Here is a 115,343-nt window from a genome sequence, read left to right as displayed (position 1 = left end):
GGGCACCCCCGGCACCATCGAGGAGCGCATCGCCCTCTACTCCCGCTACCGCGCCCACTACCAGGGCAACATCGTCGCCAACCTCGGCTTCACCCAGGCCCTCGGCAACGAGATCCTCGACCACGGCATCGTCGACGCGGTCTCCTTCGGCGCCCCCTTCATCGCCAACCCCGACCTGGTCGAACGCTTCACGCAGGGCCACCCACTGGCCGACGACGACCAGGAGACCCACTACGCCGGTCACACCGAGGGTTACACCGACTACCCCGCCTTCACCGCCAACTGAGCAAGGAAGATCTCCGCGAGGTCCCCCTCGCAGGCGTAGGCGGCTGCCGGCCTATGGCCCTGTCCCGGTCCGCGACGAGCGCGACGTAGGCGCTGCACCCTGTACGCCGCTGTCGCGGACCGGGACCACGGAAGATCCTGTTCGTGCTCCACACGACGGACCCGAGGGCCCCACCTGGTACAGAGACCGCCAGGGCGTGCTGGCGTAGTTCGATTTCCTGCCCTTTGTCGAACTCACCCCCTCGTCTCCGTGCGGCAGTGTCACTGCCCGCTGCCCCTCTACCCGGAAGCAGCACATGAACCGCGCCACGGCAGTCCGCACCGCCTCCGCCGACGCCCGCCGAGGTACGGCGGGCGTCGGGCCGGTGCTACGCCCCCGTGTCCCCGAAGGCGGCGGTCCGCGTCACGCCGCGATCTCCGGTTCCTTCGGACGGGCGGCGTTCGCGAACTGCGTCCGGTACAGCTCCGCGTACCGTCCGTCCGCCGTCAGGAGTTCGTCGTGCGTGCCGCGCTCGACGATCCGTCCGGCCTCGACGACGAGGATCAGGTCGGCGGCTCGCACGGTGGAGAGCCGGTGTGCGATCACCACGGCGGTCCGGCCGGCCAGGGCCTCGGTCAGTGCCTCCTGGACGGCCGCTTCCGAGGTGTTGTCGAGGTGGGCGGTGGCCTCGTCGAGGATGACGACGCGCTGGCGGGCCAGGAGCAGCCGGGCGATGGTCATGCGCTGGCGTTCGCCGCCGGAGAGCCGGTAGCCGCGTTCGCCGACGACCGTGTCGAGCCCGTCGGGCAGGGAACGCACGAGGTCTTCGAGGCGGGCACGCCGCAGTACGTCCCACAGGTCGTCCTCGGTCGCGGACGGGCGGGCCAGCAGCAGGTTCGCCCGCACCGAGTCGTGGAACAGGTGCCCGTCCTGCGTGACCATGCCGAGGGTGTCGCGCATCGACTCCGCGCTCAGGTCGCGTACGTCGACGCCGCCGATGCGGACGACGCCCTCGTCCGTGTCGTACAGCCGGGGCAGCAGTTGCGCGATGGTCGACTTCCCGGCGCCGGACGAGCCGACGAGGGCGACGGTCTGGCCGGGTTCGGCGCGGAAGGAGACCCCGTGCAGGACTTCGGCGCCGCCTCGGGTGTCGAGGGAGGCGACCTCCTCCAGGGAGGCGAGGGAGACCTTATCGGCGGACGGGTAGCCGAAGCGGACGCCGTCGAACTCCACACCCGCGGGGCCCTCCGGTACCTTCCGCGCGTCCGGCTTCTCCTCGATGAGCGGCTTGAGGTCGAGCACCTCGAAGACGCGCTCGAAGCTCACGAGGGCGCTCATGACCTCGACGCGTGCCCCCGCGAGTGAGGTGAGCGGCGCGTAGAGGCGGGTCAGCAGCAGTGCCAGGGAGACGACGGCACCCGGCTCCAGACTGCCGCGCAGCGCGTACCAGCCGCCGAGGCCGTAGACCAGCGCGAGGGCCAGCGCCGAGACGAGGGTCAGGGCCGTGATGAAGGCGGACTGCGCCATCGCCGTACGCACGCCGATGTCCCGCACCCGCCGGGCGCGCTCCGCGAATTCGGCGGACTCGTCCGCGGGGCGCCCGAAGAGCTTGATGAGGGTCGCGCCGGGGGCGGAGAACCGTTCGGTCATCCGGGTGCCCATCGAGGCGTTGAGGTCCGCGGCCTCCCGTGTGAGGCGGGCCATCCGGGTGCCCATCCGCCGGGCCGGCACCACGAACACGGGCAGCAGCGCGAGGGCGAGCAGCGTGATCTGCCAGGACAGGGTGAGCATCACGACGAGGGTGAGGACCAGGGTCACGACGTTGCTGACGACGCCCGACAGGGTGTTGCTGAAGGCGCGTTGGGCTCCGATGACGTCGTTGTTGAGGCGGCTGACGAGGGCGCCGGTGCGGGTGCGGGTGAAGAACGCGACCGGCATGCGCTGCACATGGTCGAAGACCGCCGTCCGCAGATCGAGGATCAGTCCCTCGCCGAGCGTCGAGGAGAGCCAGCGGCCGAGGAGCCCAAGCGCCGCCTCGGCGAACGCGAGGGCCGCGATCAGCACGGCGAGGTTGATGACGGTGCTCTCGTCGCCGCCGGACACGATCACGTCCACGACGCGGCCCGCGAGCACCGGCGTCGCGACGGCGAGCAGCGCGGTCGCGACGCTGAGCACGACGAACTGGCCGATGCGGCGGCGGTGCGGCCGGGCGAAGGCGGCGATACGGCGCAGGGTCGCCCGGTCGAAGGGGCGGCGTTCGGGCTGCGCGTTCATGACGCTGTGCAGCTGTGTCCAGGCTGTGGTCTCCATGCTCATGCGGAAGACGTTAGAACCTCGACCAATGTTGAGGTCAACCGTTCGGCACGGCTTTGCTCACCTTGCTCGCCGCATCCGTCACTTCCGTCGCCTCACTCCTTCCATATGACACGCCCCATCTCCCGCACCTTGCCCAGCACGTCAGCCGCCGTCTCCGCGCCCGCAACCCCACGTTGGTGCGCGGTGGAAAAGGTGTCCCGATGTGACAGCCGTACGACTCCCCCAGGAGTTCCCCAGTCGCACCGCCTTCCGGTCGGCTCTCCGCTCGTCCGTCCGGCCGGTCCTCTGCCTGCTTCCGCTCGCTCTGGTGATCGTGGTCGCCGTGCGGCACTGGTCCGTGCTCACCGAGGGCTTCCACCACCTGGCCACCGCCCAGTGGCCCTGGCTCGTGGCCGCGGCCGCCGCGACCTGCGGGACCTGGGTCGCGGCCGCCGTGACCCGCCAGGGCGCGGTGATGGAACGGCTGCCGCTGCGCCGGCTCCTCGCCACGCAGGTCGCGGCGGGCGCCGCCAACCATCTCTTTCCCACGGGCCTGGGCGCGAGCGCGGTCAACCTGCGGTTCATGACGGTGTGCGGGGTGCCGCTCGCCCGCTCGTCCGCCGCGCTCGCGCTGTACCTGTGCGCCGAGTCGATAGCCCGGGTGAGCCTGCTGGCCGGCCTGCTGATCGCCTTCCCCGGCGCGCTGCGGCTCGGTGGTCTCCTGCCGGACGGGGCGGTCGGGCCCCTGCTGCTCGGCGGCGCCGTGGTGCTCTGCGTCGCGGCGGCGGCTCTCCTGCTGATACGGCGGGTGCGTACGGCCGTCTTCGGCTTCCTGCGTACCGCGCTCGGCGAGGCCCGCTCGGTGCACACCCGGCCGGTCCGCGCGCTGGCCCTGTGGGGCGGTTCGCTCGCCTTCCCCGCGCTCCAGGCAGCCGGACTGGTCGCGGTGGGAATGGCGTTGGGGCTGCCGGTGCCGGCCGCGTACATGGTGGTCGCCTATCTCGCGGCGACGGTCGCGGTCGCCCTGGTGCCGACTCCGGGCGGCATCGGCTCGGTGGAGGCCGCGCTGATCATCGCGCTGGTCGCGGCGGGCGGTCCGGTGGCCGTGGCGACGGCGGTCGTGCTGGCGTACCGGATCATCACGGTGTGGGCGCCGCTGCTGCCGGGGGCGTTGACGCTGGGGGCGCTGGTCCGGCTGAAGGTGATCTGAGCCTGTGCGGGTCGGCCGCGAGGGGTGGGGGCTGACCAGGTCGGCCACCGAGGGGCGGGGCTCGACCCGGCCAGCCGCCGAGGGGCGGGGTCTGATCCGGCTGGCCACCGAGGGGCGGGGGTGTCCCGGCCAGCAACCGAGAGGCAGGGGTGTCCCGGCCGGCCGTCGAAAGACAGGATCCGTCCCAGCCAACCGCCGAGAGGCAGGATCTGCCCCGGCCAACCGCCGAAAGACAGGATCCGTCCCAGCCAACCGCCGAGAGGCAGGATCTGCCCCGGCCAACCGCCGAAAGACAGGATCCGTCCCAGCCAACCGCCGAAGGGCCGACATCCGTCTCGGCCAACCGCCGAAACGCAGAGGGTGTCCCGGTCGGCCGCCGAAACGCAGGATCCGTCCCAGCCAACCGCCGTTGGTCAGGATCCGTCCTGGACCGGCAACGCCCTTACCAGGTCACGGACATGGGCGTCGATGCGGCAGGATGAGTGGTCGCCCCGGATGACGGACGTCGGTCCGGGGATGATCGTGCGTTCCCCGGATTCGAGCAGGTGGCAAGTGACGACACTTCACAGCGGGCCCGTGGGCCTTTCCTTCGGTCACCAGGGAGGCGGCCGATGAACCGAACCGTCACCCTGGACGACTGGATGCTCGCCGCGACAGCCGTGGTCGCGGGCATCCTGGCCGCGTTCCTCTCCCGCATGCTGCTGCGCTGGCTCGGCAAGCACGCGCTGCGCACCAACTGGAGCGGCGACGACCTGGTCGTCGCCGCGCTGCGGACCCTCGTCCCCTGGGGGGCGACAGCGGGCGGGATCGCGTCGGCGGCCGCGGTCCTTCCGCTGACCCCGTCGGTCGGGCACAACGTCAACCGGACCCTGACGGTGCTCCTCATCCTGGTCGCCACGGTCGCCGCGGCCCGGTTCGTCGCCGGTCTGGTCAGGTCGCTGGCCCAGTCCAGGTCGGGCGTCGCCGGGTCCGCCACCATCTTCGTCAACATCACCAGGGTCGTGGTGCTGGCGATGGGCTTCCTCGTGATGCTCCAGACGCTGGGCATCTCGATAGCGCCGCTGCTCACCGCCCTGGGCGTGGGAGGCCTGGCGGTCGCGCTGGCCCTCCAGGACACCCTCGCCAACCTCTTCGCGGGCGTGCACATCCTCGCCTCGAAGACGATCCAGCCCGGCGACTACATCCGCCTCAGCAGCGGCGAGGAGGGCTACGTCGTCGACATCAACTGGCGCAACACCACGGTCCGCCAGCTCTCCAACAACCTGGTCATCATCCCCAACGCCCAGCTCGCGGGCACCAACATGACCAACTTCAACCGCCCCGAGCAGCAGATGACGCTCCTGGTCCAGGTGGGCGTCGGCTACGACAGCGACCTCGACCACGTCGAGCGCGTGACCACCGACATCGTCGCCGAGGTGATGACGGAGATCACCGGCGCCGTTCCCGACCACGAGCCCGCCGTCCGCTTCCACACCTTCGGCGACTCCCGCATCAGCTTCACGGTGATCCTCGGCGTCGGGGAGTTCAGCGACCAGTACCGGATCAAGCACGAGTTCATCAAGCGCCTGCACAAGCGGTACCGGGAGGAAGGGATCAGGATCCCGGCGCCCACCCGGACCGTCGCGCTGCAGCAGGGCGGTACGGCCCTCTCCGAGGAGGCCATCCAGGCAGCCGTCTTCCCGGAGATCACCGTCTCCGGCATCCCGCAGCAGCGGGAGGAGAGCAACCCGGCGGCGCAGCCTCCGCACGCCTCCCGGGGCTGAGCCGGGCGAACCTGCCCGCCCGGCGGTGGCCGGTGAACGCGGGCCCCTGTCGAGAGGGGCCCGCTCACGAGATATCTTGATGTCGAGCAATGTTGCAGACGTGGAGCGGAGCACCCGGTGACTGACTCGACCATCATCTACACGCACACTGACGAGGCCCCGGCCCTGGCGACGTATTCGTTCCTGCCGGTGGTCCAGGCGTACGCCTCGCAGGCGGGTGTCACTGTGGAGACCCGTGACATCTCGCTGGCCGGGCGCATCATCGCCCTCTTCCCCGAGTTCCTGGACGAGGACCGGCGCATCCCGGACGCGCTCGCGGAGCTCGGTGAGCTGGCGAAGACGCCCGGGGCGAACATCATCAAGCTGCCGAACGTCTCGGCCTCGGTCCCCCAGCTCAAGGCCGCGATCGTCGAGCTGCAGGGGCAGGGCTACGCGCTTCCGGACTACCCGGAGGACCCGAAGTCGGACGAGGAGCGCGACATCCGCGCCCGGTACGACAAGGTCAAGGGCAGCGCCGTGAACCCGGTGCTGCGTGAGGGCAACTCCGACCGCCGGGCGCCCGCGTCGGTCAAGAACTACGCGAAGACCCACCCGCACCGCATGGGCAAGTGGACGCCGGACTCGAAGACGAACGTCGCCACCATGGGCGTGGACGACTTCCGCTCCACCGAGAAGTCCGTCGTGATCTCCGCGCCGGGCTCGCTCCGTATCGAGCTGACCGGTGACGACGGCTCCACCACCGTGCTGCGCGAGTCGGTACCCGTGCTGGCGGACGAGGTGGTGGACGCGTCCGTGCTGCACGTCGCGCCGCTGCGGGAGTTCCTCACCGCGCAGATCGCCCGTGCCAAGGCCGAGGGCGTGCTGTTCTCGGTGCACCTCAAGGCCACGATGATGAAGGTCTCGGACCCGATCATCTTCGGCCATGTCGTGCGCGCCTTCTTCCCGAAGACCTTCACCAAGTACGGCGAGACGTTCGCCGCCGCCGGTCTGACCCCGAACGACGGTCTCGGCGGCATCTTCAAGGGCGTGGAGTCGCTGCCCGAGGCCGCCGAGATCAAGGCGTCCTTCGACGCCGAGCTCGCCGACGGCCCGGCGCTGGCGATGGTCGACTCCGACAAGGGCATCTCCAACCTGCACGTGCCCTCCGACGTGATCGTCGACGCGTCGATGCCGGCGATGATCCGCACCTCCGGTCACATGTGGGGCCCCGACGGCCAGGAGAAGGACACCCTCGCGGTGCTGCCGGACAGCAGCTACTCGGGCGTCTACCAGGTCGTCCTCGACGACTGCCGCGCCAACGGCGCCTTCGACCCGGCGACCATGGGCACGGTCCCGAACGTCGGCCTGATGGCGCAGAAGGCCGAGGAGTACGGCAGCCACGACAAGACCTTCGAGATCGCGACCACCGGCACGGTCCGCCTCGTCGACGAGGCCGGGAACGTCGTCCTGGAGCAGGCCGTATCCGCCGGCGACATCTTCCGCGCCTGTCAGACCAAGGACGCGCCGATCAGGGACTGGGTGAAGCTGGCCGTCACCCGCGCCCGCGCCACCGGCGACCCCACGGTGTTCTGGCTGGACGAGACCCGCGCGCACGACGCCGTGCTCATCGAGAAGGTCGAGCGCTACCTTCCGGAGCACGACACCGAGGGCCTGGACATCCGCGTCATGTCCCCGGTCGAGGCGACGAAGCTCTCCGTGGAGCGCATCCGGCGCGGCGAGAACACGATCTCCGTCACCGGCAACGTACTGCGTGACTACCTCACCGACCTCTTCCCGATCCTGGAGCTGGGCACCAGCGCCAAGATGCTCTCGATCGTCCCGCTGATGGCGGGCGGCGGCCTCTTCGAGACGGGCGCCGGCGGCTCCGCGCCGAAGCACGTGCAGCAGCTGGTCCGGGAGAACTACCTGCGCTGGGACAGCCTCGGCGAGTTCCTCGCGCTGGCGTCCAGCTTCGAGCACCTCGCGACGACCACGGGCAACGCGCGCGCCCAGGTCCTCGCCGACACCCTCGACCGCGCGACGGCGACGTTCCTGAACGAGGACAAGTCGCCGACCCGTCGCGTCGGCGGCATCGACAACCGCGGCAGCCACTTCTTCCTGTCCCTCTACTGGGCGCAGGAGCTGGCCCGGCAGACCGACGACGCCGACCTCGCCAAGGTCTTCGGCCCGGTCGCCGAGACGCTCACCGCGCAGGAGCGGACGATCGTCGACGAGCTGAACGCGGTGCAGGGCTCCCCCGCCGAGATCGGCGGCTACTACCAGCCCGACCCGGCGAAGGCCGCCAAGATCATGCGACCGTCGGCCACCTGGAACGACACGCTGGCGACCCTCGCCTGACGTACGTCCGCGGACCCTGGTCCGCGACTCGCACCGCCCCGGCCGGATTTTCCGGCCGGGGCGGTCGCGTGAGGCGGGTTGCGCGGAGGCGCCGCCGGTGTCAGGCGGCGGTTCTGGCGACGCTCAGGCTGGGCATGCCCGCGTTGCGCAGCCGCAGCACGCTCCCGTTCAGCCTCATCAGGGGCTGTACGAGGAGGTCCACCACGACCAGGAAACAGACGGTGCCGATGCCCACCGGGCCGCCCAGCAGGTATCCGCCGACCAGGAGCAGCAGTTCGGTGCTGAACTTGGCGGCCCAGAACGGCCAGCGCCAGTGCTCGGTCATGCTGATCGCCACGAGGTCCATGGCCCGGATGCCGATGCCGCTGATGATGATCAGCGAGGAGCCGTACGCGCACAGCAGGCTGCCGAGCACCATCAGGACAGGGTCGGGAAGGGGCAGTCCGGCGAGGTCCCAGGCCCGCATGAGGTCGATCATGCTGCCGCAGAAGAGGAAGGTGACGAACGGCGAGAGCACCGGGCGGCGGCGGTTCCAGGCCGCCCAGACGGCGATGCACAGGGCGGCGAACAGCGCCTGGGCGATCCCGATGGTCAGCGGCAGGTGTTCGAGCAGGCCGAGGGCGAAGACGTCGAGCGGGTCGGTGCCCAGATCCGCTCTGATGAAGCACGCGGCACCGTAGGAGAAGAACACGCATCCGGCCAGGTAGGCCGCGACCCGGGCTCTCTCGAAGCCGCGTAACTGTTTCATCCCGGGTATCACCGGCTTTGCCATGTACGTGCCTCCACGAGGTCGGGCAACTGGCACAGGACAGTGCTGAACCACCTGCCGGGGCGGTGAGCGCCCCGGCAGGGTCGGGCAGGCGGTCGCGTGGTGAGGTCGGGCCGTGAGTCAGGCGTTGATGTCGCGACGGGCGAAGGCCCGCATTCCCACGGCCAGTGCCACCGCCGTGGCGGCGAGCAGGATGATCACGCCGAGGACGTCGAAGCCCTCGCGCAGCGGATGGGTGCCCTGCGCCCAGTAGAAGGGGGTGATCCGCTGGAGGAAGTGCGCGCCGTCGATCTGTGAGGCGATCGCGTTGAGCACGTAGGTGCCCACCGCGACCGCACTGGTGGCGCCGAGGGTGACCGGCCGGTTCCCGGTGAAGGCGCCGATGGAGAGGGCCAGCGCGCCGAAGAACAGGGCGAGCAGGCCGAGTTGGACGGCGCCGGCGATGATGTTCCCGGCCGGTACGTCCATGTCCTGGGAGGACGCCAGGGCCATCACCTCCAGACCGATCAGCACGGTCAGGGCGAGGACCGCGACGAACAGGGCGCCGAAGCGCTCAAGTCCCAGGCGCCCGCGGGTGATCGGGTAGGCGAGGTAGAGGTCGAGGACCCCGGACTGCTCCTGGGCCGCCACAGCCCTCGTACCGGTGGAGATGGCGAAGATGAGGAGCAGCAGGGGTCCGAGCAGGCCGAAGACCGTGCCCTCCAGGAAGCCGGCGCCGCTGGAGAGGTCGTCGAAGTTCATGGCGCCGGACATGCCGGAGGGGAGTGAGTCCAGCGAGTCGGCCTGGTTCTTCACCTGGGAGTAGGACGAGGTGTAGATGGCGGTCACCAGCGCGACGCCGAGTCCCCAGAGCAGCAGCCCGCGCCGCTGGTCGCGAACCGCCTTGCCGAACACGGGGAGTTCAGTGGACAACGGGGGCGCCTTCCTTGACGTACTCGTCCATGAAGAGGGATTCGAGGTCCGGCTTGTGGCAGAACAGTGCCTCGACGCGGTAGCGGGCGGCCTGTTTGACCAGGGCGTCGACGCTGCCGTCGACGGTGCAGTGCAGCGTGTGGCCGTCGGCCCGGACGGCACCGACGTGTTCGAGACCGGCGAAGTCCTCGGTGCTGAAGTCTTCGGCGAAGCGGATCTCGACCTGGCTGACGGCCTGTTGCTGGAGCGCGGCGACGGTGCTGATGGTGACCAGCCGGCCGTCCTTGATGATGGCGACCCGCTCGGCGACCTCCTGCACCTCGCTGAGGATGTGGGAGGACATGAAGACCGTCTGTCCGTGGTCCTTTGCCTCGGTGACGAGGTTGAGGAAGACCTGCTGCATCAGGGGGTCCAGGCCGCTGGTGGGTTCGTCGAGCACCAGGAGCGCGGGCCGGTGCATGAACGCCTGGACGATGCCGACCTTCTGCTTGTTGCCCTTGGAGAGGTTCTTCACCTTGCGGGAGCGGTCGAGTTCCAGCCGGTCGGCGAGTTCGGTCACCCAGGCCTGGTCCACGCTGCCCTGGAGCCGGGCGAAGAAGGCGAGCAGCTCTCCGACGTTCTCGGAGCCGTCCAGGACGAGTTCGCCGGGCAGGTACCCGAGCTGGGCCCGCAACTCCGCTCCCTGGGCCACCGGGTCGAGCCCGAGGACCCGGATGGTGCCGGACGTGGGGCGGATGAGGTCCAGGATCATTTTCATGGTCGTCGTCTTCCCGGCCCCGTTGGGACCGAGGAATCCGAAGATCTCCCCGCGCTGCACGGTGAGGTCGAGATCCGCGACGCCTCGGCCGCCGGGGTACCGCTTGCTGAGACCGGACGTCTCGATGGCGGCTAAGGTCACTTCTTTCCTCCGTTGAGAAGCCGTTGCTCCCGGTGACGGGCCAGCAGCGGCGGGAGTTCGCGTTGCATCCAGCGGTACAGGTCCGCGACGTTCTCCAGGCGCTCCCGGCGGGCCGGGGTGTCCTGTGCGAGGAGTTCGCTGCCCTTCTCCAGCACCTTGAGGATGTTGGAGACGGCGGCGAGTCGCTCGAACACCGAGTCGACCCAGCCGCTGTCGTTGATCCGGTAGAACGTGCGCCGGTCGCCCGGGGCCGAGATCTTCTCCACCAGCCCCGCCTGGATCAACTGCCGGGTCGACGTGGAGATCGACGCCTTGCTCGCCTGCAGTGTCTCCGCCAGCTGACCCGCCGTCTGCTCCGGTGGATCACAGATCAGCAGCCAACCGATGACGCGACCGGAGATCCTCGGAAGACCGGCGTCCTGTTCGAAGTACAGGGCCACGTCCTCGGCGAAACGCACCGCCTCGTCGTGTGTGATAGCCATGATGTTCAGCGTATTCCGAACGTACTGTATCTGCAATACAAGCGGAACCGGAGTCACCCGTATCGGTGACCGGCACGCACGAGCCGACACCGACGGCTCGGGTGGGACGGCTAGGGCACCACCGTGCGGGCCAGGTCCTGGGTCAACCGGTCGAGGAGGGCGTCGCGGTGCTCCTGGAGGAAGAAGTGACCGCCGTTGTAGGTGTGCTGGGCGAACCCGCCCATGCCGTGGTGCCGCCAGCCCCGCATCTCCTCGTCGCTGGCCTCCGGGTCCTCGCTGCCGCAGAGCGCGGTGATCGGGCAGCGCAACGGCCGCTCGGCGCGGTAGCGGTAGGTCTCCAGCATGGTGATGTCGCCGCGCAGCACCGGCAGATAGAGGGCCCGCATCTCCGGATCCCGGCGGATCTGGGCCGGCACCGCGCGGAAGCGGCGGTCCAGGGCGTCCAGGAACTCCTCGTCGGAGAGCAGATGGGACATCCGGCCGGGCTGGGGGATCTCCGGTGTGGTCCGCGCCGAGACCGTCAGGTGGGAGGCCTCCAGCCGGTGCGTACGCCGGAGTTCCCTCGCCACCTCGTAGGCGATGAGCGCACCCAGGCTGTGGCCGAACAGGGCGAACGGGCGGTCGAGCGCCGGTGCCAGCGCCCCCGCTGCCTCCCTGGCCAGGGCCAGCAGGTCGGTCCGCGGCTCCTCCCGCAGCCGCACCTCACGCCCCGGCAGCCGCAGCAGCCATACGTCGATCCAGTCGGGCAGTCCGGCCACCCAGCCGTGGAACACGGTGGTGCCTCCCCCGGCGTACGGCACGCAGAGCAGCCGCAGCGCGGCGTCGTCCCGGGGCTCCGGGCGGAGCACCCATCTGGGGTCGACCGCCTGACGGGCGGCCGAAACCGGTGTCTGCATCGGTGAGTTCCCCCTTCGGTACGGGTCAGGCGAGGTCGGCGCTGGTCTTCTCGTAGCGGTGCCAGAGGGCGGGCATCTCGGCGGCGAGGTAGCGGAAGAGCTTCTCCATGTTCCGCAGCCTGGCCAGCCGTGCCGCGTCGGCGCCTTCGGCTTCGAGTGCCTTGAGGCCGTCCGCCATCGTCTGGTGGAAGTTCGGCCAGCTCAGGAAGGTGTGCTGGATGACGCGTGGCCAGGTGGCGTCCTGCAGAGTGAGGTAGTAGTCGCCGTCCTCGGCGTCCTCGCGGATGAAGAACCCGGCGGGGACCAGTTGGTCGGACATCTTGTCCACCGCGTCCCGGGAGATGCCCAGCCTGGCGCTGATCTCCGACGCGCGCTGGCGCGCCGGGTCGGAGATCAGCAGGTAGCCGATCACCTCTCCGCGGTCGGCGGCCATGCCGTCCTTCTCGTAGTAGCGGCCGATCCGGGTGACGATCTCCCGTTCGGCCTGCGGTATGGCGGAGGTTGCGGTCATCGGGCGTGCCCTTCTCTAGCGATGGGTGGAGCCGGGGTTCCGTCAGTTCTGGGGCGCGGTGGCGCCGATCGAGCGCAGATGCGCGGCGTGGCGTGCGGGGGTCGAGTGGTCCAGGAAGGCCGCGAGGCCGGTGGGGGCTCCCCAGCCCTCACGGATCCGTCCGACGATCTCCATGGCGGCCAGGGACTGGCCGCCGAGTTCGCTGAACTCGTCGTGGGCTCCGATGCCGGGCCGGCCGAGGACCTCTTCCCAGACCCGGGTCACCGCTGCCAGCAGCGCGTCGCCCTGTTCGGCGGCGGCCCGCTCGGCCTGTGCCTGTCCGGGGTGCGCCTGCTCGGGATGCGCCGGCTCGGGCCGGCTCCGCTCCTCGGGGAAGGGGAGCGAGGAGCGGTCCGCCTTGCCGTTCGGGAGCAGCGGGATGCCCGACAGGAAGAAGAAGTGGGTGGGTATGGAGTGCGCGGGGACCGTCCGGGCCAGGTGCTCGCGGCACTGGGCGGGGGTCAGCAGACGGCCGGCCTCCGGTACGACGTAGCCGACGAGGACACCTTCCCCGACCCGGGGATGACGGGCCACGACGACCGCCTCGCGGATGTCGGCGTGCTGTTCCAGCGCGGTCTCCAGCTCGCCCGTCTCCACCCGGACGCCCCGGATCTTCACCTGGCCGTCCAGGCGGCCGAAGAACTCGATGCCGCCGTCGGGCAGGACGGCCGCGAGGTCTCCGGTGCGGTACATGGTCGCGCCCGGCGCCTTGGCGAAGGGATCGGGCAGGAACCGCTCGCCGGTCAACTCGGGGCGCTGCCAGTAGCCCTGGCCCACACCCACGCCGCCGATGTAGAGCTCGCCGCGCTCACCGTCGCGCACCGTGCGCCCCTGCTCGTCGAGGACGTACGCGGTGTGGCCGGGCAGCGTACGGCCCCAGGGGATCGCGTCCCGCTCGGCGTCCTCCTTGCGTACCGCGAACACCGTGCTGCAACAGGAGACCTCGGTCATTCCCGCCACGTTGTGCGCACGGACGGCAGGGCCCAGTTCGGCAAGGGTGGCCACCATGGCGGGCGGGAAGCGGTCGCCGGCCAGCACCACGGTGCGCAGCGTGGCGGGCAGTCCGTCGCCGCGCCGCCGGGCGGTGTCGGTGACCGGGCGCAGCAGCGCCGGCGCCGAGGACCAGACCGTGACCGACTCGGCGGCCAGCAGGTCCAGGAGCGCACCCGGGTCGGTGCGGTCGGCCACGCTCGGGATCACCACGGTGCCACCGACCGCGAAGGTCGCGAAGATCTCGATCACCGAGAGGTCGAAGTTGAGGGAGGACACCTGGAGGACGCGGTCGGTGTGGTCCAGGCCGAGCGCCTCGGCCAGGGTCCGCATCGTGTGCGCCACACCGCCGTGCCGGTTCATGGCGCCCTTGGGGCGGCCGGTCGAGCCCGAGGTGTAGATGAGGTACGGCAGTTGGGTGGGGGTGACCTCCGGGAGCGGGACGGTCTCGTCCGGGTCGGTGACCGTCCGGTCGATCGCCGCCGGGTCGGTCACGGGCCGGTCCGTTCGCAGGCCCTCCAGTCCCGCGAGCGCGGGCACCCAGGCCGCGGCCTCGTCCACCAGGACGGTCCTGGCGCCGCTGTCGGTGAGGATGAACCGGATCCGCTCCTCGGGATACGCGGGGTCGACGGCGACGTAGGCCGCCCCCGCCCGCATGACGGCGAGCACCGCGACGACCATCTCGGCGGCGGGTGCCATGGACACTCCGACCAGTTCGCCGGCGCCCACCCCCCGCCGCAACAGCAGGCGGGCCAGGGAGGCACTCCGTGCGTCGAGTTCACGGTAGGTCAGCTCGCGGCCGGCGTGCCGGACCGCGATGGCCTCCGGGCGCTGCTCGGCCTGGGCCAGCGCCAGGCCGTGCAGGGTCCACCCGGAGTGCCGGTCCACGTCGACGTCAGTCCTGGCATCGCGCATGAGTCGACTCCTCCTACGGCAATGGGAATTCACTGATGGGATTTCCGTGGGCCCTGACAGCGGTCGATACTAGCGATCCGAACACGGCCCGCACAATGGTCTCGAAACAAATTTCACGCGGACCGACCGGTAACCGCCGGCAGTCCTTCCGAAGCCCTGTCGACGCTCTTCCGATATCCGTCCCGGGATTCTTCCCGAGGCTTGACCGACTCGGGCCCGCACTGCTCTATCATCTCGGCACATGACCGAGATTCAGCTGGATTCCGACCGCTGGTTTCTCCGCGCCGGGCGCAGGCACAACCCCCGGCTCACCATCCTGGCGGTGCCCTGGGCCGGCAGCGGAACCGCCGCGTACCACGGCATCGCCGACCTGCTGCCGCCGGACGTGGAGCTGTGGATGCTCCGCCTGCCGGGCCGCGAGGTCCGCCGCTCGGAGCCGCTCGCCACCTCGATGAGCGAGCTTACGATACCTGCCGCCGCCGCCTGCGCCGAGGCCCTGAACAGCGACTTCGCCCTTTTCGGGCACAGTTCGGGGGCGCTCGTCGCGTTCGACCTCGCCCGTCGGCTGCGCCGCGACCACGGGCGGCTGCCCGCACTGCTCGCCGTCTCCGCGCAGCCCGCGCCACACCTTCCGCCGCGCTACGACCCGATCCACGAGCTGCCCGCCGACAGCTTCCTCGACGCCCTCGACGCCCGCTGCCACAGCGTCCCGCAGGCACTGCGCGCGGACGCCGAAATGAAGGAGGTATATGTTCCGGCCATGCGGGCGGACGTGGCCGTCGAGGAAACCTACGAATACATTCCTGAACCGCCACTCGAATGCCCGCTGTCGACCTTCGGCGGGAAATCGGACACGGAATGCAGAATTTCCGATCTGGAGGCATGGCAAGTTCACACGTCGGGGAAATTCACCCTCAACGCGCTGTCCGGAGACCATTTCTTCTTCCAGACCTCCCGGGAATCGGTGGTGAAACTCCTCGTCGAGCAGGCCGGCTGACACGGACCCGGTGCCCCGCCCGGGTGGCGGGGCACCGTGGCGCCGGGGCGCTCACTGGTCGTAGTAGCCGGCCAGTGTGCGGGGCTTGGGCCGGTCCGCACCGACGGACGGTGGCAGGCAGGACCGGCGCAGCGCGTCGAGCCTGGGCAGGCCGGCCATCACCTCGTCGAAGGGCAGCCCGAAGTCGACCAGGCAGGCGATCTCGTCGACGCCGATCCCCGACAGCCGTTCGACCACCTCGGCGCACTTCGCCGGGGTTCCCAGCAGTGAGCGACGGTCGTAGAAGTCCCTGGCCACGAGACCGGCGAGCTGCTCCTGCTCGGCGTCCGACATGTCGGTGGAGGCGTCGTCGCTGCGCTTCTGGGTGAGGAACGTGGAGAGATAGCGCCGCACCGGATCGCGTACCAGCGCCCACACCCGCTCCTCGTCCTCGCCGACGTAGGTGTGCATGCCGACGGTGACCACACCCGCGGCGGGGTCGAGCCCGGCGTCCGAGCGTGCCTTGCGGTAGGCGGCGATGTTGTCCGCCAGCCGTTCCCAGCTGTCCAGCAGCGTCAGCACGCCCAGGTCGCGGCGGCCGGCCTCCAGCCAGGTCTGCGGGTTGGAGGTGTGCACCATCCAGAGCGGCAGTTCCGGCTGGTGCGGGCGGGGATAGGTGCGGACCGACAGGGTGCTGTCCTCGGGTCCCTCGAAGGACGCCGGTTCACCGCGCCACAGGGCACGCAGGGTGTCGATGGTGGAGAGGGTGTACTCCCGCCGGTCGGTGAAGTGCTCGGGCTGGAACACGAAGTCGCCGCTGTGCCAGCCGGTGGCCAGGCACAGGCCCACCCGCCCGCCGGACAACTGGTCGACCAGGGACCACTCCTCGACGATGCGCACGGGGTGGTGGTGCGGCACGACGACGCTGCCCGCGCGCAGCTGGATCCGCTCGGTGACCGCCGCGATGGCGGCGGCCAGTACCGACGGGTTGGGGAAGCTCCCGCCGAACTCCTGGAAGTGGCGTTCGGGGACCCAGATCGCCCGGAACCCGCGCGAGTCGATGAAGCGGGCCACGTCGAGGATGAACCGGTACCGCTCGCGCGGTGTCCGCCGGTCGTCCGCGGCGAAGAAGTAGACACTGAAATCCATCGCTCACTCCTCGTCCAGCGAGGGCCGCAGCAGGCCCGCGATCCGCTGGAGGTTCTCCTCCAGCACGATGGTGAAGTGGTCGGCGTCCATGGCGTGGACGGTCAGGCACCTGGCGGGCACGAGCCCGGCGAGCCCGTTGCTGGAGTCCCCGTCCGTGCGCGGGATGGCCGGCATGCCGAAGGGGTTGCCCGGGGCGGAGAAACCCCGCTCGGCGTGGAAGACGGTGACGTCCACGGCGACGGGCAGCGGCACCGCCTCATAGCCGTCGAGCAGTTTGCCGTTGAGCTGGAGCACGTCCCACTTGCTGCGCATCAGCTTCAGCACGTGGTCGTGGGCCAGGGTGGCCGGCGAGTTCCCGACGACGTGCCGGGCCATGGCGTCGAACTGCTCGTCGAGGGTCAGGCCCCGCAGCATGTCCACGCCGATCTGCTCGTCGACCCGCCACAGTTGGCACGCCGAGTTGCCGATGAGCATGAGGGCCAGGTTCTCGCCCTCGCTCTCCTCGATACCGCTCGCGTCGACGCCGTCCCACGCGCCGGTGCCGGGCATCAGCGGGTCGACCAGGTACAGGTGGGAGACCTCCTCCCCCGCGGCCAGCAGCTGTTGCGTCATCTCGTAGGCGACCACGCCGCCGAAGGAACAGCCGCCGATCCGGTACGGGCCGTGCGGCTTGCGCCGGCGAAGCGCGGCCAGGTAGGCGGCGCTCATCTGCTGGATGTCGTCGAACGACCTGAACGTCAGCTCGTAGTCGACCTGTTCCATGGCGAACACCGGGTAGTCGGGCCCCAGATGGCGGGAGAGGTAGACGCAGTAGCTGACATCGCCGAAGAGGTGGTGGGTCCAGAAGGTGGCGGGACGCTCGCCGCCGCCGTTGACGGACACCAGATGGGCGCCTTCGTCCTCGTCGGCGTTCTCGAACCCGTCCGCGGTGTCCGCTTCCGGCTCGGGAACCGGCGTCGGCTCCGGCAGCGCGTCCAGCTCCGGCTCCGGCTCCGGCTCTGGCTCCGACTCCGACTCCGACTCCGGAACGTCCGCGTCCGCGTCGCGGAGTCGGACGGAAGCCATCGGGTCGCCCAACAGGCTTATGCCTGGAGGAAGTTCGCGGACAACCGGTGGCGGGACGACCAGGCGATGCCACGCGGCCGGTTCGGCGTCGGCGACTGCGAGGATCACCGTACGGGCCGCGCCTGTCAGCGGTTTGGGCGTGTAGTCCGCCGCGGCCCGGCCGAGGGCGCCGCGCCAGGCACCTGCCGCCGCCAGCCAGGGGGCCAACTTCTCCTCGGGCATGGGTGGTTCGGCCTGTGCGCTCAGCAGGCGCGCGGCGCCGGCCGCCACCGTGGGTACGTCGGAACCGGTCGGCAGCAGCACCTCGTCCAGCCGCTCGCGGGCTCCCCATGCCTCGCCGAGGTCGATCGCGGCGGCCCGGACCTCGTCGGCCCCGTCGCCGCCCGCGGGCCGTCCTGGCACGGCGGGGGCGACCAGGGTCAACCGCTCGACCTCATGCCCCTGTTCGGCGAGAAGCCGGGCCGCCTCGACGGCCACCAGGGCGCCGGTCGAGTATCCCGCCAGCCGGAAAGGTCCGGTCGGCCGTTCCCGCAGGATCGCCGTGGCGCAGTCCTGGCCGAGTCCGGCCATCGTGGCGGTGGCGGCGGGCGGCCGCGTCCCGAAGCCCGGCGCCTGGACGCCCAGGACCGCTCCTCCTCCCGTCAGACCGTCGAGGAGACTGACCAGCCAGCTGAGTTCACCGGTGTCGCCGTAGAGGGCGAAGACGGGCGGGCTCTCGTGGTCAGCGGGCGGGGCCAGTTCGAAGACCTTCGCTTCGAGCGGCACCGGGGGTCGCTCGTCCCGTGCGGGCTCCCTCTGGGCCTCGGGCCCACCGGTCGCGGGCCCGTCCGCCGTGGGTACGTCCGCCGCATGTCCGTCCGTCGCGTGTCCGTCCGCCGCGAGGTGGGCGGCCAGCTCGCGGATCGTGGAGTACTCGAAGATGGCGGCCATCGGGACGTCCTCGCCGAACCGGGCCTGGACGCGCTGCATGATGCGCAGCGCGGCGATGGAGTCGATGCCGTACGAGGCGAAGTCCCGGTCGAGGTCGAGACTGCCGGCGGTCATGCCGACGCCCTCCGCGATGATGGCGCCGAGTTCCTCCACGGCTCCGGCCGACGGTTGCGGCGAGGCGGTGGCGGCGAGCGGGGGCGGGGTGGGGGCAGAGGGCCGGGTCGGGGTGGGGGCGGGGGGCTCGGGCCGAGCGGGATTCGGAGTCGGGACGGGAGCGGGGGCGCCCGCGGGAGCCGGGGCGGGAGGCTCAACCCGGGCGGGAGCGGGGGTCGGAGCCACACCCCGGGCGGGAGCCGGAGCCGGCGCCTCGACCCGAACCGAGGCGGGGGCCGGAGCTTCCACCCGCGCGGGGGCAGGAGTCGGAACCTCAAGCCGGTCCGGAGCCGGGGCCGGAGCCTCCACCCCCGCGGGGGCAGGAGTCGGAACCTCAAGCCGGTCCGGAGCCGGGGCCTCCACCCGCGCGGGGGCAGGAGTCGGAGCCTCAAGCCGGTCCGGAGCCGGGGTCGAAGCCTCCACCCGAACCGAAGCAGGGGCCGGCGCCTCACCCCGGACCGGAGCCTGGCGGGCAGTCGTCGTGGGAGTGGTGGGTCGGCCGGCTCGCGGTTTCGGTTGCGGCGGGTTCTCGAGGACCGGCTCGACGGCGGGGAGCAGCGCCGCGGGGGCCGGGGACGCCGTCGTGACCGCGGTCTCGGGAAGCCAGTAGCTCTCCCGGGCGAACGGATAGGTCGGCAGATGCAGCCGGACCGGTCGGCGTCCGCCACCTCGCAGTGCCGACCAGTCCATCGTCGCTCCACGTACCCAGAGGGAGCCGATGCGGCGCAGACCCTCCTCTGCTCCGGAGGCGAGCAGCCGTGCGGGATCCGGACCGACGAGTGCCGCGATGTCGGACCCGCCGTCGGCCCGGCCCAGTGCGACGGTGCCGTCGGAGGGGACGGTTCCCTCGACCACGGCGCGCAGTGCGGCGGTCAGTTCCTCGCCACTGGACGCCACCAGGGCGAGACGGCAGGGGAGTTCGGGCCGTCCCGTCTGCAGGGTCCAGGCGAGATCGGCCAGATCGGCATCCGCGTCGGCGCCCCGGAACAGGGCACGCTCGACATGCGCCAGCAGGTCGGCGGCGTACTCGGTCAGCCGCTCCTCGTGAACGGCGCTCAGCACGACGAGTCGTGGCCCGGGAGCGACAGGACCCGCCGGACGGCCGCGGTACTCCTCAAGCACCACATGGGCGTTGGCACCGCCGAAACCGAACGAACTGACACCGGCCCGGCGCGGCTCCTCCCGGCCGTTCACGGTGAGGCTGTCCCAGGGGCGGGCGGTGTCCACCAGGTGGAAGGGGCTCCGCTCCAGTTCGAGCAGCGGGTTGGGGCGGTCCAGGTGCAGCAGCGGCGGCAGCATGCGGTGCCGCATGGCGAGGACGGTCTTCATGACGCCGGCGACGCCCGCCGCGGTCTCCAGGTGACCGACGTTGGTCTTCACCGTGCCGAGTGCGCAGCCACGTCCAGAGCCGTTCCACCCGCTGTGCCGGAACGCCCGGGTGAGGCCCTGCAGTTCGATGGGGTCGCCGAGCACCGTGCCGGTGCCGTGCGCCTCGACGTAGCCGATCGTGTCCGCCCCGACCCCGGCGCGCTTGAGCGCGGCGCTGATCACGGCTGCCTGGGCCGTCGGGGAGGGAGCGGTCAGGGAGGTGGCCCGGCCGCCGTGGTTGACGGCGCTGCCCAGGATCACCGCGTGGATCGCGTCGCCGTCCGCCTCCGCGCGGCTGAGCGGCTTGAGGAACAGCGTGCCGACGCCCTCGCCCCGGGCGTAACCGTCCGCCCGGTGGTCGAAGCTCTTGCAGCGTCCGTCGGCGGCGAGCATCCCCGAACTGCCGAAGGCCTGGAAGCCGTTGGTGTTCAGGATGAGGTTCACGCCGCCCGCCAGGGCCGCCGAGCAGTCGCCGTCCTGGATCGCCCGGACGGCGCGGTGCACTGCCACCAGGCTGCTGGAGCAGGCGGTGTCCACCGGCTCGCTCGGGCCGTGCAGGTCGAGCAGGAAGGAGAGGCGGTTGGCCAGCATGCTGTGCTCGTTGCCTGTCGCCATCTGCCCGTCCACCGGAACGCCGCGTGTCAGCAGGAGCTGCGAGTACTCCGACGACGCGACGCCGACGAACACCCCCGTGTCGCTGCCGGCGAGGCCGAGCGGATCGTGGCCTGCGTCCTCCACGGCACGCCAGGCCGACTGGAGGAAGAGCCGGTGCTGGGGGTCCATGAGCCGGGCTTCACGAGGCGAGATCCGGAAGAACTCGGCGTCGAAGTGGTCGATGTCGCTCAGGAACCCGCCTGTTCCCTCGGGAGCCGCCTCGTCCGGCCGGCCCGCGGGGACGGTGCCGACCAGGTCGCGGCCCGCGATCAGGTTGGCCCAGAAGGCTTCCAGGTCCGGGCTGCCGGGGAACGCTCCGGCCATGCCCACGATGGCGACCGGCTCGGGGCCGGTGCGGGGGGCGGCCACGGCGGGCGTCCGCGTGACGGACGTCGGAGCGAACTCGGACGTCCGCTCGGCGATCGCCGGGGCGGGCTCGTAGACCGGGGTCGCCACCGGGGAGACAGAAGCGGGCACGGAGACCGGAGTCGGCGCCGCGGGCTCCGGAGCCGCCTGGGCAGGCGAGGTCGTGGCGATGAGGTCCACCAGCCCGGCGAGATCCGGAGCGGCGTACAGCGCGGTAGGGCTGACCGGCACACCCAGGTCGGTCTCCAGACGGGCGGCCAGGGCCAGCACGCTCACGGAGTCGAAGCCGTAGTCGCTGAGATGGTCGGCGAAATCCACGTCGCGGGCGGAGACCCCGAGCACCTCGCCGATCCCGGAGACGACCGCGGCACGCACGCGGTCCGCCGTGGTCGTCGAAGCCGGGACGGGCTCGGGCACGGGCACGGACGCATGGGTGGTCGGCTCAACGGGCGTCGGGACGGACGCGAGCGGCCCGGCGGGGGCGGCCATGGGACCGGCGGGCTCGGCCGCCGAGTCCGTACCCGCGACTGCCGGGACGGTTTCCGCAAGGGAGGTGGGAGCCGGTGTGTCGGACATCCAGTAACGCTCCTCGGCAAAGGGGTAGTGCGGCAGCGGGACGACCCGGCGTTCCTGGTCGCGGTCCTGCTCGGTCCAGTCCACGGGGGCTCCTGAGATCCAGGCCGCGGCGAGCGCAGCCTGATCGTCGACGGCCGCCGGATCGTCGGTGGTGAGGGCGGCCGGGTGCGGTGTGCGCGAGGCCCGGCCGGTCAGTACTCCGTACTCGGTGCCCCGGCCGTCCAGGTGGGCGGTCAGCGCGGCCACCGCTCCGGCCGTGTCCTTGGCGACGAAGGCCAGTCGGTACGCGAGCGCGGCACGGCCGAGTTGCAGGGTCCGGGCCACGTCGGGCAGCGGCAGGGCGGCGCCCGCCGCCGCGAGGCGGTCACGCAACCGACGTACGGCGAGCCGCAGTTGCTCCTCCCGGTGGGCCGAGACCACGACGACCTGCGGCCGGTCCGGGCCATGCTCTTCCCGGGGCGGGGCCGGCGGGGCCTCCTCGACGACGACGTGCGCGTTGGCACCGCCGGCGCCGAAGGCGCTCACGGCCGCGCGCCGGAGACCGCCGGCGGCCCGTACCCACGGGGTGTCCGTGCGGACCGGGCGGAGACCGGAGTTCTCGATGTCTGGGTGCAGTGGGTCGCAGTCGAGCGTGGGCGCCAGCCGCCCGTGCCTGAGCTGCAACAGCACCTTCGTGAGCTGTGCCATGCCCGAGGCCGCCTCCAGGTGGCCGATGGCGGGTTTCACGGAGCCGACGTACAGGCCGCCGTCCGGGCCGTACAGGTCGCCGAGCGCCAGGACCTCCAGCGGGTCGGCCAGCGGGGAGCCGGCGGACGCCGCCTCCACGTACTGGATGTCCCCTGGAACCAGACCGGCCCGGTCGAGCACGGCGCTGGTCAGGCGGTGCTGCGCGGTGCGGTCCGGTGTCGCGTAGGCGCCGGTGGATCCGTTGGCGTTGATGCCTGAGGCGAGGAGTACGCCGTGCACCCGGTCTCCGTCACGGAGCGCGGCGTCGAGCGGCTTCAGGACCACCACGCCGACGCCCTCGCCGGTGACGATTCCGTCGGCGGTCGCGCTGAAGGCACGGCCGTGGCCGTCGGAGGACAGCATGGTCGCCGCGGACAGGGCCAGATGATGGGAAGGGTGGAGCACCAGGCTGACGCCGCCGGCCACCGCCGCCGCGCACTCTCCGGCGCGCAGTGACTCACAGGCCAGGTGGAGCGCGGTCAGCGAGGAGGAGCAGACGGTGTCCACCGCGAGACTGGGACCGCCGAAGCGGTACACGTGCGAGACCCGGTTCGCCACCGACCAGGCCCCGGAGGGCGGGGCTTCGCGGCGGCCAAGTCCCCAGCGCTCCAAGGAGAGTTGCTGGTACGGGGATCCGCTGACGCCGGCGAACACGCCCACGCCCGCCGCACCGGCCCGCGCGCCGAGAACCTCCGCGGAGCTGCCGGAGTCCTCCAGCGCCTCCCAGACGCACTGGAGGAACAGCCTTTCCTGCGGGTCCATCCGTTCCGCCTCACGGGGCGAGATCCGGAAGAGACGTGGGTCGAACAGATCCACGCCGTCCAGGAAGCCGCCCCAGCGGTGCGGGGCCCTGCCGGGAGCGTCGTGGTGCTGCGAGAGCGTCCAACGGTCCTTGGGAACCTCGCTGATGGAGCGCCGGCCGGTACGGAGGTTCTCCCAGAAGGCGTCCAGGCTGTCGGCTCCGGGGTACCGGCCTGCCAGCCCGATGACGGCGATGGGCTGAGGCGGGCGGCTGTTCCGCGGCGACACCGGCTGTACGTCGGAGCGCGCGCCCGGCGCGGGTGTCACATCCCAGGGGACGACGGCCGGTTCAGGTTTCTCGACAGCCGGTTCGACGTTCCCACCGGTCTCGACGGCCGGTTCAGCCATGTCGACGGCCGGTTCACCGGTCCCGGCGGCCGGTGCCGCGGCCCGCTGGTCGACGCCGGTGGCGTCCGGCGCCGCGCTCGTGCCGTCGTCGCCGAACTTTCCCGCCGCGGCGAGCACTTCGGCGACGGAGCCGATGGTGCCGCCGAGGAAGGGCAACGGGCCGATGTCCGCGCCCAGTTCGCGCTCGACGCGGTCGGCGACCTCCATGGTGATCAGCGAGTCGGCGCCGTAGACCTCCAGGGGCGCGGCCGACTCCAGCTCCCCAGCCGGGATGCGCAGGACGTCGGCGAACGCCCCGGTCAGCCAGGCGACCGCCCGGCTGAGCGCGTCGGCCGACGGCGCGGCGACGGTCACCTCGTCCTGTACCCGCGGCGGCACCGGCGGGGACGGCACGGGGACGGTCACCGGTGCCGCGGACACGGTCGCCGATGTCGCGGCCTCGCCCGGCACCTCCGTCCAGCCGTCGTGCTCGGCGATCAGGATGTGCTGCCCCGACTCGGCGTCGGGAGCTCCGGGCACGCCCTGGACGCGGACGTCCCGGAAACCGGACGCGGCCAGTACCGCCCGCCAGGCGTCGGGTCGTAGCAACGGCGCGTGCGGCAGCCGCAGTTCGCCGTCCCGGTACGCCCACCAGCCGTCCGTCAGGCCGAAGACGACGTTCACCGAGTCGAGTACCCGGGTGGCTTCGTTGAGGACCAGGACGCCGCCAGGACGCAGCAGCCGGCGGCAGTTGGCGAGGGTCTGCCGCAGGTCGGGGGTGGCGTGCAGGACGTTCGCGGCGAGCACCACGTCCCAGCCGCCCGCCGGGAACCCCTGCGCCTGCGGATCGGTGGACACGTCCAGCACCCGGAAACGTACGAACGGGTGCTCGGCACCCAGGCGTTGCTCAGCCCGCCGCACCAGACCGGTGGCCAGGTCGGTGAAGTCGTAGCTCAGCCGTGAGGCGTACGGCGCGAGGGCAGCGAGGGCCGGGCGGCTGGTTCCGCCGGTTCCGGCGCCGATCTCCAGTACGGAGGCCTCGGCTCGCGGATCGTCGTCGAGCACGCGCGCGACCGCCGCCCGTACGGCACCGGCGCAGACGTCGTTGAAGAAGGCCGACCGCGGGTCGTCGTGGTACAGCGGGGCGACCCGCCGGTCGGAGCCGCCCGGGAACAGGAGTTCAAGTCCCGCTCTGCGGCCCGCGAGCACGTCGGGCAGCGCCGCGGCACAGTCGGCGATGAGTTCCAGCGCGCCGGTGCTGTGCGGGTGGGTCACGGCCAGGTCGGCGCTGAGCGCGGGGGCGTCGTGGTGCAGTGCGGTCACCGTGCCGTCGGCCGTGAGGTGGCCGCCGTGCACCAGTGCCGCGTACGCGGCGGCGAACAGGCGTCGCCGGCCGGGCACCACCGACAGACGCTCGGCGAGCCGGTCCGGATCGGTCCGCTCCCCCGGGCGCAGACCCGCGGGACCGCGCAGCGCGTCCATGATCTGCTGCCTGGCCAGGCGCTCCACCCCGTCGAAGTAGTCACGGCCGGGAAGCGTCTCCGACCCGGCGCCCGCCCCCGCGCCCGCGCCTTCGGCGGCTGCGTCTGCCAGGGCGGGCCTGCCGGAGGGCTCCTGAAGCCGCCGGGCAGGCCCGCCCGGCGGTGCGGTGAGCCGGATGGGCGCGATCTGGGTGACCGGCGCGGCGAGCACCCGGCGGAAGGCGTCGAGCCCTTGCTCGTCGCTGAGCGGCTCCACTCCCGAGGTACTGATCCGGGCCCGGTACTCGTCCGTGGCCACCGAGCCGCTCTCGCCCCAGAAGCCCCAGTTGAAGAGCCGCACCGGACGGCGCAGTCGGGCGCTCAGGTAGCGCCCGAAGGCGTCCTGGAAGGTGGACCCGGCGGCGTAGTTGGCCTGGCCGGGGTTGGCGGTGTGCGAGATCGCGGAGGAGAACAGCGCCACGAAGTCCAGGTCCTGATCGGCCAGTACCCGTTCCAGCACCACCGTGCCGCGCGCCTTGGGATCGAGGGCGGCTCGGAAGGTGGGCTCGTCCATCCGCTCCAGCGTGCGGTCGGCGAGGACGAAGGCTGAGTGCACGACGCCGTCGATCGACCCGAAGCGTTCGCGGACCCTCCGGACGACACGGTCCATCGCCTCGGGGTCGGTCACGTCCGCCGACTCGTACAGCACTTCGGCGCCCGCCTCGCGCAGTCCGTCGAGGTATCCGGCGGGCAGCTCGTCGCCGGGCCGCCTGCCGACGAGCGCCAGCCGGGCTCCGTACCGCGTCGCGAGATGGCGGGCGATCACCGAGCCGAGGCCGCCCGCTCCGCCCAGCACGAGATAGCGACCGCCACGGCGCAGTGGCAGCGACTCCTCGTCGGTGGGGGGCAGTTGCGCCTCGGCGAGTCCGCACTCCAGGAGCACGCCGCCCCGCCGCGCGCGTTCTGCGACCGTCTTCTCGTCGGCGGCTGCCGTGACCGCGTCCAAAAGGGCGTCCGTGCCGACGCCTTCGGCGAGTTCGGCCGAGTCGAGGTCGAGCAGACCGGTCTTGAGGAAGGGCAACTCCCGGGCGAGCGACCGGGTCAGGCCGATCAGCGAGGCCGCGAAGGGGTTCTCGGCGGGCACGGCCGGGTCCAACTGCTGGACGCCGGCGGTGAGGACGGTGAGCCGGGCGCCGCGCGGACGTGCGGCGGCGAAGGCGCGTGCCAGGTGGAAGAGCGCGACCGCACCGCGCTCCTGGCTGCGTTCCAGGTGGTCCAAGTCCTCGTGGCTGTAGCGGGTTCGGTCGATTCCGCCGAGGAAGTACACGTCGGGGGCAGGCCCCGCCTCGGCGAGCAGCCGTGGCAGGTCGGTGGCGGGGTCGAGACGGTCGAGGTCGGCCACCAGCGTGTCCGCAGACCGCTCGGCCAGCCGCGCGCCCAGGCCGAAGTCGTCGGTGGTGGAGAGCACCAGGGCACGCCCGCGTCCGGTGTCGGCCGGGCGTGCGGGCTCGACGGCGGACCACTGCGGTCGCATGTAGGTGACCGGCTCCCCGGCGGGGCGGGCCCGGCCCGCGACCGTGAAGTCGTCCAGAACGACCACGGGTTGACCGCTTTCGTCGGCGACGACCACGTCGCAGCGGGCGGTGGTGCCGTCCGAGCGCAGCAGCCGGGCGTACGCGTAACGGGCCGCGCCGGGCTCACCGAGCAGGCGGACCGCCGCGACGGCCGCGGGGACCGGGGTGCGGGCCGCGAGGTCGTCGGGAAGGATGCCCTGAACCGCGTGCAGGGCGCTGTCGATCAGACCGGCGGGTATGGATCCGGGTGCGGCGGGCTCCGACGCCGGTTCCAGATGCTCCGGTTCCAGTTCCACCAGAGCCTCACCGGAACCGCGTCGCAGGGTGCGGACCCGGCGGTAGGCGGGGCCGTAGTCGAGGCCCGCGGCGGCGGCCAGCTCGTAGAGTTCCGCGCCGCTGATGGTCTCCCGGCAGCGTGCGCGCAGGGCGTCCAGCTGAAGGCGTTCGGCCGGGTCGTGTTCGCCCCGGCGGACCGTGCCGGTGCTGTGGACCGTCCGGTCGCCGCCCTCCCCCGTGCTGATCTCGTACGTCGCCCCGTCGGCCGCCGGGCGCAGCACGACCCGTACGTCGCTCCCGGCGTCGTCGACCTCCAGCGGCACCCGCCAGCGGACGTCCGTCAGGGCCGAGGGACCGGCGCCCTCCAACTCCGCTGTCGCTCTGGCGAGTTCGAGTTGCAGGACGCCCGCGACGAGCCTGCGGCCGCCCACCACGTGGTCGGCGACGAGCGGGTCGGCGGGGTCCAGCCGGACGGTGACGGACTCGGGTTCCGGCTTGCGGGAGGTCCTACGGAGCCAGTGGCGTCCGCCCGCGAACGGATAGGTGGGCAGCGGAACCCGGCGTACCCCCGGACGGTCGACGCGCTGCCACGGGATGTCCGCGCCGCCCGTGAAAGCGCTGGCCAGTTCGCCGAGCCGTCCCGACTCGGCGAGGCGCAGCAGCTGTTCCGGGTCCTGGTCGGCCGGCGCCGCCAGATCGGCGCGTCCGGTGAGCAGGCCGGGTACGGCGCGGCCGGCGAGGTGGGCGCGCAGGGCGGGGACGATCTCGGCGACGTCCCGTACGACGAGGGCGAGCCGGGTGTCGAGCTGGTCGCGTCCCTGTTGCAGGGTGACGGCCAGCGAGTCGAGCGGGAGTTCGGCGGCGTCGGTCCGTTCGAGGTGTTCGGCCAGTCGGGCGGCCACGGCCCGCAACCGCTCCTCGTCGCGCGCGGACAGCACGATCAGCTCGGGCCGTGCGGGCGGTCCGGGCTGCCGTACGGCCGGCCGGTACTCCTCGACGACGACGTGGGCGTTGGCTCCGCCGGCGCCGAAGGAGCTGAGCGCGGCCAGTCGGGCCCGGTCGCCGCGCCGCTCCCATGGCTGGGCGGCACGGGGCAGCACGAAGGGGGTTCGGGCGAGGTCGAGGGTGGGGTTCTCGTCCTCGCTGTGGAGGGTGGGCACGATGGTGCCGTGTTCCATCTGGAGCAGGATCTTGGTGAGGCCGCCGATCCCCGCCGCCGACTCCGCGTGCCCGATGTTGGACTTCACCGACCCGAGGGCGCAGAAGCCGGTCTCGTCCGTGTACTCGCCGAAGGCCCGGCGCAGCCCCTCCACCTCGATGGGGTCGCCCAGTTGGGTGCCCGTGCCGTGGGCCTCGACGTATCCGACGTCGCGGGCGTCGACCCCGGCGGCGCGGAGCGCGTCCGCGACCACCCAGCCCTGGGCCTGCGGGCTGGGCACGGTGTAGCCGTTGGTGCGGCCGCCGTGGTTGACGGCCGTGCCGCGGATGACGCCACGGATCGGGTCGCCGTCCGCGACGGCGGCCGACAGCGGCTTGAGGACGACGGCGCCGACGCCCTCGCCGGGCACGAAGCCGTCCCCTCCGGCGCCGAAGGCCCGGCAGCGTCCGCCCGGGGCGAGCATCCGCAGTTCGGAGAGGACGACCCACTTGCTCGGGTGGACGTTGAGGCAGACGCCGCCCGCGACGGCGACGCGGCTCTCGCCGGAGCGGAGGCTCTCGCAGGCCAGGTGGAGCGCGGTCAGCGAGGCGGAGCAGGCGGTGTCGACGACCATGCTCGGGCCGTGCGCGTCGAGCCAGTACGAGAGGCGGTTGGCCGCGGAGAAGTCCATCGCGGGTGCGATCACGCGATTGCCCCGGCCCCATTCCTCGGCGCCCAGGAGGCCGTAGGAGGAGCCGGTGACGCCGACGAAGACGCCCACCGCGTGGCGTCCGCGCGGGTCGCGGGTGCGCTCGTGGAGCAGGCTCCGCGAGTAGCCGGCGTCCTGGAGCGCGCCGGCGGCGACCTCCAGGAAGAGCCGTTCCTTGGGGTCGCTGCGTTCCGCCTCACGCGGCGAGACGTTGAAGTAGGCGGCGTCGAAGCGGGCCACGTCGGTCAGGAAGCCGCCGGAGTCCCCGTACGACATGCCGGGCCGACGGGCGCCGGGGGCGTGGTACTCGGCGTGGTCCCAGCGGTCCGGTGGTATCTCGCCCACGCAGTCGCGGCCCTCGGACAGGGACCGCCAGAACTCCTCCAGGTCCTCGCCCCCGGGGTAGCGGCCGGCCAGGCCGATGACGGCGATGGGCTCCTGGGACGCCGCTTTCCCCGGCCCCGGCCCGGTCACGGCCGCTTCCCGTTCCGTGACGGGGGCGGCCGGGGTGGAGGAGAGCAGGCGGCTGAGCCGGTCGGCGTGGGTGCGCACCAACTGGGCGGCGAGCTCGGCCACGTTGCGGTACTCGAAGAACAGCGTCACGGGCTGCGGGCCCAGTTCGTCCTCCAGCACGGTGGTGAGCTTCCGGATCAGGATGGAGTCCACGCCGATGGTGGAGAACTCCTGTTCGCGGCGCAACCGTCCGGCAGGCAGGCGGACGGTCTCCGACACCAGCTTCAACAGCCACCTCTCCACGGCAACGACCAAGCCCACGCCCGCACTTGAGGCCGGGTCCGGGTTCATCGCCGGGTCGGGCGCCGAGCCGCGAACGGCCGGGACGGCGTCCAGGTCCGCGGCGGCCGGGCGTGCGCTGAGGCCGTTGACGGATCCGGCGGCGGCTGCCGGGTCGGCGGCGAAGGCGCCGGCGGGTTCGTGGACGGCCCAGCCGGCGGACCGGGTGTCATCCGGCAGCGCGCCGCCGGGCCGGTCCGCCATCCGTGAGGCGATGAATTCCGCGGCCCGGGACGGGTTCCCGTAGACGGCCAGCCATTCCGCGCCCTCGCCGCGGACGGCCGCCTCCAGCGCGGCGAGTCCCTCGGCCGGGGGCATGGCGACCATGCCCTGGAGCTCCTCCAGCACCCGCTTGTCGCTCTGCTCCAGGTCCATGCCGCCGCCGCTCCACAGCGGCCAGCAGACGGACACGGTACGGCCGCTCCGTCGTCCCTCCCTCACCAGTGCCTCCCTGGCCGCGGCGAACCCGCCCAGGCCACGGTTGGCCGCGGCGTAGTCGCTCTGGCCGGCCATGCACAGGTAGGCGGCGGTGGAGGAGAAGAGCGCGAGGAAGTCCAACGGCAGGTCGGCGGTGGCCAGGTCGAGATTCCGGGCGCCGACGAGCTTGGGGACTGTCACCGCGAGCACGGCGCGCGGATCCTTGTTGACCACATAGGCGTCGTTGTTGATCCCCGCGGAGTGCAGGACCCCGTGCAGCGCCCCGAACTCCCGCAGGGCGAACCGCACGGCGCTCTCGACGTCCGCCGGATCGCCGACGTCCCCACGGACGTAGTGGGCCGCTCCCCCGAGGGCGCCGATGCGCGCGCGGGCCGCGTCGATCCGCTTCCCGGGTTCGGACCGTCCCATCAGGACGAACCGGGCACCGTGCCGCTCGGCCAGCAGCTCGGCGAGGCGCAGCGCGATGCCGCCCGCGCCTCCGGTGATCAGATAGCCGCCTCCTTGCCGGAAGACCGGCCGGTTCTCCGCCGGTGCCGCGGCGGGCAGCACGGTGCGAACGGCGCGGCCTCGCCGGTCGTTGCGGACCTGGGCGGCGCCCGGCCGGGCCTGGGCCAGTTCGGTGAGCCCGAGCCGGAGGGCTTCCCCGGCCCCGGCCGGTCCGGGTGGCAGGTCGGGTGCCTCGACGGCGACGGCGCGGATACGGCGGTCCTCGAAGCCGGCGATCTGGCAGAAGCCGCCCAGGGCCGAGGCCACCGCTTCCCGGCCGGGTCCTGTGACCACGCACGCGAGTTCGACCGGCCCGTTCTCCCGGTCGGCGACCAGCGCGCGCACGGCCGCGAAGACGGGGTCGAGAGCGTGTTCCGCCGCGTCTGCCGCGACGTCGACCAGGAAGAGGACGTGGCTCGGCGGCCGACCCGTCCGGCGCCGGTCCGCCCACAGCGCGGCCCAGGCCGCCGTGTCCGTCGGATCGGCGAGGTGCGCCGTGCCCTCGGGCAGCGGGCCGGCGGCGCCGACAGCGACGCGGAGCGCACCGGTGGGCGACGCGGTGAGCGACCGGCTGTCGGTGGCCACGACCGTCAGGCCCAGCGGATCGGCCCCGGCCTGGGCGGAGACGGACCGCCCCTCCCGGAACGCGGACCGTCCCTCCCCGGAAGAAGGCCGCCGCTCCCACTGCGGGCGGAACAGGGCCAGGCTGTGTCCGCCGGGTCGCAGCAGCGAGATCGCCTCGGCGGGCGTGAGCTCGCCGGAGTCGACCCGGGCCAGGATGTTCCGGCGAAGAGAAGCGGACTCGTCGGTCATACGTGGGATCCGTTCTCGCTCGTGGTCATCAGCCGGTCGACCTCGTCGACCGACAGCTCACCGCGCTGAAGCGCCTCCAGCACGCCCTGCAGCCGGCCGTCGGCCGCGCCTTCCGCCGCCGGGCTCCCGACCGCTCCCGGCACGCCGTACGCCGAACCGCCGGAGCCCTCCGGCGTCCCCGCCGCCCCAGGCACCTCCGGCGTTCCCGCCGCCCCGGTCACTTCCGGGCCGTGGGCCCAGTGCCACTCGGGCGCGAACGGGTAGGACGGCAGGGACACCCGCCGGGCGCTCCCGCGCGGGCCGCCGAGCACGGACCAGGGGAGGTCGGCCCCCGCCGCCCAGGCCCGGCCCCGGTCCAGGAGGTCGTCGGGCACGGGGTCCCCGGGCCGCGGGGCGTGCGCTCCCGCGGTGCCGACGGCGTACCGGCCGGGCCGCCCCTCCAGGAAGGCGCCGAGCTGCTCCCGGATCCCGTCCTGGTCGGAGGCGACCAGGGCGAGCCGCGCGGTCATCGCGTCCCGGCCCTCCCCCAGCGTGAACGCCAGGTCGGGGAGCGGGACTTGGTGTGCGGACAGGTGGCCGAGCAGCCGCCGCGCGGACGCGCGCAGCCGGTCCTCGTCGCGGGCGGAGAGGAGTACCAGTCGCGGGCCCTCGGCTGTCGGCGCGGTGGCCTCCCGGCCGGGCGGTTCTTCCAGCAGGACGTGGGCGTTGCCGCCGCCGAAGCCCATCGAGCTGATGCCGGCCCGGCGCGGGACCTCCCGTCCGGCGGCGTCCGTCAGGCGGCGCCACTCCCGGGTGGCGCCGACGACGTGGAACGGGCTGCCCTCCAGCTCCAGCAGGGGGTTGGGCCGCCGGTAGTGGATGCTGGCGGGCAGCGTGCCGTGCCGCATCGCCAGTACGACCTTCACCAGGCCCGCGATGCCGGCGGCCGCCTCCAGGTGGCCCATGTTGGACTTGATGGTGCCGAGGCCGCACCAGGGGGCCGCCACGTCGCCCTGTTCTCCGGTGAGTTCGGCGAAGGCGAGCCGCAGACCGCGTACCTCGATGGGATCGCCGACCACCGTGCCGGTGCCGTGCGCCTCGATGTAGGTCACCGTGCGCGGGTCGACTCCCGCCCTGCGGAACACCGAGGAGATCAGGTCCGCCTGGGCGGCGGGACTTGGCACGGTCAGGGACTGCACATGGCCGCCGTGTCCGGTGCCCGTTCCCCGGATGACGGCGTGCACGGTGTCGCCGTCCGCGAGGGCCCGGCTCAGCGGCTTGAGCAGCACGGCGGCGACCCCCTCGCCCCGTACGAACCCGTCGGCGGACTCGTCGAAGGTGCGGCAGCGTCCGGTGGGCGAGAGCATGCCGGTCTGGCCGAGTGCCACGTACAGCGGTTCGGTGAGCACCAGGTGCACGCCGCCCGCGACGGCCTGGTCGCAGTCGCCGTCGCGGATGGCCCGGACGGCCGCGTGCAGGGCGAACAGCGAGCTGGAGCACGCCGTGTCGACGGACTGGCTGGGTCCGCGCAGGTCCATCAGGTAGGAGACCCGGTTGGCGATGATGCAGTGCGCGAGTCCGCTGCTGGAGTGCGCCTCCCGGTCCCTGCCGATGGCCGTGAGGTGGCCGTCGTAGTCGTGCGAGGTGGCGCCGACGAACACACCGGTCCGGGTGCCCCTGAGCTCCGAGGGCCGGTGGCCGGCGTCCTCCACCGCCGCCCAGGCCGCCTGGAGGAAGAGCCGCTGCTGAGGGTCCATCAGGTCGGCTTCCAGCGGCGAGATCCCGAAGAAGGCGGCGTCGAACTCGCCCACGCCGTCGATGAAGGCGCCCCACTTGCTGTTCGTACGCCCGGGGGTGCGGACCGGGTCTCCGTGGATGCGCCGCCAGTCGAACCGCTCGGCGGGTATCTCGGTGACCAGGTCGGCGCCGTCGCGCAGGTTGCGCCAGAGCGCGTCCGCGTCCGGCGAGCCGGGGAACCGGACCGAGAGGCCTACGACGACGACCGGATCGTCGGCGGCCGCCTCGTCCTCCTCCGGCACCGGTGCCGGGCCGGGCGTGGGCGTCGGGGTCGCGGTGAAGCGGGCGCAGGCCTCGGGGGCGTGCTCACGGAGGTATTGGGCGACGGCGTCGAGTGTGGTGCGCTCGTAGAGCAGCACCTTCGGCAGCCTCCCGAAGTCCTTCTCCAGCCTGCGGACCAGCTGGATCGCGCCGAGCGAGTCCAGACCGTAGCGGTCGAAGGTCGCGGTGGGGTCCATGTCCGTGACGGGCAGCCGGAGGAACTCCGCGAAGATCGCGCTGAGATGGGCGATCAGGGAGTCTCCCGATGCGGCGTCCGGTGCGGTGAGGGGCACGGCCGCGGCGGCCTCGGCAGCGGACTCGGCCGGGGACTCCGCGGCGGCCTGCTCACGCACCGGACCTGAGGCTGTCGCGAGCAGCACCGACTGGTCCAGGTCGGTCTCGTCGAGATCGGCCGCACCGAACGGACGGACTCCCGCGAACCCGGCCGCCACGAGCGCCTGCCGCCAGCGCGGTACGTCCAGCAGCGGGGCGCCGGGCAGACGTTCGGCGGGTTCCTCGAACGCCCACCAGCCGGGGATCATGCCGAACATCAGGGCGAGGTAGTCGAGGTTGCAGGTGACCTCGTTGAGTACCAGCAGGCCGTCCTCGGCCAGCAGGGTCCGCAGCCTGCCGAGACTGCGGGAGATCCGCCGGGTGGCGTGCACGACGTTGGCCGCGAGCACCAGGTCGGCCGAGCCGGGCTCGAAGCCCTGCGCGGCGGGTTCCTTCTCCAGGTCGAGCACGTCGAAGCGCAGCGGGACGCCGTGGCCGCCGAACTCCCGCTCGGCGGCGCGGAAGAAGGACGCCGAGACGTCGGTGTAGCGGTAGTCGACGTGCCGGGCGTCGGGGCCGAGCGTCGCGAGGAGCCGCAGGACCCGGTCGCTGGTCCCGCCGGTGCCCGCTCCGACCTCGACGATCCGCACCGGCCGGCCCGGGTGGGCGGCCAGCCGTGCGGCGGCGAAACCGTGCACGGCGCGCGCGACCAGTTCGTTGTAGTGGTCGGCGATGGCGTTGCCCCGGTAGATGTCGGCGAGGACGTTCGGGTTGTCGCCCGAGAAGTACAGCTCCAGCGCGTCGACCCGGCCGCCCAGCACGTCGGGCAGGGCGGGCAGGCACTCGCCGACCAGCCGTACGTGGGCGGAGAGTTCGGGGTACCGGGCGAGCAGCGTGTCCAGCTCTCCCGGCGCGTACGGGCTCGGGTCGGCCGCCCGGCCACGGCGCAGCACACCCTCGATCACTCCGGTCAGCCGATCGTACGACGGGTCGGCGGCCGACGACGCCAGCGCTCCGGGGGCCAGCGGATCGCCGCCGAGGCGACCGCGCAGATCCGCGTCGAGCATCCGGGCGGCGGTCGTACCGAGACTCCGTAGAGCGGTCGCGACGCGCCGGCCGTCGTACGTGCTGCCGCGCAGGTACGAGTCCACGGCGTGCCCGGCGGCTCCGGCCGGTCCGGACCCGGCGGCGGTGGTGGCCTGCTCGGACCTGGCGGCAGGTGTCGGGGAGACTGTCGTCGCGAGGCCGGGCGCGGGCGGTCCGGTCAGCGGCCTGGGCGGCGGCGTGACGACGGGTGTCGGTGCGCCGGGTGGCACCGTGGAGCGGGCGGGGGCGCGCTCGGGGCCGGCGGCACCGGTGGTGGGAGCGGACAGCCAGTAGCGGTCGCGGGCGAACGGATACGTGGGCGTCGCCAGCCGGGGGGCGGATGCCTCGGGGCGGGCCGACCAGTCCACGGTGCCCCCCTCGGTCCAGCGGCGTGCCGTCCGCGCCGCGTCGGCCGACGGGTCGGTGCCCACCAGGCGCAGCGCGTCGCCGGTCAATCCTGCCGCCAGGAGTTCGTCCAGGCCGCGCAGCAGTGCCCGGCGGTCGGACGCGACCACGGCGGCACGGGTGTTCAGCGCGATACGGCCTCGTTGCAGCGTGGCGGCGACGGAGTCGAGCGGTTCGTCCGAGTCGGCGAGGTAGGCCCGCTGACGGGCGATCACCTCCAGCAGCCGCCCGCGGTCGGCCGCCGAGTACGGGAACACCAGCGGCCCCTCGGACGACGGCGTGCGCCTCGGCGACGTAGGGGACTGCTCGACCACGACGTGGGCGCACGCCCCGCCGAAACCGAACGAGCTGACACCTGCGCGGCGCGGCAGGCCGGAGGCGGGCTCCCAGCGTTCGGTGGTTCCGTTGACGCGGAGCGGTCCGCTGTCGAAGTCGCAGTACGGGTTGGCGCGGCCGTAGCCCGGCATGGCCGGGATGAGGCCGTGCCGTACGGTCAGCGCAGCCTTGATCAGACCGGTCAGGCCCGCCGCGGCCTCGGTGTGGCCCAGGTGTGCCTTGGCGGTGCCGACGGTGCAGAAGCCGGTACGGGAGGTGTGCCGGCCGAAGGCCGCGACGAGGCCGTCGACCTCCACGGGGTCACCCAGCTTGGTGCCCGTGCCGTGCGCCTCCAGATAGCCGATGGTGTCCGGGGCGACGCCCGCGTCGGCCCAGGCGGCTTCGAGGAGTGTGCTCTGCCGCTCGGGGTTGGGGGCGGTGACGGCGCCGGCCCTGCCGCCGTGGTTGGCGGCGGTGCCCCGGATCACCGCGTGCACCGGGTCGCCGTCACGCAGCGCGGCGGCAAGCGGTTTGAGCAGGACGGCCGCGACCGCCTCGGCGGGCACATAGCCGTCGGCCCGTTCGTCGAAGGCGTGGCAGGCGCCGCTCGGCGAGAGCGCGCCGATCGCGGAGAGCTGTGTGTAGTGCCGGGGCGTGAGGATGAGGTTGGTGCCCGCGGCGAAGGCCATCGCGCACTCTCCGCGCCGCAGCGCGGCCACCGCCAGGTGCACGGCGTAGAGCGAGCCCGAGCAGGCGGTGTCGACCGTGAGGCTCGGGCCCGTGAGGTCGAAGAAGTGGGAGGGCCGGTTGGCGGACATGGACACGGCGGTGCCGATGGGCTCGTACGGCCCCACCGGGCGGTCGCGACGGATCATCTCCTCCTCGTAGTCCCGGAAGGAGCGGCCCACGAACACCCCGGTGTCCGAGCCCTGGAGCCGGCCGGCCACCGCGCCGTCCTCGGCACTCTCCCAGAGCACTTCGAGCAGCATCCGGGACTGCGGGTCCGTGGCCTCCGCCTCGTCGGGCGACATCCCGAAGAGAGCGGCGTCGAACCGGTCGGCGTCCGCGAGGAAGCCGCCGCGCGGGCAGTCCGTACGGCCGTCGCCGCCCCGCGGGTCGTAGACCGCGCGATGGTCCCAGCGGTCCTGCGGCACGTCGGTGACCAGGTCCGCGCCGCTCAGCAGCCGTTGCCACAGTTCGGCGGTGTCGCGGGCGCCGGGGAAGCGGCCGGCCATGCCGATGACGGCGATCGCGCCGTCGGCTGACTCCTCGGCGGGCTGGTGTGCGGGCCGCGCCAGGCGGGAGGACTCCTCGGGGAACTCGGCGCACAGGTGCGCGGCCAGCTTTGCCACGTCGGGGTAACGGAAGAAGACGGTGGGCACCAGGGGGAGGCCGAGGTCGGCCTCGATCCGGTCGTTCAGGGTCATCAGGTCGGCCGAGGTGAGCCCGAGGTCGAGGAAGCCGCCGGGGTCGGGCGCGACCGGTGTGCCCAGGAGTTCGCGGACGAGTTCGTCGAGATAGCCGGTGACGGCATCGAGTACGTCGTCGCCCGAGGTCATGGCGTTCGCCTCCTCGGCGGTGGCTGTGCGGGCGGCCTGCGGCGCGCCCGGGTGGGGGGCGGTGGAGGGCGGCAGGTCACTGCCGGGGCTGCCGGCGCCCGCGGTGATCCACCTGCGGCGCCGTTCGAAGCCGGTGAGTTCGAGCGGCGTACGGCGCGGTCGGTGGCCGTCGGGTGCCTGCTCCAGCACCACATGGCAGTTGGTGCCGCCGAACCCGAAGGAGGACACCGCGGCACGGCGTGGCAGCCCGGGTTCCGACTGCCACGGGCGGCCCGACGTGACGGGGCGGAACGGGGTGCGCTCGAAGCCGAGCCTCGGATGCGGATCCTCGCAGTGCAGCGTGGCGGGCAGGTATCCGTGCCGCACCGCGAGCACCGTCTTGACCAGCGAGGCGATGCCGCCGGCGTGCAGCAGCGCGCCCAGGTTGGACTTGACCGAGCCGACCGCGCAGTGCTGGGTGTCGCTGCCCATGCTGCGGTAGACCTCCGCCGCCGCGTGGATCTCGATCGGGTCGCCGAAGCGGCTGGCGGACCCGTTGACCTCCAGGTAGCCGATGGTGGAGGAGTCGACGCCCGCGGCCCGCATCGCGGTGCGCAGCAGGTCCGTCTGCGCCTCGTGGCTGGGGGCGGTGAGGCCGAGGGTCCGGCCGTCGTTGTTCACCGCGGAGGCGAGGAGGGTGGCGAGCACCTGATCGCCGTCGCGCAGGGCCCGCTCCTCGGTCTTCAGGAGCACCATCCCGAGCCCTTCGCCCGGGACGGTGCCGGTGGCCGCCCGGTCGAAGACCCGGCTGTGCCCGTCCTGGGAGAGCACGCCCGCGCGGCCGAGGCCGAGGTAGACGAACGGGTCGAGCAGCAGCTCGCAGCCGCCCGCGATGGCGTAGTCGCACTCCCCGGTCAGCAGACTCTGCGCGGCCTGGTGCACGGCGACCAGGGAGGAGGAGCAGGCGGTGTCCACGGCCAGGGACGGGCCCCGGAAGTCGAAGACATGGCTGATCTGGGTGGCCACCATGTTGGGCAGCGCGCTGACCAGGAGTTGCGGAGTGGTCGGCGGGCCGCCGATGCAGTTGCGGCGGACGTAGTCGTTGGCGCCGACTCCGAGGAAGACGCCCACTTGTTCTCCGGCGACCTCCTTGCGGGAGTAGCCCGCACGGTCGAGGAGTTCCTGCGCCAGCTCCAGGCAGAGCCGCTGCTGCGGGTCCATCCAGGCGGCGTCCTGTTCGCTGATGCCGAAGTACTCCGCGTCGAAGTGGTCGATGCCGTCGATGAACCCGCCCCAGCGGGCCGCGTCGACCACGTCGGGGTCGGCGCCCTCGAACCAGGCGGGCGACCAGCGGTCGTCGGGGGTGGCGGACACCGAGTGGATGCCGCGTACCAGGTTCTGCCAGAACTCCTCGACGGAGGGTGCTCCCGGCACCCGGACCGACGCCGCCACGACGGCGATCCGCCCGGTCGGCGCCGCCGGCCCGCGCACGGTCGCCGACACGGACGCGGACCGCGTCCCGGCGCCGAGCCCGGCGGAGGTACCGGCCGACCGCGTGCTGACCGGGGACGGGATCTCCCCCGGCGAAGCGGGACGCGGTTCAGCGGCGGCGAGGACGGGGGTCTGCTCGGCTCCGAGGGCGAGAACCGGGACAGGGGCGGGGAGTTGGTCCGGTACGAGGGCCAGGGCCGGGGCCGGGGCCGGATGGGAGACGGGGGAACGCTCCGGGGCGGCGGAGACCTGACCGAAGGCGGAGTCCGAGACGGAGGCCCGGCCCGGAGTATCGGACCGGCCCGGAGTATCGGACCGGCCCGGAGTATCGGACCGGCCCGGAGTACCGGACCGACCCGAAGCAGCGGCCGGGTCCAAGGTGGCGGCAGGCTCCGAGGCCGCGGGGTCCGAAGTGTCGGCCCGGTCCGAGGCGGCGGCCGGGAGTTCCCCGGCGAGATGCTCCGCCAGCGCCCGCAGGGTCCGGCGGCGCGCGACCACGGACGGCACGATGGCGGTGTGGTAGCGCTGTTCGAGTATGTCGAGCGCGCGCATCGCCGCGATCGAGTCCACTCCGTAGTCGGCGAGATCCTCGTCCGGGTCCAGGTCCTGTTCGGGGAGCTTCAGGACCTCGGCGAAGATCTCAACGAGCTCCTGGCACAGCGCCTCGGCGCTGACGCCGGTCCGCTGGACCTCGGGGCGGCCGACCTCGGCAACCGTGCCCGTGCCCGTACCGGTACCGGCGTCCGCCTCCGCACGGTGCATCGTGAGCCGCTGTTCCAGGCGGGCCACGTCACCCCGGAACACGGCGAGTTGGCGGGCTTCGTGGCGGAGGGCGAACTCCAGAGCCGCGAGTCCGTCCGGGGTGTCCAGTGGTTCGAGGCCGTTGACTTCCAGCACCGTGCGCTCCACGGCGGGGTTGATGCGCATGCCGCCCTCGGCCCAGAGCGGCCAGTTGACCGAGAGGCTGCGTCCGTGCCGGGTGCGGCGGGCCCGCAGTGTCTCGCGGTGGTGGGCGAACGCGTCGAGGTAGCGGTTGCCTGCCGTGTAGTCGGTGGTGCCGACCGTGCCGAGCACCGAGGTGGTGGAGGAGAAGAGGAGGAAGTAGTCGAGCGCGGAATCGCGGGTGGCCTCGTCCAGCAGCCGGGTGCCGACGATCTTGGGCGCGGTGACCCGGTGGATCCCCGCACTGTCCTTGCTCAGCAGCAGCCCGTCCTCGACGACTCCCGCCGCGTGCAACACCCCTGTCAGCGGGCCGAGTTCGGCCACCACGGCCGACACGGTCCCGGCCACCGAGAGCCGGTCGGTCACGTCGCAGCTGTAGTACTGGGCCCGGGCGCCCAGCGCGACCAGTTCGGCGACCGCCGCCTCCTGCTCGGCTCCGCGCGGGGAGCGGCCGAGGAGGGCGATCCCCACCCGGGCCCGTCCCGCGAGATGCCGGGCGACCAGTCGTCCGAGTCCTCCCGCGCCACCCGTGATCAGGTAGGTCCCACCGTCCCTGGCCACGGGCACGACAGGACCGTCGGCCGACAGAACGCGCCGGAAGCCCAGCACCTCACGTCCGGCGGGGCCGACCCGAACCTCGATGTCCTGCCAGGCGGCGGCCTCGGCGAGCAGGGCACGGCACTGGTCCGGGATGCCGAGGGCCGGATCGAGGAGCAGCGTCTTCAGCGCCAGTTTGGGCTGTTCCCTCCGTACGCCGCGGGCCAGACCTCCCACGGCGGCGTGCTCGGGGTCCTCCTGCGCGCCGGCGTGGGCGTACACGACGGGCAGGGTGCCCACACAGGACGTCAGCCAGGCGCGGGCCAGCGCGAACGCCCCGTCACGCGCGGCGGAACCGTCCTGACGGAGCGGCCACAGATGCAGTACGGCGGCGGGGTCGACACCCTCGTCGCCGAGTGCCCGCGCCAGGGCACGGTGGTCCTCCTCGGCCGACGGGTCGACCGTGAACTCGTCGGCGCCCGTGCGGGCGAAGGCCGTCCCGGACCGCACGGCGATCACCCGGCCTGCCAGGCGGCGCAGCTCGGTCAGGCGTTCGGTGTCGTCGTCCAGCACCAGCAGCACGCCGTCCGGCCGCTCGGCGCTCGCGGGCCGGAACGCCCACACGGGCTCGTAGACCAGCAGGTCCGCGGGCGCCTCGATGTTCTCGCCCGGGGCCGTGGCCTCGGCGGCGGGCGTCCGCGCGGGGGCGACCTCGGGGGGCGGAGTCCGGTCGGCCATCGGAATCCAGCACCGGAGGCGGTCGAACGGGTAGGTGGGCAGTGAGATCCGCCGCCCGCCGGTGCCCGACCAGCCGGTGTCCGACCAGCCGGCGTCCGAGCCGACGACCCAGGCCGCAGCGGTCCCGGCCGGACCGCTGCCCTGCGCCGGGCCGCCGGAACCCCGCCTGACCCGGCCGGTGAACAGCCGGTCGGGGTCCGTCCGGCCCGCTCCGTACAGGGTGAGCAGGTCGATCAGTTCCGCGGTGTCCCGGGCCACCACCGCCAGCCGGTGTTCCATGGCCCGTCGTCCCACGCGCAGTGTGTGGGCGACATCGCCGAAGCGCGCTTCGGGGTGCTCGGCCAGGAAACGGCCCAACTGGTCGGCCTGGGCCCGCAACGCCTCGGGGGTCCGCGCGGACAGCGGCACGACCTGCGGGTCGTACGGTGCCACCCGGGCGTCGGCCGTTCCCGTCCGTACGCCGACGCCGCCGCCGCTGGGCTCCGCCTGCCCTTCGTACTCCTCCACCACCATGTGGACGTTGGCGCCGCCGAAGCCGAAGGCGCTGATCCCGGCCCGTCGTGGCGCGGGCAGGCCGGTGCGCGGCTCGTTCACCCGCGGCCAGTCCCGCCGCTCGCGCGCGACGTAGAACGGGCTGTCGTCGAAGGGGATCTCCTGGTTGAGCCGCTCGGTGTGCAGTGTCGGCACGATGGTCCGGTGCTGCATGGACAGCAGTACCTTCGTGAGGGCCGCGATACCCGCGGCGGCCTCCAGGTGGCCGACGTTGGACTTCAGCGAGCCCACCGCGCAGAATCCGCGGCGGTCGGTGGAACGGCGGTAGGCCTTGGTCAGCGAGGCGATCTCGATCTGGTCGCCCAGCGTGGTGCCCGCGCCGTGCGCCTCGATGCTGGTGATCGTCTCCACCTCGACGTCGGCCCGCCGCAGCGCCTCCAGGACCACCCGGCCCTGTGCGTCCGGGCTCGGCACGGCGAAGCCGCTGGTACGGCCCGAGTGCTGGACGGCCGAACCACGGATGACGCCGTAGATGTGGTCCCCGGCCGCCTCCGCCTCGGCCAGCGGCCGCAGCAGTACGGCTCCGACTCCCTCACCGGGCACATAGCCGTCGGCGCCTTCGCCGAAGACCCGGCAACGGCCGTCCGTGGACAGCAGGTTGTTCTCGGCCAGCCGGAGGTACTTGAAGGGGTGCAGGGACAGGTTCACCCCGCCGGCGAGGGCGGCCCTGCACTCACCGCGCCGGATCGCCTCGCAGGCCAGGTGGATGGTGGTCAGCGAGGAGGAGCAGGCGGTGTCGAGCGAGACGCTGGGGCCGCGGAAGTCGAAGGCGTACGAGACCCGGTTGGTGATCAGCGAGAAGGTGGAGGCGACGATCTGCGGGTTGTCCCGGGCGAGTTCCTCGATGGCGTGCAGCTGGTAGTCGTTCCACATCACGCCCGCGAAGACGCCGACGGCGCCGCCGGTCTGCCGGCCCAGCTCCTCCGGGGTGTAGCCGGCGTCCTCGACGGTCTGCCAGGCGGTCTCCAGGAAGAGCCGCTCGTGCGGGTCCATCAACTCGGCCTGGCGTGGCGAGATGTTGAAGAACAGCGGGTCGAAGTTCTCGATGCCGTCGACGAATCCGCCCCACTTGCCGTGGGTCTTTCCCGGCTCGCGGCGTCCGGGCGCGAACCAGGGCGCGTGGTCCCAGCGTTCGGCGGGCACCTCGGTGACACAGTCCCGGCCGTCCCGCAGCACCCGCCAGAACTCACGGATGTCCGCCGCCCCCGGGTAGCGTCCGGCGAGACCGACGATCGCGATGTGCCCGCTGTCGTCCTCGGGCCGGGAATCCGGGAGCCGGACCTCGGCGGCCGGCCAGGAAGGTGACTCGGGGACCGGGACCTCCACGACGGCCGGCTCGCCCTGCTCCTGCGGCGCGGGGGCGCCGCTGCCGGTCAACCGGTGCCCCTGGCTCTTCAGATGGGCCGCCAGCGTGTTCACGGTCGGGTACTCGAACAGCAGCGTCGGATAGAGCTCGGTGCCGAGCAGTTTCTCCAGCGAGACGGCGATGGTCAGCAGGTTGACCGAGTCCAGCCCGAGGTCGTAGAACCCCCGCTCCTGGTCCACGGGCGCGTCCCCGCTGTCCAGGGCCTTGGCCACCAGGTCGCTGATCGCCTCCTCCAGGCTGCGGTGCTCCTCCCCCGGCTGCTCCTCCCGGAGTTGCTCGGCCGGCGGCAGCGAACGCGGCGCGGGCGGAGCGGACGGTGTGCCTGTCTCGCTCTCGGCCAGCCTGGTGATCAGGTCGGCGGTGCGGACCCGTTTGGCGCGGAAGCCGGTGATCCGGGCGACGACGCTGCCGTCCGGGTGGCAGATGTGGAGGTCCGCCGTGACGGTCTCGGCGTCCAGTTCCCGTTGCTCGACGCGCGGGACGTACACCTGGGCCGCCGCGCCCAGCCGGCCGTACGCGCGGAAGGACTCGATGTAGATCGGGATGAACGGCCTCGCGGCGCGCTCCCGTTGGTCCGGCTCGAACTGGAGGAACGGAACGAGGGTGGAGAAGTCGAGGGTGACCGGGTGGATGTGGAAGTGGTCCAGGTACTCCTGGGCGTCGGGTCCGAGGCGGACGTCGCCGAGGGAGAAGCCGTCCCCCCGGTAGACGGTCCCGTCCACCTTCATGAAGTCCCGGTGGTGGATGTCCACTTGGCGGGCGAAGGCGTACAGCGTGTCGGCGTCGCAGACCTCGTCGGCGGCGGACTTCAGCCGGTCCGTGTCGACGCGACCCGCCGGCTCGGCGGCGGACAGCCGGATCTCGGCCTGGAAGTTGGTCTCCCAGGCCTCGTCCAGCACGACACCGCCGCTGGTCGGACGGCTGCGCACGGTCACCGGCAGGACGCCCTGCGGGGACGGCGAGTCCACGGCGATCTGCAACTGCCGGTCCCGGTCGCCCGCGGCGACGACGGGGGCGATGAACAGGCAGCGGCGCAGTTCGGCCGCGGCCGGGTCCACGCCGGCGTGGCGCAGCAGTCTCAGGACCAGGTCGAGGAAGAAGACGCCCGGCAGGACGGGGGTGCCGTGCACGAGGTGGCCACGCACGATCTCGTCCTGGGCGGTGACGCTGGTGACCAGGTGGCGGCCGGCCAGCCGGTGCTGGTCGGCCTCGAAGCGGGGATCAACCACGGTCGACATCGTCAGGTCAGCTCCTCGTGGAGTTCGAGCACGGGTCGGCGGGGCACGGCCACGGGCCGGGGGCCCGGGTCGGGGACGGCGGGGCCGGGGTGGGGCGCAGCGGGCAGGGGCAGACCGGGTTCCGGCTCCAGCGCGAGCAGCGGTCTGGCGGTTCGGCGGTGCTCCGCCGGCGCGGGGGCGTCGAGCCAGTGGCGGGCCCGGCGGTACTCGACCGGTGGCAGTGGCGTACGGGCCGGCCGGTACGACTCCCGTTCGTCCGGCAGCAGTTCACGCACCAGTACGTGGGCGTTGGTACCGCCGAAGCCGAACGCGCTGAGCCCGGCGCGCCGGACGCCGCCCGCCGGTTCCCAGGGTGCGGTGGCGAGGGCGGGGCGGAAGGGCGAGGTGGCGAAGGAGAACCGGGGGTTGGGCCGGTCGCAGTGCAGGGTCGGCGGGAGGGTGCGGTGAACCAGCGAGAGGATCACCTTGTGGAGCCCGGCCATACCGGCGGCCATCAGCAGATGCCCGATGTTGGACTTGACGCTGCCGACCGCGCAGTGGCCGACCGCGTCCGAGGTACGGCGGAAGGCGCGGGTGAGCGCCTGGAGTTCCATCGGGTCGCCGATCATCGTGCCCGTGCCGTGGGCCTCGACGTACGTCACCGTGTCCGCGGTGACCCCGGCGGCGGCCAGGGTGTCGGCCACCAACTGCTCCTGCGCCTGCGGGCTGGGGGTGGTGAGTCCCATCGTCCGGCCGTCGTTGTTCAGCTTGCAGGACTCGATCACCGCGAGGATCCGGTCGCCGTCGCGCAGCGCCCGTTCCAGCGGCTTCAGCAGGACGGCTCCGACGCCCTCGCCGAGCACGATGCCGTTGGCGCCGGCGTCGAAGACGTGGCAGGCGCCGTCGGGCGAGAGGGCACCGGAGGCGCTGAGCTTCAGGAACGGTGTCTCGTCCAGCAGCAGGTCGCCGCCGCCGACGAGCGCGGCGTCGCAGTCGCCCGCGTCCAGCGCGCGCAGTGCGAGGTACAGCGCGGACAACGCGGAGGAGCAGGCGCTGTCGACCGTCAGGTGGGGCCCGCGCAGGTCGTAGACGTGGGCGGCGTGCGCGGCGATGAAGTTCTGGTTGAGGCCGGTCACCGTGTTGCGGTGCGGAACGGGCACCCGGCTGCCGTAGGTGCTGGTGCCGGACCCCATGAAGAAGCCGATCCGCTCGCCGGCCACGTCCTCGCGCCGGTAACCGGCGTCGCGCAGGGTCTGTTCCACGGTCTCCAGTGACAGGCGGATCAGCGGATCGACATGGGCGGCGTCGGCGGCACCGATGCCGAAGAACTGCGGGTCGAACTCCTCGATGCCGTCCAGGAATCCGCCCCACTTGCTGACGCTGCGGCCGGGCGCGGCCTGCGGCGACCACAGGCGGCGGTGGTCCCAACGGGAGGCGGGCACCTCGGTGATGCCGCTACGCCCCTCGCGCAGCAGCTCCCAGTAGCGGTCGAGGTCGGGAGCGCCCGGATAGCGGCCGGCGGCGCCGATCACGGCCACCAGCCCGTGGCCCGGCCGTCGGCCACCGTCTCCGTGGGTGACCTGGCCGGCCGGCGCCGGACGGTCGCTCGCGTGAGGGACCCCGGCGACCCCGGCGACCCCGGCGAGGTCGGGCTCGCTCTGCGACCGGGTCCAGCGAGCCGTTCCGGCGGGGTGTTCCGCCATGAGATACGCGGCGAGCAGTTCCACGGTCGGGTACTCAAGGACCAGGGAGGGCGACAGCGGCTCGCCGACGCGTTCCTCCAGGTCGGCGACGATGCCGGCCACCAGGATGGAGTCCACGCCGAGTTGGCCGAAGTTCGTCCCGTGGTCGATCCGCTCGACCGGCATCAGCAGAGCGCGGGCCAGCAGTTCGGCGATCGCCCCGGCGACGGCGGCGCCGCCACCGGTCTCCGGTTCGCGCGCCCCGCCGTCCGCACGGACACCACCACTCTCGTGCACGCCTGCCTCCTCCTGTTCGCGACCGTCCTCCTCTTCGTGACCGTCCTCGTGCTCGTGACCGTCCTCGTGCGCACGAGCGGGCGACGGTGACCGCTCGGGGACCGTTGACCGCTCGGGGGACGCCGACCGGGTGGGCCACACCGCGGGGTCGACCGCCGCGGCCACCAGGTGGGACCGGCCGGACGCCAACGCGGCTTCCAGAAGGTCCAGGCCCTGTTCGACGGTGTGCGGGGCGAACCCCAGCTCCGAGTAGCGCGGGCTGCGCACCGCGCCCATGCCGGCGCCGGTCCAGCTCCCCCAGCCCACCGAGACATGGCGGGTGCGACCGGTGGCCCGCTCCGCCACGGCGTCGAGCAGCGCGTTGGCCGACGCGTAGTCGGCCAGTCCGACGGCCAGTTTCGGCAGGGCGGCCGACAACGAGGAGAACAGGACCACCCAGTCGGGTTCGTCCTCGCGCAGTGCGTCGAGGAGTGCGAACAGCCCTTCGCCCTTGGGCCGCCAGGTGTCGCGTATCGAGCCGAGTTCCTTGCGGACGAACGCAGGTGTCCTGCGATCGACCGACCCTGCGCAGTGCAGGACGCCCGCGATCGGCCCGAGTTCGCCGCGCACCCGGCCGAGGAAGGAGCGCACCGCCGCGATGTCCGTCAACTCACCGCTGTGCAGGTCGAGTCGCGCACCGAGGCTTTCGAGTTCCAGCAGTGCCGCGATGCGCTCGTCGGACGTGTCCCGGCTCCAGGTCGGGCGCGGGGGCAGGGGGCGCAGGCCGAGCAACGCCAGTCGGCGGGCGCCGCGTTCGACCAGTCGCCGGGCGGCCGCGAGACCGAGCCCGCCGGTGCCCCCCGTGATCAGGTAGGTCCGGGACGGGTCGACCCGCAGTGGCTGATCCCCGTCGTGCGGCAGCCGGACCAGCCGGGGTGCCAGCCGCCGTCCGCCGGTGAGCCGGATCTCGGGTTCCGCCGCTCCTTCTGTCGTGCCGAGCGCCAGTTCGTTCCGTACCAGGCCCATCAGCGCCTCGCCGTCGGCGATCGGCGGGTCGCACTCGACCGTGGCGGCCGACACGTGGGAGTACTCGGCCCCGAGCGACCTGACGAGGGAGGCCATCCGGGCCGCCGCGGGCCAGGGCGAGTCGGTCGCGGAGTGCGTGAGGTGCAACAGCCGCAGCGGTCGGCCCCCGGCCGCGGGCACCAGGGCCTGAAGCAGCCCCAGCCGCCCGAACTGCCGTGCCGGCGTGGGCGGACCGGCCAGGTCCACGAGATCCGCCACCGCGTCCAGCCGCGGGTGGGCGGCGCGCAGCCGCTCCCCGAGTGCGCGGCCCGCCTCACCGTCGTCCAGATCGAGCTCGTACTCGTCCCGCCCGAGCCGGGGCAGGGTCGAACGCTCCCGTACGACGATCCAGTCGGCGTCCTCCGTGCCGGGCAGCGCGGCGGTCACCGGCAGCGTGGTCTCGCGGCCGAGGAGTACGACGTTCACCCGGCGGTGACCGTCCGGTGCGGCGGGAAGGGCCTGCACGGGCCGCCATTCACGGACCAGCAGCGCGGGCTCGTGGCGGGTCCGGCCGGCAGGCGCCTCCCTCTCGGGTTCGGGGGCGGTTGCCGCGATGACCGGCCGTGCGGACTCGGAGGTGCCCGGGGGGCCGTAGCGCGGCCGGGTGTCGAACGGATACAGCGGGAAGCGCACCCGCCGTCCGCCCTGCGGATACAGGCTCTCCCAGTCCGCCCGGCCGCCCGCCGTCCAGGTGCGCAGCGCCTCGGCCAGGGCCGGGGGGACTGTGCCGTGAACCGGCCCGGTGTGGTCGCGTCCCGCGAGGAAGTCGTCGAGCCGCTCGCGCAGTTCGGCCGTGTCGTGGCAGACCACGGCCAGCCTGCTCGGCAGTGCGGTGCGGCCGGTGCGGGAGGTGTGCGCGAGATCGGCGAGCGCCGCGTGGTCGCCGTCCAGGAAGACACGTAGCCGCTTCGCATAGGCGCGCAGGCGCTCGTCGTCCGTGGCCGAGAGGGTCACCACCTGGGGTTCGCGGCCGGTGACCGGAGCCGCCGGGAACTCTGGCGCCTCCTCCAGGACGGTGTGCGCGTTGGTGCCCCCGAAGCCGAACGAGCTGACGCCCGCCCGCCGGGGTTCCCCAGGATCGCTCCGCTCCCAGGGTTCGGGAGTGGTGACCAGCCGCAGGACGCCGTCCGAGAGGTCGATGTGCGGGTTGACGTCTCGCACATGGGGCGTGCCGGGCAGGGTGCGGTGGCGCATCGCCTGGACGACCGCGATCAGCCCGGCCATGCCCGACGCCGACTCGGCGTGGCCTATGGAGGCCTTCACCGCCCCGAGGACGCAGCCGGTTCCCGAGCCGTCCGGGCCGCCGAGGGCGGTGCGCAGGCCCTCGATCTCGATCGGGTCGCCGAGCGCGGTGCCGGTGCCGTGCGTCTCGACGTACGCCAGTGAGGAGCCCGGCACACCGGCGTCCCGCAGTGCGGCGGTGATCACCTCGGCCTGGGCGGATGGCCGGGGCGCGGTGAGCGAGTGCGCCCGGCCGCCGTGGTTGACGGCGGTGCCCCGGATCACGGCGTGCACCGGATCGCCGTCGGCCAGCGCACGGGCCAGCGGTTTCAGCAGGACGGCCGCCACGCCCTCGCCCCGGACGTAACCGTCCGCCGCCCGGTCGAAGGTGTGGCAGCGGCCCGTGGCGGACAGCATCCCGGCGCCCGCCAGCGAGTCGAAGTACGTCGGCGACAGCAGCACGTTGACGCCGCCCGCCAGCGCGAGGTCGCAGCCGCCGGAGCGGAGGGCGGCGACGGCGTGGTGCAGGGCGACCAGGGAGCTGGAGCAGGCGGTGTCGACCGCCTCGCTGGGGCCGCGCAGATCGAGTTGGTGCGAGACGCGGTTGGCGATGACGCTGTGTACGTTGCCGGGGGCCAGGTAGGCGTGGGCGGTGTCCCCACCGCGTGCGAGGAGTTCGGTGTAGTCGCTGAGTGTCGCGCCGACGTAGACGCCGGTGCGGGAGCCCGCGAGCGTACGCGGGTCGAGGCCGGCGTCCTCGACGGCGTGCCAGCACTCCTGGAGGAACAGCCGCTGCTGCGGGTCCATCAGGGCCGCTTCGCGGGGCGAGACGCCGAAGAAGGCCGCGTCGAAGGCGTCCACGTCGGCCAGGAATCCGCCCTGCGGTCCGTCGCCGTCCGCCCAGGACCGCACCGGCCCGCCGACCCGTTCGCCCGGAGTGCCCTCCGCGCCGTCGCCGACGCAGTCGCGCCCGGACAGCAGATTCGCCCAGAACTCCTCGACGTCGCCCGCACCGGGGAAACGCGCGGCCATGCCGATGACCGCGATCGGCTCCGCCCCCGTACCGGCGGAGGGCCGCGGGATGAAGGGGACGGTCTCCGAGGCGGAGACGGCAGGCGAGCGGGCCGCCGACGCCTCGGGCACCCGGACGGCGGTGACCCCGTGACGTCCCGTCAGGTACGTCGACAGCGCGGCGACCGTGGGGTGCTCGTAGAGCGTCACCGGTGTCAGGGCGAGTGCGAACAACTCGTTCAGCCGGTTGACGAGCCGGATGGTCAGGACGGAGTCCATGCCTACGTCACCGAACCGCTCGTCGGCTCCCAGGACGTTCCGCGGCAGCTTCAGCAGGGCCGAGACCTCCGCCGTCAGCTGCTCCTGAAGCGTCCCGTGCTCCGGGAGCGTCGTCCCGTGCTCCGGGAGCGTCCCGTGCTCCTGGGGTGTCCCGGCGTCGGCCGCCACCGGTGCGGCGTCCCCGGCGACGACGACGTCCGCGCCGAGCGCCGCGGCGATCCGAAGCTGGTCGCCGTGGCCGACGAGGTAGGCGCCCGACTCGGCCACCAGCAACTCGTCGAGTGCGCGCAGCGCCTGTGCGGTGGCGATCGGCCTGAGGCCGGTGGTGGTCTCGGTCAGCCGTACGACGTCCGCGGGCATCCGCATGGCGCCGTCCCGCCACAGCGGCCAGGCCGCGGAGACCGTGCGTCCGTGTCGCAGTCCCTGGACCCGCCGTTCCTCGCGTTGCTCGGCGAAGGCGTCGAGGAAGCGGTTGGCCGCCGCGTAGTCGCACTGGCCGGCGTTTCCGGTCCAGCCGACGAAGGACGAGGTGAGGAGGAGGAAGTCCAGTTCGTCGGAGGCGGTGAGCCGGTCGAGGAGCAGCGTGCCGTCCACCTTCGGTGCCAGGACCGTGCGCAGTGACCGCGGCGTCTTGGCCGTCAGCGGGGCGTCGTCGACGACACCGGCCGCGTGGATGATGCCCCGCAGTCCCCCGGTCAGTTCGCGGGCGTGGTCCAGGGCGGCGCCGAGGGAGTCCTCGTCGGTGACGTCGGCTCGCAGGTAGAAGGCCCGCGTCCGGTGGCGCCGCAGGCCGGTGAGGAGCCGCTCGGTGTCCGGGGAGGGGTGCGAGCGGCCGAGCAGGACGAGTGCGGGAACCCGGTGCCGTTCGGCGAGCCGGGCCGCCATCAGCCGCCCGACTCCGCCGGCGCCACCGGTGATCAGCACCCCGCCGCCGAGCGCGGGTGACCCGGCGCCGCGGAGCGGTTCGGCGGGGACCCGCGCCACCGCCGCGGCCCGGATCGTCCAGCGCCGCGAACCGAGCATGCGGACCTGCTGGTCCGGTCCGCATGCCTCCGTCAGGAGCTCGCGCACGGATGGGAGTCCCGGGTCGGCCACCTCGATCCGGCCGAGACGCAGCCGTACGCCTTCGAGGGCGAGTGACCGGCCGAGCGCGTCCAGGGCCGTCACGGCGGGATCACCGGGACGGCACACCACCGCGCACTCGACGGGCCGGCCGTGCTCGGAGGACCAGCGGGCGAGCATCAGCGGCAGGGCGGCGGCGGCCTCCAGGGAGAGCGGCTGCCCGTGGTACGGACGCAGGTCCAGTACGAGGATCCGGGGCGCCCTGGCCTCCAGGAGACCGGGTACGCCCTCCACGTCCACGGCGTGCGCTGTCGCCACGCCGGGGACCACCTCGGCGCCCCCTGTCGACGGCTCGCCGCCGACCGTCACCACGAGCAGCCCGTCGTACGACGGGGCAGGTGCAGGAGAAGGTGGAACAGGTACGGAAGCCGACGGAACAGGTGCGGGAGACGACGTGCCGGGCGTCGGCGAGGGGGCGGGTGCCCAGGCCGCGCGGTAGAGCACCGTCTCCGACGGAGACCCCGAACCGCCGGTGTCCTGCGGGCTCTCCATGTCTCCGGTGCTCTTCGCCGTCTCCCCGCCGCCCGGCAGCAGCGCGGCGGTCAGTGCGGCCGGGAGCCAGTGCCTGACCGGCGCGAACCGGAACGGCGGGAGGCTGACCCGTCGGCGCCCCGGTTCGGTCAGTTCGGCCCAGGGAAGGTCCGCGCCGTGCGCCCACAGCCTGGCGGGCACCGCGAGGTCACCGGCGCGCAGCCGTTCCCGCAGGAAGGTGACGCCCTCCGGGCCGGAACCGAACACGTCGCCGAGCGCGGGGCCGTCCCCGATCCGGCCGCGCACCAGTCCGGCCACCTCGGCGGACCGGCCGTCCGCGATCAGTTCGAGGGTGGCGAGCAGCTGCGGCAGGTCCGTCACCGGGTACGCCAGTCGCTCGTCCCGCGGCTGCCTGCCGGCCTGGAGGGTGAAAACGATGTCAGCGAGGCGGTGTTCCGGGCCCGCGAGCAGCGCGGACCTCAGCCGGCCCGCGTAGTCCCGCAGGTCCGCCTCGTCCCGGCCGGAGAGCACGACCAGGTGCGGTCGACCCGCGAGGTCCCCGTCGGTCCCGGCCACGGGCGGGGGCTCCTCCACCACCAGGTGGACGTTGACTCCGCCGGCGCCGAACGAGCTCAGTCCGGCGCGCAGCGGACCGTCCGTCGCCCGCCACGGCTCCGCGGAGTCCTGGAGGCGGAACGGGGTGCGGGAGAAGTCGATGTGCGGGTTGACCGGATCGGCGTGCAGGGTCGGCGCGAGGGTGCGGTGGCGGAGTTGGAGCAGCACCTTGGTCAGCCCGGCGACGGCGGCGGCCGACTCCAGGTGACCGATGTTGCTCTTGATGCTGCCGATCCCGGTCCTGGACTCCCGCTCCCCCGGCCCCCCGAACGCCTCGGTGAGCCCCCGCACCTCGATGGGATCGCCGAGCGCGGTGCCCGACCCGTGGGCCTCCACGTAGCCGATCGACTCGGGCTCGACCCCGGCCGCCCGGTGTGCCTTCCGCACCAGGGCGGCCTGAGCGGCGGGGCTGGGAACCGTGAAACCGTTGGTACGGCCGTCGGAGTTGGCGACGGCGGAACGGATGACTCCGTGGATGTGGTCGCCGTCGGCCAGCGCCCGGTCGAGCCGTTTGAGGACGACGGCTCCCACGCCTTCGCCCAGTACGAAGCCGTCCGCTCCGGCGCCGAAGGCCCGGCAGCGGCCACCGCGCGCCAGCATGCCCATCTGCGCGTACTGGATGTGCCGGGCGGGATGCAGCACGAGGTTGACCCCGCCCGCCACCGCGGCCGTGACCTCTTCGCGGAGGACCGCGCCGCAGGCCAGTTCCAGCGCCGTTCCCGATGCCGAGCAGGCGGTGTCGACGGTCAGGCTCGGGCCGGTGAAATCGAAGAGGTAGCTGACGCGGTTGGCGATCTGATAGCTCTCCGCCCAGGGATAGGGGGCGTCTCCGGTGAGCGCGCCCTGGGCGCTGAACAGGCCGTAGTCGTTGGCCATCGCGCCGACGTACACGGCGGTGTCCCGGCCGAGACCGTCGGGGGTGTAGCCGGCGTCCTGGATGGCCTGGTGGGCGGTCTCCAGGAAGAGCCGCTGGCGGGGGTCCATCAGTTCGGCCTCGGCGGGAGAGATCCCGAAGAAGAGGGAGTCGAACTCGTCGACGCCGTCTAGCAGCGCCGCCCACCGCGAGTAGGTACGGCCCGGGCCGCCTTCGGGGTCGTAGAGCGCCTCGTGGTTCCAGCGCTCGACGGGGATCCCGCCGACGGAGTCCCGTCCGGCGAGGAGGTTGTTCCACAGCTCGTCGACGTCGCGGGCGCCGGGATAGCGCCCGGCCAGTCCGATGACGGCGACCGCATCGGTGCCGGGGGCGGGACCGACGCGCGGCGGAGGGGCGGGGACGGAGGCGGGGCGTTCGGCCTGTTCGGCCTGTTCGGTCTGTTCGCTCTGCTCGCTCTGCTCGCTCTGTTCGGTCTGTTCGCTCTGCTCGCTCTGTTCGGTCCGGTCCGCGGGAGCCAGCGCGTCGGCCAGTGCTCCGAGGGTGCGGTGTTCGAAGAGCACGGTGGGGGACAGTTCGCCGTACCACTCCTCCAGTGCCACCGTGGCGTCCACGACGGCGAGCGACGAGGGCCGCAGTTCCTCAAGGGTGGTGCCGGCGTTCAGCGAGGCCGCGGGGAGTCCCAGGGTCCGGGCCACGACCCGCACGATCCGGGCGAGCGCGGTCCGCCTGCCACTGCCGGTCGTGGAGGTGGCGGAGTCGCGCGGATCGGCGGTACCGGGGGCGGCCTCGTCGGTGGCCGTCGGCGTCTCGGCGATGGCGGCCAGTGCGTGGTGCCCCGGTACCGCCGAGGGACGGTCCGTCCTGGGCCGGTCCGCGGGTCCGGGCTGTTCGGCGGCGGCCTCCGGGCGGAACGCGATCGCGGCGGCGGCCTCGACCGGCAGCTCGTACACCACGGAGCCGTCGGCCTCCTCTCGGGCCCGGTCCGCCGCCACGGAGTCCAGGAACCGCCGGGCCGGCTGGTTGCGCCCGGTGGGCCGGTAGGTCACGCGCAGCACCGCGCACTCGTCCGCCACCTCGGCGGCGAGCCGTGCCAGGAAGGCGTGTTCGACGCCCTTTCCGAGCACCCGGCAGCTCATCAGGAACGTCTCCAGGTCGGCCGTCGGTCCGTCGACGCGCAGCACGGCGGCGCCGACCACGCCGTAGTCGCCGAAGCGGTCGGCGACCTGGACCGTGCGGCAGCGGACGGCAGGGTCCGCGAGCATCGCCCGCAGTTCGGGCTCCTGGCGGCGGGCGGGAGCGGCGTTGAACTGGTTGGTGCGCTGGGTGAGTTGGGCGACGCGGGTGAGGGCGGCCCCCTCCGCCGGGCGGACGTCGACGCGCAGGTCCAGCTCCTGGATGAAGTCGGCCAGTGTGGCGGTGGCCCCGCGCAGTTCCCGGCGCCGGCCGGCCGCCTCGTAGAAGGAGGCGCGGGCACGGTCCTCGTCGGTGATCTCCAGCCGGTCGAAGGCCCAGACGCGGTCGACGAAGCCGGGGAGGTCCGCGGGGTCGGCCGGGCAGGTGAGGGACAGCACCTGCGGGCAGGCCGCGCGGAGCGCCGCGATCTCCACGGGGTTGTCGTCGATCATCACGAACGAGTCGAGACCGAGGTCGAGTTCGCGCGCGAGGTCGGCGAGGTTGGCGGACTTCGGCTCCCAGTCGACGCGGCGTGCCGTCAGGTGTTCCTCGCCGAGCGGCATGTCGTCGCGTATCCGCAGGACCTCGGACACGTCCTGGGCCTCATTCTTGCTGGCGAGGCAGAGCAGGACTCCCCTGGCCCGCAGTTCAAGTGCCCACTCCTGGAGCCGGCGGTGTCCCGGCTCGACGACCACACCGTGCGGGCCGTCCTCCCCGAGGACGCCGCGCCACAGGGTGTTGTCGCAGTCCAGCACCAGCACCTTGGCGGGCGGGACGAGTGCGGCGCGGACGGCTCTCGCCGTCGCGGTGGCGAGAGCGGCGTATCCGGTGGCGTCGTAGGGGATGTGGGCGAGGCGCAGTCGCCGGGCGTCGTGGCGGTCGGCGATCCTGCGCCCGCCCGCGCGCCACTCCTCGGCGTCGAGCAGCCGCGCGCCGGGAACCCCGGCCAACGCGTCGGCCAGTCGCCGGCGCAGTACCTCAAGCCGTGCGCGGTCGGCCGACGGAGAGTCCGGGCAGGTCATGACGAGCAGCGGCACCAGCGACCGGCCGCACAACTGGGCGGCCCCGCGCGCGAATTCGTCCACCGTGCGCTCGGGGTCGTCGCCGAGCCAGTCCTCCAGGCGCAGCAGGACGACGTTGCAGCCGGCGGAGTTGCGGCCGCTCTCGCTGGACGGGTCGAGCAACTGCTGGAAGACCTGGCTGTAGTCGGCGCGTACGACGTCGAGTCCGAGGTCCAGGCGTTCGGTCCAGGCCCGCAGTCCGTCCTCCAGCGGGTCCGTGGTGAAGGTCGCGGAGACCACGAGCCGCCCGGCGGCGGCCGGCGCGGCGGAGGCGGAAGGTGCGGTGGCAGCCGACTCGGTGGTAGGGGGTGCGGCGACGGGTGCGGTGGCGTCGAACCGGTCGACGACCGTGACCTGTCCGGGAGTCCGCCCGGTGTCGAGACCGGTCACGACGGTCGCGGCGACCTGTTCGGTGGCCAGGACCTCGTTCGAGCCGAGTACCGAGTCGGAGAACGCGGTCCGCATGCGTCCGGGCCGTACGACGGTGCAGTCCAGCCCCGGACGTTCCGCCGCGGCGGCGCGCACCAGGCCTTCCAGGGCCAGCTTGGCGGTCACGTAGTGCGACCAGCCCGGCGGCGGGGAGTCCACCCAGGCGGTGGAGACGGCGACGAGGTGGCCGGAGTCCTCCGCGAGGGTGGGCAGGAGAGCGGCCAGCGGCACCCGGGCGACTTCCAGGGCGTCGCGCAGGTAGTCGGCGGCGCGCCCGTCGGTCTCCGGTTCCAGGGTGAGCGCGGTGACCGGCGGGAAGGCGTTGAGCACCAGGACGTCCAGGCGTCCCCGCTCGGCGAGGATCCGGTCCCTGGCGGCCTGCGCCCAGGACCGGTCGGCGGCGTCGCCGGGCAGCAGGCGCACCCGTTCGGCGAGCTCGCCGAGGGCGGCACGGGCCCGTTCGGCGTCGTCCGCGCTGCGGCGGTGGTTCAGGTAGACGGTGTAACCAGCCAGGGCCAGGGCCTGGGTGAGGCTCGCGCCGAGGCCACGGCTGCCGCCGACGACCAGTGCGGTGCGGCCGGTTCCGGGGGCGTCGGCGGGCATCAGGTCGCGGAGCTGTGCGACGTCGGACTCGGGCACCGTCCGGCGGGCCAGCGCCCGCACCTCGACGCGGCCGTGGCCGGGCAGTGTGCCCGTCAGGTCGATGAGGCCGTAGCGGCCGTCGGTCTCACGGACCCGGAGCTCGCCCGCCGTGCCGGCGACGGAGTCGTCGAAGTGCAGGGTGAGTCCGGAGACCAGGGCGTCCCGGCCGGGTATCTCCATGCCCGCCAGATAGCTCGCCCAGCCCAGCAGCATCGCGTGCCGGGGAGAGATGCCCGCGGCGGCGGCGCCCGTCGCGCCGAGCAGTTCCCGCCACCGGTCGACGGCGGCGGGGCAGCCGGCTTCCCGCCGGTCCCCGGCGCGGGTCCGCTCGACGGACACGTGGTCGCATTCCGTGCGCCGGGGCCCCGCCACGTCCACCGGGGTGTCCCCGCGGGACCTGCCCGCCGCGGTCCGCACCACGAGGTCCAGCAGGAGCCGGCTTCCGTCGGTCACCCGGACGCTGAACCCGTCCTCGGTCCGCTCGGCGGAACGCCGGTAGGTCTGCCCGGGACGGGCGGGAGCGTGGAACCGCGCGGTGATCCCCGTGACGCTGCGTGGAGTACGCCGGCCGGGCAGGGCCGCCAGCGCGTGCAGGGTGACCAGCGCGCCGTGCGCGATCGGGGCTCCGAAGGACGTCCTGGCGGCGTAACCGGCGTCGGTGTGCAGGGGGTTGACGTCACCACTGGCGGCTGCGAAGGACTCGATGTCCTGCTCGCTGATACTGAACTCGGTTGCGGCCACCTCGGTCACCTCTCCGCGCCGACCGGCGCCGCTTCACGGATTTTCCGGACCAGGCCGGTGAGCACCTGACCGGGGCCGACCTCGCGCAGCACGGGTTCGGGCCGCTCCAGCAGGAACCGCACGGTCTCGGTCCACCGCACCGGCGAGGTGAGCTGCCGGCACAGTTCGTCGGCGAGCCGGTCGTCCGTGTGCGGGCGGGCCGTGGTGTTGGCCACGACCGGGATGCGCAGCGGTGCGAGCCGGTGGCGCCGCAGGTCGGCGCCGAACTCCTCGGCCGCCGCGGCCATGTGCCGGGAGTGGAAGGCGCCGCTGACCTTGAGCGGGATCACGGCCTCCGCCCGCCCGTTCAGGCACTGGCCTGCCGCCCGTACGTCGGCCGCGGTGCCGGAGATGACGATCTGGGTGGGGGCGTTCAGGTTGGCGATGTCCACCTCGGGGTTCTCCCGCAGGGCGTCGCCCAGCTCCTCCTCGGTCAGGCCGATGACCGCCGCCATCGCGCCGGGCCCCGCCTTGGCCATCGCCTCCGCGCGGTACCGGACCAGTTCGAGTCCGGTGAGGAAGTCGAAGGCCCCCGCGGCGAACAGGGCCACGTACTCGCCGAGGCTGTGGCCGGCGACGTAGTCGGGTACCTCGCCGCTCTCCCGGACCAGGTCCAGGTAGCCGAGCGCGCCGACGACGTAGAGCGAGCACTGGGTGTAGCGGGTGTCGGAGAGCTTGTCGGCCGGCGCGTCGAGGCAGAGTTCCTCGATCGAGTAGCCGAGCAGGGCGTCCGCCCGCCGCACCAGGTGTGGATAGCGGGGGAAGAGGTCGCGTCCCATGCCCTGCCGGTGGGCGCCCTGGCCGGGGAAGAGATGGACGAGCGTCATGACGGTCACTCCGGGGGGTCGGTGAGGCGCCGGTGGGGGGCCGGGCGGCGGCGCGGGGCAACCACGTTCAGCCGGGGGCCAGTTGGGCCAGCCGGTGGTGGAGCAGCTTCGCGGCTTCGGCCATCAGCAGGTCGGCGAGTGTGTCCGGGTGGCGGGCGCGCCAGTTCTCCAGCGAGGTGCCGGCGACGAAGCCGTTGAGCGCTCCCATGGCGGGTCCGCAGGCGACCTGGTAGTCCACCCGGCGTTCGCTGCTGCCCGCCATCGCCAGCCGGGTGGAGTGCACGAAGTACCACTTGAAGACCAGTGCCATCCGGTGCTTGGGATCGCTTTCGGCGCGGGCCAGTTCGAGCGGGTCGCGGGTCGCGTAGTGGGCCGCGGTCTCCTGCCAGATCTCCTCGAAGCTGCGCCGGAAGAACCTCTCCTGCAACTGCCGGCGGGTGGCGGCGTCGATGGCCTCCAGGGAGTCGTACCGCCGGTAGAGCTCGTAGAGCTTGTTGGCGCGGGCAGGGAAGAGGAGCCCTCTTCCGAGCACCTGCGCCCTGGCGCCGATCTCCATCATGTCCCCGGCCGGGACCATGGTGGTGTCCTGCACACCGGCGGCCTGGAGGAGGTCCTTGACGTCGTCGGCGGTGCCCGCCTCCACGGTGCACTGGTTGATGCTGCCGGTCAGCACGAAGTCGGCGCCCAGCAGGAAGGCCGCGGCGGCGGCCTCCGGCGTCCCTATGCCGCCGGCCGCGCCGACACACACCGTCCGCCCCGCGGCCGTACGGTCCCGCAGCCGGACGATCTCGGGCAGCAGGGTGATGAGTTGCCGCTGGTCGGTGTGGCCGCCCGAGTCCCCCTCGACACAGAGGTCGTCCGCCATCGGTACGTACGGCGCGAGCGCGGCCTCCTCGGCGCCGATGGCCGCCGAGTCGGCGAGCGAGGAGACCAGGTGGGCCGGCGCGGAGCTGAGGAACGCGCGGGCCGCTTCGGGGCGGGAGACCTTGCCCATGACGGAGTTCGGTACGACGACGGAGCCGTCGGCGGCCCGGTGGACGCCGCTGAGCCGGTAGCGGACGAGTGCCGCGCTCGGCTGGATGAAGGCGGCGGCCTCCACCCGCCGTACCCGCCGCGCGAGGAAGAGGTCGATCGCGGCCTCCTCGCGGCGCGGGTCGTCGGGATGGGCCAGCAGGTTCATGCCGTACGGGCCGTCGGGGCCCACGGCGCCGCGGATCCGTCCGATCGCGTCGTCGATGTTCTCCGGTCGCAGGCCGCCGGTGCCGAAGTAGCCGAGCAGGCCGGCCCGGCCCATCCGTCCGACGAGCGCGGCGGAGGCGATGCCCTTGTACATCGAGCCGGTGACGTAGGCGAGGCGCACACCGTGGCGTCGTCGGAACTCCGCGCTGCCGAGCGCCTCGGCGGGCTGCCGGACTCCGGCGGGTGCGAACCCGTCCAGGGTGGTCATGTCTCCCGTACTCCTCGGGTAGGCGCGGCGGTCGTGGGGCTCGCGGCGCGCACGCACAGGGCGGCGCGGAAGCCGGCTGGGGCGTCGAGGCGGTGACACGTCCAGAGCTCCGGCTCGGGCACGGCGGCGCTCCTGCCCAGCGACGGGCGGCCGTTCCGCCAGGAGAAGTCCACGTCGGCGAACGGAAGGCGCAGTCCGACGCCCATGGCCTTGGCCAGGGCCTCCTTGAGTGCCCACAGCTGGATGAACTCGGCCTGTCGCCGCTCGGGGGGCAGGGCGGCCAGCCTTCGGTGTTCGTGAGGGGAAAGGGAGTTGCGCGGAAGTGTCCGCGGGCCGTCCGCCCGCCGGTGTCGTTCGACGTCCACGCCGACCCTTCGGCCGGCGGTCGAGACCGCGACCAGACAGGTGCCCGCCGAATGGGAGAGGCTGAACTCCCTGGCGTCGCAGTGGCGTTGGGCGATCCGGGGCTTGCCGTACCGCTCCTCGGTGAAGTCCCAGCTCCTCGGCGGTACGGACGTGCCGGCCGACAGGGTGTGCCGCAGCAGCCAGTGGGCGAGGACGTACTCGTTCCGGTCGGCCCGGCGCAGGAAGCGGGCGGCGCGCTGCAGTTCCGGGCCGGAGAGCACCCGCGACAGGTCCTGGGCGGTCTCCTCGTCCACCGTCACCGGGAGTTGGGCGAGGCGCAGTACGACATCGGGTTCGGGTGAGAGCAGGTCCTGGACCGGCTGCCGCCGCGGGCCGTCCCGGACCCCCGTCACGAGGCCTTGGCCGTGGCCTGTTCCTGGGCCGTGTAGCTGGTCAGCAGCTCGGGGACCTCCTTGGCGATGAAGCCGAAGAGGTGCTGGGTGCGGTCGAGTCGCAGGCGCCGCTCCGGGTCCTCGTCCTTCAGCGTGTCCTGGGCGTCACGCAGGATCCGGTCGAACTCCGGGATGTTGGCGAAGACTTCGAGGACGGCGTTGGGCCAGGACTCGTTGTTCATGAACAGGGCGTACTCGTCGGTGCCGGGGATGTCCCTGCGGAGCACCACGTGGGCGGGGACGAGTTGGTCGGCGACGCGGTCGATCGCCTCGCGGGTGGTGCCGAGGCGGTCGACCAGCTCGGCGGTCGTCTGCTCGGTCGGGTCGCTGATGATCAGCCAGCCGATGACACGTCCGCGCTCGTGCGGCATGCCGTCGTTCTGCCAGTAGTAGTCGGCGACTCCGTTGACGATGATGCGCTCGGCGTCGGTGAGGCCTGGCAGCTCCGCGGCTTCGCTTCCACCGGTCGGATCGGTACCCATGGGTGTCCGCCAATCTTGTCGGGCAGTCGGCCCGTGTCGGCCATGTGATGACTTCTGGTCGGTAGGCACATGCTGTCTGACGGATATTGAGCAAACCTGACAGAAATCTGCATTGGCTGATGACATACCCCTCGCCCCGTTTCGGGGCTTCGGCCTCCTACCGTGACGGCTCGGTCACGTGTTGAGATGTGCGGCGTGGTCTCGACAAGCTCCGCCATCTACCGGTGAGGGAACGGCTGTGTCTCATGCCATCTGCTTCAACCTGCTCGGAGCCATGACCGCGCACCAGGGGGACCGGCAGATCAGACTCGGACCTGCGAAGCAGCAGTGCGTCCTGGCGGCACTGCTGATCGACGCCAACCGGGTCATCCCCCTGGACGCGCTGCTCGACCGCGTGTGGCACGAGAACCTTCCGCCCACCGGCCGAGCCGTCCTGTACAGCTACGTCGCCCGCCTCCGCCGGCTGCTGCCCTCCGCCGGACAGGGCGCCGAGGAGGCCGACGCACCCGCGATCGTCCGCTCGTCGGGCGGCTACATGGCCAGGGTGTATCCCTCCCAGGTCGACCTGCACAGATTCCGCAGCCTCGTCGTCTCCGCCCGCGCCTGCGCCTCCGACGCCGTGGCCGCCGGGGCACGCTACCGGGCCGCGCTGGCCCTCTGGCGCGGCGAACCCCTACTCGGCCTCACCGGCCCCTGGGTGGAGGCGGTCCGGGAATCCCTCGCCGCCGAGCGGACGGCGGTGCTGATGGAATGCCACGCGGCGGAGCTGCGCGCCGGCCGGCATGTCGTCCTGCTCCCGGAGCTGGAAAACGTTGCCAAGAGCCGCCCGTACGACGAGGTCTCGCTACGGAATCTGATGACCGCGCTGCACCGCAGTGGCCGCAGCGCCGAGGCCGTGGCCCGCTACGACCGCACCCGCCGGCTGCTCTCCGAGGAGCTGGGCATCGACCCGAGCACGGCCACCCAGGAGCTCTACCAGGAGTTGCTCCGGGCGACCGACACGCACGGCCTGGACGGGCCCGGCGGTACGGCCTCCCGCGAACCGGCCGTCCGGCCCCGCCCGGTCACCCGGCCACGCCCGATCACCCGCCCCGCCCAACTGCCCCCGCTCTGCCGCGCGTTCACCGGACGTGACCAGGAACTCGGTTTTCTTGACGCGGTCTTGACGGGGTCGCCATACGAATTCGGACAGTCCGGCACCGTGCTGCTGGAAGGCATGGCAGGAATCGGCAAGACCACCCTCGCCCTCCAGTGGTCGCACCGGGCGCGTGACCGGTTTCCCGACGGGCAGCTCTACGTGGACCTGCACGGCGGTGATCCGCGCCGGCCTCCGCTCTCCCCGGCGGCCGCCCTCCAGCGCTGTCTGCGCCAACTGGGCATCCCCGTCTCGCTCATCCAGGGAGACGTGGACGAGGTCTCCGCGCTGTGGCGTTCGGTCGTCGCCGACCAGCGGCTGCTCCTGGTGCTCGACGACGCCGTCTCCGCCGACCAGGTCGAGCCATTGTTGCCCGGTGGCCGCGGCTGCGCCACCCTCATCACGAGCCGGGGGCGTCTGGACCGCCTGACGGTCCGCCACGACGTCCACCCGCTGACCGTGCCGAGCCTGCCTCCCGACAAGGCCACCGAGTTGCTCGCGGCTCTCGTCGGACCGGCACGGACGGACGCGGAGCCAGAGGCCGCGGCGCTGCTCGCGGAGGCCTGCGGCGGGCTCCCCTACGCCTTTCAGGTGCTCGCCCTCCGGCTCCAGCGCCGCCCCCAGGAGCCGTTGTCCGCCATGGTGGCGCAACTCGACCAGACCTCTCCGCTGGATCTGCTCCGGACCGGTACGTCCGGTTCCACCTCGGTCCGCGCGCTGCTGGACACGTCCTTCAGAGCCCTGCCCAGCATGGCGCGCCGTGCCTTCCCCAGTCTGGGGATGCTGTCGGCCGCCCCCTTCCGGGCGGAGGAGTTCGCCGCGTACGCGGACTGCACGCCCGCGGAGGCGCGGGAGATCCTCAGTGCCCTCGCCGAGGAGCACCTGCTGGACGACAGCGGTTCGCACCAGTACACCGCCAACCTGCTGGTGCGCTGCTACGCCGTGGAGCGGGGCCGGCACGCGGACACGTCGTCGCCCACCTGGCCCGGCAGAGCGGCCTGACACCGCCCGGGTGTCTCAGTGCTGTGGCACCGCGGGTGCCGGTGCCGTCTGCTTGTTGAGTTCGGCGGTGAACTGGGCGCCCGCGAGCAGCGCGAGGTTGGACAGCCACAGCCAGATGAGGAAGACGACGGCGCCCGCGAGAGAGCCGTACAGCCTGCTGTAGGTGCTCAGTACGGAGGTGTAGAGGGCGAAGCCCACGGAGCCGGCGAGCCACAGTCCGGCCGCCAGCGCGCCGCCGGGCAGGCTGTGTCCGCGGCGGCGGGCCGACGGCGGGCCGGTGTGGAAGACGACCACGACCAGCAGCGCCACCAGGCAGAGCATCAGCGGCCAGCGCAGCAGGTTCCAGGCCCACGCGGCGATGACGTCGAGTCCCAGGATCCCGCCGAGTGACTCGGCGACCGGCCCGGTGAGCAGCAGGACGAGGGCGCAGACGAGCAGCAGGCCGAGCAGGACGAGGGCGGTGAGCACGATGCGCGGGGCCCTGCGCCACGGGGAGCGGCGGTCGGACACGTCGTGCATGCGGTGCAGAGCGCGGCGGAAGACGGCGAGGTAGCTGCAGGCCGACCACAGGGCGCTCACGGTGCCGCCGACCAGCAGCGTCCAGGCGGTCGAGCCGTCCCGCAGCGTCCGGGCCAGCACGTCGTGCAGCTCCGTGCCCGACTGGGCGGGCGCGTAGGCGCTGACGTGGGCGATGAAGTTCTCGGCCGTGTCCGGGCTGATCAGGCTGAACGCGATGACGGTGACCAGCAGGGAGGGCAGTACCGCCAGGATGGAGTAGTAGGTGAGGGCGGCGGCGTAGTCGGTCACGTCGTCGTCCCACATCGACACCGGGGTACGGCGCAGGGCGGGCCCCCAGGAGACGGGCACGGGGTTGCCGCGGCGGATCGGGGCGAGCACCCGGGAGGTGCGGCCCGCCGGTGCCGGCTGCGGTTCAGCGGACATGCGGCGTGCGGTGGGAACGCACGGCGAGGCGGACCTCGGTGCGGACGCGGTAGGGCGTGATGGCTGTCTCCGTCTGTGCGGCGAGCGCGGTGAGGGCGGGCAGGACTGCGGCGGGGGTTGCGCTCGGGTGGAGCCACACGTGCATGCGTACGTGCAGGTGCCTTCGCCGTGCGAGCACACGGGTACGGCAGCGTGCCACGCCGCCGATGGCGGCGGCGTGCTGGGTCAGGACATCCTCCAGTGCCCGGGTCCGCAGCGCGCTGCCCGGCGCGGGCAGCGGCACGAGGGGACGGGATCCGCCGCGCAGTTGCCCGGCGCACCACAGTGCGAAGAGTACGGTCGCGGCGATGGACGCCGCCATGACCGTGGGCGTCCACCAGCCGTGCGTACGGAGTGCGGTGAGCCGTTCCGTGTCCAGGAGCGTGGTGTACGTGCCCAAGTCGGGCCACCGGCCCGGGAGTCGCGGGGCCCATGAGGCGGGGGCGACGGCCAGCCATGCCCCGCCGAGGAGCAGTACGAGCCCGGCACTCGCCAGGACGGCCCGGTTGAGGCCGGTGCGGAGGCGTTGCGTCACTGGTCCGCCCCTTCGGTGGCCGTCCGCCCGTCCGCGGCGGACGGCGTACGTGCCGCCTCGGTGGTCAACGGGCGTTCGGTGGTGGACGGGGGACGTGCCGCCTCGGTGGCCGACGGGCGCTCCGTGGCGGCCGACGGGCGCTTCGCGGGGAACGGGTGCTTCGCGGGGGACGGCGGGTGCTCCGCGGTGGTCAACGGGCGCTCCTCGGTGGACGGCGGGCGTCCCGCTCCCCCGCTGTTTTCGGCCGTGCCGGGGTCCCACGTGGTGTCGGGCCGGACGGTGACGCGGAGTCGGGGCGTGCGGCGCAGGGCGCAGTCCGCCAGCGCGCGGCGGGCCGCGTTCCGCACCTCGTCGAGCGCGAGCGCGCGGTCGCCGAAGGCGAGGCCGGCCCGGACGGTGACGCGGTGCCGGCGCACCCGGACCTTCACCGGGCCGATCCCCGCCGTCCCGGCCACGGCGTCCCTGACGAGGGCGGCGACCGCGGCACGGTCGACGGCCGCGCGCAGGTGCGGCGCCGGCGAGACGACCGTGAGCAGTCGGCGGTGTCCGGGCGCCAGGGCCAGGGTGAACATCAGCAGGCCGAGGGCCGCGACCGCGCAGGCACCGGTCAGGACGGCCGGGTCACCGGGGCCGTGCCCCGACAGCCAGTGCAGCGTGCCCGTGCGCCATGCCGCCGCCGGGCGGTGGGCGACGTGCACCAGGATCAGGTCGACCGCCAGGGCTCCGCAGGCCAGGGCCGCGCCCAGAGTGAGCATCGCCAGCGGCAGCCGCCGCCGCGACCACCACCGCCGCGGCGTCCGGCCCTCGCCGGCCGTACGGGCACGGGAGTCCGCCGGCGCACCGGGCGGCGTCAGGAGCGGGTCGGCGCCCGGCAGCGGGGTGAGCGCGGTGACGCCGACCCGTGGTCCGCCGACGTCGAGGCCGGTCAACTGCCGCGTACGGCCCTGGACATACTCCTGGAGCCGGCGTACAGCCTCGGGCAGGGGCGTCGGGTAGGGCAGGGTCACCTCGACGGCCACGTCCGCCCGGCGACCGCGGACCGTGGCCGACCCCTTCGTGGTGACGGCGCCCGGAGCCGGGAGCGCCTCGGTGGCGGCCCGTTCGGCGATCCTGCGGACCGCCCTGTCCGAGATGACCGTCGTACCCCGCGTGGCGGGCGCGGTCATCGACGGCTCCGTCCGTAACCGTCCCGCAGGTCCTGGACGCGGCCGCCCTCGTCGAACCACCGGCCGGCCGCCCACCCGATGCCACCCAGCGCGGCCACCAGCAGGAACGCCCCGAACCCCCCGAAGAATCCGGCGAAGGCCAACGCCATCCCGGCCACCATGCCCACGAACGACCTGCTCACTGGCTGCTCCCCTCTCGACGGCTGTCAGGCCCTGCCACACACCGGTCCTGTCACTCCACGCGGGAGTCCGGCGCCGACGCGTCGGCGTCGTCCTCCGGCAGGTGTACGTCGTTCACGGTGACGTTCACCTCGACCACGTCCAGGCCGGTGACGCGTTCGACGGCGGAGATCACGTTCTCCCGCACGTCGCGGGCGACGTCCGTGATCGGGACGCCGTACTCCACCACGAGGTCGAGGTCGATGGCCGTCTGGCGTTCGCCGACCTCGACCTTCACTCCGCGGCCGACGTTCGGCCGGCCGCCCGGTACCCGGTCGCGGACGGCGCCGATGGTGCGGGAGAGGCCGCCGCCCATGTCGTACACGCCCGGGATCTCCCGCGCGGCGATACCCGCCACCTTCACCACGACGACATCGGCGATCGACGTCCTGCCACGGTCGGCGGCCGGCTGGTCGGCTCCGGAGACGCCTCCGGTCAGCGCGGTGGTGCTCTGAACCGGGTTGCCGCCCCGCGCGACGGATACGTCCTTGGCGGTCGGTGCGGTCTGCGTGGTCATGGCACGTCCTCTCTGTCCACTGGTGAGCTGCTCTCACTCCGGTAGACCCGGCCTGAACGCCTCTGTGACGCGGATACCCGGAGAATTCCGGTCCACCGGGCGTGAACGGGTCACTTCCCGGGCTGTGCGGCGGGCGGGGCGCACCACGCCGACCACGCGGTGTCCACGTCGGCGTGCCAGTGGACGCGTACGTCGACGGCCGTACGCCCTCGCAGGGAGGTGGGGGCCAGCAGGTGGACGGCGCGGGGGCCGTCCGGCCAGGGCGGCGCCAGCAGGTCGCCGTCCGCGGGGAGTTGGATTTCCCGCAGGTCCAGGACGACCACGGACGCTCCGGCGCACCTGTCGGTCAGCTCGTCGTGCAGGGCGCGGCTGGTGCGCACGGTCAGGCGTCCCGCCGCGGCGCACCAGATCCGGGTGCCCGACGTGGCGAGGACCCGGATACGGAAGAGTGCCGACATGACGGCTCACCTCAGCTCTCCTCGTCGTCCGTCAGGGGGAATCCGGGCCCGAGTGCCCCGTGGATTGGTCGGCGGCCCGATCGGATGAGAACCGGGTCCGAGCGGGGTGTCCGGTGCCGTGGACGCCGCATGTCCGATCTCCCGCGTCACAGGACGCTCCCGGCGGTGTCCAACCGTGCAGGACGAGACGAGAGGAGCCGCCCCGTGGCGGTGGCCCGCAGACAGACCGCTCCGCCGGACACGGAGGACGAGGTGCCCGACGCGCTGCTGGCGGTACGGGCCGCCGAAGGCGACGAGGATGCTTTCGGCACCCTCGTACAGCGTCACGCTCCCTCGCTGATCCGGCTGGCCACGCGCCTGCTGGGGAACCGGCCGGAGGCCGAGGACGCCGTGCAGGACGCGTTCATCAGCGCCTGGCGGCGGCTTCCGGAGTTTCACGGCCGCGCCGCCTTCGGCACCTGGATGTACCGCATCGTCACCAACCGCAGCCTGAACGTGCTGCGTGCCCGCAGACCCGAGGCACCCCTTGAGGCGGCGGGAGACGTACCGGCGCCCGAGTGGGACGCCTCCCCCGCCAGGATCGCCGAGGCCCGCGACGCGGTCCGGGAACTGCGGGAGGCCCTCGACCTGCTGACCGCCGAACAGCGCGCCTGCTGGGTGCTGCGCGAACTGGACGGCCAGTCCTACGAATTCATCGCGGACGCGGTCGGAATCAGCCAGGAGGCTGTCCGCGCCCGTGTCTTCCGCGCACGACGCTGCCTGACACAAGCAATGGGGGCCTGGCGATGACCGCTCACACCGACCCGCCCGCCGCGCGCAGCGGCATGGACGACGACGAGCAACTGCCGTGCGGGCGGCTGCTGTCCCAGGTCTGGGAGGCCTGGGAGGAGCGGGCGGACGATCCGCACCTGGCCGCCTGCCCGCACTGCCGGGCGGCAATGCGGGATCTCGACGGTCTGGAATCGGCCGTACGCAACCTGCGTGACGATCCGACGGACTCCTCGGAGTACGACGCGGCCTCGGTGACGCGGCGCGTGATGGACGTCGTACGCCTCGAACTGCGCCCCGGTCGTCCGCTGCCCCTTGGGGAACCCGCCGAGGATCTCTGGATCATGGAGGCGGTCGCCGCCCGGACGCTGCGCGCGGCGGCGGAGACCGTGCCCGGTGTGCGCGCGGGCTCCTGCCGTCTGGTCCCCCCCGCCTCGGACGACAGCCCCACCGGATCGGGCCCGGTGGAGGTCCGCCTCGACATCCACGCACCGTCGGACGTCTCGCTGCCGGGCCTCGCCGAACAGGTGCGCGGGCGGGTGCGCGCGGCGGCGGACAGTGAGCTGGGTCTGGTCGTGACGGCCGTGGACATCCGTATCACCGACCTCGTCGGCACCCCGGCCGCCGGTCAGGAGGGCAGCACCCCATGAGCCAGTACACCGCGCACAGCACTCTCGTCGACGAGGTGGCGCGGGCCGTGGAGAGCGTGCCGGGCGTGGCCTTCCTCAAGCCCGGTCTCGCCGGACGGCTGCGCTCCACCGTGTCCCGCCCGGAACGAGCCGCGGGCGGGACGTCTTCCGCCGGGGTGCGGATGAGCCGGCTCAGCGGCGCCGACCCGTGGCATGTCGAGATCCACCTCGTCGCGCTCAGGCAGGCCCGCACGGTGGACGTCGCGCGCGCCACCTGCCGCGCCGTGGAGGAGTACCTGGCGAAGACCTTCCCGACCGAGGCCGAGCCGGCGCACGTCACGGTGACCGTCACCGACCTGCTGTGACTCCGGTCGCGTCTCCGCGAAATCGGAGGGGGCCTAGCGCGAGGTCCAGGCCCGAGGCACCCGGTAGGTCCGGGTCTGGGCCCAGCGCGGGCCGGTGTTCGCGGGCTCCGGAGTCCCGGGGTCCGGAGTCTCGGGGTCCGTGCGGCTCGCTCGGCCGTGTACGACGGCGAGCAGGGCCGCCACCTCCTCGTCGGTGGGCGCTCCTCGCACGAAGGAGAGCAGCGGGGTCTCGGGGGTCTCCATGGTCGTTCCCGTCGTCACATCGGAAGGTTGCCGTGTTTGCGGGACGGCAGTGGCGCGTCCTTGGTGCGCAGCATCGCCAGCGCGTCGACCAGCACCGCGCGGGTGTCGGCGGGGTCGATCACGTCGTCGACGAGCCCGCGCTGGGCGGCGTAGTAGGGGTGCATGAGCTCCTGGCGGTACTCCTTTATCCGCTGGTCCCGGACCGCCTCCGGATCCGGGGCGGCCGCGATCTCGCGCCGGAACACCACGTTCGCCGCGCCCTCGGCCCCCATCACGGCGATCTCGTTGGTGGGCCAGGCGTAGGACAGGTCGGCGCCGATGGAGCGTGAGTCCATCACGATGTAGGCCCCTCCGTAGGCCTTGCGCAGGATCACCTGGACGCGTGGCACCGTCGCGTTGCAGTACGCGTACAGCAGTTTCGCGCCGTGCCGGATGATGCCGTCGTGCTCCTGGTCGGTGCCCGGGAGGAAGCCCGGCACGTCGACGAGGGTCACCAGCGGAATGCTGAAGGCGTCGCAGGTCTGCACGAATCGCGCGGCCTTTTCCGAGGCGTGGATGTCGAGTACTCCGGCCATGGCCGACGGCTGGTTTCCGACGATACCGACGACCTGACCCGCAAGGCGTGCGAATGCGCAAATGATATTGGTGGCCCACCGGGAATGCGTTTCGAAGAATTCACCGTGATCGACGATCTCCTCGATCACCGCACGCATGTCGTACGACCTTTTCGGGTCCGGCGGAACGATGTCGAGGAGTGCTTCACAACGCCGTCCGGGCGGGTCGTCCGCGGGAACTGCCGGCGGCAGCTCGCGATTGTTGGACGGCAGCAGGGAAAGCAGATAGCGGACCTCTTCGAGGCATTCCCTCTCGCTGTCGCAGACATGGGTGGCCGCTCCCGACACCGAGCCGTGCACCTGCGCGCCGCCGAGCTGCTCGTGGCTGACGTCCTCGCCGGTGACGGCCTTCACCACGTCCGGGCCGGTGATGTACATCTGCGAGGTGTCACGGACCATGAACACGAAGTCGGTGAGCGCGGGAGCGTAGGTGGCGCCGCCCGCGCACGGCCCGAGGATCACGCTGATCTGCGGGATCACCCCTGACGCCCGGACGATCCGGCGGAAGATCCCGCCGTATCCGGCGAGCGCGGTGACACCCTCCTGGATACGTGCCCCGGCACCGTCGTTCAGGCTGACCAGGGGCGCGCCCGCGCCCTCGGCCAGGTCCATCACCTTGTGGATCTTCGCCGCGTGGGCCTCGCCGAGGGAGCCGCCGAAGATGCGGAAGTCATGGGCGTAGACGAATACGGTCCGGCCCGCCACCAGGCCCCAGCCGGTGACCACTCCGTCGGTGGACGGGCGCCGGTCCTGGAGGCCGAATCCGGTGGCGCGGTGTCGGCGCAACTGCTCGATCTCGCGGAAGGTTCCCGGGTCGAAGAGCAGGTCCAGCCGTTCACGGACGGTCAGTTTCCCCCGGGCGTGCTGCTGTTCGGTCGCGGCCGGCGAAGGGCCTCGCTCGGCCTCGGCCCTGACCTGGAGCAACTCGGCGATTCCCGCCCGCATGTCCGGCGGCCGTGCGTCCGCCTCGGCGGCGGGACCCGGAACTCCCTCCGCGTCGTTCACACCCGCCGTATCCCCCGCGACCATGGTCATACAGCTCCTCCTCAGCCGGTCACCGTGGCCAAGGGAAGCGGCCAGGAGAAAATCCGGACGGCCTCAAGGTCCCCCAGTCCTCGACGCCGGTTCAAGAACCCCCGGCTTTATTAGGGGAGGCTAGGGGTTGGGTTGAATTACCGGTGACGGCATCATGATCGAATGCCCGCTCTTTAGCCCGCAGGAGAAGATGAACGCCATGACGCATTCGCTCGTCGACAGCAACGCGTGGGTCCGGCGCTTCCGGCCTGCCCCGGACGCCGGAGCCCGGCTGGTCTGCTTTCCGCACGCCGGTGGCGCGGCGAGCTTCTATTTCCCGGTGGCACGGGCACTCCACCCGCGGGTGGAGGTGCTCGCCGTCCAGTATCCGGGTCGCCAGGAGCGGCGTTCCGAGGAGCCGCTCACCGACATCGGGACGCTGGCGGACCTGAGTTTCGCGGCGTTGCGGCCCGTACTGGCCGAGCGGCCCGTCCTGTTCGGCCACAGCATGGGCGCCGTCGTCGCGTTCGAGGTGGCCCGGCGGATGGAGCGCGAGGACGGTGTCTCCCCGGCCGCGCTGGTGGTGTCGGGACGCCGGGCGCCCTCGTGCCGCCGGGAGGAGTCGGTCCATCTGCGCACCGACGAGGGCGTGATCGCCGAGCTCAAGACGCTGAACGGCACCGACGACTCCCTGCTGGACGACGAGGAGCTCCAGCGGATGTTCCTCCCGGCGCTCCGCGCCGACTACCGCGCCGTCGAGACCTACGCGTGCGCGCCCGGCCCCGCGCTCGGCTGCCCGGTCACCGTGTTCACCGGCGACCGCGACCCGCAGGTGACGATGGAGGAGGCGCGGGCGTGGCGGGAGCACACCACCGGGCCGTTCGGTCTTGAGGTCTTCGAGGGCGGCCACTTCTACCTGACCGCGCGGCCCGCCGAGACCCTGGACCGGCTGGAGACGGTGCTGGCCGCGCACAGTACGGGGCCCTCGGCGTCATGACCGTCGAGGAACGCGACTCGGTCGCGATCGTCGGCATGGCGTGCCGGCTCCCCGGGGCGCCCTCCCCGGCCGCGTTCTGGTCCCTGCTGCGTGATGGCGCGAGCGCGATCACCGAGGTTCCGCCCGACCGTTGGGACCCCGCCGCGCCGGGGCTGGACCGGCCCGGCCTGCGGTACGGCGGTTTCCTCGACGCCATCGACGGGTTCGACGCCGGCTTCTTCGGGGTCTCGCCGCGCGAGGCCACGACGATGGACCCGCAGCAGCGACTCGTGCTGGAGCTGGCCTGGGAGGCGCTGGAGGACGCCGGGATCGTGCCGGCGGACCTGCGGGACAGCCCTACGGCCGTGTTCGTCGGCGCGATGTCGAGCGACTTCGCCGCCCTGGTCCAGGACCCCGTCGACGCCACCCGGCACACCCTCACCGGCGTTCAGCGCGGCATCATCGCCAACCGGGTGTCGTACTCCCTGGGCCTGCGTGGCCCGAGCATGACGGTCGACTCGGCGCAGGCGTCCTCCCTGGTCGCGGTGCACATGGCCGCGGAGAGCCTGCGCACCGGTCAGGCGGAGCTCGCGATCGCCGGTGGCGTGAACCTCAACATCGTGCCCGGGAGCGGCGCCGCCGTCGCCGGGTTCGGCGGGCTGTCCCCCGACGGGCGCTGCTTCACCTTCGACGCGCGGGCCAACGGCTATGTGCGGGGCGAGGGCGGCGGGGTGGTGCTGCTCAAGCCGCTGGCACGGGCGTCGGCCGACGGCGACCACGTGTACGCGGTGATCCGGGGCAGCGCCGTCAACAACGACGGCGGCACGGACGGGCTGACCGTACCCAGTGCCGCCGCGCAGTCCGACGCGATCCGGCTGGCCTGCCGCCGGGCCGGGGTGGACCCCGCCGCGCTCCAGTACGTCGAGCTGCACGGCACCGGCACCCGGGTCGGTGACCCTCTGGAGGCCGCCGGGCTCGCGGGCGCGCTCGGCGACGCCGGCTCCAGACCCACGGTGCACGTGGGGTCGGCCAAGACGAACGTGGGTCACCTGGAGGCGGCCGCGGGCATCACCGGCCTGATCAAGGCCGCGTTGAGCATCGGCCACGGGGAGATTCCGGCCGGCCTCAACTTCGAGACCCCCAACCCCCGTATCGACCTCGCCCGGCTCGGACTGCACGTGCGGCGCGAGCACGGCCCCTGGCCCCGCCCCGCGGAACCGCTGCTGGCAGGGGTGAGTTCCTTCGGAATCGGCGGGACGAACTGTCACGTGGTGCTCGGCGGCGTGCCGGACGTACCCGTCCCTGTCGGGCGGGGCGAGGCGGATGCCCGGCCCGTGCTGTGGGTGCTCTCCGGCCGGACGGCCGGGGCGCTGCGTGCTCAGGCCGGACGGCTCGGGGCGCAGCTGGTGCGCGGGCCGGAGTCGCCCGGTGACATCGGCTGGTCGCTCGCCACCAGCCGTACGCACTTCGAGCACCGCGCGGCCGTCGTCGGCAGCGATCGCGAAACGCTGCTGGCCGGTCTGGAAGCCGTCGCCGCCGACCGAGACGATCCCGGTGTGGTCAGGCATACGGCGGCCGGCGCCCCCGGTGGCGTCGTGCTGGTCTTCCCCGGCGGGAGTCCACTGCGTACCGAGACGGTCCGCGAACTGATGGCCGGGTCACCGGCGTTCCGCACGGCGATCGACGTCTGCGGCGCCGCGCTGGACGCCCGTACCGTCTGGTCCCTCACGGACGTCCTGAACGGAGCCCCCGGCGCGCCGCGGGCGGACCGGGACGACATCGTGGGACCCGCCGGGTTCGCCGTCGCCGTCGCGCTTGCCCGGCTGTGGGAGTCCCTGGGCATCCGTCCGGCGGCGGTCGTCGGGCAGGCCGAGGGTGAGGTAGCCGCCGCGCACATCGCCGGGGCGCTGACCGTCGAGGACGCGGCCCGGATCGTCACGGCGCACGCGCTGGACTCGACACCCGGGCCCGTCACGCCACGGCCGTCCACGATCGCGTTCTACTCGTCCGTCACCGGCGAAGCCATGGACACGACCACGCTCGACGACGCCCACTGGGCGCGCCTGCCGCACTCGCCCTCGCGTGCCGACGCCGCGATCCGCGCGCTGGCGGGGGCCGCCGTGCCCCCCACGTTCCTCGACCTGAGCCCGCGGGCCGTGCGTACCGCGGACGAATGGGAGCGCCTCCTCGACGGCGCCACCCACGCGGTCGTCGTGCCCGCGCCGGGTCGGGGCGAGAACTTCCGGTCCTCGCTTCTCCTGACGCTCGCCGAACTGCACGTACGGGGTCACGAGGTGTCGTGGCCCGAGGTGTTCGCCGCCGAGGACGCCCGGCGTGTGCCCCTCCCGACCTACGCCTTCCAGCGGGAACGTCACTGGCCCGAGCGGGAGCGGCTCACGCCCGCGCCCGTGCCCGTGCCCCCGCGCGCCGAGCCGTCGGCCGAGACGTACGGGGGCGATCTGCTCGACCTCGTCCGCGCCCACTCCGCCGCCGTGCTCGGGCACGTCGGCGCGGACGCGGTCGACGCCGACCGGACGTTCAAGGATCTGGGCGTCGACTCGATGCTCGCGGTCGAGCTGAGCGAACGGCTCGCCGCCGCGACCGGCCTCCCCGTCCCGGCCACCATCGTCTACGACCACCCCACGCCCGCCGGACTCGCCCGTCACATCGCCGAGGGGCGAGGCCCCGGCGTGAGCGCCGACGGCCCGGCCCGGACCGCGACGGACGACGGCGACCCGATCGCGATCGTCGCGATGGGGTGCCGCTACCCCGGCGGAGTCGGCTCCCCGGGTGAGCTGTGGGACCTGGTGACCGCGGGCACGGACGCCATCACGGACTTCCCCGCCGACCGTGGCTGGGACCTCGACACCCTGTACGCCCCCGAGCCCGGGACCCCCGGCAGGACCTACGTGCGGCGCGGCGGTTTCCTCGACGGGGCCGACGGGTTCGACGCCGCGTTCTTCGGGATCAGCCCCCGGGAGGCGACGACGATGGACCCGCAGCAGCGGGTTCTGCTGGAGGTCGCCTGGGAGACGCTGGAGCGGGCCGGAATCGACCCGGGCTCACTGCACGGCAGTCGCACCGGTGTGTTCGTGGGCGCGACGGCGCAGGAGTACGGGCCAAGGCTCCAGGACTCCACCGAAGGGCTCGGCGGTTACCTGCTCACCGGCGGCTCGCCGAGCCTCGCTTCCGGGCGCATCGCCTTCACCCTCGGCCTTGAGGGTCCGGCGGTGACCGTCGACACGGCCTGTTCGTCCTCGCTCGTCGCGCTGCACCAGGCGGCGCAGTCGCTGCGGCAGGGCGAGTGCTCGCTCGCGCTGGCGGGCGGGGTCGCGGTGATGGCCTCTCCCGGCATGTTCGTGGAGTTCGCCCAGCAGCGCGGCCTGGCTCCCGACGGCCGCTGCAAGCCGTTCTCGGCCGGGGCCGACGGCACGGCGTGGAGCGAGGGCGCCGGTCTGCTGCTCCTCGAACGGCTGTCGGACGCCGAGCGCAACGGCCATCCCGTACTCGCGGTGCTGCGCGGCAGCGCGGTGAACCAGGACGGCGCCAGCAACGGCCTGACCGCGCCGAGCGGACCGGCCCAGCAGCGGGTGATCCGTCAGGCGCTCGCCGCCGCCCGGCTGGACGCCGCCGACGTGGACGCGGTCGAGGCACACGGCACGGGCACGGCACTCGGCGATCCGATCGAGGCACAGGCCCTCATCGCGACGTACGGGCAGGGCCGGGACCGGCCGCTGTGGCTCGGGTCGCTCAAGTCGAACATCGGGCACGCGCAGGCCGCGGCCGGTGTCGGTGGCGTGATCAAGATGGTGATGGCGATGCGGCACGGCCGGCTCCCCCGCACGCTGCACGCCGACACCCCGTCCCCGCACGTGGACTGGTCGAAGGGCAAGGTCGCCCTGCTGGACCGGGCGACGCCGTGGCCCGACACCGGCCGGGCGCGCCGGACGGCGGTCTCCTCCTTCGGCATCTCGGGCACCAACGCGCACGTGGTCCTCGAACAGGCTCCGGTACGTGCCGAGGCACCGCACACCGCGACGGCACCCCTGCCGTGGCTGCTGTCGGCCAGGTCAAAGGAGGCGTTGCGCGCCCACGCGGGGCGGCTCCATCACCACATCAGCCGACAGCCCGGCCTGGACGCGGCCGACATCGGCTACACCCTCGCCGCCACCCGCGCCGAGTTCGAACACCGCGCGACGGTCGTCGGCGAGACCCGCCAGGACCTGCTCGCCGGTCTGGGCGCCGTGGCCGACGGTCTGTCCTCCGAGTCAGTCGGCGAGGCCGCGGGCAGCGGGACGCCCGCCTTCCTGTTCACCGGCCAGGGCTCCCAACGCCCAGGCATGGGACGCGAGTTGTACGAGACCTATCCGGCGTTCGCGGAGGCGTTCGACCAGGTCTGCGAACACCTCGACCCGCATCTGGAACGGCCCCTGAAATCCGTCGTGTTCGCCGCGCCGGGCACCCTTGAGGCCGAGGCCCTGCATCAGACCCGCTACACCCAGCCAGGCCTGTTCGCCCTCCAGGTCGCCCTGTTCAGGCTGCTCGGCTCCCTGCACGTGGCACCCGGTCATCTGCTCGGCCACTCGCTCGGCGAGGTGAGCGCGGCCCATCTCGCCGGTGTGCTCCCGCTCTCCGACGCGTGCGTACTCGTCGCGGCACGGGCCCGTCTCATGCAGGAGGCTCCCGGGGGCGGCGCGATGGTCTCCGTCCAGGCCGGGGAGGACGAGGTGGCCGCCTCGCTGCGGGGAGCGGTGTCGATCGCCGCGGTGAACGGGCCGCGGGCCACCGTCGTCTCCGGCGACGAGGACGCGGTTCTCGACGTCGCCGCCCACTGGGAGGGACTCGGCGTCAGGACACGGCGGCTGACGGTCAGTCATGCCTTCCACTCCTCCCACATGGACGGAATGCTGGCGGACTTCCGGCGCGTCGCCGAGACGCTCGCGTTCCGGCCGCCGGCGATCCCGGTCGTGTCCAACGTCACCGGCGCCATCGCCGGGCCGGAGATCGCGACGCCCGACTACTGGGTCCGGCACGTCCGTGAGGCCGTCCGGTTCGGGCAGGGCATGGAGAGCCTGCGGGCCGAAGGCGTGACCACCTACCTGGAGCTCGGCCCGAGCGGCGTGCTCACCTCCCTGGCGGAGTCCGTGTTCACCGGACCGGACGGGGACACGGACGGGGACACGGAGGGTCCGCTCCTGCTCCCGCTGTTGCGCCCGGGCCGGTCCGAGGCCCACACGCTCACCGCCGCCCTCGCCAAGGCCCGCGCCACCAGGGTGAATTGGGGCGCGGCCGGGGACGTACGCCTTGTGGACCTGCCGACCTATCCGTTCGAGCGACAGCGGTACTGGCTGGAGGCGCCCGCCCCAGTGGGCAGTGCGGCCGGACTCGGGCTGGACGAGGCGGGCCACGCGCTCCTGTCGACCGCGACCGAACTGCCCGACGGGGGCCATCTGTTCACCGGACGGATCTCCCTCGCGGCCCAGCCGTGGCTGATCGACCACACGATCCTCGGCACGGTGCTGCTGCCCGGCACGGCCCTGGTGGAACTGGCGATGCACGCGGCGGACGAGACCGGCTGCGACGAGATCGAGGAACTGGTGCTGCACACCCCGGTCACCTTCGCCCCCGACGGCGCCGTCCTGCTGCATCTGGCGGTCGGGGCGCCGGACGAGACGGGCAGGCGGACGATCCTGGTCCGCTCACGCGGGCAGAGCGAACCGGTGTGGACACGCAACGCGGTGGGAACCCTCGCCGGCGTCCTGGAGAACGCCGGACGTGTCTTCGCGTAAGCGGCTGAGCCGTGCGACAAGGTGCAGACGCCCGCGTATCGGCGCGAGCCGCACGCGGAGTGGCCCGCGCCGTGCGACGGGGCTGCCCGTACGACGGCGCGGGCCATACGCATCCCGAGCGAACCGCCCATGCAGTGACCGCGTGAATCGCCGGTGCCCTGCGAAGGGCACCGGCGAACGCCGTGAGGGAATCGCGGGCCTCACAAGGCGCCCTTCGAACACCCCCGTGAGTCACGGGCGTCAGGGGCGCCGACCGAACGCCGATGTGCAACACGGCCGTTGGAGTACGCCGGCCGAACGTCCGCACCAGTCGCGGGAGTTGACAGGGCAAGGAGCGTAAGCGGGACGGGATCGCGGACCTACACGGCACCGACCGTACGCCCGGCCGCGAAGGGCCGGACCACCTCGGGCGGCTCGCCGCCGGCCAGTACCGTGGCGAGCGCGTCGGCCGTCACCGCGCAGAGCTGGACCCCGATGCGGAAGTGCCCGGTGGCGAGCAGCAGATCCGGGACCGACGTGGCCCCGATCAGCGGGCGGTCGTCGGGCGAGCCCGGCCGCAGCGCGGCGGTCACCTCGGCGAACGCCAGGCCGGTGACCTCGGGCAGCACCGCGCGTGCCTTGTCGAGCAGTTCGGCGACACCACCGGCGGTGACGGTGGTGTCGTAGCCGAGTTCCTCGTAGGTCGCGCCCACGACCAGCTCGCCGTCGGGGCGCGGCACGAGGTAGACCGCCGATCCGCCCATCAGGCCGCGGGTGGTGCGGGACAGGAACGGCTCGGCGGAACGCAGCCGCAGGATCTGGCCCTTGACGGGCCGGACCTCCGGGACCACGCCGGGCGGCAGGCCGCCGAGCAGATGGGTCCAGCAGCCCGCCGCGAGAACGGTCCTGTCGCCGGTCACGCTGCCGCCGCCGGCCAGCCGTACGCCCGTGGCGCGGCCCTCGACCAGGAGGTCGGTGGCCCGGTCGGCGACGAGCGTGCCGCCGAGCCGCTCGATCGCGGTGAGCAGCGCCGCGGTCAGCCGCCGGGGATCGATCGCTCCGTCGTCGGGGGCGAACAGGCCGCCGCGCACCGTCGGCGCGAGCCTGGGTTCGTACGCGAGGCATTCCTCGGCGGTGAGGGTCTCGGTCCTGATCCCGTGCGCCTTGTGGAAGCGGTGCGCGTGGTCGAGGCCGACGACGCCCGCGTCGTCGAGGGCGACGTCCAGGACACCGTCGCGGCGGTATCCGGCGGACCGGCCCGAGGCTTCCTCCAGTTCGGCGACGAACGAGGGGTAGCGGTCGCGGGAGGCCAGGTAGAGGCGCCGGAGCGGGTCGTCGTCGTAGAGCTGCTCGTTGGCGGGCGGGAGCATGCCCGCCGAGGCGTACGACGCCTTGCTCGCGGGCTCGGGGTCCACGACCGTGACGTCCAGTCCCCCGGCGAGCGCCCGCCACGCGGTGGCGAGGCCGATCACACCGCCACCGACGATCACTACGTGCATGTCCGGTCCCTTTCGTCGGGTGAGCCGCCGGCCGCGCGGGTCGCGTGTCAGGCGAGGCGTCGCGCGAGGTGCCCGGCCAGCTCGGCGGGGCTCGGGTAGTCGAAGGACAGGGTGATCGGCAGCCGCAGTCCGGTCGCGACCGCGAGCCGTCGGTTCAGCTCCAGGTTGGTGAGCGAGTCGAGGCCGATCTCGCGGAACTCCCGGCCCGGGTCGACGCCGCCGGGGGCCTGGTGGCCGAGGACGGCGGCGACCTGGGCGCGCACGAACTCCAGTACGGCGTCGTCGCGTTCGGCCTCGGGCAGCTTCGCGAGCCGCTCGCGCAGCGCCTCGGCCTCGGTGGGCCGCCCGGCAGCCGGGGCCCCGCCGGGAGCGGGCGCCGCCAGGTCCCGGAACATCTCCGGAAGGGCTCCTCCGCCGTCGCGCAGGGCACCGTCGTCCAGCCGTACGGGAGCCAGCGCGGGTTCGGTGCGGGAGAGGGCCGCGTCCAGCAGGGCCAGCCCCTGCGCTGCGGAGAGGGGTGCCAGACCGCCGCGCCGCATGCGGGCGAGGTCGGCGGTGCCGAGGTCCGCGCCCATGCCGTCCTCCCACAGGCCCCAGGCGAGTGAGACGCCGGGGAGGCCGCTGGCACGGCGGCGGTGTGCGAGGGCGTCCAGGAAGGTGTTTGCGGCGGCGTAGGCGGCCTGCCCGGCGCTGCCGATCAGGCCGGACACCGAGGAGAACAGGATCAGTTCGCAGTGGGTCAGCTCGTGCAGGTTCAGCGCGGCGTTCAGTTTGGGGCGCAGTACCCGTTCGACCTTGCGGGGGGTGAGTTCGGAGACGGTGCCGTCGTCGACGACGCCCGCGGCGTGCACGACGGTGGTGAGGGGGTGGCGGTCGGGCACGCTCGCGAGGACCTCCGCCAGGGCGGCGCGGTCGGCCGCGTCGCAGGCCACGACCCTTGCTTCCGCGCCGAGTTCGGCCAGCTCCGCCGCCAGCTCGGCGGCTCCCGGGGTGGCGGGGCCGCGGCGGCCGAGCAGGACGAGTCTGCGGACGCCGTGCCGGCGCACCAGGTGGCGGGCCACGAGGGCGCCGAGCGCGCCGAGGCCGCCGGTGACGAGTACCGTCCCCCCGGTGCCGGGGCGGCGTGTGGAGGTCCCGGGTGTGCAGCGGACCAGCCGGGGGCGGGACAGGCCGCCGTCGCGGACGGCCAGTTGGGGTTCCCCCGCCTCCACGCCGGACACCAGGGCGCCGCCGGAGGACTCGACGTCGTCCACGTCCACCAGGTGGAATCTGCCGGGGTGTTCGGACTGCGCGGCACGGACCAGACCCCATACGGCCGCGCCGGCGAGGTCGGGCACGTCCTCGCCGGTACGCGCGGCGGCGGCGCCCTGGGTGACGAAGACGAGGCGGGCGTCCTGGAGCCGTTCGTCGTCGAGCCACTCCTGGACCAGGACGAGGGCGCGCTGCGTCGCGGCGCGGGCCTCGGCGGTCTCGTCCGTGCAGGAGACGGCGACGACGTCGGGGACGGCGTCGCCGTCGCGCAGCCCGGCGTCCAGGGCGCGCAGCGAGGGATAGATCCCCGGTTGCCGGCCGGCGGACTTCAGGGTGCCGGTCACGCCGAGGTGGTCGGTGCCGAGGAAGGCCCAGTGGGCTTCTTTCACGGCGTCGTCGGGCGACACCCGTACCTGGTTCCAGGCGACCCGCAGGAGGGTGCCGCCCTGGCCTTCGCGGTCGAGCTGCTCGGCGGTGACCGGGCGGAACGCGAGTGAGCGGACCGAGGCCACCTCCCGCCCGTCGGTGTCGGTGAGGGTCAGCGACACGGCGTTGTCGCCGCTCGGCGCCATGTGCAGGCGGACGTCGCGGGCGCCGGATCTCCGCATCCGCACCCCGCGCCAGATGAACGGCAGCAGCAGGCCGTCCTGTCGGCCTTCGGCCGGCAGCAGCGCTCCGTGCAGGGCGCCGTCGAAGAGGGCGGGGTGCAGGAGGTAGGACGCGGCGGCGGCGCCGAGGGCACTGTCGAGCGTGATGTCGGCGAAGATCTCCTCACCGCGCCGCCAGGCCGCGCGCAGCCCTTGGAACGCGGGGCCGTACTGGTAGCCACGCGCGGCGAGGAGGGCGTAGAGGTCGTCCGGGCGGGCCGGGGTCGCTCCGGCGGGCGGCCAGGGTCCCGCGGCGGAGGGGGAACGTTCGGCTGCGTCGTTCATCGCGTCTCCCGCGTGCTGGTCAGGGACCGCTCTGCGGCGGATTGAGGATCGCGACGGTGACCTCGCCGTGGCTGTCGCCGCCCCGGTCGTCCCAGTAGCGGCACTTGGTACGGATCACCACGAGGGCGTCGCGGATGTCGCTGCCGTCCCACTCGGCGACGTCGGCTATCTCGATCTCGCCGTGGAAGAGGCGTGCGCCCATCGGCCGGCGGAACGTGCTGCGGAAGTCGGTGATCAGGATGTCGCCGAGCTGGCGGGCCCAGAAGTCGTCCATCGTCCAGTGCGCGAAGGGTTCGAGCGCGCTCTCGCGGACGGATTTCGCGATGAGGTAGTAGAACATCTGGTTGTAACAGATGTTGAACTCCACGGAGTTGAAGTGTCCGGTGTCGTCGATGTAGCACGACTCGGGGATCTGGAAGGTGCAGGCGGCGCCGACCCGGTTCCTGCCGTCCGGGTCAGCGTCGACGCCGACCACGGCCGTCTTCAGGTACTCGCAGTTCTTCGCCCGGTAGGGGCGCAGCACCTGGGCGAGCAGGTCCTCGTCGGTGGGGTACCGCAGCGCCTGGTCGGCCATGCGGTCCATCGTTTCCGTCATTGCCGGTCCCTCCATCTCAAGGTCGGTCCGTTCCGCCCGGGTCGCTCAGGTCGTCGCCGCGCGGCGGGCGGCACGGAGCAGGTCCTCGACGCCCATGCTCCTGATCTCCTCGGTCCGGTCGTCGTCGTGGTCCGGCGCCTGCCGTGGCGAGGGCACGCTCTCGGGTTCCGGCGCACGGGTCCGCGCGAGGCCGAGCAGGGTGTCGAGCAGTCCGGACTCGCGCAGCCGGGCGAGCGGGATCGTGGCGAGCGCCGACCGGACCGAGTCCTCGTCCGGGGGCGCGCCCTCGGGGAGGAGTTCGTCCAGCAGGAACGCGGCCAGTTCGGCGGGCGTCGGGTGGTCGAAGGTGAGCGTCGCGGACAGCCGGAGCCCGGACGCGGCGCCCAGCCGGTTGCGCAGTTCGATCGAGGCGAGCGAGTCGAGTCCGAGCGCCGTGAACGGGGCCCCGGGGTCGATGGCGGAGGGGTCGTCGTGCCGGACTGCCGCGACCTCGGCGCGCACCAGGTCGAGCAGGAGCGCCTCCCGCTCCTCGTGGCCGGCGAGCGAGGCGAGCCGCCGTTCGAGAGAGGGCCCCGCGGCGGCGGTACGGGTGGGTCCGGCGGGTGCGGGCGGCACCAGGCCGCGCAGCAGCGCGGGGATGCCGTCGTGGGCGGCGCGCAGTGCCGCCGCGTCGAGCCGGATCGGCACCGGCAGTGTCTCGCCTGCCGCCAGCGCGTCGTCGAACAGGGCGAGCCCTTCGGCGGGTGCCAGCGGCGGGACTCCGGAGGCGCGGACACGTTTCCGGTCGGCCTCGCCGAGTCGGCCGCCCATGCCGACGGTCTCGTCCCACAGTCCCCAGGCGAGGGACGTCGCGGGCAGGCCGAGCGAGCGGCGGTGTACGGCGAGGGCGTCCAGGAAGGTGTTCGCGGCGGCGTAGTTGCCCTGGCCGGCGCCCATCATCAGGCCGCTGACCGAGGAGAACAGCACGAACGCCGACAGGCCGGTGTCCAGGGTCAGTTCGTGCAGGTGCCAGGCGGCGTCGGCCTTGGCGCGCAGCACCCCGTCCATCCGGTCCGGGGTCAGTGAGTCGATCAGCCCGTCGTCGAGGATCCCCGCCAGGTGCACCACGCCGGTGAGGGGCCGGTCCGCCGGTATCGCGGCCAGGAGCGTGGCCAGCGCGTCACGGTCGGCCGTGTCGCAGGCGACCACTTCGGTCTCGGCGCCGAGGCCGGTCAGCTCGGCGGCGAGTTCCGCGGCGCCGGGCGCCGCCGGTCCACGCCGCCCGGCCAGCACCAGCCGACGTACACCGTGCGCCGTGACCAGGTGCCGCGCCACCAGGGCGCCGAGTCCGCCGGTCCCGCCGGTGACGAGGACGGTGCCGTCGGGGTCCCAGGTGACGGCGGCGTCCGGATCCCGGGTCACGGCGGCGTCCTGCTCACGGGTCACGGCGGCGTCCTGCTCACGGGTCGCGGCGGCGACCTGGTCACGGGTCACGGCTCCCGCTGTCCGAACCAGCCGGGGCACCAGAACCTCGGCGCCGCGCACCGCGAGTTCGGGCTCGTCGACGTCGACGGGGAGCGGCGGGGCGGTGGCGCCGGTGGCGTCCGGGTCGAGGTCCAGCAGGACGAACCGGCCGGGGTTCTCGGCCTGTGCCGCGCGGACCAGGCCCCACACCGGTGCCTGCCGCACGTCGATCGGTCCGTCACCGGCGTCCACGGCACGCGCCGTCACGACGGCCAGCCGGGACTCGGCGAAACGCTTGTCGGCCAGCCAGTCCCGCAGGACCTCCAGCACCGCGTCGGTCGTCGCGCGTACGCCGGGGAGGACTTCACCGGCAGGCGCCGGGCACGGGAACAGCACGAGTCCGGGCACGGGCGCCGCCGCTTCCGCCAGGGCGGCGAGATCGGCGTACCGGGGCGCGTCCTCGAACCAGGAGCCGCCGGGCGCGAACCGGCCGGTGCCCACGACGGCGAACCGCTCCGCGGTACCGGTGGGGCCGGACCACGGGGTCCAGGCGACGCGGAACAGCGGTCCGCGCCGGGTGCTCGCGAGCTGCTCGGCCGACAGCGGCCGGCCGGTCAGGGACTTTACGGTCGCCACCGGCCGGCCGGACTCGTCGGCGATCAGCAGTGACGTGGCGTCACCGTCCCTCGCCGGTCGGGAGTGCACGCGTACGGCGGAGGCGCCCGCGGCGTGCAGTGTCACGCCTTCCCAGGCGAAGGGGACGCTCGTCGCGCCGTCGTCGTCCAGGGACTCGGCGTGCAGAGCGGCGTCCAGCAGCGCGGGGTGCAGGCCGAAGCGCGCCGCGTCGTCGCGGGCGGTGTCCGGCAGGGCTATGTCGGCGAAGACCTCGTCCCCGCGACGCCACGCGGCCCGCAGCCCGCGGAAGGCCGGGCCGTAGCCGTAACCCCGATCGGCGAGCAGTTCGTAGGCGTCGGTCACGTCGACGGGGGTGGCCCCGGCGGGTGGCCATACGGCGAGGTCGAACGCGGGCTCCTCGGTGAGGGCTCCGAGCACGCCGGTGGCGTGCCGGGTCCAGGGCGCGTCCGGCTCGCTCTCGGGGCGCGAGTGGACGGCGATCGTCCGGGACCGGTCGTCGTCCGGACCGTCCACGACGGCCCGCAGGGCCACCGCACCCCGGTCGGGCAGGACGAGCGGCGCCTCCAGGGTGAGTTCCGTGAGTGTGCCGCAGCCGACGTGGGCACCCGCCGTGAGGGCCAGCTCCACGAATCCGGTGCCGGGCAGCAGTACCGAACCCAGCACGGCGTGTTCGGCCAGCCAGGGCTGGGCGTCCTTGGACAGGCGGCCGGTGAGGACGACCTGGTCCGAGCCCGGGGTGTCCAGGGCCGCGCGCAGGATCGGGTGGTCGACCGGTTCCAGCCCGGCGAGGCCGACGTCACCGTGTGCGTGGTCGCCCGCGTCGAGCCAGAAACGGCGCCGCTGGAACGCGTACGTCGGGAGGGTGATCGACGTGTCACGGGGCCGCCCGGCGAAGAAGGCGTCCCAGTCCACGTGCGCGCCGCGGGCGTAGGCCGTGCCCACGCCGGACACGAGTTCGTGCTCCTCGGGCCGGTCGCGGCGCAGCAAGGGCACGAACTCGATGTCGCCGTCGACGCACTCCCTGCCCAGCGCGGAGAGCACCGCGTCGGGGCCGACCTCGACGAACGTGGTTACACCGGCGGCCGTCAGGAACCGCACGCCGTCGGCGAACCTGACCGGCTCCCGGACGTGGCGCACCCAGTAGTCGGCCGAGCCCTGGTCGGCGGTCTCACCGGTCAGGTTCGACACGACCGGGATGTGCGGGCGGCCGTAGGTGAGTTTCTCGGCGACGCGGCGGAAGTCTTCCAGCATCGGTTCCATCAGCGGGGAGTGGAACGCGTGGGAGACCCGCAGCCGGGTCGTCCTGGTGCCGTCGGCGGCGAGCCGCGCGGCGGTGTCGAGGACCGCGTCCGTCTCGCCCGAGATCACCACCGAGGACGGGCCGTTGACCGCGGCGATCGCCACCCCGGCGGTCAGCAGGGGCACGATCTGCGCCTCGGGGGCCGCGACCGCGACCATGGCCCCGGTGCGTGGGAGCGCCTGCATGAGGCGTCCACGCGCCGCGACCAGCGTCGTGGCGTCGTTCAGGGACAGCACGCCGGCGGCGTGGGCCGCCGCGATCTCGCCGATCGAATGGCCGGCCAGGTGGTCGGGCCGCAGGCCCCAGGACTCCAGCAGCCGGAACAGCGCGACCTCGACTGCGAAGAGTCCTGCCTGGGTCCAGGCGGTCTCGTCGAGGAGTTCTGTCTCCTCCCACAGCACTTCGCGCAGGGGGCGTTCGAGATGTTCGTCCAGCAGAGCGCAGACCGCGTCGAACGCTTTCGCGAAGGCCGGGAACCTGCCGTACAACTCCCTTCCCATTCCAGGTCGTTGGGCGCCCTGTCCGGTGAAGAGGAACGCGAGCCCACCGTCGGTCGCCGGTCCCTGGATCATGCCGTGCGGGGTGTCCTGGTTCAGGAGTGCGTCCAACTCGCGCGCCAGGTCCTGGTGGCCGGACCCGACGAGCACCGCGCGGTGCTCCATCGCCGCGCGCGTGGTCGCCAGTGCGTGGCCGACGGCGGCCGGGTCCCGGTCACCGAGGTCGTCCGTGCGGGCCCGGAGCCGGGCGGCCTGCGCCCGCAGGGCTTCCGGCGTCCTGCCCGTGATCACCCAGGGGACCGCTCCCCCGGCGGACACGGATCCGGGGCCGGGCAGCGGCTGGGGGTCGGCCGCGTCCTCCTCGGCGAGCGGTGCGGGGGCCGCTTCGATGATGACGTGCGCGTTGGTCCCGCTGATCCCGAACGAGGAGATCCCCGCCCGACGCGGACGACCCACCTCGGGCCACTCCCGCGCCTCCGTCAGCAACTCCACACGACCAGCGGACCAGTCCACCTGCGACGACGGCGCATCCACATGCAACGTCCGCGGCAACACACCATGCTCCATGGCCTTGACCATCTTGATGATCCCCGCCACACCAGCCGCAGCCTGCGCATGCCCGATGTTCGACTTCACCGAACCCAGCCACAACGGATCCCCGACCGAACGACCCTGACCGTACGTCGCCAACAACGCCTGCGCCTCGATCGGATCACCCAACGTCGTACCCGTACCGTGCCCCTCCACCACATCAACCTGATCCGACGACACCTGCGCACTCGCCAACGCCCGCACAATCACCCGCTGCTGCGAAGGACCATTCGGCGCCGTCAAACCATTCGACGCACCATCCTGATTCACCGCACTACCACGCACCACCGCCAACACCGGATGACCAAGGGCCCGAGCATCCGACAACCGCTCCACCAACAGCATCCCCACACCCTCACCCCACCCCGTACCATCCGCCCCAGCCGCATACGACTTACACCGGCCATCACGCGACAACCCACGCTGAAGACTGAAGTCCACGAAGGTGTCGGGGGTGGCCATCACGGTCACTCCGCCGGCCAGTGCCAGGGAGCACTCGCCGCGCCGCAGCGACTGCATGGCCCAGTGCAGGGCCACCAGCGAGGAGGAGCAGGCGGTGTCCACACTCACCGCCGGGCCCTCCAGGCCGAGCGCGTAGGCGACGCGTCCGGTGGCGACGCTGCTCGCGCTGCCGTTGCCGAGGTAACCGGCGAGGTCCTCGGGGATCTTCGCCAGCCGGGTCGCCCAGTCGTGGTACATGATCCCGGCGAACACACCGGTGGCGGTGCCGCGGACCGACAGCGGGTCGATCCCGGCACGCTCCAGCGCCTCCCAGGACGTCTCCAGCAGCAACCGCTGCTGCGGATCCATCGCGAGGGCCTCGCGGGGGCTGATCCCGAAGAGGCCGGCGTCGAAGTCGGCGGCGTCGTGCAGGAAGCCGCCCTCGCGGATGTAGCTCTTGCCCGGCTTGCCCGGCTCGGGATCGTAGAGGTCCGCCACGTTCCAGCCGCGGTCCTCGGGGAAGGCCGTGACGCCGTCCCGGCCCTCGGCCACCAGCCGCCACAGGTCCTCGGGCGACTCCACCGCGCCGGGGTAACGGCAGGCCATCGCGACGATCGCGATCGGGTCGTCGTCGGAGACGGTGGTGGTGGCTGCGGCGGTGGGCCGGGCGGCGGCGGTCGCCCCCGTGCCGGACGCCTTGGCCAGCACGTGGGCGGCGAGAGCGGTGGGGTTCGGATAGTCGAAGACCAGGGTCGAGGGGAGCCGCAGCCCGGTGGCCGCGTTGAGCCCGTTGCGCAGTTCGATCGCGGCGAGCGAGTCGAAACCGATCTCGCTGAAGGCGCGGCGGGGTTCGATCGCGTCCGCGCCGTCGTGCCCCAGCACCTGGGCGACTCGGGTGCGGACCAGGTCCAGGACGACACGGTCGCGTTCGGCCTCGGGCAGTCCGGCGAGCCGGGCGGCGAGCGGCGCTCCCCCGGCGGCCGGGGCGGTCGCGGAGGTGGTCCGCCGGGCCGGGCCGCGGACCAGGCCGCGCAGGACCGACGGCACGCCGTCGGCGCGGTCGCGGAGCGCGGCGGCGTCCACCCTGACGGGGACGGACACGGCCGGGCCCTCGCTCAGGGCCAGGTCGAGGAGGGCGAGGTTCTCACCGGGTGTGAGGGGCACCAGGCCGGAGCGGTCGGCGCGGCGCAGGGCGGCCTGGTCCAGCCGGGCGCCCATGCCGTCTCCCGGCCACAGGCCCCAGGCAAGGGAGTTCGCGGGGAGGCCGGCGGCGCGGCGGAGCTCGGCCAGCGCGTCGAGGAAGACGTTCGCGGCGGCGTAGTTGCCCTGCCCCGGGCCGTCCATGAGGCCCGCGACGGAGGAGTACAGGACGAACGCCGACAGGTCCAGGTCCCGGGTCAGTTCGTGCAGGTGCCAGGCCGCGTCCGCCTTGGGGCGCAGTACGTCGTCGACCCGCTCGGGGGTGAGGGTCCCGACCAGGCCGTCGGCGACCACGCCCGCGGTGTGCACGACGCCGGTGAGCGGGTGGTCCTGCGGGACCGCGGCCAGCAGTGCCGCCAGCGCGTCCCGGTCGGCCACGTCGACGGCGGTCACGGTGACGGAGGCGCCGAGGCCGGTCAGCTCCGCCGCGAGGTCGGCGGCGCCGGGCGCGTCCGAGCCCCTGCGGCCGGCCAGCAACAGGTGCCTGACGCCGTGCTCGACGACCAGGTGCCGGGCGAGGTGGCCGCCGAGTCCGCCGGTCCCGCCGGTGATGAGCACCGTGCCCGTGGAGTCCCAGGGGGCGGCCGGGGCGGTGTCGCGTGCGGCGACGTCGGCGAGCCGGGGCACCAGGACCGTGTCGCCGCGCACCGCGAACTGGGGTTCCCCGGTGGCCAGTGCGCCGCGCAGCCCTCGCGCGGTGTCGGCGCCGAGGTCCGCGAGGACGAACCGGCCGGGATGCTCGGCCTGGGCCGAGCGCGCCATGCCCCACAGCGGTGCGCTGCCGAGGTCGGGGGTCTCCCTCTCGCGCGCGGCCACCGCGCCCTCGGTGACGAGCACGAGACGGGAGGAGGCGAGTTGCTCCTCGGCCAGCCAGCGCTTGAGCAGGTCGAGCAGACGGTGGGTCGCGGCCCGCGCGGCGTCGTGGGGTTCGCCGTCCGTGGGCGGGAACGGGGCCAGCACCGCTTCGGGTACGGCAGCGCCGGACGCGATGGCGGCGCTCAGGGCGTCCAGGTCGGCGTACTCCGTGGCGTCCGGTCCGAATTCACCGGTGCCGAGCGCGGCCCAGCCGCCTCGGGCGGGAGCGGCGGGCGTCGGCGTCGGTTCCCAGCGCAATTGGAGCAGCGAGGGTCGCTTCGCGGTGCCGGTGAGGTGTGCGACGGGTACGGGGCGTTCCACGAGGGAGGCCACCGTCGCGACGGGGGCGCCGGAGGTGTCGGTGATGTCGAGCGACACCGCTTCGGGGCCGGCCGGGGAGATCCGTACGCGCAGGGCCGTCGCGCCCGAGGCGTGCAGGGTCACGCCGTTCCAGGCGAACGGGAGCCAGGCCTCGTCGCCCGTCCGGGCGCGGTCGCCCACGAGGTCGGCGGGGCGCAGCGCGGAGTCCAGGAGGGCCGGGTGCAGTCCGTACCGCGCGGCCTGTGAATGTGCCTCCTCGGGCAGGGCGACCTCGGCGAACACCTCGTCGCCCCGGCGCCACGCGGCGCGCAGGTTCTGGAACATGGGGCCGAACTCGTAGGCGGAGCCCGGCTGGTTCAGCTGGGAGACGTCGACCGGTTCGGCGTCCGGTGGCGGCCACTGCGTCGTGCCGGGCGACGGCGGGGGCGTGTCCAGGGGGGTGGACGGAGCCAGCAGTGCGCTCGCGTGCCGTGTCCAGGTGCTGTCGTCGTCCGGCCGGGCGTGGACGTCGGTGGAGCGGCGGCCGGATTCGTCGGGCCGGCCGACGACGACCTGCACGGTGACGCCGCCCTCGGCCGGCAGCGCGAGGGGTACCTCCAGCGTCAGTTCCTCCACGGTGCCGCAGCCGACCTCGTCCCCGGCGCGGATCACCATGTCGACGAAGGCCGTTCCGGGCAGCAGTACGGTGCCGGCGATGACGTGGTCGGCGAGCCAGGGCTGGGTGCGCACCGACAGGCGTCCGGTCAGTACCGTCCCGCCGGTGTCCGCCAGGCCGATCGCCGTGTCCAGCAGCGGATGGCCGGTGGTGTCCCGCCCGGGTGCCGTAACGGCCTCCTCCAGCCAGTAGCGCCTTCGCTGGAACGGGTAGGTCGGCAGGTCCACGCGCCGGGCGCCGCGTTCAGCGAAGAAGTCCGCCCAGTTCGGGCCGGCGCCACGGGTGTGGGCGAGGGCGACGGCCGCGACCAGCTCGCGTTCCTCCTCGCGTCCGGCGCGCAGGACGGCCACGAAGGCCGCGTCCGTGCTCTCGTCGGCGAGGCAGTCGGGGCCCATCGCCGACAGCACGGCGTCGGGGCCGAGTTCGAGGAAGGTGGTGACTCCCTCGGCCTCCATCCAGCGGACGCCGTCGTGGAAGCGGACGGCCTCGCGGACGTGCCGCACCCAGTACTCGGCGTCGGGCACGACGGGGCGTCCCGTCACGTTCGACACGATCGGGATCCGCGGGGGCATGTGGTCCATCACCTGGGCGACGCGCCGGAACTCGGTGAGCATCGGCTCCATGAGCGGCGAGTGGAAGGCGTGCGAGACCCGCAGCCGCCGGGTCCTGCGTCCTTCGGCCGCGAAGTGGTCCGTGATCCGCGCGAGCGCGTCCTCGTCACCGGAGACCACCACGGACTCGGGCCCGTTGACGGCGGCGATCCCGGCGTTTCCGGTCAGGCGCGGCAGCACCTCTTCCTCGGACGCCTGGAGCGCGACCATCGCCCCGCCCGGCGGCAGTTCCTGCATGAGGCGTCCGCGTGCGGCGACCAACAGCGCGGCGTCCTCCAGGGAGAGCGCGCCCGCCACGTGGGCAGCGGTGAGTTCGCCGACCGAGTGACCGGCGACGTAGTCGGGTGCGATGCCCCACGACTCCAGCAGGCGGAACAGCGCCACCTCCAGGGCGAACAGGCCGGGTTGGGCGTAGTCGGTCTGCTGGAGGAGGGCGGATCTGGCCGGGTCGGTGGCGAACAGCACGTCGAGCAGCGGCACTTCGAGCTGGATGTCCAGGTGCGCGGCGGTCTCGTCGAGCGCCCGCGCGAACACCGGGAAGGCCTTGTACAACTGCCGTCCCATTCCCGGCCGTTGACTGCCCTGGCCGGTGAAGAGGAACGCGGTGCGGGGGTCGGGGACCGGGCCGGCGGACAGCGGGCCGCCGTCGGCGAGGGCGGCCAGGGCGCGTGCCGCCTCCTCGCGGTCGGCGGCGACGACCGCCGCGCGGTGGCCAAGGGCGGCCCGTGTCGTGGCCGCCGAGTACGCGACGTCGGCCAGCGAGGGGGGGTCGGGCGCGGCGAGGAGCGAGCTCAGCCGCCGCGCCTGGGCGCGCAGGGCGGGTTCACCGCGCGCCGACAGCACGAGGGGCGTCACCCGGTCCGCGACCGGCCCGGCCTCTACGGGGTGGGGTTCGGCGTCGGGTGCCTGCTCGATGATCACGTGGGCGTTGGTGCCGCTCGCGCCGAACGAGGACACGCCCGCGCGGCGTGGTCCGTCGGCGGGCTCCCAGGGCACCGGCGCGGTCAGCAGCCGTACGGTCTCGGCCGACCAGTCGACGTGCGGGGACGGCGCGTCCACGTGCAGGGTGGCAGGCAGCGTGCCGTGCCGCATCGCCATGATCATCTTGATCAGGCCGGCGGCTCCCGCCGCGGCACCGGTGTGCCCGATGTTCGACTTGACCGAGCCCAGCCACAGGGGGCGGTCGGCGGTGTGGTGGGTGCCGTAGGAGGCAATCAGGGCGCGTGCCTCGATCGGGTCGCCGAGGCGGGTGCCGGTGCCGTGCGCCTCGACGGCGTCGACCTGCGCGGCGGTGACGCCCGCGTCGGCCAACGCGCGCTGCACGACGCGCTGTTGGGCGAGTCCGTTCGGCGCGGTCAGGCCGTTGCTCGCGCCGTCCTGGTTGATCGCGCTGCCGCGTACCACGGCGAGAACGGGGTGTCCGGAGCGGCGTGCGTCCGAGAGCCGCGTCAGGACGAGGACTCCGGAGCCCTCGGCGAAGCCGGTGCCGTCCGCGGCGGCGGCGAACGCCTTGCAGCGGCCGTCCGCGGCCAGGCCGCGCTGCCGGCTGAACATGGTGAACGTGCCCGGGCTCGACATCACGGTCACCCCGCCGGCCAGCGCGAGCGCGCACTCGCCGCCGCGCAGCGACCGCACCGCCAGGTGCAGTGCGGTGAGCGAACCCGAGCAGGCGGTGTCGACGGTCAGCGTCGGCCCCTCCAGACCGAGGGTGTAGGCGACGCGGCCGGACACCACGCTCGGCAGGTTGCCGAGCATCAGGTGCCCGTCCAGCCCGTCGGGCGCCTGATGGGTCTTCGGGCCGTACTCGTGCGGCTCCACGCCGATGAACACGCCGGCCTCGGTGCCGCGCAGCCGGCCGGGGTCGATGCCCGCGCGTTCCAGCGCCTCCCAGCAGGTCTCCAGCAGCAGTCTCTGCTGCGGGTCCATCGCCAGGGCCTCCTTGGGGCTGATGCCGAAGAAGGCCGCGTCGAAGTCGCCCGCGCCGTCCAGGAATCCGCCCTGTCTGACGTAGCTGGTGCGGGGGACGTCCGGGTCGGGGTCGTAGAGGGCGTCCAGGTCCCAGCCGCGGTCGGCCGGGAAGTCGGAGATCACGTGGGTGCCGGACGCGACGAGCCGCCACAGGTCCTCGGGTGAGGCGACTCCGCCAGGGAAGCGGCACCCGATCCCGATGACCGCGATCGGCTCGTCGTCGTCGGCGGCCGGCCGCTCCGGGGCGAGCGGCTGGACGGCAGGGAGCCCCAGCGCTTCGGCGCGCACGTACTCGGCCAGTTCCGCCGGGCTCGGATGGTCGAATCCGATGGTCACCGGCAAGGAGAGGCCGGTCACCGCCGTCAGTCTGGAATGCAGTTCGACAAGGCCCAGGGAATCTATTCCTATGTCCCGGAAGGGCCTTTCGGCGTCGATGCTCTCCGACGCCCCGGGATCGGCCTTTCGCAGCACGGCGAGCGTTTCGGCACGCACCAGGTCGAGCAGCAGGCGGTTTTTCTCCGCCGCCGACCCGGCGGCCAGCCTGGCGGCGAATTCCGCGCCGTCCGTGCCACCGGGTTCACCGAATTCACTCATCCGCGCACTCCACGATCGTGACACCGTTCGCCGACGTCTCCCAGGGCCCCGCGATTCCGGGTCAGGCAGCCTTCCAGGCCGCGGCCATCTCCTCGGCGAACTCGGTGAAGGAGCGCGGCGGGCGGCCGAGCAGCTTGGTCACGGCCTCGATGTCCTCGGCCGCGGCGACGTAGCCGTTGTGGTCGTAGTGCTCGTACATCAGCCACAGGTCGCGGGCGAGGTGCTGCGGCATCATCTGGTTGAGGATCAGCGAGCAGGAGTCCAGGTCACCGCCGACGTAGGCGATCTCGACGCCGAGCACGCGCTTCCAGGTGTCGGTGACGAACTGTCCGGTGACGGGCTCGGGGCCGGTGACGGTGTAGGTGACGCCGTCGTGGCCGGGTGAGGTGAGGATGATCGCGGCGGCCTCGGCGACATCGCGGACGTCCACCCGGGACACGCCTATCTCGCCGAGCGGGATGCCGTACACGCCCATGAGCAGCATGTCCTTGGCGCCGACGTCGTTCTGCATCAGCTCGCTGCGGCGCAGGATCGTGTAGGGGACGCCGGAGGCCTTCAGCGACTTCTCGACGGCGACCTTCACCCCGCAGTGCGGCGGGGTGAACAGGTTCTCCAGATCCTGGGTGGAGACGTACACCAGGTGCCCGACCTCGGCACGCCTGGCGGCGTCCACCGCGAGCATGCCCTGGTAGGTCTCGGCCTCGCCGACGGGGAGGTTGAGGAACACCGCGTCCGCCGCGCCGAACTCCTCCAGCAGCAGGTTGTAGTCCAGCAGGTCGCCGACGACGCCGCGGACGCCGTCGGGCAGCGCGTCGGCCTTCTCGGCGCTGCGGGTCAGGACCGAGACCTCGACGCCGCGGGAGCACAGCTCGCTCACCAGCGCCGTGCCCACGACGCCCGTTCCGCCAGTGACGAATACCTTCATCTGTTTTCTCCGTGTCTTGTCCGCGGACCTGTTTCCTGTCCGCGTTTTCGGAATGGGAAATGTGGCGTCACAGCCGGCCACGGAAATGGGATGGTCGCGCCTCGCGACGCCCAACGGCGGGAATCGGGTGGGCCAATGCACCGTTCGCGCCGAACGCTACCCGCGGCCCCTACGGCCACCAACCCTTATGGGCCCCTAAGGGCTGTCCCGTAATCCCCGGCGGGCGCACGACGACAGCTACGGCACCTCGCCGCGTTGTCGGATCGCCCGAATACGCCCAGTATGAGGACGACCCTCCGCCTTGCGATGCACCGCATCTGACGCCGCGCGCTGATCCACCGGGGATTACGGGACAGCCCTTAGCCGTACGGGAGTTGGAATCCGGTGCGCCGTCGTCGCCGATTCCGCCGATTCCGCCGATTCGGATGCGGGACGAGCGGGTGCCGCCGGTCGTGCGCCGGCCGGCGACGGAGCTCGGCCTTCAGCGAGCCGCCTGGCCGGTGGTGAGGCGTTCAGCGGGCCGCGTGGCCGGTGGTGAGGCGCGCGGCGAGCACCGTCCGGTCGACCTTGCCGTTCTCGGTGACGGGCAGCTCCTCCAGGACGTGGAGTTCCTGCGGGACCATGTAGTCGGGCAGCGCCTCCGCGCAGTGGGCGCGCAGCTCCCTGCGGTCGGGTTCGGGGACGCCGCGCTCCATGACGGCGAAGGCGCACAGCAGCGGGTCGGCACCGGAGCCGGGCACCACCATCGCCACCGCGGCGGCGACGCCCGGGAACTCCATGAGCCGGCGCTGCACCTCCGCGAGTTCGACGCGGTTGCCGCGGATCTGGACCTGCGAGTCGGCGCGCGATCGGAAGTACATCTCGCCGTCGCTACCCCGGTGCGCCAGATCGCCGGTGCGGAAAACTATCTGGCCCGAGGCCGGGCTCAGCGGGTCGGGCACGAGCGCCGCCCGCGTGGCGTCGGGGTCGTTCCAGTAGCCGCTGAACAGCGAGGGGCCGCGCAGGTAGATCTCCCCGACGACGCCGGTCCCGGTGACCGGCCGGCCGCGCTCGTCGGCGAGCATCATCTCGGCTCCCGGATGCGCGAAGCCGATCGACAGCCGCTCCAGGTCGTCGGGGAGGGGGTTCGGCACGTCGGTGAACGAGCACGCCATCGACTCGGTGGCGCCGTAGCAGTTGACGATCCGCGTCGACGGCGACAGCGCCTGGAACCGGCGCAGTTCACCCATCGGGAACTCCTCGCCGCAGAAGAGCACTTGGCGCAGTGCGAGCGCTGCCAGCGCGTCGGGTTCGGTGCGCAGCACGGGCCGCCAGATGGACGGCACTCCGTGCACGTGGGTCGCGCCCGCGTCGCGGAGGAAGCCGAGGAAGCGCCGCGGCCAGCGGAGCCGGTCGCGCGGTACCGCGACCACGGTCGCCCCGGCGCCGAGCGCCATGCCGATGTCGAGCAGGGAGAAGTCGAACTGGAGCGGTGACGTGGTGGCGACGCGGTCGTCGGGCGTGACGAGGCCGAGTTCCAACACCGCGCGGAAGAAGGCGGTGTTGGCGCGGTGGCTCATGACCACGCCCTTGGGGCGGCCGGTCGTGCCGGAGGTGAAGATGATGTACGCCGGGTCCGTCGGGACGACCTCGCGCCGGTGCCGGGTCCTCGGCTGGGGGGCGCGCTCGACCGTCAGCCCGTCGGGGCCGAACCTGGCGGTGCCGACCTCGGGCGGGATGCCGTCGCGGCCCCCGCGGGTGGTCTGCAGGTACAGGGCGGGGCGCGCGCTGTCGATGATCGACAGCAGCCGCTTGGTCGGGGTCTCGGGGCTCACCGGGACGAACGGCAGTCCGAGCAGGCAGCAGGCCGCGTACAGCCCGATCGCCGACGCCGAGGTGTCCGACTCCAGAACCACCCGGTCGCCGACGTCGAGTCCGAGGTCGGCGAGCGCGTCGGCACAGGTCTCGGCCCGCTCGCGCAACTGCGCGTAGGTGGTCGTCGCCAGGCCGTCCCCGCTGTCCGCGAGTTCGACCACCGCGGGTTTGTCGGGCGTGGACTCCGATGCTCTCATCAGGTACCGATAAAGGTTGTCGACCGTGTTCTGGACACGGGCCGGTCGTTTCGTGTTCACGCTCATACGGTTCACCTCTACTAGCGAGCAAGCGCGTGAATCGGCAATATAGAGGCCTCCCTACCATGGCGCGTTCGGGGCGGACAAGGCGCGCCGTTCAGCGGGCCCTCGCTTAGGGGGTATTAGGGGTACTGCCGGTACGGGGGTGATGTGCAGACTTGGGAAGCCACACTACCGGCGGCAGATCCTACTCCCGAGGAGAGAAAGATATATGGATACCGGCCTCCGTACGGAAGCCGCGATCGTCTTTCCCGCAATCAGTCCGGCGAGTTTCTCGAACGTCGGGAAATTCATGCTCATGAATCCGGCGGCCCGTCGACTTTCTGCGGCGGCGGACCAGGTGCTCGGATACTCTCTTCTCGATCGTTTCCGCGCCGCTGAGGGTGATTACGAGGAATCCGCACGGATCGCGTTCCTGGTGAACTGCCTGGCCATGGCCGAGTGGGCGGCCGAGACACTCGGGCCCGAGCCGGTGGCCTACGCGGGGCCGAGCTTCGGCGGGACGCCCGCGGCGGTGCACTCCGGCGCGCTGGACTTCTCCGAGGCGGTGCGGCTGACCGCCGCCACGGGCCGGCGCATCGAGGAGTACTTCACCCGCGAGCACCGTGACGTGGTCACCCAGTCGTTCGCCCGCACCCCCGAGGACAAACTGGCCGAGGTGCTGCGGGAGTTGGACGACCGGGGCGACTGGTACGACATCTCCTGCCACGTCGACCACGACTTCTACATGCTCTCGCTGCGCGAACACCGGCTCGAATGGCTGAACGCGCGGCTGCGGGCACTGGGCGGGCTGCCCCTGTCCACGATGCGCCCGCCCATGCACTCCAGCGCGTTCCGGTCGCTGCGGGAGACGCTGGAGCGCGAGGTGTACGCGGATGTCGCCTTCGGCGACCCGGCGCTCCCGGTCGTCTCCGACCACGACGGTTCGCTGCTGAGGACGGGCGAGGAGCTGCGCACGCTGCTGCTGGACGCGGCGGTACGGCCGGTGCGGTGGCCGACGGTGATGGAGACCCTGCGGGGCCTCGGCGTCGGCACGCTCCATGTGTGCGGTCCCGACAATCTGTGGGGACGGGTGCGGGGCGTGACGGACCATTTCGAGGTCGTCGCGCTCAGTCCGCAGATGGCCATGCGGCCACGCCGCCGGGATGTCGCCGTATGACCACCGCGAAAATGATCAGTAAATGCCCGCGAATCCCGTCGGCGTCACTGCTGAACCTTTCAGACGGCGGTTTCTCTCATCCGGGAGAGCGTCGTCCAGAGTGTGCCGGGTGTGGCGAAGTTGGCCATGTCGAGCGCTTCGTCGACGAACCGTACCTGAAAGGTGTTCTCCAGCGACGCCAGCAATTCGACCGCACCCATGGAATCCAGGCCGAAGTCACGCAGACTGCTGTCCCGGGCCAGCGAGTCGTCGGCCGGGAGAAAAGGCAGCCGCTGCCGCAGAAGTTCCTCGAATCGAGAATCCCACATGCTCACTCCTGAATGGTGTCGGGGCCGAGGAAATGACGTGTGCCGTGGACCACGCTAAGCAGCCGCCCGCGCGGCGGACAACCCTTATCGACCCCTTTCCACGGATGACGGAATGAATGACATACCCGAACACGCGCTGCACGGGCGCTTCCTGCGCGGCCTGGCCGCCTCACCCGGACGTCCCGCCTTCCGCACCGACGCCGGGACCATGACCTACGAGGCTCTGCACGAGCGGGCGCTCGGGTGGGCGGGATCGCTGCTGGCCGCGCCCGCGGGCCCGCCCCGAGCCGTCGGCGTGCTGGCGGAGAAGGGCCCCGCGTCCTACGCCGGACTGCTCGCGACGCTGTACGCCGGCGCGGCGGCAGTACCGCTCGCCCCGGACTTTCCCGCCGTCCGCACCCGGCGGATGCTGGAGGCGGCCGGAGTGTCCGCGGTGATCGCCGACCGGGCGGGGCTGGCCGCACTGGAGGGGGCCGAACTGGACCTCCCGGTGCTGGCGTCCGAACCGGGGAGCGCCGACCGGTTCCCGGTGATACCGGCCGGCCCGCGCGACGCCCTGGACACGCCGCGCCCGGTCGCGCCGGACGACCCCGCCTACATGCTCTTCACCTCGGGCTCGACCGGCCGCCCCAAGGGCGTGCCGATCACGCACGCGAGCACGCACCACTACTTCTCGCTGCTGGACGCCCGCTACGACTTCGGCCCCGAGGACGTCTTCTCGCAGACCTTCGGGCTGAACTTCGACTGCGCGGTGTTCGACCTGTTCTGCGCCTGGGGCGCCGGGGCGAGTGTGCACACCGTGCCCGTCCGCGCCTACACCGACCTGCCCGCGTTCGCCGCCGAACGCGGGCTGAGCGTGTGGTTCTCCACGCCGAGCGCGATCGCCCTCGTCCGGCGGATGGGAGGCCTGGCGCCCGGCGCGCTGCCGTCACTGCGCTGGAGCCTGTTCGCCGGTGAGGCGCTGCGGTGCGCGGATGCCGCCGACTGGCAGCGCGCCGCGCCCCGTTCGGCGGTGGAGAACCTGTACGGCCCGACCGAGCTCACCGTCACCGTCACCGGCCACCGCTGGTCGCCGCGGCTCTCCCCCGCCCTCGGGGTGAACGGCAACGCGCCGATCGGCGCCGTGCACGAGGGCCACGACCATCTGCTGCTCGGTCCTGACGGGAGCCCGGCCGCAACGGAGGGCGAACTGTGCATCACCGGCCCGCAGATGACGTCCGGCTATCTCGACCCCGCCGACGACGAGGGCCGCTTCCTCCGGTACGGCGGGCGGACCTGGTACCGCACCGGCGACCGGGTCCGGCGGCTGGACGACGGTGAACTGGTCTACCTGGGCAGGCTGGACGCCCAGGTGCAGATCCAGGGATGGCGGGTCGAACTCGCCGAGGTCGACGACGCCGTACGCGCGTGCGCCGGAGTCGAGGACGCGGTGACCGTGACCCGCCCGGCGGCCGGCGGGGGGCTTGAACTGGTGGTGTTCTACACCGGAGTTCCCGGCTCCCCCTCGGTGCTCGCCCGGCAACTGCGGCGGGAGCTGCCCGAGGGGATGCTGCCGCGGGCGTTCCGGCACGTCGAGTCCTTCCCGCTGAACACCAACCGGAAGATCGACCGATCCCGCCTCGCGGCGGCGGCCGGTTCGACCGGCGCGCCCTGAGCGAACCACGCCGGCCCGCCGAGAACGGCCCGGCTCCGACCGATCATGTCTCCCGACGGAGGATCAATGTCCATCACCGAATCACCCAAGCTGGCCGGGCGGCGAGAGTGGGTGGGACTCGCCGTCCTGGTCCTCGCGAATCTGCTCATCTCGATGGACATCTCAGTCCTCTACCTCGCCGTCCCGTTCATCACGGCGTCGTTGGAACCGAGCAGCGCCCAGCAGTTGTGGATCCTCGACATCTACGGATTCCTGCTCGCCGGCCTGCTGATCCCGATGGGCGTGCTCGGGGACCGGTTCGGGCGCCGACGGCTCCTGATGATCGGTGCCGCGCTGTTCGGCGCCGCTTCGGTCGCCGCCGCCTACGCCGGCAGCGCGGGGGCGCTCATCGGCACCCGTGCGCTGCTCGGTGTGGCGGGCGCGATCCTCGCGCCGTCCACGCTGGCGCTCATCCGCAACATGTTCCAGGACATCGCCCAGCGACGCACCGCGATCGCGATCTGGACGGCCGGGTTCGCCGGCGGCGCCGCACTGGGACCGCTGGTGTCCGGAGTGCTGCTCGACCACTTCTGGTGGGGTTCGGTGTTCCTGATCAACGTCCCGGCGATGGTGCTGCTGCTGGCGCTCGCCCCGCGGCTGATCCCCGAGTACCGCGATCCGAGGCCCGGCGGGTTCGACCTGCTCGGCGCGGTGCTGTCGCTGGGCGCCGTGCTGCCGGTGATCTACGGGATCAAGTCGATGGCGCAGGACGGTGTGAGCCTGGTCGCGGTGCTGGCACTGATCGCGGGACCGCTGATCGGCGCCGCCTTCGTCCAACGGCAGCGCACCGCACGCCATCCGCTGATCGACCTGAGCCTGTTCCGGCTGCGCAGCTTCTCGGCGCCGATGGCGGTGAACGTCGTGGCGTTCTTCGCGCTCGTCGGGTTCGCGCTCTTCTCGACCCAGTGGCTGCAACTCGTGCGCGGCATGGGCCCGTTGGAGGCCGCACTGTGGTCGTTGCCCGCGCCGGTGGCGGTGGCCTTCGCCACCACGGTCGCGACCGGGGTCGCCCGCACGGTGCGTCCGGCGTACATCGTGTGCGTGGGACTGCTGATCACGGCGGTCGGGTTCCTCGTACTGACCCAGGTCGGTGTGCACTCCAACCTCGCGGTACTGGTGGGCGGCGTCGTCTGCGTGGCCGCCGGGCTCGGCGTCGCGCTGACACTGACCGCCGACATGATCCTCAGCGCGGCTCCGCCGGAGCGTGCGGGCGCCGCGTCGGCACTCTCGGAGACCGCCAACCAGCTCGGCGCCGCGCTCGGTGTCGCGATCCTCGGGAGCATCGGGGCGGCGATCTACCGGACCGACATGGAGGACACGGTCCCGTCCGGGATGTCACCGGAGGCGCTGCACGCCTCGCGCGAGACGCTGGGCGGAGCTTCCGAGGTGGCTCAGCAACTGCCGGAGCCCTCGGGGTCCGGGCTGCTGGAGGGCGCCCGGGAGGCGTTCGTCCACGGGCTGAACGTCAACGCCGTGATCGGCGCGGTCGTGATGGTCGTCGCCGCCGTGGTGGCCACGCTGCTGCTGAGGCAGCAGGCCGTGGCCCCGGTCACCGCCGCCGACGTCTCCGGGACGCCGCTCGCCGAGAGCGTCCCCGGGTCCGCCGGCGGCTGACCCGGGCCTGCTCAGGCGGGCGTCTCCAGCTCGCCGTCCAGGATGGCGAACATCTCCTGCGCCGACACCGCTGCCAGGTTCAGCCCGGCGGCGGTGTCGGCGTCCGGCTGTGCGGACGCGACCCACGCCGCGGTGATGGCGCGCAGCCGGGCGGTGACGCGCGCGTGCTCCGCCTCGTCGGGTGCGGCCGCTTCCAGCGCCAGTTCCAGGTTCCGCAGCTCGTCGTCCAGCGCGGGCCCCGTCTCGCCGTCCGGCGCCAGTTCCGCCAGCAGCAGTGCGGCGACGGCGCGGGACGTCGGATGGTCGAAGACGAGCGAGCTGGGCAGCCTGAGGCCGGTGACGGCGTTGAGGGCGTTGCGCAGCTGGACCGCGGTGAGCGAGCCGAAACCGAGCTCGCTGAACGCCCGGTCCGGCTCGACGGAACCGCCCTCGTCATGGCCGAGTACCGCCGCGACCTGCCCCTGGACGAGCTCCAGCAGGAACCGGTCCCGGTCGGGGCCGCTCAGACCCGCCAGGCGTACGGCGGGCAGGGCGGTCCCTCCGTCGCGGGCGGCCTGCCGGGCCGGGACCCTGACCAGTCCGTGCAGCATGGCCGGGAGCGCGGCGGATCCGGCGTGCGAGCGCAGCACGCCGATGTCGAACCGGACAGGCACCAGGACGGCCGCGCCGTGCGCCAGCGCCCGGTCGAACAGCGCGAGGCCGTCCTGCGTCGACAGCGCCGGTATCCCGGAGCGCTCGTGCCCGCGGATGCCGTCGCCGAGCCGCCTGGCCATCCCCGCCTCGGCCCACGGCCCCCAGGCCAGCGAGACCGCGGGCAGCCGCAGGCCGCGCCGGTGCTCGGCGAGCCCGTCCAGATAGGCGTTCGCCATGGCGTAGTTGCCCTGCCCCGGGGCGCCCAGCGTGCCGGACACGGAGGAGAACAGGACGAACGCCGCGAGGTCCTGCCCGCGGGTGAGTTCGTGGAGGTTCCAGGCCGCGTCCACCTTGGGGCGCAGCACGGCGGCCACCCGTTCGGGCGTCAGGGCGGAGATCACCCCGTCGTCCAGGACACCCGCGGTGTGGACGACGGCGGTGAGCGTACGTCCGTCCAGCAGGGCGGCGGTGGCACGCCGGTCGGCGAGGTCGCACGCGGCGATCTCGACCCTGGCGCCCAGTGCGGTGAGTTCGTCGCGCAGTGCGGCCGCTCCGGGGGCGTCGATACCGCGTCTGCTCGCCAGCAGCAGTCGCCGTACACCGTGCCCGGTGACCAGGTGCCGGGCGACGAGGGAGCCGAGGCCGCCCGTTCCGCCGGTGATCAGCACGGTGCCGTCGGGATTCCAGGGCGCGGGACTCGCGGGTGCCGGTCCCCCGTCGGCCAGCCGCGGGATCCACGGTTCGCCGGCGCGCAGCGCGATCTGGGGTTCGGTCAGGGAGGCCGCCGCGGGCAGTGCCCGTGCCGACTCGGGGGTCCCGTCGGTGTCGAGCAGGACGAACCGGCCGGGGTGTTCGGCCTGGGCGACCCTGACCAGGCCCCAGAGCGCGCTGCCGGTGAGGTCCGTGGTGTGTTCGTGGCCGGCCACGGCGACCGCGCCCTCGGTCACCACGGCGAGCCTGGACGCGGCGAACCGGTCGTCGGCCAGCCAGGTCTGCACCAGCTCCAGCATGGCGTGGGAGGCGCCGTGCACGTCCGCTGGCGTGCCGCCAGGGCCGTGCGCGGGCGGCGCGACGAGGACCAGTTCGGGTACGTCAGCCTCGGCGAGGGCGGCAAGGTTCGCGAACGCGGGAAGCCCGTCGCCCGCTCCCGGCAGGTCCGTGCCGACCACGGCACAGGTGAGGCGCGGCGCTTCGAGGGGCGTGCGTGTCCAGGCGACCTGGAACAGCGGGTCGTGCCGCTCGCTCCCCGCGGAGCGCAGCCGCTCGGCGGTGACGCCGGTCGTCGTCAGGGCGGCGGCGGACAGCACCGGTGCCCCGGTCTCGTCGGCCGCTTCCAGGGCGCGTGCTCCGCCGTCCGCCGGTGAGATCCGTACCCGCAGGGCCTTGGCGCCCGACGCGTACAGGCTCACCCGGCTCCAGCCGGTCGTCAGCCGTGCTTCGACTCCGCCGCCCCCGTGGGTCGCGCCCTCGATGAGGTCGAGGTGGGTCGCCGCGTCCAGCAGCGCCGGGTGGATGCCGAACCCGGTCGCGCCGGCGCCGCTCTCGGGGAGGGCGACCTCGGCGAACAGGTCGTCGCCGCGCCGCCAGGCGCCGCGCAGTGCCCGGAACACCGGTCCGTAGCCGTGCCCTTGGACGAGCAGCCGTTCGTAGGCGTCGTCGACGTCGATGGCGGTGGCACCTCGCGGCGGCCACTCGGCCAGGTCGAAGGAGGGGAGTTCGCGGTCCGGGGAGAGCAGGCCGGAGGCGTGGTGCGTCCACGGCAGGTCCGTGGCGGCGTCCGCGGACCGGGAGTAGACCTTCACCTGCCTCGTGATCTCCCGCCCGGTGCCTGACTCCGCGGGGCCCACGACCACTTGGAGCGCGAGGGCGCCGCGGGCGGGGAGCACCAGCGGTTCGTGGAGGGTGAGTTCGTCGATCGTCGCGCAGTCGACCTCGTCGGCGGCGCGCACGAGCAGGTCGACGAACGCCGCGCCCGGCAGCGGCGTGCTGCCGAGCAGGTCGTGGTCGGCCAGCCAGGGCTGTGTGCCGAGCGCCAGCCGTCCGGTGAGGACGACGCCGCCCGAGCCGGGCGTGGCGACCACGGCGCCGAGCAGCGGATGCCCGGCGGGCCGAAGCCCCGCGCCGCCGACGGCGTCGGCGGCGCCCGCGGGGGTGCCTGTCGCGTCGGGCCAGTACCGCCTGCGCTGGAACGCGTAGGTCGGCAGGTCGACCCGCTGGGCGCCGCGTCCGGCGAACACCGCGTTCCAGTCGACGGGGGCGCCGGCGACGTGCAGGCGAGCGATGGCGGTGAGCAGCGCGGCGGGTTCGGGGTGCTCGCGCCGCAGCACCGGCACGGCGAGGGCCGTCGTGTCCCGCGCGCGGTCCATGATGTCCTCGGTCAACGCCGTCAGTACGCCGTCGGGGCCCAGTTCCACGAACCGGATGACGCCCTCGGAGCGGAGGTGCGCGACGCCGTCGGCGAAGCGGACGGCGTCGCGGACGTGGCGTACCCAGTAGTCGGGTGAGGCCAGTTCGGTGGCCGCGGTGCCGGTCACGTTGGAGACGACGGGGATGGCGGCCTCGGCGTAGGTGAGTCCTTCGGCGACGCGGCGGAACTCCTCCAGCATCGGCTCCATGAGCGGCGAGTGGAAGGCGTGCGACACCTTCAGGCGGGTCGTCCTGCGGCCCAGGGCGGCGAAGTGTGCGGTGATCCGGTCGACTTCGGCTTCGGCACCGGAGACGACGAGGGAGCCGGGTCCGTTGACCGCCGCGACCGCGGCGGCGCCGAGTACGGGTGTGACCTCGTCCTCGGTGGCCTGTACGGCGGCCATCGTCCCGCCCGGGGGAAGCGCCTGCATCAGCCGTCCGCGCGCGGCGACGAGGGTGGCGGCGTCCGCCAGCGACCAGACGCCGGCGACGTGGGCGGCGACCAGTTCACCGATGGAGTGGCCGGCGACGAAGTCGGGCGTCACTCCCCAGGATTCGAGGAGACGGAACAGCGCCACCTCGACGGCGAACAGTCCGGCCTGGGTGTGGACGGTCTGGTCCAGGGGTCCGTCCGGGGACCAGATCACGTCCTTGAGCGGCTGGTCCAGGTGCCGGTCGAGTTCGGCGCACACCGCGTCGAGGGTTTCGGCGAACACCGGGAATCCCTCGTACAGTTCGCGGCCCATGCCGGATCGTTGCGCGCCCTGGCCCGAGAACAGGAAGGCCGTCAGACCGCCGGTGGCGGAGCCGGCGAGTACGGCGGGGTTCGGTTCGCCGTCGGCGACCGCGGCCAGCCCGCGCAGGCCCTCCTCCGTGTCGCCCGCCAGCACGACGGCGCGGTGGTGCAGGGCAGCACGGCCGGTCGCCAGCGAGTATCCGACGTCGAGCGCGCCCGCCGGTGCGCCGCTCGCCACGTGCGCCAGGGCCCGCCCGGCCTGGGCGCGCAGCGCGGCGGCGTCCCGCCCGGACACCGGCCAGGGGACCGGGGCCCCGGCGGGCCAGGACGCGGGGTCGCGCAGCTCAGGAGTCTCCTCCTCGGTCTCGTCCGGCGCCTGCTCGATGATCATGTGGGCGTTGGTCCCGCTGACACCGAAGGAGGAGACACCCGCCCGGCGCGGCCGGCCGCTGTCGGGCCACGGGATGGTCTCGGTCAGCAGGCGTACGCCGCCCTCGGACCACTCCACGTGCGACGAGGGCTCGGTCACGTGCAGCGTCTTGGGCAGCAGCCCGTTCCGCAGTGCCATCACCGTCTTGATGACACCGCCGACGCCCGCGGCGGCCTGCGCGTGCCCGATGTTCGACTTGATCGAGCCCAGCCACAGCGGACGGTCCTCCGGCCGGTCCTGCCCGTACGTCGCCAGCAGTGCCTGCGCCTCGATCGGGTCGCCCAGCGTGGTGCCGGTGCCGTGGCCCTCGACGGCGTCGACGTCGGCGGCCGTCAGCCGCGACTCGGCCAGCGCCTGGCGGATCAGCCGTTGCTGCGAGGGGCCGTTGGGCGCGGTCAGGCCGTTGGAGGCGCCGTCCTGGTTGATCGCGGAACCCCGTACGACCGCCAGCACCGGGTGACCGTTGCGGCGGGCGTCCGACAGCCGTTCCAGGAGCAGGATTCCGGCGCCCTCCGCCCAGCCGGTGCCGTCGGCGGCGTCGGAGAACGCCTTGCAGCGTCCGTCCGGCGCCAGGCCGCGCTGCCTGCTGAACGCGATGAACGGCGCGGGCAGCGACATGATCAGGACACCGCCGGCGAGCGCGAGGTCGCACTCGCGGCGGCGCAGCGCCTGGGCGCCGAGATGCAGGGCGACCAGCGAGGACGAGCACGCGGTGTCGACGGTCAGCGCGGGACCCTCGAGACCGAGCGTGTAGGAGATCCGGCCGGAGATCACCGAGGCGGCGTTGGCGGTGCTCAGGTACGCCTCCTCCGCCTCGGGCATGGTGTCCAGTACGTAGGCGTAGTCCTGGCCGCCGGATCCGACGAAGACGCCGACCTGCTTCTCGCGCAGGCTCGACGGGTCGATCCCGGCGCGTTCGCACGCCTCCCAGGAGAGTTCCAGCGCGATCCGCTGTTGGGGGTCCATGGTGAGGGCTTCGCGTGGGGAGATCCCGAAGAAGGCGGCGTCGAACTCGCCCGCGTCGTGGACGAAGCCGCCCTCGCGGACGTAGCTGGTGTTGGGCCGGTCGGGGTCGCTGTCGAACAGCTGGTCGGTGTCCCAGCCGCGGTCGGCGGGGAACGCTCCTATCGCGTCGGTCTCCTTCTCCACCAGCCGCCACAGGTCCTCCGGGGAGCGGACGCCGCCCGGGTAGCGGCAGCTCATCGCGACGACGGCGATGGGCTCCCGCTCCTGGGTCTGGACCTCCTGCAACCGCTGACGGGTCTGGTGGAGTTCCGCGGTCACCCGCTTGAGGTAGCCGAGGAGCTTCTCGTCGTTCGCCATTGCGCCTCCGTCAGGCCATGCCAAGGTCTTTGTCGATGAAGTCGAAGATGTCGTCGGCCGTCGCGTTCTCCAGCCGGTCGGCGACGGCGATGCTGTCCTGCGTGCCGAGGGACTCGTTCAGCGTCGCCAGCAGTGCCTGGAGCCGCTCGGTGAGCCGGGTGCGCTCGATCTCCTCCGGCGGGAGGCCGGCGACGGCCGCCTCCAGCCGGTCCAGCTCGGCGGTGACCGGTACTTCGACGGCGCCGTCCGGTCGCATGAGGGACTGCAGGAACGTGGCGAGCGCAGCCGGTGAGGCGTGGTCGAACGCCACCGTGGCGGGCAGTTTCCGGCCGGTGGCCGCGCTCAGCCTGGTCCGCAGCTCGACGGCGGCGACCGAGTCGAACCCGAGCTCCTTGAAGGCGCGTGCCGGGTCGAGCTCCGCGCTGTCGTCGTAGCCGAGGAGCACCGCCACGTGGGTGTGCACCAGGTCGAGCAGGGCCCGGCCGCGCTCCGCCTCGGACATCGCGGCGAGGCCGGCCGCGAACGCGGGTTCGGCGGACGGCTGTTCGTCCTCTCCCCCGGCGAGGGCCGCACGGACCTCGGGGAGGTCGTCGAGGAGCGGTCGGGGCCGCGCGAGGGTGTACGTGCTCGCGAAACGGGCCCAGTCGATGTCCGCCACCACCAGGGTGCCGTCGTCGTGGTCGAGCGCCTTCTGGAGCGCGACGATCGCGAGCCGCGGCTCCATCGCGGTCAGTCCGAGCCGCCGGGTCGCGGCGCCGGTCTCGGCGTCGATCATCCCGGCGTCCCACGCGCCCCAGGCGACGGCGGTCGCGGTACGTCCCCCGGCCCTGCGCCGGTGGGCGAGTGCGTCCAGGTAGGCGTTGGCGGTGGCGTAGGCGGACTGGCCCGCGCCGCCCCAGGCCGAGGATCCCGAGGAGAACAGCACGAAGGCGTCCAGCGGGCGGTCGGCGAGCAGTTCGTCCAGGTGGGCCGCTCCGGCGGCCTTCGCGCGGCCGACGGCGGCGAACTCCTCCAGGGTGAGTCCTTCCAGGGGCGCGTCGGTGCCGAGCACACCGGCGGCGTGCATGACCGCCGTCAGCTCTCCCGGGACGGAGTCGAGCAGGCGGCCGAGGGCGTCCCGGTCGGCGACGTCGCAGGCCGCGATCGTCACCCGGGCGCCCAGCGCCGTCAGTTCGGCCTCCAGTTCCGCCGCGCCTTCGGCCGCCGGGCCGCGACGGCTGGTGAGGACGAGGTGTTCGGCGCCGTTGCCCGCGAGCCATCGGGCCACGTGGGCGCCGATCCCGCCGGTGCCGCCGGTGACCAGGACCGTCCCGCGTGGCCGCCAGCTCCGCTCGGCGGGTGTGTCGCCGAGGGTGGCACGCACCATGCGGCGGGCGGCGGTCTTGGCGGGGCGGATCGCGAGCTGATCCCCGTCCGCGCCACTGAGCGCGGCGCACAGTCGTCGGACCGTGTTCGCGTCGAGGCCCGTGGGGAGATCCCCCGGGAGGTCCACCATCCCGCCCCAGGCGCCGGGGCGTTCGAGCCCGAGCACGGTGCCGAGGCCCCACAGGGACGCCTGTGCCGGATCGGTCAGCTCACCGGGGCCGTCCACGGCGACGGCGCCCTGGGTGACACACCACAACGGCGCCGTGAGCCCGGCGTCGCCGTGTGCCTGCGCCAGTGCGATCGTGGCGGCGGCGCCCCGGGTGAGCGTCGGGTGGTCGGGGTGCGGCCGGGTGTCCAGCGCGAGCAGCGACAGGACGCCGTCTGAGGGCTCGGCGCTCAACTGCCCTGTGAGAGCTGCTCGTTCATCCCCGTCCGTCTCCAGGGGCACGACGTTCGCACCGTGCCCGGCGAGCCCTTCGGTGATCGCGGCGACCGTTCCGGCCGCGAGCCCGGAGGGGATCACGACGAGCCAGGTTCCGGTGAGCGGCTTGCCGGGGCGCTCGGCCAGGGGTTTCCACACGATCCGGTAGCGCCAGGAGTCCACGACGGAGTCCTCGCGGTGCCGTCGGCGCCAGGTCGAGAGGGCGGAGACGAGGTCGCCCAGTTTCTCGGGAGCGAGATCGAGACGGTCGGCCAGAGAGGTCAGGTCCGCGCGTTCCACGGCGTCCCAGAACGCGGCGTCGGCGGGGTCCGCCCCTGGCGCGGCCGCAACGGCGTCGGTCCAGTGCCGGCGGCGTTGGAAGGCGTAGGTGGGCAGTTCGACCCGCCGGGCCGGCTGTCCCCGGAACGCGGCGCTCCAGTCGACGCGCACCCCGCCCGCCCACGCCTCGGCGACCGACGTGAGGAGCCGTCGCGCGCCGCCCTCGCCCCGGCGGAGCGATCCGACGGTGACGGCGGCGGTGCCGTGCGACTCCAGGGTCTCCCCGAGGCCGACCAGCAGACCGGGGTGGGGACTGGACTCCACGAACGCGGTGAAGCCGTCGTCCAGCAGCGCGCGCGTGGCCTGTTCGAAGCGGACGGTCTGCCGCAGGTTGGCGTACCAGTACGCGGCGTCCAGTGTCGCCGTGTCGGCCAGGCCGCCGGTCACCGTCGAGTAGAAGCCGATCCGGGAGGGCCTGGGGTCGAGCCCGTCGAGCTCGGCGAGGATCCGGTCGCGGACGCCCTCGACGAACATCGCGTGGGAGGCGTAGTTCACGGGGACCATGCGGACACGGACGTTCCGGCTCTTCAGCGTCTTCTCCAGTTCCGCCAGCGCGTCCGTCTCGCCGGACACGACGACAGAGGCGGGACCGTTGACCACGGCGAGTTCCAGGCGTCCGTCCCAGCCGCTCAGCAGTTCGGTGACGTTCTCGGCGGACAGCGCCACGGAGAGCATGCCGCCCTGGCCCGCGAGATCCTCGGCGATGATGCGGCTGCGCACCGCCACGACCCGGGCCCCGTCGTCGAGGGTGAGTGCGCCGGCCACGCAGGCGGCCGCGATCTCGCCCTGGGAGTGTCCGACGACGGCTGCGGGCTCCACCCCGAACTCCCGCCAGGCCTCGGTGAGCGACACCATGACGGCCCACAGGACGGGCTGGACGACGTCCACCCGCTCCAGCGGTCCGCCGTCACCGCGCAGCACGTCGAGCAGGTCCCACTCCACGTAGGGCTCGAGGGCCTGGGCGCACTCCTTCATGCGGGCGGCGAAGCGGGGTGAGGAGTCCAGGAGTTCGACGGCCATCCCGGTCCACTGCGATCCCTGTCCGGGGAAGACGAACACCGGTGCCCGTGCGTCTCCTTCGGCCACGCCCCGTACGACGTTCCCGTCCACGCCGTCCGTGGCGAGCGCGTCCAGGGCGGTCAGGGCGGTTAGGGCCGTCAGGCCGGAGTCACGGTCCGCCACCGACACGACCGCGCGGTGGTCGAACTCCGCTCGGGACGTGGCCAGCGAGAACCCGATGTCGGCCGCGGCGAGGTCTCCTCCGGTCCGGACGAAGGCCGCCAGCCGTTCCGCCTGGCCGCGCAGCCCTTCGGCGGACTTGCCGGAGAGCACCCATGGCACGGGGCGGATGTCCGTCCGAGCGGACTCGGTTTCTGCGGGCTGCACTTGACCGGACTCGGCCTCTGCGTCTGCGTCTGCGGGGTCCGCTTGACCGGATACGGACTCGGCGTCTGCGGGGTCCGCTTGACGGGACGCGGTGGGATCGGACGACCAGGTGGAGTCCGGGGCCTGTTCGATGATGACGTGGGCGTTGGTGCCGCTGATCCCGAACGAGGAGATCCCCGCCCGGCGCGGACGACCCGCCTCGGGCCACTCCCGCGCCTCGGTCAGCAACTCCACCTGTCCGGCCGACCAGTCGACGTGCGGGGTCGGCTCATCCACGTGCAGGGTCCTGGGCAGGATGCCGTGGCGTATCGCCTGGACCATCTTGATGATTCCGGCGACACCGGCGGCGGCCTGGGCGTGGCCCATGTTCGACTTGATCGATCCCAGCCACAGAGGGCTGTCGTCCGGCCTGTTCTGCCCGTACGTCGCCAGCAGCGCCTGCGCCTCGATCGGGTCACCCAACGTCGTGCCGGTGCCGTGCGCCTCCACCGCGTCCACGTCGGCGGTGTTGAGGCCCGCGGTGGCCAACGCCTGCCGGATGACACGCTGTTGGGACGGCCCGTTCGGAGCGGTGAGACCGTTCGACGCGCCGTCCTGGTTGACCGCCGAGCTGCGGACCACCGCCAGCACCGGGTGACCGTTGCGGCGGGCGTCCGACAACCGCTCCACGAGGAGCATGCCTACGCCTTCGGCCCAGCCGGTGCCGTCCGCCGATGCCGAGAACGACTTGCTCCTGCCGTCTCCCGCGAGACCCCGCTGCCGGTTGAACTCCACGAACATGCCGGGGGTGGCCATCACCGTCACGCCGCCTGCCAGGGCCAAGGAGCACTCTCCGGACCGGAGTGCCTGCGCTGCCAGGTGCAACGCGACCAGCGAGGAGGAACAGGCCGTGTCGACGGTGACCGCCGGACCCTCCAGACCGAACACGTAGGAGACACGTCCGGAGGCGAGGCTGCCTCCGTTGGTGCTGGCGGCGTCCACGTCCAACGCGTAGTCGTGGTACATGAGGCCGGTGAAGACGCCGGTCGCGCTGCCGCGCAGGGTGTGCGGGTCGAGTCCGGCGCGTTCGAAGGCCTCCCAGGACGCTTCCAGCAGCAACCGTTGCTGGGGATCGGTGTCGGCCGCTTCCCTCGGCGAGATCGCGAAGAAGTCGGCGTCGAACTCCGCCGCGTCGTAAAGGAATCCACCCTCACGCGCGATCGTCTTACCGGGTTTCCCGGGCTCGGGATGATAGATGCCCTCGATGTCCCACCCACGGTCCACCGGGAACGCCGACACCGCATCCACCCCGTCAGCCACCAGCCGCCACAGATCATCAGGCGACGCCACACCACCCGGATAACGGCACGCCATCCCCACGATCACGATCGGATCATCGTCAGCAACCGCCCGCCCCGGCACCGGAGTCACCGGGTCTCCCGCCGTTCCGGCGAGTTCGCCGTCCAGATGCGCGGCGACCACCCGAGCCGTCGGATAGTCGAACACCAACGTCGCCGGAAGACTCAACCCCGTCTCCACCCGCAACGCGTTCCGCAACTCCACCGCCGACAACGAATCGAAGCCCAACTCCCGGAAAGCCCGATCCGGTTCGACAGCCTTCGCGGAGGTGTGGCCGAGCACGGCAGCCACCTGCGACTGGACCAACTCCAGCAGTATGGCTCGGCGTTCGGCCTCGTCCAGGCCGGTGATCCGCCGCAGCACCTCCCGGCTTCCCGACGCCTCGGCGCGGGCGCGGACCGGGCGCCGGGTTCCGCCGGTCAGACCACGCAGGAGTGCCGGAACGTCGTCGCCCCGGGCCCGCAGCGCCGCCCTGTCCAGGTGCAGCGGCACGACCGCGGCGTTCTCCGCCGAGACAGCCACGTCGAACAGGGCCAACGCCTCGTCCGCCGGTATCGCCGGCATGCCCAGCCGTCGCAGCCTGTCGGCGTCCGCTTCGGTGAGGTCTCCGGCCATGCCCGTGCCGACGTCCCAGAGGCCATACGCCAACGACGTACCCACCAACCCCAAACCACGCCGATACACAGCCAACGCATCCAAAAACACATTCGCCGCCGCATACGCACCCTGCCCCGCAGCCAACAACGAACCACCCACCGACGAAAACAACACAAACGCCGACAAACCCAAATCACGCGTCAACTCATGCAAATACCAAGCCCCATCAACCTTCGGACCCAACACCCCATCCACCCGACCCCCGGACAACGAACCCACCAACCCGTTGTCCACCACACCAGCCGCATGCACCACACCCACCAACGGATGCCCCACCGGCACCCGCCCCAACAACCCCCTCACCTCATCCCGAACACCCACATCACAACCCACCACCACCACCTCAGCACCCAACCCCGACAACTCAGCAACCAACGCCCCCACACCCGGAGCACCCAACCCACGCCGACCCGCCAACACCAAATGCCGCACCCCATGCACCACCACCAAATGCCGGGCCACCAACGCACCCAACCCACCCGTCCCACCCGTCACCAACACCGACCCCGAACCACCACCCCACGGCGACGACACCACCGGTGCCGCATCGACCAGCCGGGGTACGTGGAACCGTCCGGCGCGTACCGCCGCCTCGGGTTCGCCCGAAGCCGCCACCGCGGCCAGGACGGTGGACGGCATCTGCGCGCCGTCCAGATCCACCAGGACGAACCGGCCAGGGTTCTCCGCCTGCGCGGCGCGCACCAGGCCCCACACCGGTGCCTGCGCGAGTTGTCCGGGTCCGGCGGCAGTGGTGGCCCCACGTGTGACCACCATGAGCCGGGACGAGGCGAACCGCTCGTCCGCCAGCCACCCCTGGACAACCTCCAGAGCCCGACGGGTCAACGCATGCGCATCAGCCGGAACATCCTCACCGGAACCCGCCGGAAGCGACCACACCACAACCTCGGGCGAACCGGCCTCGGCCAGCTCGACCAAGTCCGCGAACGCCGGTACGTCGTCGTCGAGGCCGCAGCGGTCGGATCCCAGCAGGGCCAGCGGCACGTCGGGCCGCGTCACGGTGTCGGGCGCGGGAGACCAGGCCACGGTGAAGAGTGAGCCGTCCGGACCGCCCGGCGCGGTGAGTTGCTCGGGCGAGATGGGCCGCGACGCGAGCGACTCGACGCTGAGCACGGGCCGTCCCGCCTCGTCGGCGGCCTCCAGCTTCATCGCGGTGCCGCCCAGCGGGGACACCCGGACGCGGAGCGCCGGAGCACCCGTGGCGTGCAGAGCGACTCCGCTCCACTCGAAGGGGAGCAGTGCCTCCTCCCCGTCGTCGAGCAGGATCACGTGCATGGCGGCGTCGAGCAGCGCGGGGTGGATCCCGTACGCGGCAGCCTCGGCGCGCGCGTCCTCGGGGAGTGCGACCTCGGCGAACAGGTCGTCGCCGGCCCGCCACGCGGCCCGCAGTCCCTGGAACACCGGCCCGTATCCGAAACCCCGTCCGGTGAGGCGGTCGTACACGCCGTCCAGGTCGATGGGGGTCGCGCCGGCGGGCGGCCACTGGTCCGGATCGGCGGAGGGGCGACGGTCCGGGTCGACGGACAGCAGTCCGGTGCTCGTGGTCGGCGCCAGCATGCCTTCGGCATGACGGGTCCAGGCTTCCTGCCCGGCTGTGCCGTCGTTGTGCCGGGAGTAAACGCTCACCGTGCGGCGGCCCAACTCGTCGGGCTCGCCCACGGCCACGTGGAGCGCGACACCCTGCTCGGGCAGGACGAGCGGCGCTTCCAGGGTGAGTTGTTCGAGTACGTCGCAGCCGACCTGGTCGCCGGCCCGTACGGCCAGTTCCACGAATGCGGTTCCCGGCAGCAGTACCGAGCCGAACACCTGGTGGTCGGCAAGCCACGGCTGGTCCCCGGTCGACAGCCTGCCGGTCAGCGCGACCCCGTCGGAACCGGGCAGACCGACCACGGCACCGAGCAGGGGATGCCCGGCCGGGCCGAGACCCATCGCCGCGGGGTCGTCGCCCGCCGAGGAGTCCGAGAGCCAGTACCGGTCGCGCTGGAAGGCATAGGTGGGCAGTTCGACCAGGCGAGCCCCTCGTCCGGCGAACACCGCGTGCCAGTCGACATCGGCTCCCGCCGTGTGAAGCCGTCCGAGCATGGTCAGCAAGGCGGTCGACTCGGGGTGGTTCGCGCGCAACGCGGACACGAGGGCGAGGGGTACGGACGGCTCGTCGTCCAGGCAGTTCTGGACCATGGCGGTGAGGACCGCGTCGGGGCCCAGTTCTACGAAGCGGGTGACACCCTCGTCGCGCAGTGATTGGACGCCGTCGGCGAAACGGACCGCCTGACGGACGTGCCGTACCCAGTAGTGGGCCGATCCGAGTTCCTCCGCCGGCCGGCCCGTCACGTTCGAGACGACCGGGATTGCGGGGGTGTTGTAGGTGATGCTCTGGGCGACCTCGCGGAAGTCGTCCAGCATCGGGTCCATCAGCGGGGAATGGAAGGCGTGCGAGACCCGGAGGCGGGATGACTTCCGGCCCAGGGCAGTGAAGTGCGCCCTGATCCGCGCCACTTCAGCCTCGGCACCGGAGACCACGACCGAATCCGGGCCGTTGACCGCCGCGACATCGGCCAACTTCAGGTCGAGCAGCGAAGCAACCTCGCCCTCGGTCGCCTGGACAGCGACCATCGCACCACCCGACGGCAGCGCCTGCATCAAACGGCCACGGGCAGCCACCAACTTGGCCGCATCGCTGAGCGAGAAGACTCCAGCCACATGCGCCGCCGCCAACTCACCGATCGAATGACCCGCAAGCCGGTCAGGACGTACACCCCAGGACTCAAGCAGCCGGAACAACGCCACCTCGACGGCGAAAAGCCCGGCCTGCGTGAACACCGTCCGGTCCAGCAGATCAGCCCGACCCCAGATCACCTCACGGAGCGACACACCCTCCAAGTGCAGGTCCAGCTCCGCACAGACCACGTCGAACGCCCCCGCGAACACAGGAAACGCCTCATACAACTCCCGTCCCATACCTACCCGTTGGGCACCCTGACCCGAGAACAGGAATGCGGTAGCGCCCTCCGTGCGGCCAGGGTCACGGTGGTTGTGGTCGGCGGCGGCCAGTCTGCCGAGTCCGGCGAGGAGTTCTTCACGGTCCCTGCCCACCACCACGGCACGGTGGTCGAGGGCGGCGCGCGAGGTGGCAAGGGAGAAGCCCACGTCCTGCGGGTCGAGTTCGGGGTGCTCCCGGAGGAATTCCAGCAGTCGTGCGGCCTGGGCGGCCGTCGCGTCCCGGTTGGGCGCGGAGACCGGCCACAGCACCGGTACCGTCCCGGCCGGCCGTTCGTCGGCCTCAGGCGGCGCGGGTGTCGCTTCGATGATGACGTGGGCGTTGGTGCCGCTGATCCCGAATGAGGAGATCCCCGCCCGACGCGGGTGACCGTTCTGCGGCCACTCCCGCGCTTCCGTGAGGAGTTCCACCTCACCCGCAGTCCAGTCCACGTGGGGCGTCGGTCCGTCCACGTGCAGCGTCCTGGGCAGTACGCCGTGGTCCATGGCTTTGACCATCTTGATGATCCCCGCCACACCGGCGGCCGCCTGGGTGTGACCGATGTTCGACTTGATGGAACCCAGCCAGAGCGGATGTCCGTCGGGCCTGTCCTGCCCATACGTCGCCAGCAGCGCCTGCGCCTCGATCGGGTCACCCAACGTCGTACCCGTACCGTGCGCCTCCACCGCGTCCACATCGGCGGTGGTGAGACCCGCTGCCGCCAACGCCTGCCGGATCACCCGCTGTTGAGACGGACCGTTCGGGGCGGTCAACCCATTGGAGGCGCCGTCCTGATTCACCGCCGTGCCACGCACGATCGCCAGCACAGGATGACCGTTGGCCCGCGCATCCGACAACCGCTCCACCAACAGCATCCCCGCACCCTCACCCCACGACGTCCCATCAGCCGCAGCCGCGAACGACTTCGCACGCCCATCACGCGCAAGCCCCCGCTGACGACTGAACTCCACAAACGTCTCCGGAGTCGCCATCACCGCCACCCCACCCGCCAACGCCAGCGAACACTCCCCCGACCGCAACGCCTGCACAGCCAGATGCAACGCCACCAACGACGACGAACACGCCGTATCAACCGTCACCGCAGGACCCTCAAGACCCAACGTGTACGAGACCCGACCTGACGCCACTGAACCCGTGCTGCTGTTGTGGGCGTAGTCGTGGTACATCGCCCCGGCGAACACCCCGGTCCGGCTTCCGCCGAGGGACGAGGGGTCGATGCCGGCGCGTTCCAGCGCCTCCCACGAGGTCTCCAGCAGCAACCGCTGCTGGGGATCCATGGCGAGGGCCTCGCGCGGCGAGATCCCGAAGAAGGCCGCGTCGAACTCCGCGGCGTCGTGCAGGAATCCGCCGACGTCGACGTAACTGGTGTCCGGTCGGGTGCCCTCGGGGTCGTGAAGGCGTCCGATGTCCCATCCGCGGTCGCGGGGGAACTCCGACACCGCGTCCACGCCGTCGGCCACCAGCCGCCACAGGTCGTCGGGCGCCTCGACACCTCCGGGGAAACGGCATGCCATGCCCACTATCGCTATCGGCTCGTCCACTCGGGCGGCGGAGGGAAGCGGAGTGTCCTCGACGGTTCCCGTCGCCTCGTCCTTGAGGTGGCGGGCGAGCACGGTCGGCGTCGGGTAGTCGAACACCAAGGTCGGCGAAAGGCGCAGCCCGGTGGCCTCGTTCAGCGCGTTGCGGAACTCCACCGCCGACAGCGAGTCGAATCCGAGTTCGCCGAAGGCACGGGTGGGATCGATGGAGGAGGGGCCCGGATGCCCCAGGACGGCCGCGGCACTGCCGCGCACGATCTCCAGGAGCAGTGCTTCCCTCTCGGTCTCGGACAGACCGACCAGCTGCCGTCCAAGCCCTGTTGTCACGCCGGTTCCCCTGCCGGCGGCTCGGCGTA

General features: G+C 72.8%; 46 protein-coding genes and 1 pseudogene (2 of these 47 running past the window's edge). 14 read left to right on the top strand and 33 right to left on the bottom strand.

Features of this window, described 5'->3' with window-relative positions; all coding sequences use genetic code 11:
• A protein-coding gene (locus ACIP79_RS12075) for an alkene reductase (protein WP_401222318.1) crosses the window boundary here: on the top strand, positions 1-286 show its 3' portion. It extends 800 nt beyond the left edge of the window; the window shows 286 of its 1,086 coding nt (coding positions 801-1,086); its start codon lies off the left edge, out of view; its stop codon occupies positions 284-286.
• 402 nt (positions 287-688) lie between these two features.
• On the opposite strand, the gene ACIP79_RS12070 is transcribed toward ACIP79_RS12075, so the two are convergent.
• A complete protein-coding gene (locus ACIP79_RS12070) occupies positions 689-2,575 on the bottom strand; it encodes an ABC transporter ATP-binding protein (protein ID WP_401222728.1) in 1,887 nt (628 codons plus the stop codon).
• 208 nt (positions 2,576-2,783) lie between these two features.
• On the opposite strand from ACIP79_RS12070, the gene ACIP79_RS12065 reads away from it, so the two are divergent.
• From ACIP79_RS12065 to ACIP79_RS12055, 3 genes are all read left to right on the top strand, one after another.
• Positions 2,784-3,770 (top strand): YbhN family protein, encoded by a 987-nt coding sequence (locus tag ACIP79_RS12065; RefSeq protein ID WP_401222316.1) that lies wholly within the window; start codon positions 2,784-2,786, stop codon positions 3,768-3,770.
• Positions 3,771-4,381: 611 nt separating this feature from the next.
• Complete coding sequence (locus tag ACIP79_RS12060; protein WP_401222314.1) at positions 4,382-5,533, top strand: mechanosensitive ion channel family protein; 1,152 nt, start codon at positions 4,382-4,384, stop codon at positions 5,531-5,533.
• A gap of 117 nt (positions 5,534-5,650) precedes the next feature.
• The gene (locus ACIP79_RS12055; protein ID WP_401222312.1) at positions 5,651-7,870 is read left to right on the top strand and encodes an NADP-dependent isocitrate dehydrogenase; all 2,220 of its coding nucleotides are present in this window, start codon (positions 5,651-5,653) and stop codon (positions 7,868-7,870) included.
• A gap of 100 nt (positions 7,871-7,970) precedes the next feature.
• On the opposite strand, the gene ACIP79_RS12050 is transcribed toward ACIP79_RS12055, so the two are convergent.
• From ACIP79_RS12050 to ACIP79_RS12020, 7 genes are all read right to left on the bottom strand, one after another.
• Entirely contained in the window at positions 7,971-8,642 is a 672-nt protein-coding gene (locus ACIP79_RS12050; protein WP_401222310.1) for a YitT family protein, read from the bottom strand.
• 117 nt (positions 8,643-8,759) lie between these two features.
• The gene (locus ACIP79_RS12045) at positions 8,760-9,551 is read right to left on the bottom strand and encodes an ABC transporter permease subunit (RefSeq protein WP_383688319.1); all 792 of its coding nucleotides are present in this window, start codon (positions 9,549-9,551) and stop codon (positions 8,760-8,762) included.
• Positions 9,541-10,449, bottom strand: a complete 909-nt coding sequence (locus tag ACIP79_RS12040) for an ABC transporter ATP-binding protein (RefSeq protein ID WP_401222308.1) — start codon at positions 10,447-10,449, stop codon at positions 9,541-9,543. The genes ACIP79_RS12045 and ACIP79_RS12040 overlap by 11 nt, the downstream gene beginning before the upstream one ends.
• Complete coding sequence (locus ACIP79_RS12035) at positions 10,446-10,931, bottom strand: GbsR/MarR family transcriptional regulator (RefSeq protein WP_401222306.1); 486 nt, start codon at positions 10,929-10,931, stop codon at positions 10,446-10,448. The genes ACIP79_RS12040 and ACIP79_RS12035 overlap by 4 nt, the downstream gene beginning before the upstream one ends.
• Positions 10,932-11,041: 110 nt before the next feature.
• Positions 11,042-11,827: a thioesterase II family protein gene (locus tag ACIP79_RS12030; protein WP_401222304.1), complete on the bottom strand. Its 786-nt coding sequence runs from the start codon at positions 11,825-11,827 to the stop codon at positions 11,042-11,044.
• A gap of 25 nt (positions 11,828-11,852) precedes the next feature.
• Positions 11,853-12,338 carry a hypothetical protein gene (locus ACIP79_RS12025; protein WP_383688323.1) on the bottom strand — a complete coding sequence of 162 codons (486 nt, stop codon included), beginning with the start codon at positions 12,336-12,338 and terminating at the stop codon, positions 11,853-11,855.
• A 42-nt stretch (positions 12,339-12,380) separates the two neighbouring features.
• The gene (locus tag ACIP79_RS12020) at positions 12,381-14,282 is read right to left on the bottom strand and encodes a non-ribosomal peptide synthetase (protein ID WP_401222301.1); all 1,902 of its coding nucleotides are present in this window, start codon (positions 14,280-14,282) and stop codon (positions 12,381-12,383) included.
• A gap of 241 nt (positions 14,283-14,523) precedes the next feature.
• Between ACIP79_RS12020 and ACIP79_RS12015 the strand changes: the two genes are divergently transcribed.
• Positions 14,524-15,279, top strand: coding sequence for a thioesterase II family protein (locus tag ACIP79_RS12015; protein WP_401222299.1), 756 nt, complete (start codon positions 14,524-14,526; stop codon positions 15,277-15,279).
• Positions 15,280-15,330: 51 nt separating this feature from the next.
• On the opposite strand, the gene ACIP79_RS12010 is transcribed toward ACIP79_RS12015, so the two are convergent.
• From ACIP79_RS12010 to ACIP79_RS11975, 8 genes are all read right to left on the bottom strand, one after another.
• Positions 15,331-16,407: a MupA/Atu3671 family FMN-dependent luciferase-like monooxygenase gene (locus ACIP79_RS12010; RefSeq protein WP_401222297.1), complete on the bottom strand. Its 1,077-nt coding sequence runs from the start codon at positions 16,405-16,407 to the stop codon at positions 15,331-15,333.
• A gap of 3 nt (positions 16,408-16,410) precedes the next feature.
• Positions 16,411-31,059 carry an SDR family NAD(P)-dependent oxidoreductase gene (locus tag ACIP79_RS12005; protein ID WP_401222295.1) on the bottom strand — a complete coding sequence of 4,883 codons (14,649 nt, stop codon included), beginning with the start codon at positions 31,057-31,059 and terminating at the stop codon, positions 16,411-16,413.
• Positions 31,056-43,577: an SDR family NAD(P)-dependent oxidoreductase gene (locus tag ACIP79_RS12000; RefSeq protein ID WP_401222293.1), complete on the bottom strand. Its 12,522-nt coding sequence runs from the start codon at positions 43,575-43,577 to the stop codon at positions 31,056-31,058. The genes ACIP79_RS12005 and ACIP79_RS12000 overlap by 4 nt, the downstream gene beginning before the upstream one ends.
• A gap of 2 nt (positions 43,578-43,579) precedes the next feature.
• Positions 43,580-56,218, bottom strand: coding sequence for an SDR family NAD(P)-dependent oxidoreductase (locus tag ACIP79_RS11995; protein ID WP_401222291.1), 12,639 nt, complete (start codon positions 56,216-56,218; stop codon positions 43,580-43,582).
• Between the two features lie 5 nt (positions 56,219-56,223).
• A complete protein-coding gene (fabD, locus tag ACIP79_RS11990) occupies positions 56,224-57,084 on the bottom strand; it encodes an ACP S-malonyltransferase (RefSeq protein ID WP_401222289.1) in 861 nt (286 codons plus the stop codon).
• Between the two features lie 67 nt (positions 57,085-57,151).
• On the bottom strand, positions 57,152-58,531 hold the full coding sequence (locus ACIP79_RS11985) for a PfaD family polyunsaturated fatty acid/polyketide biosynthesis protein (protein ID WP_401222287.1): 1,380 nt from the start codon (positions 58,529-58,531) through the stop codon (positions 57,152-57,154).
• Positions 58,528-59,289 (bottom strand): 4'-phosphopantetheinyl transferase family protein, encoded by a 762-nt coding sequence (locus ACIP79_RS11980; RefSeq protein ID WP_401222285.1) that lies wholly within the window; start codon positions 59,287-59,289, stop codon positions 58,528-58,530. Before ACIP79_RS11980 ends, ACIP79_RS11985 begins: the two co-directional genes overlap by 4 nt.
• Positions 59,286-59,810 carry a hypothetical protein gene (locus ACIP79_RS11975; RefSeq protein ID WP_383684827.1) on the bottom strand — a complete coding sequence of 175 codons (525 nt, stop codon included), beginning with the start codon at positions 59,808-59,810 and terminating at the stop codon, positions 59,286-59,288. Before ACIP79_RS11975 ends, ACIP79_RS11980 begins: the two co-directional genes overlap by 4 nt.
• 238 nt (positions 59,811-60,048) lie before the next feature.
• Here ACIP79_RS11975 and ACIP79_RS11970 point away from each other — a divergent pair, with 238 nt between their 5' ends.
• On the top strand, positions 60,049-61,947 hold the full coding sequence (locus ACIP79_RS11970; RefSeq protein ID WP_401222283.1) for a BTAD domain-containing putative transcriptional regulator: 1,899 nt from the start codon (positions 60,049-60,051) through the stop codon (positions 61,945-61,947).
• A 15-nt stretch (positions 61,948-61,962) separates the two neighbouring features.
• Here the strand turns inward: ACIP79_RS11970 and ACIP79_RS11965 are convergent, their stop codons facing one another.
• The 6 genes from ACIP79_RS11965 to ACIP79_RS11940 form a co-directional block, all read right to left on the bottom strand.
• Positions 61,963-62,889: a YihY/virulence factor BrkB family protein gene (locus ACIP79_RS11965; protein WP_401222281.1), complete on the bottom strand. Its 927-nt coding sequence runs from the start codon at positions 62,887-62,889 to the stop codon at positions 61,963-61,965.
• Complete coding sequence (locus tag ACIP79_RS11960) at positions 62,879-63,463, bottom strand: hypothetical protein (RefSeq protein WP_401222279.1); 585 nt, start codon at positions 63,461-63,463, stop codon at positions 62,879-62,881. Before ACIP79_RS11960 ends, ACIP79_RS11965 begins: the two co-directional genes overlap by 11 nt.
• Positions 63,460-64,629, bottom strand: coding sequence for a DUF6286 domain-containing Asp23/Gls24 family envelope stress response protein (locus tag ACIP79_RS11955; protein ID WP_401222277.1), 1,170 nt, complete (start codon positions 64,627-64,629; stop codon positions 63,460-63,462). Before ACIP79_RS11955 ends, ACIP79_RS11960 begins: the two co-directional genes overlap by 4 nt.
• Positions 64,626-64,811 (bottom strand): hypothetical protein, encoded by a 186-nt coding sequence (locus ACIP79_RS11950; protein WP_387178597.1) that lies wholly within the window; start codon positions 64,809-64,811, stop codon positions 64,626-64,628. The genes ACIP79_RS11955 and ACIP79_RS11950 overlap by 4 nt, the downstream gene beginning before the upstream one ends.
• A gap of 50 nt (positions 64,812-64,861) precedes the next feature.
• Positions 64,862-65,365 carry an Asp23/Gls24 family envelope stress response protein gene (locus tag ACIP79_RS11945; protein WP_383684820.1) on the bottom strand — a complete coding sequence of 168 codons (504 nt, stop codon included), beginning with the start codon at positions 65,363-65,365 and terminating at the stop codon, positions 64,862-64,864.
• 110 nt (positions 65,366-65,475) lie between these two features.
• A complete protein-coding gene (locus ACIP79_RS11940; protein WP_401222274.1) occupies positions 65,476-65,823 on the bottom strand; it encodes a hypothetical protein in 348 nt (115 codons plus the stop codon).
• A 204-nt stretch (positions 65,824-66,027) separates the two neighbouring features.
• Here ACIP79_RS11940 and ACIP79_RS11935 point away from each other — a divergent pair, with 204 nt between their 5' ends.
• From ACIP79_RS11935 to ACIP79_RS11925, 3 genes are read left to right on the top strand one after another with little or no spacing between them, the layout of a single operon-like run.
• Entirely contained in the window at positions 66,028-66,612 is a 585-nt protein-coding gene (locus tag ACIP79_RS11935) for an RNA polymerase sigma factor (protein WP_401222272.1), read from the top strand.
• Positions 66,609-67,241, top strand: coding sequence for an Asp23/Gls24 family envelope stress response protein (locus ACIP79_RS11930; RefSeq protein ID WP_401222270.1), 633 nt, complete (start codon positions 66,609-66,611; stop codon positions 67,239-67,241). The genes ACIP79_RS11935 and ACIP79_RS11930 overlap by 4 nt, the downstream gene beginning before the upstream one ends.
• Positions 67,238-67,585, top strand: a complete 348-nt coding sequence (locus ACIP79_RS11925; RefSeq protein WP_401222268.1) for a hypothetical protein — start codon at positions 67,238-67,240, stop codon at positions 67,583-67,585. Before ACIP79_RS11930 ends, ACIP79_RS11925 begins: the two co-directional genes overlap by 4 nt.
• A gap of 33 nt (positions 67,586-67,618) precedes the next feature.
• On the opposite strand, the gene ACIP79_RS11920 is transcribed toward ACIP79_RS11925, so the two are convergent.
• Positions 67,619-67,846, bottom strand: coding sequence for an acyl-CoA carboxylase subunit epsilon (locus ACIP79_RS11920; protein ID WP_401222266.1), 228 nt, complete (start codon positions 67,844-67,846; stop codon positions 67,619-67,621).
• On the bottom strand, positions 67,843-69,387 hold the full coding sequence (locus ACIP79_RS11915; RefSeq protein WP_401222725.1) for an acyl-CoA carboxylase subunit beta: 1,545 nt from the start codon (positions 69,385-69,387) through the stop codon (positions 67,843-67,845). The genes ACIP79_RS11920 and ACIP79_RS11915 overlap by 4 nt, the downstream gene beginning before the upstream one ends.
• 289 nt (positions 69,388-69,676) lie before the next feature.
• Between ACIP79_RS11915 and ACIP79_RS11910 the strand changes: the two genes are divergently transcribed.
• Together ACIP79_RS11910 and ACIP79_RS11905 are read left to right on the top strand one after the other, a co-directional pair.
• On the top strand, positions 69,677-70,453 hold the full coding sequence (locus ACIP79_RS11910) for a thioesterase II family protein (protein ID WP_401222264.1): 777 nt from the start codon (positions 69,677-69,679) through the stop codon (positions 70,451-70,453).
• Complete coding sequence (locus tag ACIP79_RS11905) at positions 70,450-76,221, top strand: type I polyketide synthase (RefSeq protein ID WP_401222262.1); 5,772 nt, start codon at positions 70,450-70,452, stop codon at positions 76,219-76,221. Before ACIP79_RS11910 ends, ACIP79_RS11905 begins: the two co-directional genes overlap by 4 nt.
• Before the next feature lie 359 nt (positions 76,222-76,580).
• Here the strand turns inward: ACIP79_RS11905 and thiO are convergent, their stop codons facing one another.
• The 6 genes and pseudogenes from thiO to ACIP79_RS11875 all read right to left on the bottom strand — a co-directional run bounded on the left by thiO (position 76,581) and on the right by ACIP79_RS11875 (position 94,631).
• Positions 76,581-77,699, bottom strand: coding sequence for a glycine oxidase ThiO (gene thiO / locus ACIP79_RS11900; RefSeq protein ID WP_401222260.1), 1,119 nt, complete (start codon positions 77,697-77,699; stop codon positions 76,581-76,583).
• A 47-nt stretch (positions 77,700-77,746) separates the two neighbouring features.
• Positions 77,747-79,882, bottom strand: a complete 2,136-nt coding sequence (locus ACIP79_RS11895) for a type I polyketide synthase (protein WP_401222258.1) — start codon at positions 79,880-79,882, stop codon at positions 77,747-77,749.
• A gap of 19 nt (positions 79,883-79,901) precedes the next feature.
• On the bottom strand, positions 79,902-80,477 hold the full coding sequence (locus ACIP79_RS11890) for an FcoT family thioesterase (protein ID WP_401222256.1): 576 nt from the start codon (positions 80,475-80,477) through the stop codon (positions 79,902-79,904).
• A 45-nt stretch (positions 80,478-80,522) separates the two neighbouring features.
• A pseudogene (locus tag ACIP79_RS11885) lies at positions 80,523-91,571 on the bottom strand (type I polyketide synthase); the annotation flags it as partial.
• Positions 91,572-91,650: 79 nt separating this feature from the next.
• Positions 91,651-92,514: an SDR family oxidoreductase gene (locus ACIP79_RS11880; RefSeq protein ID WP_387188234.1), complete on the bottom strand. Its 864-nt coding sequence runs from the start codon at positions 92,512-92,514 to the stop codon at positions 91,651-91,653.
• Between the two features lie 512 nt (positions 92,515-93,026).
• Positions 93,027-94,631 carry an AMP-binding protein gene (locus ACIP79_RS11875; RefSeq protein ID WP_401222254.1) on the bottom strand — a complete coding sequence of 535 codons (1,605 nt, stop codon included), beginning with the start codon at positions 94,629-94,631 and terminating at the stop codon, positions 93,027-93,029.
• A gap of 205 nt (positions 94,632-94,836) precedes the next feature.
• On the opposite strand from ACIP79_RS11875, the gene ACIP79_RS11870 reads away from it, so the two are divergent.
• Positions 94,837-95,784, top strand: a complete 948-nt coding sequence (locus ACIP79_RS11870) for an ACP S-malonyltransferase (RefSeq protein ID WP_401222252.1) — start codon at positions 94,837-94,839, stop codon at positions 95,782-95,784.
• Between the two features lie 59 nt (positions 95,785-95,843).
• On the opposite strand, the gene ACIP79_RS11865 is transcribed toward ACIP79_RS11870, so the two are convergent.
• On the bottom strand, positions 95,844-96,092 hold the full coding sequence (locus ACIP79_RS11865; protein WP_383687110.1) for an acyl carrier protein: 249 nt from the start codon (positions 96,090-96,092) through the stop codon (positions 95,844-95,846).
• A 112-nt stretch (positions 96,093-96,204) separates the two neighbouring features.
• Here ACIP79_RS11865 and ACIP79_RS11860 point away from each other — a divergent pair, with 112 nt between their 5' ends.
• Both ACIP79_RS11860 and ACIP79_RS11855 read left to right on the top strand, forming a co-directional pair.
• Entirely contained in the window at positions 96,205-97,746 is a 1,542-nt protein-coding gene (locus ACIP79_RS11860) for an AMP-binding protein (protein WP_401222251.1), read from the top strand.
• A 66-nt stretch (positions 97,747-97,812) separates the two neighbouring features.
• Positions 97,813-99,399, top strand: coding sequence for an MFS transporter (locus ACIP79_RS11855; RefSeq protein WP_401222250.1), 1,587 nt, complete (start codon positions 97,813-97,815; stop codon positions 99,397-99,399).
• Positions 99,400-99,410: 11 nt separating this feature from the next.
• Here ACIP79_RS11855 and ACIP79_RS11850 read toward each other — a convergent pair whose 3' ends face one another.
• A complete protein-coding gene (locus ACIP79_RS11850) occupies positions 99,411-104,927 on the bottom strand; it encodes an SDR family NAD(P)-dependent oxidoreductase (RefSeq protein WP_401222248.1) in 5,517 nt (1,838 codons plus the stop codon).
• A gap of 10 nt (positions 104,928-104,937) precedes the next feature.
• Positions 104,938-115,343 carry the 3' portion of a type I polyketide synthase gene (locus ACIP79_RS11845; RefSeq protein WP_401222246.1) on the bottom strand. The gene runs 10,147 nt beyond the window's last position, so 10,406 of the gene's 20,553 nt are visible here — the last part of the coding sequence; the start codon falls outside the window, past its right edge — the gene reads right to left on this strand; its stop codon occupies positions 104,938-104,940.

The organism is Streptomyces sp. NPDC088747 (genome assembly GCF_044751025.1).
Lineage (GTDB): Bacteria > Actinomycetota > Actinomycetes > Streptomycetales > Streptomycetaceae > Streptomyces.
This window is presented reverse-complemented; position numbering and strand designations above follow the sequence as displayed.

Excerpts from the sequence above, each read along its gene's own strand:
- ACIP79_RS11855 (WP_401222250.1), top strand. The coding sequence starts at position 97,813 with ATGTCCATCACCGAATCACCCAAGCTGGCCGGGCGGCGAGAGTGGGTG.
- ACIP79_RS11905 (WP_401222262.1), top strand. The coding sequence starts at position 70,450 with ATGACCGTCGAGGAACGCGACTCGGTCGCGATCGTCGGCATGGCGTGC.
- ACIP79_RS11930 (WP_401222270.1), top strand. The coding sequence starts at position 66,609 with ATGACCGCTCACACCGACCCGCCCGCCGCGCGCAGCGGCATGGACGAC.
- ACIP79_RS11975 (WP_383684827.1), bottom strand. The coding sequence starts at position 59,810 with ATGGGTACCGATCCGACCGGTGGAAGCGAAGCCGCGGAGCTGCCAGGC.
- ACIP79_RS11940 (WP_401222274.1), bottom strand. The coding sequence starts at position 65,823 with ATGTCGGCACTCTTCCGTATCCGGGTCCTCGCCACGTCGGGCACCCGG.
- ACIP79_RS12015 (WP_401222299.1), top strand. The coding sequence starts at position 14,524 with ATGACCGAGATTCAGCTGGATTCCGACCGCTGGTTTCTCCGCGCCGGG.
- ACIP79_RS11890 (WP_401222256.1), bottom strand. The coding sequence starts at position 80,477 with ATGACGGAAACGATGGACCGCATGGCCGACCAGGCGCTGCGGTACCCC.
- ACIP79_RS12060 (WP_401222314.1), top strand. The coding sequence starts at position 4,382 with ATGAACCGAACCGTCACCCTGGACGACTGGATGCTCGCCGCGACAGCC.
- ACIP79_RS12030 (WP_401222304.1), bottom strand. The coding sequence starts at position 11,827 with ATGCAGACACCGGTTTCGGCCGCCCGTCAGGCGGTCGACCCCAGATGG.
- ACIP79_RS11875 (WP_401222254.1), bottom strand. The coding sequence starts at position 94,631 with ATGAGCGTGAACACGAAACGACCGGCCCGTGTCCAGAACACGGTCGAC.
- ACIP79_RS11895 (WP_401222258.1), bottom strand. The coding sequence starts at position 79,882 with ATGAACGACGCAGCCGAACGTTCCCCCTCCGCCGCGGGACCCTGGCCG.
- ACIP79_RS11945 (WP_383684820.1), bottom strand. The coding sequence starts at position 65,365 with ATGACCACGCAGACCGCACCGACCGCCAAGGACGTATCCGTCGCGCGG.
- ACIP79_RS11925 (WP_401222268.1), top strand. The coding sequence starts at position 67,238 with ATGAGCCAGTACACCGCGCACAGCACTCTCGTCGACGAGGTGGCGCGG.
- ACIP79_RS12020 (WP_401222301.1), bottom strand. The coding sequence starts at position 14,282 with ATGCGCGATGCCAGGACTGACGTCGACGTGGACCGGCACTCCGGGTGG.
- ACIP79_RS12070 (WP_401222728.1), bottom strand. The coding sequence starts at position 2,575 with ATGGAGACCACAGCCTGGACACAGCTGCACAGCGTCATGAACGCGCAG.
- ACIP79_RS12050 (WP_401222310.1), bottom strand. The coding sequence starts at position 8,642 with ATGGCAAAGCCGGTGATACCCGGGATGAAACAGTTACGCGGCTTCGAG.
- ACIP79_RS12005 (WP_401222295.1), bottom strand. The coding sequence starts at position 31,059 with ATGACCGACGAGTCCGCTTCTCTTCGCCGGAACATCCTGGCCCGGGTC.
- ACIP79_RS11965 (WP_401222281.1), bottom strand. The coding sequence starts at position 62,889 with ATGTCCGCTGAACCGCAGCCGGCACCGGCGGGCCGCACCTCCCGGGTG.
- ACIP79_RS11870 (WP_401222252.1), top strand. The coding sequence starts at position 94,837 with ATGGATACCGGCCTCCGTACGGAAGCCGCGATCGTCTTTCCCGCAATC.
- ACIP79_RS11985 (WP_401222287.1), bottom strand. The coding sequence starts at position 58,531 with ATGACCACCCTGGACGGGTTCGCACCCGCCGGAGTCCGGCAGCCCGCC.
- fabD (WP_401222289.1), bottom strand. The coding sequence starts at position 57,084 with ATGACGCTCGTCCATCTCTTCCCCGGCCAGGGCGCCCACCGGCAGGGC.
- ACIP79_RS11860 (WP_401222251.1), top strand. The coding sequence starts at position 96,205 with ATGAATGACATACCCGAACACGCGCTGCACGGGCGCTTCCTGCGCGGC.
- ACIP79_RS11880 (WP_387188234.1), bottom strand. The coding sequence starts at position 92,514 with ATGAAGGTATTCGTCACTGGCGGAACGGGCGTCGTGGGCACGGCGCTG.
- ACIP79_RS11865 (WP_383687110.1), bottom strand. The coding sequence starts at position 96,092 with ATGTGGGATTCTCGATTCGAGGAACTTCTGCGGCAGCGGCTGCCTTTT.
- ACIP79_RS12035 (WP_401222306.1), bottom strand. The coding sequence starts at position 10,931 with ATGGCTATCACACACGACGAGGCGGTGCGTTTCGCCGAGGACGTGGCC.
- ACIP79_RS11955 (WP_401222277.1), bottom strand. The coding sequence starts at position 64,629 with ATGACCGCGCCCGCCACGCGGGGTACGACGGTCATCTCGGACAGGGCG.
- ACIP79_RS12025 (WP_383688323.1), bottom strand. The coding sequence starts at position 12,338 with ATGACCGCAACCTCCGCCATACCGCAGGCCGAACGGGAGATCGTCACC.
- ACIP79_RS11850 (WP_401222248.1), bottom strand. The coding sequence starts at position 104,927 with ATGGCGAACGACGAGAAGCTCCTCGGCTACCTCAAGCGGGTGACCGCG.
- thiO (WP_401222260.1), bottom strand. The coding sequence starts at position 77,699 with ATGCACGTAGTGATCGTCGGTGGCGGTGTGATCGGCCTCGCCACCGCG.
- ACIP79_RS12010 (WP_401222297.1), bottom strand. The coding sequence starts at position 16,407 with ATGGATTTCAGTGTCTACTTCTTCGCCGCGGACGACCGGCGGACACCG.
- ACIP79_RS12000 (WP_401222293.1), bottom strand. The coding sequence starts at position 43,577 with ATGTCGACCGTGGTTGATCCCCGCTTCGAGGCCGACCAGCACCGGCTG.
- ACIP79_RS11915 (WP_401222725.1), bottom strand. The coding sequence starts at position 69,387 with ATGCGGGCGGGAATCGCCGAGTTGCTCCAGGTCAGGGCCGAGGCCGAG.
- ACIP79_RS11910 (WP_401222264.1), top strand. The coding sequence starts at position 69,677 with ATGACGCATTCGCTCGTCGACAGCAACGCGTGGGTCCGGCGCTTCCGG.